The organism is Timaviella obliquedivisa GSE-PSE-MK23-08B (assembly GCA_019358855.1).
GTDB classification, from domain to species: domain Bacteria; phylum Cyanobacteriota; class Cyanobacteriia; order Elainellales; family Elainellaceae; genus Timaviella; species Timaviella obliquedivisa.
In genome coordinates, this window is sequence record JAHHII010000014.1 from 1 (window position 1) to 109,018 (window position 109,018).

116 protein-coding genes, 2 tRNA genes, 2 pseudogenes and 1 riboswitch are annotated in these 109,018 nt (G+C 47.4%); of the genes and pseudogenes, 59 read left to right on the forward strand and 61 right to left on the reverse strand.

From position 1 onward, the window contains the following. Positions 1-198 precede the first annotated feature (198 nt). Positions 199-525: a thioredoxin gene (gene trxA, locus KME11_19240; GenBank protein MBW4517346.1), complete on the reverse strand. Its 327-nt coding sequence runs from the start codon at positions 523-525 to the stop codon at positions 199-201. A gap of 97 nt (positions 526-622) precedes the next feature. Between trxA and KME11_19245 the strand changes: the two genes are divergently transcribed. Then, positions 623-934: a helix-turn-helix domain-containing protein gene (locus KME11_19245; GenBank protein MBW4517347.1), complete on the forward strand. Its 312-nt coding sequence runs from the start codon at positions 623-625 to the stop codon at positions 932-934. Here KME11_19245 and KME11_19250 read toward each other — a convergent pair. The 4 genes from KME11_19250 to KME11_19265 all read right to left on the reverse strand — a co-directional run bounded on the left by KME11_19250 (position 931) and on the right by KME11_19265 (position 5,718). Beyond that, positions 931-1,935: an ATP-sensitive inward rectifier potassium channel 10 gene (locus KME11_19250; protein ID MBW4517348.1), complete on the reverse strand. Its 1,005-nt coding sequence runs from the start codon at positions 1,933-1,935 to the stop codon at positions 931-933. The genes KME11_19245 and KME11_19250 overlap by 4 nt on opposite strands. A 177-nt stretch (positions 1,936-2,112) precedes the next feature. Beyond that, positions 2,113-4,815: a GAF domain-containing protein gene (locus tag KME11_19255; protein MBW4517349.1), complete on the reverse strand. Its 2,703-nt coding sequence runs from the start codon at positions 4,813-4,815 to the stop codon at positions 2,113-2,115. 92 nt (positions 4,816-4,907) lie between these two features. Next, positions 4,908-4,980 (reverse strand) — tRNA-Ala (locus KME11_19260). An 18-nt stretch (positions 4,981-4,998) separates the two neighbouring features. Continuing rightward, positions 4,999-5,718, reverse strand: coding sequence for an HAD family phosphatase (locus tag KME11_19265; protein MBW4517350.1), 720 nt, complete (start codon positions 5,716-5,718; stop codon positions 4,999-5,001). Between the two features lie 169 nt (positions 5,719-5,887). Here KME11_19265 and KME11_19270 point away from each other — a divergent pair, with 169 nt between their 5' ends. Further along, complete coding sequence (locus tag KME11_19270) at positions 5,888-6,757, forward strand: methyltransferase domain-containing protein (protein ID MBW4517351.1); 870 nt, start codon at positions 5,888-5,890, stop codon at positions 6,755-6,757. Between the two features lie 18 nt (positions 6,758-6,775). Here KME11_19270 and KME11_19275 read toward each other — a convergent pair whose 3' ends face one another. The 6 genes from KME11_19275 to KME11_19300 form a co-directional block, all read right to left on the reverse strand. Next, positions 6,776-7,840: a serine/threonine protein kinase gene (locus KME11_19275; GenBank protein MBW4517352.1), complete on the reverse strand. Its 1,065-nt coding sequence runs from the start codon at positions 7,838-7,840 to the stop codon at positions 6,776-6,778. A gap of 327 nt (positions 7,841-8,167) precedes the next feature. Then, positions 8,168-8,767: a septum formation inhibitor Maf gene (maf, locus tag KME11_19280; GenBank protein MBW4517353.1), complete on the reverse strand. Its 600-nt coding sequence runs from the start codon at positions 8,765-8,767 to the stop codon at positions 8,168-8,170. A 297-nt stretch (positions 8,768-9,064) separates the two neighbouring features. Continuing rightward, the gene (locus KME11_19285) at positions 9,065-9,310 is read right to left on the reverse strand and encodes a hypothetical protein (GenBank protein ID MBW4517354.1); all 246 of its coding nucleotides are present in this window, start codon (positions 9,308-9,310) and stop codon (positions 9,065-9,067) included. A gap of 31 nt (positions 9,311-9,341) precedes the next feature. Continuing rightward, positions 9,342-12,209 (reverse strand): tetratricopeptide repeat protein, encoded by a 2,868-nt coding sequence (locus KME11_19290; protein MBW4517355.1) that lies wholly within the window; start codon positions 12,207-12,209, stop codon positions 9,342-9,344. 83 nt (positions 12,210-12,292) lie between these two features. Then, entirely contained in the window at positions 12,293-12,988 is a 696-nt protein-coding gene (locus KME11_19295; protein ID MBW4517356.1) for a rhomboid family intramembrane serine protease, read from the reverse strand. A 69-nt stretch (positions 12,989-13,057) separates the two neighbouring features. Further along, entirely contained in the window at positions 13,058-13,309 is a 252-nt protein-coding gene (locus tag KME11_19300) for a hypothetical protein (GenBank protein ID MBW4517357.1), read from the reverse strand. On the opposite strand from KME11_19300, the gene KME11_19305 reads away from it, so the two are divergent. Further along, on the forward strand, positions 13,300-13,575 hold the full coding sequence (locus KME11_19305) for a hypothetical protein (GenBank protein MBW4517358.1): 276 nt from the start codon (positions 13,300-13,302) through the stop codon (positions 13,573-13,575). The two genes, KME11_19300 and KME11_19305, sit on opposite strands and share 10 nt — an antisense overlap. A gap of 338 nt (positions 13,576-13,913) precedes the next feature. Here the strand turns inward: KME11_19305 and petE are convergent, their stop codons facing one another. From petE to KME11_19335, 6 genes are all read right to left on the reverse strand, one after another. Next, positions 13,914-14,297, reverse strand: coding sequence for a plastocyanin (gene petE / locus KME11_19310; GenBank protein ID MBW4517359.1), 384 nt, complete (start codon positions 14,295-14,297; stop codon positions 13,914-13,916). Between the two features lie 74 nt (positions 14,298-14,371). Then, positions 14,372-14,872 carry a photosystem II cytochrome PsbV2 gene (gene psbV2 / locus KME11_19315; protein MBW4517360.1) on the reverse strand — a complete coding sequence of 167 codons (501 nt, stop codon included), beginning with the start codon at positions 14,870-14,872 and terminating at the stop codon, positions 14,372-14,374. Positions 14,873-14,881: 9 nt separating this feature from the next. Then, positions 14,882-15,373, reverse strand: a complete 492-nt coding sequence (gene psbV / locus KME11_19320) for a cytochrome c-550 (protein ID MBW4517361.1) — start codon at positions 15,371-15,373, stop codon at positions 14,882-14,884. Positions 15,374-15,565: 192 nt separating this feature from the next. Beyond that, a complete protein-coding gene (locus KME11_19325; protein ID MBW4517362.1) occupies positions 15,566-16,051 on the reverse strand; it encodes a DUF29 domain-containing protein in 486 nt (161 codons plus the stop codon). 57 nt (positions 16,052-16,108) lie between these two features. Continuing rightward, a complete protein-coding gene (locus tag KME11_19330; GenBank protein MBW4517363.1) occupies positions 16,109-16,603 on the reverse strand; it encodes a YajQ family cyclic di-GMP-binding protein in 495 nt (164 codons plus the stop codon). Positions 16,604-16,651: 48 nt separating this feature from the next. Beyond that, complete coding sequence (locus KME11_19335) at positions 16,652-17,068, reverse strand: MAPEG family protein (GenBank protein ID MBW4517364.1); 417 nt, start codon at positions 17,066-17,068, stop codon at positions 16,652-16,654. A gap of 145 nt (positions 17,069-17,213) precedes the next feature. Here KME11_19335 and KME11_19340 point away from each other — a divergent pair, with 145 nt between their 5' ends. Further along, positions 17,214-17,621, forward strand: coding sequence for a hypothetical protein (locus KME11_19340; protein ID MBW4517365.1), 408 nt, complete (start codon positions 17,214-17,216; stop codon positions 17,619-17,621). A gap of 81 nt (positions 17,622-17,702) precedes the next feature. Here the strand turns inward: KME11_19340 and KME11_19345 are convergent, their stop codons facing one another. Both KME11_19345 and KME11_19350 read right to left on the reverse strand, forming a co-directional pair. Further along, positions 17,703-18,083 (reverse strand): hypothetical protein, encoded by a 381-nt coding sequence (locus KME11_19345; GenBank protein MBW4517366.1) that lies wholly within the window; start codon positions 18,081-18,083, stop codon positions 17,703-17,705. A gap of 578 nt (positions 18,084-18,661) precedes the next feature. Next, positions 18,662-19,885 carry a glycosyltransferase gene (locus KME11_19350; protein ID MBW4517367.1) on the reverse strand — a complete coding sequence of 408 codons (1,224 nt, stop codon included), beginning with the start codon at positions 19,883-19,885 and terminating at the stop codon, positions 18,662-18,664. Between the two features lie 111 nt (positions 19,886-19,996). On the opposite strand from KME11_19350, the gene lipA reads away from it, so the two are divergent. Genes lipA through KME11_19365 form a run of 3 tightly spaced genes read left to right on the forward strand, consistent with a single transcriptional unit; the run spans position 19,997 to position 21,436 of the window. Continuing rightward, complete coding sequence (gene lipA, locus KME11_19355) at positions 19,997-20,887, forward strand: lipoyl synthase (GenBank protein ID MBW4517368.1); 891 nt, start codon at positions 19,997-19,999, stop codon at positions 20,885-20,887. 46 nt (positions 20,888-20,933) lie between these two features. Then, positions 20,934-21,122, forward strand: a complete 189-nt coding sequence (locus tag KME11_19360; GenBank protein MBW4517369.1) for a hypothetical protein — start codon at positions 20,934-20,936, stop codon at positions 21,120-21,122. Continuing rightward, positions 21,119-21,436 (forward strand): type II toxin-antitoxin system PemK/MazF family toxin, encoded by a 318-nt coding sequence (locus tag KME11_19365; protein MBW4517370.1) that lies wholly within the window; start codon positions 21,119-21,121, stop codon positions 21,434-21,436. The genes KME11_19360 and KME11_19365 overlap by 4 nt, the downstream gene beginning before the upstream one ends. A 255-nt stretch (positions 21,437-21,691) precedes the next feature. Here KME11_19365 and KME11_19370 read toward each other — a convergent pair. The 3 genes and pseudogenes from KME11_19370 to KME11_19380 form a co-directional block, all read right to left on the reverse strand. Further along, positions 21,692-22,077 (reverse strand): annotated as a pseudogene (locus tag KME11_19370) (type II toxin-antitoxin system VapC family toxin). Continuing rightward, complete coding sequence (locus tag KME11_19375) at positions 22,074-22,304, reverse strand: DUF2281 domain-containing protein (GenBank protein ID MBW4517371.1); 231 nt, start codon at positions 22,302-22,304, stop codon at positions 22,074-22,076. The pseudogene KME11_19370 and the gene KME11_19375 overlap by 4 nt, the downstream one beginning before the upstream one ends. Before the next feature lie 238 nt (positions 22,305-22,542). Further along, the gene (locus tag KME11_19380) at positions 22,543-22,998 is read right to left on the reverse strand and encodes a GNAT family N-acetyltransferase (GenBank protein ID MBW4517372.1); all 456 of its coding nucleotides are present in this window, start codon (positions 22,996-22,998) and stop codon (positions 22,543-22,545) included. 19 nt (positions 22,999-23,017) lie between these two features. On the opposite strand from KME11_19380, the gene KME11_19385 reads away from it, so the two are divergent. Beyond that, complete coding sequence (locus KME11_19385) at positions 23,018-23,206, forward strand: hypothetical protein (protein ID MBW4517373.1); 189 nt, start codon at positions 23,018-23,020, stop codon at positions 23,204-23,206. 134 nt (positions 23,207-23,340) lie between these two features. Then, the gene (locus KME11_19390; GenBank protein MBW4517374.1) at positions 23,341-23,541 is read left to right on the forward strand and encodes a hypothetical protein; all 201 of its coding nucleotides are present in this window, start codon (positions 23,341-23,343) and stop codon (positions 23,539-23,541) included. A 132-nt stretch (positions 23,542-23,673) separates the two neighbouring features. Here the strand turns inward: KME11_19390 and KME11_19395 are convergent, their stop codons facing one another. The 3 genes from KME11_19395 to KME11_19405 all read right to left on the reverse strand — a co-directional run bounded on the left by KME11_19395 (position 23,674) and on the right by KME11_19405 (position 26,278). Further along, positions 23,674-24,507 carry a hypothetical protein gene (locus KME11_19395; protein MBW4517375.1) on the reverse strand — a complete coding sequence of 278 codons (834 nt, stop codon included), beginning with the start codon at positions 24,505-24,507 and terminating at the stop codon, positions 23,674-23,676. 5 nt (positions 24,508-24,512) lie between these two features. Next, positions 24,513-25,001, reverse strand: a complete 489-nt coding sequence (locus KME11_19400; protein ID MBW4517376.1) for a hypothetical protein — start codon at positions 24,999-25,001, stop codon at positions 24,513-24,515. Between the two features lie 341 nt (positions 25,002-25,342). Further along, complete coding sequence (locus KME11_19405; GenBank protein ID MBW4517377.1) at positions 25,343-26,278, reverse strand: phosphoribulokinase; 936 nt, start codon at positions 26,276-26,278, stop codon at positions 25,343-25,345. Positions 26,279-26,508: 230 nt separating this feature from the next. On the opposite strand from KME11_19405, the gene KME11_19410 reads away from it, so the two are divergent. The 3 genes from KME11_19410 (at position 26,509) to KME11_19420 (ending at position 31,597) form a co-directional block, all read left to right on the forward strand. After that, entirely contained in the window at positions 26,509-27,267 is a 759-nt protein-coding gene (locus KME11_19410) for a peptidylprolyl isomerase (GenBank protein ID MBW4517378.1), read from the forward strand. Next, entirely contained in the window at positions 27,267-29,795 is a 2,529-nt protein-coding gene (locus KME11_19415; GenBank protein MBW4517379.1) for a peptidase domain-containing ABC transporter, read from the forward strand. The genes KME11_19410 and KME11_19415 overlap by 1 nt, the downstream gene beginning before the upstream one ends. A 518-nt stretch (positions 29,796-30,313) precedes the next feature. Next, entirely contained in the window at positions 30,314-31,597 is a 1,284-nt protein-coding gene (locus KME11_19420) for a hypothetical protein (protein ID MBW4517380.1), read from the forward strand. Here KME11_19420 and KME11_19425 read toward each other — a convergent pair. The 3 genes from KME11_19425 to hemL form a co-directional block, all read right to left on the reverse strand. Beyond that, positions 31,578-32,882 (reverse strand): HD domain-containing protein, encoded by a 1,305-nt coding sequence (locus KME11_19425; protein ID MBW4517381.1) that lies wholly within the window; start codon positions 32,880-32,882, stop codon positions 31,578-31,580. The two genes, KME11_19420 and KME11_19425, sit on opposite strands and share 20 nt — an antisense overlap. Next, on the reverse strand, positions 32,872-34,143 hold the full coding sequence (locus KME11_19430) for a PDZ domain-containing protein (GenBank protein ID MBW4517382.1): 1,272 nt from the start codon (positions 34,141-34,143) through the stop codon (positions 32,872-32,874). The genes KME11_19425 and KME11_19430 overlap by 11 nt, the downstream gene beginning before the upstream one ends. Positions 34,144-34,226: 83 nt before the next feature. Next, positions 34,227-35,525, reverse strand: coding sequence for a glutamate-1-semialdehyde 2,1-aminomutase (gene hemL / locus KME11_19435; protein ID MBW4517383.1), 1,299 nt, complete (start codon positions 35,523-35,525; stop codon positions 34,227-34,229). Between the two features lie 198 nt (positions 35,526-35,723). Here hemL and KME11_19440 point away from each other — a divergent pair, with 198 nt between their 5' ends. From KME11_19440 to KME11_19465, 6 genes are all read left to right on the forward strand, one after another. After that, the gene (locus tag KME11_19440; protein ID MBW4517384.1) at positions 35,724-36,581 is read left to right on the forward strand and encodes a zinc metallopeptidase; all 858 of its coding nucleotides are present in this window, start codon (positions 35,724-35,726) and stop codon (positions 36,579-36,581) included. A 45-nt stretch (positions 36,582-36,626) separates the two neighbouring features. After that, positions 36,627-37,268, forward strand: a complete 642-nt coding sequence (locus KME11_19445) for a bifunctional phosphoribosyl-AMP cyclohydrolase/phosphoribosyl-ATP diphosphatase HisIE (protein MBW4517385.1) — start codon at positions 36,627-36,629, stop codon at positions 37,266-37,268. A gap of 32 nt (positions 37,269-37,300) precedes the next feature. Next, positions 37,301-37,882 (forward strand): hypothetical protein, encoded by a 582-nt coding sequence (locus KME11_19450; protein MBW4517386.1) that lies wholly within the window; start codon positions 37,301-37,303, stop codon positions 37,880-37,882. 113 nt (positions 37,883-37,995) lie between these two features. Then, the gene (locus KME11_19455; protein MBW4517387.1) at positions 37,996-38,241 is read left to right on the forward strand and encodes a hypothetical protein; all 246 of its coding nucleotides are present in this window, start codon (positions 37,996-37,998) and stop codon (positions 38,239-38,241) included. Beyond that, complete coding sequence (locus KME11_19460; protein MBW4517388.1) at positions 38,231-38,608, forward strand: type II toxin-antitoxin system RelE/ParE family toxin; 378 nt, start codon at positions 38,231-38,233, stop codon at positions 38,606-38,608. Before KME11_19455 ends, KME11_19460 begins: the two co-directional genes overlap by 11 nt. A 554-nt stretch (positions 38,609-39,162) precedes the next feature. After that, positions 39,163-39,861, forward strand: coding sequence for a hypothetical protein (locus tag KME11_19465; GenBank protein MBW4517389.1), 699 nt, complete (start codon positions 39,163-39,165; stop codon positions 39,859-39,861). A 21-nt stretch (positions 39,862-39,882) separates the two neighbouring features. On the opposite strand, the gene KME11_19470 is transcribed toward KME11_19465, so the two are convergent. From KME11_19470 to bchL, 4 genes are all read right to left on the reverse strand, one after another. Beyond that, positions 39,883-40,083, reverse strand: coding sequence for a type II toxin-antitoxin system VapB family antitoxin (locus KME11_19470; GenBank protein ID MBW4517390.1), 201 nt, complete (start codon positions 40,081-40,083; stop codon positions 39,883-39,885). A 145-nt stretch (positions 40,084-40,228) separates the two neighbouring features. Then, entirely contained in the window at positions 40,229-41,635 is a 1,407-nt protein-coding gene (locus tag KME11_19475) for a ferredoxin:protochlorophyllide reductase (ATP-dependent) subunit N (GenBank protein MBW4517391.1), read from the reverse strand. 91 nt (positions 41,636-41,726) lie between these two features. After that, a complete protein-coding gene (locus KME11_19480) occupies positions 41,727-42,182 on the reverse strand; it encodes a DUF5331 domain-containing protein (GenBank protein MBW4517392.1) in 456 nt (151 codons plus the stop codon). Between the two features lie 71 nt (positions 42,183-42,253). After that, a complete protein-coding gene (bchL, locus tag KME11_19485; protein ID MBW4517393.1) occupies positions 42,254-43,114 on the reverse strand; it encodes a ferredoxin:protochlorophyllide reductase (ATP-dependent) iron-sulfur ATP-binding protein in 861 nt (286 codons plus the stop codon). Between the two features lie 607 nt (positions 43,115-43,721). On the opposite strand from bchL, the gene KME11_19490 reads away from it, so the two are divergent. The 6 genes from KME11_19490 (at position 43,722) to KME11_19515 (ending at position 50,286) form a co-directional block, all read left to right on the forward strand. Beyond that, positions 43,722-44,189 carry a transcriptional repressor gene (locus KME11_19490; protein MBW4517394.1) on the forward strand — a complete coding sequence of 156 codons (468 nt, stop codon included), beginning with the start codon at positions 43,722-43,724 and terminating at the stop codon, positions 44,187-44,189. A 92-nt stretch (positions 44,190-44,281) separates the two neighbouring features. Continuing rightward, entirely contained in the window at positions 44,282-44,815 is a 534-nt protein-coding gene (locus KME11_19495; protein ID MBW4517395.1) for a hypothetical protein, read from the forward strand. A gap of 548 nt (positions 44,816-45,363) precedes the next feature. Further along, positions 45,364-47,694, forward strand: a complete 2,331-nt coding sequence (locus tag KME11_19500; protein ID MBW4517396.1) for a hypothetical protein — start codon at positions 45,364-45,366, stop codon at positions 47,692-47,694. Between the two features lie 112 nt (positions 47,695-47,806). Next, the gene (locus KME11_19505) at positions 47,807-49,681 is read left to right on the forward strand and encodes a DUF3685 domain-containing protein (protein MBW4517397.1); all 1,875 of its coding nucleotides are present in this window, start codon (positions 47,807-47,809) and stop codon (positions 49,679-49,681) included. Between the two features lie 88 nt (positions 49,682-49,769). Further along, positions 49,770-50,045 carry a BrnT family toxin gene (locus tag KME11_19510; GenBank protein ID MBW4517398.1) on the forward strand — a complete coding sequence of 92 codons (276 nt, stop codon included), beginning with the start codon at positions 49,770-49,772 and terminating at the stop codon, positions 50,043-50,045. Beyond that, entirely contained in the window at positions 50,008-50,286 is a 279-nt protein-coding gene (locus KME11_19515; protein ID MBW4517399.1) for a BrnA antitoxin family protein, read from the forward strand. Before KME11_19510 ends, KME11_19515 begins: the two co-directional genes overlap by 38 nt. Positions 50,287-50,333: 47 nt before the next feature. Here the strand turns inward: KME11_19515 and KME11_19520 are convergent, their stop codons facing one another. Beyond that, positions 50,334-51,137, reverse strand: a complete 804-nt coding sequence (locus tag KME11_19520; GenBank protein MBW4517400.1) for a hypothetical protein — start codon at positions 51,135-51,137, stop codon at positions 50,334-50,336. A 421-nt stretch (positions 51,138-51,558) separates the two neighbouring features. On the opposite strand from KME11_19520, the gene KME11_19525 reads away from it, so the two are divergent. Beyond that, on the forward strand, positions 51,559-51,795 hold the full coding sequence (locus KME11_19525) for a hypothetical protein (protein ID MBW4517401.1): 237 nt from the start codon (positions 51,559-51,561) through the stop codon (positions 51,793-51,795). 64 nt (positions 51,796-51,859) lie between these two features. On the opposite strand, the gene KME11_19530 is transcribed toward KME11_19525, so the two are convergent. From KME11_19530 to KME11_19540, 3 genes are all read right to left on the reverse strand, one after another. After that, a complete protein-coding gene (locus KME11_19530) occupies positions 51,860-52,918 on the reverse strand; it encodes a hypothetical protein (GenBank protein ID MBW4517402.1) in 1,059 nt (352 codons plus the stop codon). 216 nt (positions 52,919-53,134) lie between these two features. Then, complete coding sequence (locus KME11_19535) at positions 53,135-53,560, reverse strand: GNAT family N-acetyltransferase (GenBank protein MBW4517403.1); 426 nt, start codon at positions 53,558-53,560, stop codon at positions 53,135-53,137. Positions 53,561-53,727: 167 nt separating this feature from the next. After that, positions 53,728-54,426, reverse strand: coding sequence for a HupE/UreJ family protein (locus KME11_19540; GenBank protein MBW4517404.1), 699 nt, complete (start codon positions 54,424-54,426; stop codon positions 53,728-53,730). A 21-nt stretch (positions 54,427-54,447) separates the two neighbouring features. Next, positions 54,448-54,594, reverse strand: a riboswitch (cobalamin riboswitch). 115 nt (positions 54,595-54,709) lie between these two features. Between KME11_19540 and KME11_19545 the strand changes: the two genes are divergently transcribed. After that, complete coding sequence (locus KME11_19545; GenBank protein ID MBW4517405.1) at positions 54,710-55,291, forward strand: Uma2 family endonuclease; 582 nt, start codon at positions 54,710-54,712, stop codon at positions 55,289-55,291. A 35-nt stretch (positions 55,292-55,326) separates the two neighbouring features. Then, complete coding sequence (locus KME11_19550; GenBank protein MBW4517406.1) at positions 55,327-56,193, forward strand: carboxylating nicotinate-nucleotide diphosphorylase; 867 nt, start codon at positions 55,327-55,329, stop codon at positions 56,191-56,193. On the opposite strand, the gene KME11_19555 is transcribed toward KME11_19550, so the two are convergent. Continuing rightward, positions 56,183-56,749 carry a C39 family peptidase gene (locus KME11_19555; GenBank protein MBW4517407.1) on the reverse strand — a complete coding sequence of 189 codons (567 nt, stop codon included), beginning with the start codon at positions 56,747-56,749 and terminating at the stop codon, positions 56,183-56,185. The two genes, KME11_19550 and KME11_19555, sit on opposite strands and share 11 nt — an antisense overlap. Before the next feature lie 591 nt (positions 56,750-57,340). Between KME11_19555 and argS the strand changes: the two genes are divergently transcribed. Beyond that, positions 57,341-59,101, forward strand: a complete 1,761-nt coding sequence (gene argS, locus KME11_19560; protein ID MBW4517408.1) for an arginine--tRNA ligase — start codon at positions 57,341-57,343, stop codon at positions 59,099-59,101. A 12-nt stretch (positions 59,102-59,113) separates the two neighbouring features. On the opposite strand, the gene KME11_19565 is transcribed toward argS, so the two are convergent. Continuing rightward, positions 59,114-59,299: a DUF29 domain-containing protein gene (locus KME11_19565; protein ID MBW4517409.1), complete on the reverse strand. Its 186-nt coding sequence runs from the start codon at positions 59,297-59,299 to the stop codon at positions 59,114-59,116. Here KME11_19565 and KME11_19570 point away from each other — a divergent pair. After that, positions 59,221-59,451: a hypothetical protein gene (locus tag KME11_19570; protein MBW4517410.1), complete on the forward strand. Its 231-nt coding sequence runs from the start codon at positions 59,221-59,223 to the stop codon at positions 59,449-59,451. The genes KME11_19565 and KME11_19570 overlap by 79 nt on opposite strands. A gap of 16 nt (positions 59,452-59,467) precedes the next feature. On the opposite strand, the gene KME11_19575 is transcribed toward KME11_19570, so the two are convergent. Continuing rightward, positions 59,468-59,668 carry a hypothetical protein gene (locus KME11_19575; protein MBW4517411.1) on the reverse strand — a complete coding sequence of 67 codons (201 nt, stop codon included), beginning with the start codon at positions 59,666-59,668 and terminating at the stop codon, positions 59,468-59,470. Positions 59,669-60,140: 472 nt separating this feature from the next. On the opposite strand from KME11_19575, the gene KME11_19580 reads away from it, so the two are divergent. Next, complete coding sequence (locus tag KME11_19580) at positions 60,141-61,271, forward strand: 2OG-Fe(II) oxygenase (protein ID MBW4517412.1); 1,131 nt, start codon at positions 60,141-60,143, stop codon at positions 61,269-61,271. 321 nt (positions 61,272-61,592) lie between these two features. Then, positions 61,593-61,766 carry a hypothetical protein gene (locus tag KME11_19585; protein ID MBW4517413.1) on the forward strand — a complete coding sequence of 58 codons (174 nt, stop codon included), beginning with the start codon at positions 61,593-61,595 and terminating at the stop codon, positions 61,764-61,766. A 56-nt stretch (positions 61,767-61,822) separates the two neighbouring features. Here the strand turns inward: KME11_19585 and KME11_19590 are convergent, their stop codons facing one another. Next, complete coding sequence (locus KME11_19590) at positions 61,823-63,094, reverse strand: hypothetical protein (protein MBW4517414.1); 1,272 nt, start codon at positions 63,092-63,094, stop codon at positions 61,823-61,825. 83 nt (positions 63,095-63,177) lie between these two features. On the opposite strand from KME11_19590, the gene KME11_19595 reads away from it, so the two are divergent. Further along, positions 63,178-63,504, forward strand: coding sequence for a thiol reductase thioredoxin (locus KME11_19595; GenBank protein ID MBW4517415.1), 327 nt, complete (start codon positions 63,178-63,180; stop codon positions 63,502-63,504). Between the two features lie 46 nt (positions 63,505-63,550). Next, positions 63,551-64,663: a cobalt-precorrin-5B (C(1))-methyltransferase CbiD gene (gene cbiD, locus KME11_19600; protein MBW4517416.1), complete on the forward strand. Its 1,113-nt coding sequence runs from the start codon at positions 63,551-63,553 to the stop codon at positions 64,661-64,663. Here cbiD and KME11_19605 read toward each other — a convergent pair. Next, positions 64,655-65,221, reverse strand: a complete 567-nt coding sequence (locus tag KME11_19605; protein ID MBW4517417.1) for an SRPBCC family protein — start codon at positions 65,219-65,221, stop codon at positions 64,655-64,657. The two genes, cbiD and KME11_19605, sit on opposite strands and share 9 nt — an antisense overlap. Before the next feature lie 52 nt (positions 65,222-65,273). Next, the gene (locus KME11_19610; GenBank protein MBW4517418.1) at positions 65,274-67,412 is read right to left on the reverse strand and encodes a GAF domain-containing protein; all 2,139 of its coding nucleotides are present in this window, start codon (positions 67,410-67,412) and stop codon (positions 65,274-65,276) included. 589 nt (positions 67,413-68,001) lie between these two features. Between KME11_19610 and KME11_19615 the strand changes: the two genes are divergently transcribed. The 11 genes from KME11_19615 (at position 68,002) to KME11_19665 (ending at position 75,304) form a co-directional block, all read left to right on the forward strand. After that, positions 68,002-69,702 (forward strand): ATP-binding protein, encoded by a 1,701-nt coding sequence (locus KME11_19615; protein MBW4517419.1) that lies wholly within the window; start codon positions 68,002-68,004, stop codon positions 69,700-69,702. A gap of 53 nt (positions 69,703-69,755) precedes the next feature. After that, the gene (locus tag KME11_19620; protein ID MBW4517420.1) at positions 69,756-69,989 is read left to right on the forward strand and encodes a hypothetical protein; all 234 of its coding nucleotides are present in this window, start codon (positions 69,756-69,758) and stop codon (positions 69,987-69,989) included. Positions 69,990-70,005: 16 nt separating this feature from the next. Then, complete coding sequence (locus tag KME11_19625) at positions 70,006-70,236, forward strand: hypothetical protein (GenBank protein MBW4517421.1); 231 nt, start codon at positions 70,006-70,008, stop codon at positions 70,234-70,236. Positions 70,237-70,286: 50 nt separating this feature from the next. Further along, on the forward strand, positions 70,287-70,691 hold the full coding sequence (locus tag KME11_19630) for a hypothetical protein (GenBank protein ID MBW4517422.1): 405 nt from the start codon (positions 70,287-70,289) through the stop codon (positions 70,689-70,691). Between the two features lie 118 nt (positions 70,692-70,809). Next, entirely contained in the window at positions 70,810-71,034 is a 225-nt protein-coding gene (locus KME11_19635) for a hypothetical protein (GenBank protein ID MBW4517423.1), read from the forward strand. Positions 71,035-71,098: 64 nt separating this feature from the next. Then, the gene (locus KME11_19640; GenBank protein ID MBW4517424.1) at positions 71,099-72,529 is read left to right on the forward strand and encodes a form I ribulose bisphosphate carboxylase large subunit; all 1,431 of its coding nucleotides are present in this window, start codon (positions 71,099-71,101) and stop codon (positions 72,527-72,529) included. A gap of 91 nt (positions 72,530-72,620) precedes the next feature. Further along, positions 72,621-73,010 (forward strand): chaperonin family protein RbcX, encoded by a 390-nt coding sequence (locus KME11_19645; protein ID MBW4517425.1) that lies wholly within the window; start codon positions 72,621-72,623, stop codon positions 73,008-73,010. 33 nt (positions 73,011-73,043) lie between these two features. After that, positions 73,044-73,397, forward strand: coding sequence for a ribulose bisphosphate carboxylase small subunit (locus tag KME11_19650; protein ID MBW4517426.1), 354 nt, complete (start codon positions 73,044-73,046; stop codon positions 73,395-73,397). 138 nt (positions 73,398-73,535) lie between these two features. Continuing rightward, entirely contained in the window at positions 73,536-73,772 is a 237-nt protein-coding gene (locus KME11_19655; protein ID MBW4517427.1) for a DUF262 domain-containing protein, read from the forward strand. Positions 73,773-73,796: 24 nt separating this feature from the next. After that, positions 73,797-74,660, forward strand: a complete 864-nt coding sequence (locus KME11_19660) for a DUF262 domain-containing protein (protein MBW4517428.1) — start codon at positions 73,797-73,799, stop codon at positions 74,658-74,660. Continuing rightward, positions 74,657-75,304 carry a hypothetical protein gene (locus tag KME11_19665; protein MBW4517429.1) on the forward strand — a complete coding sequence of 216 codons (648 nt, stop codon included), beginning with the start codon at positions 74,657-74,659 and terminating at the stop codon, positions 75,302-75,304. Before KME11_19660 ends, KME11_19665 begins: the two co-directional genes overlap by 4 nt. A gap of 166 nt (positions 75,305-75,470) precedes the next feature. Here KME11_19665 and KME11_19670 read toward each other — a convergent pair whose 3' ends face one another. Next, positions 75,471-76,079, reverse strand: a complete 609-nt coding sequence (locus tag KME11_19670; protein MBW4517430.1) for a CHAT domain-containing protein — start codon at positions 76,077-76,079, stop codon at positions 75,471-75,473. A 72-nt stretch (positions 76,080-76,151) separates the two neighbouring features. Beyond that, positions 76,152-76,820 (reverse strand): nucleotidyltransferase family protein, encoded by a 669-nt coding sequence (locus KME11_19675; protein MBW4517431.1) that lies wholly within the window; start codon positions 76,818-76,820, stop codon positions 76,152-76,154. Between the two features lie 446 nt (positions 76,821-77,266). On the opposite strand from KME11_19675, the gene KME11_19680 reads away from it, so the two are divergent. Together KME11_19680 and KME11_19685 are read left to right on the forward strand one after the other, a co-directional pair. After that, positions 77,267-77,467: a hypothetical protein gene (locus tag KME11_19680; GenBank protein ID MBW4517432.1), complete on the forward strand. Its 201-nt coding sequence runs from the start codon at positions 77,267-77,269 to the stop codon at positions 77,465-77,467. A 321-nt stretch (positions 77,468-77,788) separates the two neighbouring features. Next, entirely contained in the window at positions 77,789-78,160 is a 372-nt protein-coding gene (locus tag KME11_19685; GenBank protein MBW4517433.1) for a hypothetical protein, read from the forward strand. On the opposite strand, the gene KME11_19690 is transcribed toward KME11_19685, so the two are convergent. Together KME11_19690 and KME11_19695 are read right to left on the reverse strand one after the other, a co-directional pair. Next, the gene (locus KME11_19690) at positions 78,157-79,116 is read right to left on the reverse strand and encodes a vitamin K epoxide reductase family protein (GenBank protein ID MBW4517434.1); all 960 of its coding nucleotides are present in this window, start codon (positions 79,114-79,116) and stop codon (positions 78,157-78,159) included. The genes KME11_19685 and KME11_19690 overlap by 4 nt on opposite strands. Positions 79,117-79,248: 132 nt before the next feature. Beyond that, positions 79,249-80,103, reverse strand: a complete 855-nt coding sequence (locus KME11_19695) for a BtpA/SgcQ family protein (protein MBW4517435.1) — start codon at positions 80,101-80,103, stop codon at positions 79,249-79,251. A gap of 483 nt (positions 80,104-80,586) precedes the next feature. Between KME11_19695 and rimO the strand changes: the two genes are divergently transcribed. From rimO to KME11_19710, 3 genes are read left to right on the forward strand one after another with little or no spacing between them, the layout of a single operon-like run. Next, positions 80,587-81,954 carry a 30S ribosomal protein S12 methylthiotransferase RimO gene (gene rimO / locus KME11_19700; GenBank protein ID MBW4517436.1) on the forward strand — a complete coding sequence of 456 codons (1,368 nt, stop codon included), beginning with the start codon at positions 80,587-80,589 and terminating at the stop codon, positions 81,952-81,954. Between the two features lie 9 nt (positions 81,955-81,963). Beyond that, a complete protein-coding gene (locus KME11_19705) occupies positions 81,964-83,412 on the forward strand; it encodes a DEAD/DEAH box helicase (protein MBW4517437.1) in 1,449 nt (482 codons plus the stop codon). Then, entirely contained in the window at positions 83,321-84,178 is an 858-nt protein-coding gene (locus KME11_19710) for a 3'-5' exonuclease (GenBank protein MBW4517438.1), read from the forward strand. The genes KME11_19705 and KME11_19710 overlap by 92 nt, the downstream gene beginning before the upstream one ends. 169 nt (positions 84,179-84,347) lie before the next feature. Here the strand turns inward: KME11_19710 and infB are convergent, their stop codons facing one another. The 6 genes from infB to KME11_19740 form a co-directional block, all read right to left on the reverse strand. Further along, a complete protein-coding gene (infB, locus tag KME11_19715; GenBank protein MBW4517439.1) occupies positions 84,348-87,464 on the reverse strand; it encodes a translation initiation factor IF-2 in 3,117 nt (1,038 codons plus the stop codon). Between the two features lie 396 nt (positions 87,465-87,860). After that, positions 87,861-88,148, reverse strand: a complete 288-nt coding sequence (locus KME11_19720) for a YlxR family protein (protein ID MBW4517440.1) — start codon at positions 88,146-88,148, stop codon at positions 87,861-87,863. Between the two features lie 42 nt (positions 88,149-88,190). Continuing rightward, positions 88,191-89,507, reverse strand: a complete 1,317-nt coding sequence (nusA, locus tag KME11_19725) for a transcription termination factor NusA (protein ID MBW4517441.1) — start codon at positions 89,505-89,507, stop codon at positions 88,191-88,193. Between the two features lie 66 nt (positions 89,508-89,573). Next, complete coding sequence (rimP, locus tag KME11_19730) at positions 89,574-90,038, reverse strand: ribosome maturation factor RimP (GenBank protein ID MBW4517442.1); 465 nt, start codon at positions 90,036-90,038, stop codon at positions 89,574-89,576. A 178-nt stretch (positions 90,039-90,216) separates the two neighbouring features. After that, positions 90,217-91,632: a hypothetical protein gene (locus KME11_19735; protein ID MBW4517443.1), complete on the reverse strand. Its 1,416-nt coding sequence runs from the start codon at positions 91,630-91,632 to the stop codon at positions 90,217-90,219. Continuing rightward, a complete protein-coding gene (locus KME11_19740) occupies positions 91,610-91,780 on the reverse strand; it encodes a hypothetical protein (GenBank protein ID MBW4517444.1) in 171 nt (56 codons plus the stop codon). The genes KME11_19735 and KME11_19740 overlap by 23 nt, the downstream gene beginning before the upstream one ends. Before the next feature lie 12 nt (positions 91,781-91,792). On the opposite strand from KME11_19740, the gene KME11_19745 reads away from it, so the two are divergent. Continuing rightward, the gene (locus KME11_19745; GenBank protein ID MBW4517445.1) at positions 91,793-92,689 is read left to right on the forward strand and encodes an alpha/beta fold hydrolase; all 897 of its coding nucleotides are present in this window, start codon (positions 91,793-91,795) and stop codon (positions 92,687-92,689) included. Positions 92,690-92,820: 131 nt separating this feature from the next. Here KME11_19745 and KME11_19750 read toward each other — a convergent pair. After that, a pseudogene (locus KME11_19750) lies at positions 92,821-93,407 on the reverse strand (2OG-Fe(II) oxygenase). 133 nt (positions 93,408-93,540) lie between these two features. On the opposite strand from KME11_19750, the gene KME11_19755 reads away from it, so the two are divergent. The 3 genes from KME11_19755 to KME11_19765 all read left to right on the forward strand — a co-directional run bounded on the left by KME11_19755 (position 93,541) and on the right by KME11_19765 (position 97,150). Continuing rightward, positions 93,541-95,082: an Ig-like domain-containing protein gene (locus KME11_19755; protein ID MBW4517446.1), complete on the forward strand. Its 1,542-nt coding sequence runs from the start codon at positions 93,541-93,543 to the stop codon at positions 95,080-95,082. A gap of 83 nt (positions 95,083-95,165) precedes the next feature. Continuing rightward, the gene (locus tag KME11_19760; GenBank protein ID MBW4517447.1) at positions 95,166-96,077 is read left to right on the forward strand and encodes a quaternary ammonium transporter; all 912 of its coding nucleotides are present in this window, start codon (positions 95,166-95,168) and stop codon (positions 96,075-96,077) included. Between the two features lie 98 nt (positions 96,078-96,175). After that, positions 96,176-97,150 (forward strand): ABC transporter ATP-binding protein, encoded by a 975-nt coding sequence (locus KME11_19765; GenBank protein MBW4517448.1) that lies wholly within the window; start codon positions 96,176-96,178, stop codon positions 97,148-97,150. A 5-nt stretch (positions 97,151-97,155) separates the two neighbouring features. On the opposite strand, the gene KME11_19770 is transcribed toward KME11_19765, so the two are convergent. Then, entirely contained in the window at positions 97,156-98,631 is a 1,476-nt protein-coding gene (locus KME11_19770; protein MBW4517449.1) for a TM0106 family RecB-like putative nuclease, read from the reverse strand. 374 nt (positions 98,632-99,005) lie between these two features. Here KME11_19770 and KME11_19775 point away from each other — a divergent pair, with 374 nt between their 5' ends. The 3 genes from KME11_19775 (at position 99,006) to KME11_19785 (ending at position 102,420) form a co-directional block, all read left to right on the forward strand. Next, positions 99,006-100,202 carry an aminotransferase class V-fold PLP-dependent enzyme gene (locus KME11_19775; protein MBW4517450.1) on the forward strand — a complete coding sequence of 399 codons (1,197 nt, stop codon included), beginning with the start codon at positions 99,006-99,008 and terminating at the stop codon, positions 100,200-100,202. Between the two features lie 332 nt (positions 100,203-100,534). Further along, positions 100,535-101,899: an NAD(P)/FAD-dependent oxidoreductase gene (locus KME11_19780; GenBank protein MBW4517451.1), complete on the forward strand. Its 1,365-nt coding sequence runs from the start codon at positions 100,535-100,537 to the stop codon at positions 101,897-101,899. Between the two features lie 95 nt (positions 101,900-101,994). After that, entirely contained in the window at positions 101,995-102,420 is a 426-nt protein-coding gene (locus tag KME11_19785) for a DUF2141 domain-containing protein (protein ID MBW4517452.1), read from the forward strand. A gap of 255 nt (positions 102,421-102,675) precedes the next feature. Here the strand turns inward: KME11_19785 and hisB are convergent, their stop codons facing one another. Then, positions 102,676-103,320, reverse strand: coding sequence for an imidazoleglycerol-phosphate dehydratase HisB (hisB, locus tag KME11_19790; GenBank protein ID MBW4517453.1), 645 nt, complete (start codon positions 103,318-103,320; stop codon positions 102,676-102,678). Positions 103,321-103,449: 129 nt separating this feature from the next. On the opposite strand from hisB, the gene KME11_19795 reads away from it, so the two are divergent. Beyond that, positions 103,450-104,514 carry a hypothetical protein gene (locus tag KME11_19795; protein ID MBW4517454.1) on the forward strand — a complete coding sequence of 355 codons (1,065 nt, stop codon included), beginning with the start codon at positions 103,450-103,452 and terminating at the stop codon, positions 104,512-104,514. Positions 104,515-104,543: 29 nt separating this feature from the next. Here KME11_19795 and KME11_19800 read toward each other — a convergent pair. Both KME11_19800 and KME11_19805 read right to left on the reverse strand, forming a co-directional pair. Beyond that, positions 104,544-104,615: transfer RNA gene (locus KME11_19800), tRNA-Gln, on the reverse strand. A 135-nt stretch (positions 104,616-104,750) separates the two neighbouring features. Then, positions 104,751-104,981 (reverse strand): DUF2281 domain-containing protein, encoded by a 231-nt coding sequence (locus KME11_19805; protein MBW4517455.1) that lies wholly within the window; start codon positions 104,979-104,981, stop codon positions 104,751-104,753. A gap of 2 nt (positions 104,982-104,983) precedes the next feature. Between KME11_19805 and KME11_19810 the strand changes: the two genes are divergently transcribed. Together KME11_19810 and KME11_19815 are read left to right on the forward strand one after the other, a co-directional pair. Beyond that, positions 104,984-105,406 (forward strand): DUF4258 domain-containing protein, encoded by a 423-nt coding sequence (locus KME11_19810; GenBank protein MBW4517456.1) that lies wholly within the window; start codon positions 104,984-104,986, stop codon positions 105,404-105,406. A 10-nt stretch (positions 105,407-105,416) separates the two neighbouring features. Continuing rightward, positions 105,417-105,662, forward strand: a complete 246-nt coding sequence (locus KME11_19815; protein MBW4517457.1) for a type II toxin-antitoxin system MqsA family antitoxin — start codon at positions 105,417-105,419, stop codon at positions 105,660-105,662. 41 nt (positions 105,663-105,703) lie between these two features. Here the strand turns inward: KME11_19815 and KME11_19820 are convergent, their stop codons facing one another. The 4 genes from KME11_19820 to KME11_19835 form a co-directional block, all read right to left on the reverse strand. Continuing rightward, the gene (locus KME11_19820) at positions 105,704-107,011 is read right to left on the reverse strand and encodes a tetratricopeptide repeat protein (GenBank protein ID MBW4517458.1); all 1,308 of its coding nucleotides are present in this window, start codon (positions 107,009-107,011) and stop codon (positions 105,704-105,706) included. Between the two features lie 431 nt (positions 107,012-107,442). Then, on the reverse strand, positions 107,443-108,138 hold the full coding sequence (locus KME11_19825) for a plasmid pRiA4b ORF-3 family protein (protein ID MBW4517459.1): 696 nt from the start codon (positions 108,136-108,138) through the stop codon (positions 107,443-107,445). After that, entirely contained in the window at positions 108,120-108,305 is a 186-nt protein-coding gene (locus KME11_19830; GenBank protein ID MBW4517460.1) for a hypothetical protein, read from the reverse strand. Before KME11_19830 ends, KME11_19825 begins: the two co-directional genes overlap by 19 nt. Continuing rightward, positions 108,302-108,505 carry a hypothetical protein gene (locus tag KME11_19835; GenBank protein ID MBW4517461.1) on the reverse strand — a complete coding sequence of 68 codons (204 nt, stop codon included), beginning with the start codon at positions 108,503-108,505 and terminating at the stop codon, positions 108,302-108,304. The genes KME11_19830 and KME11_19835 overlap by 4 nt, the downstream gene beginning before the upstream one ends. Positions 108,506-109,018: the final 513 nt, after the last annotated feature.

The window sequence follows — 109,018 nt, forward strand, 5'->3', positions numbered from 1 at the left end:
CCAGTAGTCAGATTGCTGGGATATGCTTTACTCATATTGCTTTCTCGGTGCTGCGTGCTTTCTATTCGCAGCTTACACTGAGAGAGCTTTTTTACCGACTAGCTGACTTTTCAAACATCCTCTTAGACAATTAATCTTGCTCAGGAGGACAACTTCAACTTTGCCATTCCCTAAGTAATGTTTTTAGGCAAGATATTTTTAGGCAAGATATTTTTCGACGGTCGCTGCGATCGTGGTTTTGGGCACCGCACCGACCACCATATCTACCTTAATACCCCCCTTGAAAATAAGTAACGCCGGAATGCTGCGAATACCATACTCACTAGCGATCCCAGGGTTCTCATCAGTATTGAGCTTAACGACCTTCAGTTGACCCTCGTATTGCACAGATACCTCATCGACAGATGGGGCAACCATGCGGCAGGGGCCACACCAAGGTGCCCAAAAATCGACTAAAACAGGAATTTCGCTACTCAGAACTTCTTGCTGAAAGTTTGCGTCTGTGACTTGTGCAACGGATGACATGGCGAAAACCTCTGTTTACTTTTGATGAGTTCAAAGCTCATTAATTCGAGAATCTCGAATAACAGAACCATAGCGTTTCCTGTGGCATAATGCAACCATGCGATTGATTCATTATCCAGACCGAAAAGATATGACGTTGGCGGGCGTGCTTTATGCGCTAGGTGACTCGGTGCGGCTGGAGGTCGTGCGCCGCTTGGCAAGTCAAAACATGCTGCCTTGCTGTGCACTGTCTGACTCGGTGGCAAAGTCTACGCTTTCCCATCACTTCAAAGTGTTGCGAGAGTCAGGCATCATTTATTCCCGCCGAGAAGGAACGCAATATATTAATTCGCTCCGACGAGAAGATTTAGAGGCGCGGTTTCCAGGGTTGTTAGATGCGGTGCTGCGGGCACTAGAGGAGGAGCCTTAGCCTGTTTGCTCGAAAGGTTGCTCTAAGAATGAGGGTGTAGATTCTAGCGGAACCGTTTCGTGAAAATGGGTGTAGTCGAGGTAGCGATCGCCATTTGAAGACTGATAGAACAGATCAACAAACTGATGATCCCACAAAATTTCGCAGGGGCTAAACATATGTCTAGCATGGATATTGTAAGCAACCGTCTCGTCAGTACCACTAATAGATACAGCAATTTGAGCGCGTGATTTCTCTAAAGATTCTAACGTTTGCCCATACAGTGGGCTGTCTTCGTTAATGGGGTGCATAACGTTCCAACTTAAGGTAAAACTGGGTGTCCGGTGGCGAGTCAACTTGAGTTCATGAAACCGTCGCAGAAAGTTTCCTTCTTGTGTCTTCTCATCCTGCATTAGGTAAACTCGAGTATGTGCCTCAACAATTTGGTTATGGCGTTGATTGGCGGCACGAAAAGTTAAGGTCGGTACGCCGTTGTACCGTTCTATAACTGCGACCTTGCTAAACATAATTCGGGCGGTGGGCTTAGCAAAGCGAGCAAAGGCAAGCCCTGTGACAACGGCGATCGCCAACAAACTTGCAATTGCCTCAGCCGTGACTATGACATGGGCATAGCGCGTACCCGGACTCATTACCCCATATCCAATCGAGCCTAGCGTTTGAACACTGAAGAAAAAAGCATCCCAAAAGTTTCCCGGTTCGGCTCCCACAATACAATCGCCGCCTGCCAGGAAGAGGAGCGCGAAAATCATATTGATGAAGATGTAAGCCAACGACACCAGGGCAACGAAACCCAGCCAGGGAATTGTCAACATCAAATGATAAGGATCGCGCCAGTACCTGTACCAAGCGCCCAACCCCACAACATTCAATTTGCCATCCCGGTTTTCAATGCGGCGGATGGATTGAGACAAACGAGGCAGATTTTTGCGGGTCTCTCTCAGCGAACCCTTACGGGTTTCTTGCACGCGCGGTTCCCCTACTCTCCTGACTCTAGATTTCATATCCTGGCTCCGGCAGTCCAAAGAGTAAATGAGTCTAGAGTATCGTGTTAATGCTCCGATTCGGTAGGTTGAGCTAAAACTTTGTGACCGCGCCTGAGAATTTTATAGCTGTCGAGTTTACTTGATGGCTGTTGAGTTTACTTGATAGCTGTTGAGTTTACTTGATAGCTGTCGAGTTTAATTGATAGAGCATTTAAGCGCGATCGGGATTTGAATAATAAACTCAGCCCCCTTTCCTAGCTCAGAATTGCAAGACAGTTGCCCCTGATGCTTTTCTGTCACAATTTGATAGCTAACTGATAGCCCTAACCCGGTGCCTTTGCCCACCTCTTTAGTTGTAAAAAACGGATCAAAAAGTCGGTGTCTGGTGTCTTCAGTCATGCCAATCCCATTGTCGATAATGCGAATGATTACCTCATTTTCTAAAAGCTCTGTCTTAATTAAAATTTTTAGTGCATCCTGAGATTTTAACTGAATAGCTAAACCTGTTGACAAATCTTGTATTTCGGAGGTGATAACGCAAGTTTTTAAGGCATCTATGGCGTTCATTAGCACGTTCATAAACACCTGATTAAGCTGCCCTGCATGACATTCTACCAGGGGTAGATCCCCATACTCTTTAGTGATTTTAATAGCAGGGTAAGTTGTAGATTCTTTGAGTTGACTTTGCAACATGAGCAACGTACTTTCAATACCCTCATGAATGTCTACGGATTTTACTTCGGATTCATCTAACCGAGAAAAATTACGTAAAGACAAAACAATTTTGCGAATTCGTTCTGTTCCAACTTTCATCGACGCTAGGATTTGGCTAAAGTCTTGGCTGATAAAAGCTAAATCAATCGTATCTTGCTCTCTCCGAATCTCAGCATTGGGTTGGGGATAGTGCTGTTGATAGAGTTGCAGTAATTTGAACAAGTCAGCTTGGTATTGATTGAGGTAGGTTAAGTTGGCGTAAATAAAGCTAACAGGGTTATTGATTTCATGGGCTATGCCTGCCACAAGCTGCCCCAAGCTCGACATTTTTTCACTTTGTACAAGTTTAGCCTGAGCTTGTTGAAGTGCCTCAAGGGTTTGTTGTAGCTCTTCGGCTTTGTCACGATATTGGGCTTCGGTGGTTTGGATTGCATGAAAGAGATAAGCGTTCTCTAGGGCGATCGCAATTTGTCCGGCGAGGGAATTAAGGGTTTCTTGATCACTTTCGTTAAAGCGATAGGTGGTACTGTCCTGAATATCTAATACGCCCAAAAGCGCACCATGACTAATGATAGGAACGGCGACTTCGGAACGGGCAAGGCTTGATTGGGGTATCGAGGTAGGGCAATGGGCGAGGTCATGACAAACTTGAGGCTGAAACTGGCGGGCAGCGATCGCCACCAAACTATCTTCGCTCAATGCAATAGGATGATCAACAGTGTCATCTACATCAGTTTCATCTACATCGTCAAATTTGCCTGCGCTGGCTCGGCGCTGCAACTGAGCCGTGACCTCATCCCATAAATAAATTTGCACATAGTTCACGGCAAAGCCTTCTTGTACTAACTTTGTAGCCTCTTGCAAAAGGCGATCGCTATCCAAAATCGACTTAGAAAGTTCGCTGACTGCAAAAGTGATATATCGGCTTCCTTCCAGTTCAACAGTGCGGTCTTCTAGTCTTTTTAAGAGTTTTCCGACCTGTTCCGCCATCATATTAAAGTTGGCACTTAATATCCCAATTTCATCTTTCGACTTAATTTTGACCCGTGCCGCCAGATTACCCTTGGTAAATTGACTCACTCCCTCAGCGAGATGACCTAAGGGGTTGGACAACCAGCGGGCAACAATGAGCGCTGCGATCGACACAATGAGAGCAATGCTCAGGGCAAGGGCGATCGTGGCTTGCACAGGGGCCTGGATGGGAGATAAAAACACCTCTTCGGGCTGAGAAAAAGCCACAAACCAGGGCTGGGTTTTAAGCCGAACAATAGCAACTCGCTTGTAGCGATCGGGTGAACTAGGAATGTGAGTGGTGACGTAAGTAGGGGGACAGTTTTGGCTGAGTGGGCAGATCTGATTCAGAGCGTGCTCGAAGTCGGGTTGATGGGTAGTAAGTTGGTGGGCGGGAAAGTCGGGAAGACGCTCTTGTTTTTGCAGAAGTCTGATTCGTTCGGGTGCCAGTGGAATCAAAGACTTGAATTGCTGACTAATGGGGCTACCATCCACGATATGAATGTGATACTCATCTAAAACCACCACAAAAGATTGAGAACCCGCCAGGTCTTGGCTTTGGCGAACAATCTGTTGCAGAGCGAGCGCATTATAACGAACAGCCAAGACTCCCAAAATGGCTCCAGATGCATCTCGCACAGGGCTACTAAAATAAATGCTGGCGGTTCCATCTTGGCGAGACTGAATCCGAACGGCTGAGGCATAAGCAGACTTTAAGGCTAGCGGTTGCCAAAAAAAGTCATCATTTACCCTATTTCGCTGGATATCATGCTCATAAGTATCAAAAACTGTAATTCCCTGTAGATTCAATAGCGAATAAGACAAAATGTTGGACGGATCTCGCTGAGCTAAGCTCCAAAAGATAGCGGCAGCTTCCGTAGCTTCTGGACTTTCTGCTTGTTGCTCCGGCGATAATTGAAGATATCTGATCACCCCTGGAAGTTGAGCTTCAACTCGAACGGTCGCTAGGTTAGTTTGAATAAAACTATCAAGCCGCAGGGCAGTTTGACTGGCGGCTGCAAACAGCGCTTGGTTGGCATTTTGAGTCATGACAGCAGTTGTACTCTGCCGATTTACTCCTGTGAGTAGAAGGATTGGCAGCAGAGAAACTACTAAAAAAGATAGGATTAATTTCGATCGCAGCGAATCAAACTTGACTGATCGAAATTTCATCAGGAGAAGGGCTATAAAAGAACTTTAGTCATCAGAAAGCGACCTGGGTCACGCTCAGAATGCCCAACCAGATTATTTTTTAATCAAGCGAATGGAGAGTACCGGGCTCGAACCGGTGGCCTTTGCGGTGCGATCGCAACGCGCTACCAACTGCGCTAACCCCCCAGCGGCTATCATTTTAGCTTAGTCTTTAACCTCTGGTTTTTCTCTGCCCAAAAATACTTGCAGTACGCGGTCAAGCTCTAACTCTGAAAGATAATCGACAGCCCAATTTGATTGTCGCTGCATCATATGATAAGGGTAAGAATTTGCTACTCCTACTACTTTCATCCCAGCGCGTTTGCCTGCCTCAATGCCAGCAAAGGTATCTTCAATCACCAGGCATTCTTCGGGTCGCAGCGCCAGCCCAGGATTCTGTTGATTAAGGCGATCGACGGCTAGTAAATAGCCTGCGGGGTCGGGCTTGCTGGTTGTGATATCATCTCCTGCGACTATCACACTAAAATATTGAGCCAAGTCTAGGCTAGTTAATACCCATTCAATTTCGGCACGGACTGCCCCACTAACCACTGCCATTGCCAGGTTTGCGACTCGAATCTTAAAAATTAGATCGGTTAGACCTGCATAAGTAGGAACTGTTTCGAGGGATTCAATCTGCTGTTGATAATAGCGGGACTTCCGTGATACCAGTCCGGTTAAATAGTCATCGCTGACTACTCGTCCTCGCCGCAAAAGCAGATCGTGCAAACAGGCGCGATCGCTCCGCCCCAGGCATACCTCTCGAAACTCATCCGGATTCGCCTTGAGATTTTCTTCAACCAAAATTTGTGCCAGCAGCTTCTCATGCAACGGCTCATCGTTAATAATTACGCCATTGAAATCGAACAATACTGCTTTGAGCATAGGACGGCAAAAAAAGAGAGACAAGTTCGATCGATGATTTCACCTGAGATGAAAGAATTATAACTTTCTGTCAATTCATTAAAATTAGTAAAGCTGTAAGATATTCAGCACAAAGATCACTGTTTAACTAAAGATCACTGTTCAACTTAGATGCATTGGGCGATCGCTTATGACACCTCGGAAAGACACCATATTTGAGCAGTTCTTGGCTCCCTTCTTCAAGACTTTTTTACTTGACTCAGAAGAAATAAAAAAATACTACGAGAGTCGAGATTGGGAAAAAGAGAGCGATCGCTTTCGTCAACCCAATTTTGAGTACCCCAAATACTATGCCCAAAATTTCCATGGCATTGAAGATGGCTACTTAAATCTAGGAGCCGCCTTTTCCTATGATCCGATCACCCAACACGTTCTACCCCCTAACGAATTATGGGTGCGTCAAGAGTTAATAGAACGCATTCGTTGCCAGCCACGACGCATTTTAGATTTAGGCTGTGGAACGGGTTCAACGACACGCTTGCTCAAACAAAAATTTCCTAATGCAGAGGTCATTGGGGTCGATCTGTCGCCTTATATGCTAGCTGTGGCAGATGATAAAGCTCGTCAGGCAGGCTTGGCGATTCAGTTCCAGCAAGGTAAAGCCGAGCAACTGACGTTTGCTGACAGCAGCTTTGATCTAGTCACCGCTTCACTATTGTTCCATGAAATACCGCCCGCCATTTCCTGCAAAGTCTTAGACGAAGGCTTCCGGCTGCTGAAGGCGGGTGGAGAGGTGTTGATTTTAGATGGCAACCAAGCTACTCTCCGCCAAACCGAATGGCTTACCCAAATTTTTGAGGAGCCCTACATGCGCGCCTATGCTCAGGGCAGCGTAGATGCTTGGATGGGGATGGCAGGGTTTGGCGATGTGCGAACAGAAAACGTGTGGGGTGTGCATCAGGTTAGCCGGGGCGTGAAGCCTTTGGCTAATTCATCTCCTGAGCCAACAGTGGGTTTTGAATCTGTCTGGACTGCCGACCCGATTCCACAAGCTGCTTAGCTGTGCGCCAAGGCAAACCTAAGTCGCTAGTTTACGGTTTCCCTTGGCGATTACTTTGCTGTTCCATCTGCGAATGGCGATCGCTGTCCGCACAGTTGGGGGCAAGTACCCGCCGCCTAACAACGCTTCATCTGAAGTCTCTTCAAAGGCAGGACGCAAGTTCATGCAAAGCTGAAGATCGTTGAGATGCGGCTCCAGTTCTAGCGCCCGCTGAATTTCGGCAGCCGATTGAAAGCGATCGCGCAAGGAAACCTTCAGCATTCGGTCTAGTACCTTGCCAAAGTGGTCACTGACGGTTGCCATGTTCTGCCAACATACGTCGCCCGTGGCAAAGTCGTAGGAAAATTCCATGGGCGGCTTGCCTGTGAGCAGGTACAGGCAGGTTACTCCCAATGCAAAAATATCGCTGGCATAGGTTGGACGCAGTGCCAACTGCTCGGCAGGCGCAAAGCCTAACGTGCCCACGAACTGAGTAGTTGAGGTACGCTCGGTTACCCTGTTGGAGTCAACAAAATGTTCTTTGACTGCCCCAAAATCAATCAGCACTAGTCGACCATCGTCTTGCGATCGCAAGATATTAGGAGGTTTGATGTCTCGATGAATGACTCCATGCTGGTGAATGTAGGTTAAAACAGGCAATATTTCTAGTAAAAAGCGCTTTACTTCTGTCTCGGAAAGTGTTCCTTCCCGTTTCACCTCTTTTGCCAGAGTCCACCCCTTGACATACTCTTGCACCAGATAAAATTCATCATCTTCCTCAAAATAATCTAACAAGCGAGGAACTTGGGCATGGCTACCCAGTTGCCCTAAAATGGTTGCTTCTCGCTCAAAGCGTTGCTCAGCGCGCCGTAAGGTCAGGGGGTTACTCACCTTTGGGCAAAGCTGTTTAATGACGCAGAGAGGCGAACCTGGGAGGTTAGCATCTTGAGCTAAAAAAGTAACGCCAAAGCCGCCGCGACCTAAGACTCGATGAATGCTGTAGCGATCGTGAAACAGTTCACCAGACCCGCACATCTGACCCAGTTGAGTTCGATGTTGAGGCGAAAAACGCAGACTATCCAGCCTTGCAACTGATGGATTCATGGGGCTTCCAAAATTCAGGGGAGTAGACACAATCTTGGATGGCTTGAAAAACGAAGATGCAATTTATGCCGAGCAGTTTGACTTGACTCGGATCAGCTTCTAAGAAAGATCTTATTTGCCTTCTAGTTCAATTAAAGGGCTAGATTTAACCATAAAACTATTGTCAAATTGTCTCGTTAGAACCCTCTAATTAGCATCAGTAGTTTTTGCAAGCCTATAAAGACACCGTAAAGTAAGATCTATCAAAATATTTCCTAGCACCCGATGCACAAAGCCTGTAAGCAATTTTGGAACACACCCATGAGTTAGCCAAAACTCATGAAGATTTTATTCTTGCACAAATTGCCAAAAATCTGCGACATCGTAACCTAAATCGGTCAGCATTTTTCTTAAAAGCGGCAGGCTCAAGCCGATAACATTACTATGACAGCCTTCTAGCTTTTCAATAAACAAGCCGCCCCGTCCTTCCAAGGCAAAGCACCCTGCACATTGTAGGGGTTCACCCGAAGCCACATAGGCAGCAATTTGGCGATCGCTCACGTCTGCAAAAAAGACTCGTGTCACTTGCGATTGCACTAGGATTTGATTCTGCGTTTGATCGATCAGGACGTGCCCTGTGTAAAGTTCACCGACCTGACCCCGCATCTGTTGCCAGCGGGCGATCGCATCTGCTGCATCAAGGGGTTTACCATAAATTTTGCCACCCATCGCCAAAACCGAATCGCAGCCCAAAATCAACGAATCAGAAAACCGACTGAGCACAGCCTCAGCCTTACCCCTCGCCAAAGTTGTGACTAACTCAGAAGGTTCGCTGATCTGCACCCGCGACTCATCAAAATCGCTGGGACACACAAAGGCGGCAATCCCGGCTTCGTTCAGCAATCGTCGTCGGGCAGGAGAAGCAGAAGCCAAAATAAAAGGAATCATTGCTTGCAAAATATTACTTGTAGATAAAATAGTTACTTATAGGTAGGATAGAGCGCCGATCGAAAATAAGAGCTTTTGGGCATTGCTGAATGAAAGACGAATCCTCAAAGCCCTTTCCTTCCTATGATGAGTCGGAAAAAGATGCAGCGTGAGAATTCTCGCGTCTCTTACTACAGATTGTTGGGTGCAAAATGAAGGTTTTGTCTCGTCGCTTTTCTAGAAACAAAACCCTCAGCCTTTACTAGCACAATTCAAAAATTAGCCTGCAACAATTGGGCTTACTCGGTTTCACCAAGATCAAGTTTCACCAAGGTCAATAGGAAGTGCTACTTTTTCCTCGATCGCCACTGACTCTACTGGAATTGCGGTAGATTCTAACAGCGGTATTGATGCCGCAGGCAGTTGAGCAGGTTTAGGAACCTCCAATGCATCCCACTTTTGTTTCAGATGCAACACTAACTCTGTGCCAAAGAAAGCAGTGCTGCTGACCAAAACAGCATCGTAGGTGAAAGTTAGAGCATTTTGCAGAAAAATGTAATGCATAACTCTACGGGATAATGAATGTTACTTATTATCAACCTTCCATGAGTTCAATAAACCAGTCGTCGCCCACGAGTTCATCAAAATTAGGATCGACTTTGGCTTCTTTGCGGTACTTAGGATTCAGATCGATCGCCCTTTGCAAGCTTTCCAACGCTAAATCAGCTTCGCCTTGGGTGGCGTAGCAGCACGCTTTGTTGTAGTAGGCGCTGGCGTAGTCGGGCTTGATTTTAATGGCGCGGTTGAAACTGGCGATCGCTTCGTCGTCTCGCTTGAGTTGCATTTGCACATAGCCTTTGGTGTCCCAGGCTTTATGGGAGTCGGGCTTGAGTTGGGTGACTTTTTCGAGGGAGGCGATCGCCTCAGGGTAGCGCTCTAGCTCAACCAGAGAAAGGGCACGATTGAGCCAAGCAACGGCATCTTCTGGCTGGAATTGGGTAGCGCGATCGAATGCCACAAAAGCCTCTTCAGGGCGTTGCAGGCTGCCCAGAACCACGCCTCGATTCACCCAGGCTTCAGGATAGTCGGCGTGAATTTCCAGGGCCTTGTCGAAGGATTCTAGGGCGGCTTCGGGGTTTTTGATGCGGCTGAAACTGATGCCTCGGTTAAGCCATGCTTTGGCATCTTGGGGATGGAGTTCGACGGCTTTATTGAGGGCTGCGATCGCTCCGTCGTACTGCTTTAGCTCTCGCAGCAGAATCCCCTGGTGATACCATGCCGCAGCATTATCAGGTTGAAGCTTAAGGGCTTGCTCATATGCCGCAATGGCCTCGGCAGGTCGTTTGAGGGCTTCGAGCGCCATGCCTCGGTTCATCCATAGCGTCGGGTCGTTGGGCTCAAGAGCGACGGCTTTGTCGTAGAGGGCGATCGCAGCTGCGGCATCACTGGCAGCCAGGGCATCGGCTTGCTGCATGTAGTCGGCAGCAGTGTAAAACAGTTCGGGCTGGCTGGCTTGCAGGATTGCTAGTTGCTCGGTTATACGCTGGAGAGTATGTTGCACGTCTGAAGCAAAAGAATCCGCGAGAAACTGGGGTGAGACTTCACTCAGCTTTTTCAGGATGTTGTCTTTCTGCATTTGGGCTTCATTTTGAAGAGCGTTCAGTTGCGCGGTAATTTCGGCTTCAAGTCGGGTTAGGTTTTGCAAACTCAGGGCTTTTTGTTCTTCAGCACTAGATTGGAAGCCAGCCAGTTGGTCGGCAAAACGGGCTTCCACTTTTTCCAGGTTTTGCCGAATTTTTTCTCGCTGAGCCTGTACGTCTGCTTTAAGGGACGTGAGTTGAGCCACCAATTCGCCTTCGGAGCGATCGAGATTATTAAGAATCAGGTCTTTGCGTTCTTGGCTGCCTGTTTGAATTTGAGTGAGTTGGCTGCTGAACTCGGTTTCAAAGCGTTCGATCATTTGCCGCAGGTCTTCTTTCTTCGCCTGTACGTCTGCTTGCAGATCGGAGCGGCGAGCGGTGAACTCGGTTTCGATGCGGTCTAGAATTTGGCGCAGATCTTCTTTTTTGGCTTGGGCTGCGGCTTGAAGTTCCATTTGCTGCTGAACAAACTCGGCCTCAAGACGATCGAGGTTTTGCTGAATCGCGGCTCTCTGGCGCTGAGTGTCGGCTTGTAAATCGTTGAGGCGATCGCTAAAACCTGCCTCCATCCGTTCTAGGGCTTTTTGAACTGCTTCTCGTTGCGCTTTCGTATCAGATTGAAGCTCAGATTTTTGCTGATTAAAGTCAGCCCTGAGATCTCCTAAACCTTGGCGGATGGTATCGCCTTGGGTTTGAGCATCTAGGCGCAGGTCGGTTTGTTGCCTGGCAAATTCTGCTTTAAGCTGCTCCAGGCTACGACGAATAGCATCGCGCTGGGTTTGGGTATCTGCTTGAATTTGAGTGAGTTCTGCGGTCAGGTCTTCCCGCACGGTTTCAAGCTGGCTAAAGACCTGATCTTTTCGTCCGATCGCGCTCTTCTGCAAGCTGGCGACTTGGGCTGCAAAATCTGTCTCTAGAGTTTTCATTAAGTCTAAAGTCACGGTCTGCTGCTGCCGAACTTGCTCTTCTGCTTCTTGACGCAATTCTTCTAAGTAAGGCAACAGATGAGTGACCAAATTACCCAATTGGCTGACCGTCAGTTCTTTCTGCTGTTGCGCTTCATCGTGCAGATCAACCAACTGATGAGCAAAGGTTGCTGCGGATTCATCTAACGCCAATAAGCTTTGGTCTTGCCGAGACTGCACCACGCGCTGAATATCTGATACTTGAGTCGAGAAGCTTGTTTCTAGTGCGCCTAATCTTTCCTGGGCTGCTTCTAACTGCTGCTGCAATAGCTCTGCACTTTGCTGCTTCCGTTGAGAAAATTCTGCAACCAGATCTTCCAGCTTCTCTTGTTTATCCACCAAGTTCTTCTGAAAACCGTCAGCTTCATCACCCAAATCAGCGGCGTACTCTTCGTACTCCTGAAGCATTTTTTTGATTTCTAACTTAGAGTTTGCAATCTGGCTTTCTAAATCTCCTAGTTCGCCTAAATGAGCCTGTACAATTTCGGTGACTTCTCGAATCACCGATCGCCGCAGTAGGTAGAGAGCCGCGATCGCCCCGGCAACCATCAGGGCAAAAACGCCCAGCATCACATTAAACACAGTCGCTGTGCGATCGAGCCGATCCAGTTTTTCCTGCTCTTGCACCGACAAAGAGGATTGGGCAATTACCCATCCATCATCCACAACTGCCAATGCTTTTGCTCCGCCCATCTTCGTTCCTCCCCACATCCCTCCCAACAGCAGCAAAAGAACTACGCTGCCCTGAGTTGTCCTTTTGAGGATTTCTGAATTATTCCGCTTCATGCAGCCTTCCTCTTCGTCTGGTTTGGTCTGGGGGTGAGATACATCCTCTTGCGGGTATCTCGAAAAGCTCACTTAATCTTCTCAAGGGTAATCAAAATTTTGACTGATGTTTGAAGGCAAGATGGATCTTTTGGGCTGCTGTTGCCTTTAAGAGGTTAGTAGTCCTGGGCTTCTTGCGAAAATAAGCCAAAAATAGGTCCTAAAATTGCCCCAAACACAAAACCGCCAGCGTGTGCCCAGTAAGCAATACCACCATTTTCCATCCCAATATTAGTCGTAACGTTGAGGCTGCTCACGCTATAAAAGGCTTGTTGAATAAACCAAAAGCCCAAAAATAGGTAAGCTGGAACCCGGAATGCAAAAAATGAAATGAGCGTAAGAATTCTAACTTTTGGGAAGCGGATGACGTAAGCACCTAAAACTCCAGCGATCGCTCCACTTGCGCCCAACGAGGGAATGGTCGACGACTGGGCAAAATACCACTGCGTCAGCCCTGCCAAAACCCCACACAGCAGATAGAACACCAAATAGCGCAACCGTCCCATCTGTTCTTCTAAGTTATTGCCAAAAACCCACAGGTACAGCATATTGCCGCCCAAATGCAGCCAGCCCCCATGCAAGAATTGCGACGTAATCAGCGTTGACCATTCTGGAAAACCTCCAGGCACAGGTTGACCTTGCAAACTGCGAGTCAGTTCAGCCGGAACGACGGCAGCAGTATAGAATAGCGCATCTAACGCTTGGGGGGTGAGAGTAATTTCAAATATGAACACTAGAATGTTCAGAACAATCAGCCCATAAGTGACATAAGGCGTAATGCGGATTGGATTGTCGTCGTTAAGAGGAACCACTAGCGCTACCCTCAAAAATTAATACTTCAATATCCTACGGGAAGACAGGCAAATTTTTGTGACTTGATATTAAAAACGCCCTGACTCTGGCAATTCTCCGCAAGACGGCAAAGCCAAACGCTCCAGCCCCGAAGTCATCCATAATCGACGTTCTTCGCTGCGATCGATCTGTAGAAGCCGAATGGTTGTTCGTGCTCTGCATGTGAGAGCTAGTAAGCAAGCTTGCTCTGAAATCATGCGCCTCAACGAACTACTACGAATTTGGGGTGGTGGAGATTTGGTAATATCGAGATACTGCGATCGCTCATAACATGGATACAAATCAGCTAGAGTCGGTGGTTCAATTGATTAAAGCGTTGTCAGAAGCGGAACAGGCAACGGTGCTACGTTTGTTGATGCAAGATCGGTCTGCCCAAACGGAGCTAGTGGGGGATGTGGAGCAGCATCCTAGGGCATACGAAGGTCAGTATCAGATGTCGTCTGATGAGTTTTATCGGCAGTTCCAGGCTGGGGAGTTGGGGGACTCGGCTGATTTTTTTGAATGGAATACGTATTACGAAGTGTTGATGGAATCTCAGGCTGCTTGAGATGAGTCTGAAGGACTATGTTGCACAGGTCAGGGCAAGGCTGGGCGAGAGTGACATCTGGGCGAGAGTGACATAGTGCGATCGCCCTCCATCTCGCATCCCTCCCCACCCCCACCGAAGCCCAAAAAGCACTAAGCACGACCGCCAATACGATCGCCCTCAGCGTCACCGGAGCCATCTTTGCCATGCTGAATGATGGCGATCGGGATGAAGATGATGACAAAACCGAATAAGCAAACGCGATCGTCCTCCTCTCCGTCTTTCAAGACGACTGATAAAGACGCTAAAAAAGGGCGCAGCCTTCGCCACGCCCTTTCCAAAATCGATCGCCCGTTCAACTACTGAACAGTAATCTTACCTGCCATGCCAGCACCCCGGTGAGGAGCACAGTAGTAGCTAAAGGTTCCAGTTGTATCGAAGGTGGCTTCGTAAGACTCGCCAGGAGAAAACAACATAGCGCTATGGGACTTGTCAGCCAAAGCTTTGTCTTCAAACATGATGTTGTGGGGAGGCAGCTTGTTGTTGACCCACTTAATGGTGTCGCCTTGCTTAATCGTTAAAGTCGAAGGCTCAAATGCCAACATGCCAGAGTCTGCACCCATTTTGACGGTGAAAGTTTCAGCAGCAGCAGGCGCAACCGCCATAAGCAACGTGCCTGCAACCAACACCATCATGCATAGTGCCAGACTCAAACTCCGAGAGATGAGAGTGGTCAGTTTCATGGAAATACCTCGAAAAACTAAGTTGAATTTGTTCCTAGATAAATTTTATCTTGGTTTATCTCAAAAACTAGGCTTCAAAAAGAAGGGATTCCCCAACCTGGGGCTTTTTGGGCGGCTCGTAAAACGAAGGCTGAGAGATTCTCTAAAGTTGCTTGATCCATCCATTTTTCACTGATTTGGCGGCACCCATAAGACTCTTCAGTGCCGTCATACGACATGGGTTGTCTTAAGTAGGCGACTAGGCTGTTGATGTTATCGCGCGGCGGCGTGGCTCCCCGTAGGGCTTCCAATGACAAAGAGACTAACGGATCGGGCAACGTTGCCCCGCCAACATGGCAGTTTTTGCAGCTATCCTCAAACAACCGTTTGCCGATCGACAAATCTGCTGCCGAGAAGGGACGGGTTTCGCCTTGAGCATCGATCGCTAAAGGGACGGGTTCCCTCACATCTAGATATCTCAAAACATAAGCTTCCAAAGAATCTGCCTGAGCAGCAGGAATTCCTAGAAATAGAAAGACCGTTGCTAAGGCAATCGCCCTGCCCCAAAATCGTCGCCAAATCAAAGAAATCAGCATGAATGAAGTTTAGTAATAGATTTTGCCGCCGCCCCATTTGTCGCCCACCACTTTGGGCTGAAGCAGAATGTGTCCAGCGATCGCCACCAGATCATCTTCTGTCAAGTTCCGCATCTTAGGAAAGATGTCGGTACTTTGGGTGCTAGGGTGTAGCTCGGCAATGGATTCCAGACCATCATAGGTGGTCGGGTTTTTCATATAATCGACCAAAGAGTCGAGATTGTCGCGGCGAGGGGTTGCCAGTGCCAAAGACTCTGGCTCTAGCCCCACGTTGGGGTCGGTCTTGGTGACTCCACCCGCATGGCACTGACCACAGGCATAATTAAACAAGCGCTTGCCCGCCGCCACCTGCTTGAGATTAAGGGTGACTGTTCCTCCGGCTTCGTTCAACGCTACGGTTCGAGTCGCCGCATCTAATTCAGCAGCGATCGCTCCCCCCGTAAACATCTGGAAGGCAAGGAATACAGCGACCACAACTAGCCCGATGCATTTCTTAAACATGGTTCTCCTTCAAAACGTCCTCAAGATCGGATGTTCAACATTATGAGTCCAACACAGCGAAGCTCAATCTCTGCCATCGTATAGGATTCAGCAGATTGAGCCTACTCTCAATATCATGCCACTGAATGGACGCTTTCCCAAGACGAAATAATGACCAATTGACCGACTGCTCGCCAGATTTGATCCCTGCTTCTAAGCGTCTGGCTCGTCAGTCAATGTACTCATTTCCCCAGAGTAAAAGCGACTCTCTAAAACCTGACTTAGCGGGTAAGGACATAGCAACGGAAAAGTTTGCTTGGGCAGGTCAGTTTCACCCATGGCTAGATCTTTGCCATTTTCGTAGGCTTCCGGCAACGTATCTGCTAAGGCAGACTTAAGGCTAGGGTTTTCTTTCAGAAGCCGTAAGGTATCTCGACGCTGCACCCGAATGGTTGCAAGCCAACTGCGGCTTCGATGTGGTTGATATTCCCACTTCAACAAATGACTTAGCAACACGCTCAAACGATTACGAAGCTCTTGGCGTTGCTGTTTGCCCAAAGATTCAACCTCATCAATTAAATTGTGTAAGTCAATTTGGCTCCACTGGCGATCGCGCAGCAAATTCACCTGCTCTTGAGTCCAGGCATAGAAATCGGTTTCGTAAAGGCTCGTGGTGGGGTTAACTTCTGGCACTTGCATCAGTTTCTAACCTCAAATCTTTAACCTCAGGAAATTCTGACTTGGGCGCAAGGTTTGTTATCGATAGTTGTTAAATTGCAACGCCATCGGATAATCCTCTTGCTTGAGGCGCTGAATGATTGCCTGAAGCTCATCTTTCGACTTTGCCGAAACCCGCACGGCATCACCCTGAATTGAAGCCTGAACTTTCGTGAATTCATCCCGAATCAGCTTCGAGATTTGCTTACCCATTTCAGCAGGAATGCCTTTTTTTAGCTTAATTTCCTGCCGAACTCGGTTGCCGCTGGCAGATTCGATTTTGCCATACTCAAAGATTTTTAAGGAAAGATTTCGTTTAGCGGCCTTTTGCTGAAGAATCGTGTGGATAGAGTCGAGGGTAAATTCGCTGTCGGTATGAACGTCAATACTTTCGGCACCTAGCTCTAAAGTAGTCTTGGTGTCTTTGAGGTCGTAGCGGGCAATGATTTCGCGGTTGGTTTGGTCAAGGGTATTGACCAGTTCTTGCCGATCGTAGTCGCTGACAATATCAAAAGAATAGGAGGATGAAGCCATGGCTATTGGGAAAATTAAGGGAATTTATAAATAATTTGTACGAGTGAGCTACAGATTAACTTGCTTCAGACTCAGCCCCATCAAGATAATAATTCCTGTGGTACCGATGCCAAACATGAGCGATCGCAACAAGGGCACATTCAAAATATAGAATACCGAAAAGAAGAATCGAGCCACGACATAGGCGATCGCCACCTGCACCGCCAAAGGACTGTCTACTTTTGTGACATACGCCATTAACGCCGCCGCTGTAAATAGTGCAAACGACTCAAACGAGTTCTGATGCGCCCAGGTTGCTCGTTTAGCATAGTCGGGCAGCTTGTCAAACAGGGCGCGTGGAGTCGCTGGATCGTACCCCACCTGAACGCGCCCCAATGCCACAACCAGGAACGGCAGATAAACTAGCGCAGCCGCAGCGGCGATCGCATACAGTAACGTTGCGGATACAGAAAGTTGTTGCAACATGCTCGAAAAAGCCCTAAACACTATCTTGCTAAATTAGCGCACTTGGGGAACTGTCACAGATTTTTCTTCATCCCTAATTTCCAGAGCTAGGATGCAATTAGCCAGGTAGACCTATCCTTAAAATCTTGGCTTGTGGAGAGGGGTTATGAAAAAGCGCTTTGACTGGATGACGATTCCGACCGCGATCGCAATGACTATGGCGATCGCAACCTCCGGGTACAGTACCCCCGTGCAAACTCCCCTTGCTGCACCCATTAGCATCAGCGGCAATTCTGGCGGTTCTCAAGCGAGTCAATGTGGGTTCATCCCGACCGAACCCAACCAAGTGATTGTAGTCAATCAGCCTTCGCCGCTTCGGATTACCCTTCAAGGGCAAGGTCAGCCAACTCTCTGGATTACGGGGCCTTCCAATCGCTGCGTCATGGCAGACACGGCTGCTAATGGCACTATCGAAGTTCCAGGCGTGTGGGAACAAGGGACTTACTCGGTGTTTGTGGGAGACATGGCTCAAAGTGGTCAGCCTTTCACCTTATCTATCACTCAAGAAAATTAATTACTCAAGAAAATTAGTTCATGAAGCCAAGCAAAAAGGGGCGGATAGATTCCGCCCCTTTTTGAATTTTCGCAATTTAGGCTATTCGTCAATCTGCTTGGCAGAAACCTCGATCGCTTCTACGTCTACCGTTCCAGGAGGCGTGAGCCGATGCAAATGCCCCGCTTCAACCTTCAAAGGTTCACTGCAATTAGGGCATCGCATTTCTGTGCCATTAATGCCCGCCAACTCAAAGCTACAAACCGGGCAAGCTGCTTCCACTAAGTTCCGCTTTAGCCACCACCGGAAGCCAATGAAACCCAAGATTGGGGTGATAATTATTAACCCTAAAATGACCACAAAAGATTTAATAATCCAGCCTAACCCCAGAGAGCCAAGCAACCAAGCGATCGCCAAAAGCGTTAGCCAAAAGTTCAGCCCTGATAAGTTAAATTGCCGATTTCTGAAGCTATTTTGATTCATAGTGACCTCCCAGGGCTTTTGCAGTGACGTTCAACTTAGGCTCTCTCACAGGCTAATGGTTCTCAGCATAAAGCAACTTTTTCAAGATCTTGAATTCTGATGAATATCTCAAGATTGATCAGTTGAAGCTCGAGCTTCAAAAAAAGGCATTGCTGAATCAAAATATGAATCCTTCAAAGTCCCTTTCCTTTAGGAGAGGGATTTAGGGAGAGGTCTGTCTCGCTGCGTTGTCGAAACCTAACCCCTAGCCCCTTCCCTGCGAGGGCAGGGGAACATGATTTTCATATCGCAATTCAGCAGCGCCCAAAAAAAGTGTTTTAAGAAATTAGATCCACTCAGCGTTTCTAGCTAACTCATCAAGTATCTCAATTCACTCTGGCTTCCGAAACCCTAGCAACCGTACTGCACTTGATGGATCTCCTCACCTTAGGGAGTTGCGTGAAAATAAAACCCCAATGGGATGCATTGACTTATCAGCCCCCTAAATCCCTCACTCTGGGGGACTTTGACAGGTTCGGAAGTCCTCCAGAATGGGGGATTTAGGGGGCGGTTCGGGGCGTTATTTAATTGCAACTCCCTTATTGCTTTAAGGCATCTTGCAAGCGTTGAGTAAATGCTGTCTGACCAAATAAGTCTAGTGCCTGCTGCCGTAGCCATTGTCCATCACTCCGTCCTTGGCGCATCGCTTGCTGCTGAAGCATTTCGACACAGGCATGGGCGATCGCCCCCGCATTTCGGTGGGGCACCCGCCAGCCTAATGTTCCATCTTGCAATGGATCAGCCGAACCGTCGGCATCACCGGCCAATACAGGCACACCGCAAGCCATCGCTTCTAAATACACAATGCCAAAGCCCTCTTGCGAAGGCATCACATAAGCATCGGCAAGACGATAATGTTCGGGTAGGTCGGTTGTGGGCACAAACCCCGCAAACACGACGCGATCGCCCACTCCCAAATCTTTCGCTAGTTGCGCCAATCGCGGCTGATCATCTCCACGCCCAATCACCAAGTATTTGATGTTGGGAATAGACTGGGCGATCGCTCCTAACGCCCGAATCGTCATATCGACCCCTTTGTAAATATCCCCTGACCACAGTCTCGCCACCGTTAGCATCACTGTCGCATCTACCAAACCATAGCGCTCGACCAACGCCGCCGACTTTTCGCCCGGTGTAAAGCGATCGCCATCCACAGCACAGGGCATTAACCGAATTTTACGAGGGTCGAGATGGTTAGAAGCAGCAGCGCGATCGCGGCTATAGCGGCTGACCGTCCAAATTTCATCGGCTTGCTGTAGGGCGGTTCGTAGTGGGCGCGGCAATGGCTCCCACACTTCCTTGCCGTGAACGATGACGGTGTAGGGAATTTGCAAAGGCTGGCAAAGAAAGCGAACGAGGGGTGCCAAATTAATATGCCCACAGATGACCCGCTGAGGGCGGTTTTTGAGGATGTAAAAGCAGAGGGCGATCGCCATCCACAAGCGCCCCACTTGTACAGACTTGTGCTTGAAATAGTGAAAGTTCAACAGTTCAGACTGAAAAGGATGAGTGCAGTCTTGCCCATCTCTCAGCAAAAAAACGTCGGCAGGCTGCTTAGAGAAGCTTGAATAGCTGCGAAAAATATCATGTGCATAAGACTGAATGCCACCCTCTCGTTCAAAAATTTCTAGAAAGACGAATAGATTAACAGCAGCTTGAGAGGCGACCCCTTGCGGGTATCTCGAAGAGATCGCCTTTTGCTCAGTCCTAGTACCTGGCTCTATACCGACATTTTGATCTGCCTGAAAGTTAGAGGATTGCATAATGTCTTGATGAAATAACTCAATAAAATAACTCAATGAAATAACCCAGTGACAGTATGGGCGAAACCTCTGTAAAACTATCAAAGCCAAGAACTTGATAAAATCAACTCAATCACTCAGGTAAGCAAAACTGTGACAGTCAAACCGGAATGGCTAAGGGTTAAAGCACCCCAATGGGAGCGAGTTGGTGGCGTTAAAGAAATCCTGCGGGATTTAGCGCTGAATACAGTCTGCGAAGAGGCATCGTGTCCCAACATTGGCGAATGCTTTAGCGCTGGAACCGCTACCTTTTTGATCATGGGCCCTGCCTGCACCCGCGCCTGCCCCTACTGCGACATTGATTTTGAGAAAAAGCCCCAAGCCCTCGACCCGACAGAACCCGATCGCTTGGCTGAAGCCGTGCGGCGGATGAATTTGAACCATGTCGTCATTACTTCGGTGAACCGAGATGATTTGCCCGATGGTGGCGCTAGTCAGTTCGTTAAATGCATAGAGGCAGTGCGATCGCTTTCACCCAAAACCACCATTGAGGTGCTGATTCCTGACATGTGCGGCGATTGGGCAGCATTGGCGATCATTCTGCAAGCTCAGCCAGAAGTGTTGAACCACAATACTGAAACCGTGCCGCGACTCTATAAGAAAGTGCGCCCCCAGGGAGATTATGGGCGATCGCTCCAACTTATCCAGCAAACTCGCCAGCTTGCTCCATCGCTCTACACCAAATCGGGCATTATGGTGGGCTTAGGCGAAACTGATGAAGAAGTTCGTCAAACCTTGCAAGATTTACGGAATGCAGGCTGCGATATTTTAACCGTCGGGCAATATCTCCAGCCCAGCAACAAACATTTAATTGTCAAAGAGTTCGTCACGCCTGCTCAGTTTGATGCATGGCGAGCATTTGGAGAGGCGATCGGCTTTTTGCAGGTTGTGTCTTCGCCCCTGACCCGTAGCTCTTACCATGCAGAGCAGGTGCGGGAATTGATGGCGCAAAATCCTCGCTGATACACTGCCTTAATCTTAATTTGAATGCCTACTAGGAGAGTAAGCTATGAACGGGACATCCCAGCAAGTGTTGGATTCATTTGAACGCTTACCAGAAGTTGAAAAGCAACAGGTCGCTATTGAAATTTTGCGGCGTACACTCAGCGTTGAAGTTCCTCCCTTGAGCGAGGAGACGTTGACGTTAAGCGCCGAAGCGGTATTTTTGAGCCTTGATGAAGCCGAGTCAGAACCATGACCAGTAGTCCAAACCGAGGTGAAGTGTGGCTTGTTGATTTGGGCTATGTTGCAAAAGTTCGTCCTTGCTTGGTCGTCAGCACTGCTGTTTTTAGCAAGGAGCGGGCGCTGGTGACACTGGTTCCCCATACAACAAGGGCAAGAGGGACAAGATTTGAGGTTGACATTGAAGCTACGTTTCTACGATCGGGAGTCTTTGATGCTCAAAATCTAGTGACGATTCCGTATGTCAAGTTGATTAAAAAGCTCGGAATGCTGTTACCTGAGCAATTGGCACAGGTTGAGGAAGCGCTTTGTTTGTGGCTAGACTTATAACTAGCGATCGGTTTTTTGCAGGTTGTTTCGTCGCCCCTGACCCGTAGCTCTTACCATGCAGAGCAGGTGCGGGAATTGATGGCGCAAAATCCTCGCTGATGTTAAAGGTATGATTTATGTGAGGTTTGGAGAGGTAAAAGCGATGTCAACCCTTGAGCAAATCGAGGCAGCAATTCAACGCTAACAGTACAGACTCTTTGCAGTAAATCCATAACGTGTTCTTTGTAGTCAGCAAATAGTAAAAGGTTTTCGCTTTCATGCCCATATCCGCTGCACTGAATATGCATCAAACTTTTTATCAGTGCTAATAATGATGAGAGAGTGATTGATTGCCTGTGAAATCAACATTCGATCAAATGGATCGCCATGATGCAGCGGTAGGTAACGCACTTGAACCGTGTCGGCAAAAGAGATAGGCAGCAGGAGAATATCTGAACCCTCAATCTTGACTCCAATGGCTTCATAGCTTTGCTGAAGAAATAGTTTACCAATTTTTAATTTAATTGAGATTTCCAAAGGCTTGCAATACTGAGATAAACGAGATCAGCCGTATCAATCCGATCTCTTAGATCAACAAGGAGTTTAATATTATTCTCGGTTAGCCAGATAAAGGTATGAGTATCTAAAAGAAAAGCACTCATTCCATATATTCCCTAAAATCTTCGAGAGGTTCATCAAAGTCATCAGGCAATGGCAAAACAAATGTGCCTTCCAAAATACCCGATCGGCGTTTCTTCTGGGGTAGGGTTTCTTTGGAAATATCTGCTGAATAGTTGTTAATTAGATAGTTAGCATAATGCAAAATCTCTTTTTTAAGAGGTTCTGGCATTTTAGCAATAGCCTGAAGAATCTCTATGTCAGTTGTCATGAATACTCCGTGTTACATAACTCCTTAAGTTGTCCAGTGGCTCATCCTGACTTTGAATTACTTTTGATTATCTCTGATGCTCTACTGTATCCGGCATTTGTTGAACGATCGCCATCGTCTTAATGCTGACAGTGCAAACGCAAGGGCAAATTCTTCTTTACTATTCTTCTTTACTATAGTGAGGCTGCCGAACCGTCATGGGTTTGACCTCGTTTCAACGTTACCCATAAATTCTGACCTACAGCCTCTTGGTCATAAAAATACTGTTTGGATCTTCCCTATATGTGGAAAAAGGCGCACAGTTCTCAAAACCGTATTTCGCGTATAAATTGTGCGCTGGTTCAAAGAATGGCATTGAGCCAGTTTCTAGACTAATACGCCGATAACCTCGCAGCTTCGCTTCGTTCAAAATATGTTGAAGGAGCATCGCTGCAACGCCCTTTCCTCTATAGGAGATAGTTGTACGCATCGACTTAATTTCGGCATGATTTTTGTCCAATTCTTTCATTGCACCACAGCCGATCAGGCGGCTATCATCCCAGACCGTCCAAAATGTGATTTCCGGTTTTCTCAACCCTTCTAAATCAAGAGCGTGCTTACTTTCAGGAGGCGAAACGGATTTCATTTCTCTGATGTGCTCCTCAAGAAACTCAGCAATCTCAGAGCCAGAAAGATCGTCAATCTTTATTTCCACTTATTGCCTCACTTCTACCATGTTCCACTTATCTTTACCTTGCATTCCCAACCATCATCAAGCGATCGCCCACCATCAATCACTCAAAAATACTTGTGTCAAAGCCGCCTTTGCCTTTATGCTAATCGACACTGGTTTTTCGATACCAGTAGACAGGCTTAAGGTGAGGACGCTGGCTAGAAGTGTTGACGCACAACTAACCAGCTAACCTGACTTTCTGAGTAAGCAGAAAGCTAGGCTGTAGCGATTTTATCGTTTCACCTCGCTAATGTTACAAGTGGTCTAGGAATACCACGCCTTAAGCTTTTCTTCTCAACCCCATACATTAGCGAGGGAAATAACATGACTACAGAGTTCAACGAACTGCTGCCCGTTTCGCACGGAGATAAAGCGCAGGTGTGGATAGTCGGGACACGAGAGCAGGTGACGCATTTAATGAACGAGTTCTACGTGAAGAAGATCGCCAGCGATCGCCTTCATTTCACGCCGATTGTTCCTGCACCCTTTGCCAATGGCAAGTACATGACCGTCTTTGTGAGATAAGCAGAACAACAGAGGGCTACGGTATAGACACCGTAGCCCTTTAGCAATTAGATGGGAAGCCCCGCGCTCTATCCGCATCGGATGAGCGTCGGGATGTGAGATAGAACCTACAGATCTAAGGCAAAGTTTCATCTATTCAGGAAAAGTTTTTATATCGGCCGCTATCTTCTCATGCTTCGCGTTCTCAAACTTCTCTAAATACTTACTAATCAACTGAAACTCATCAGAAGAAGCCGCTGAACGATATTCGTCTTGAAATTCCTCTATGACTTCTGCTCCAAGTTGTGATTTCCAGAAGTAATAGAAATTAAAGTATGTTCTCCCAAAACCAAGCTCTAGCTTAGCTTCACCATTAACGGCTTCAGCTATACCCTTCTTTGCAAAAGTGTCGTTTGCCGGGTCATCGTCATCATGAAGTTCAAACCGCCAGGTTTTACGGATGATACCGTTATGCACCTTATCGAGCAGCGTTTGCATATTCTCTAGCCTTGGGTCTTTCATCGTAAAACTTTCCTGAAAATCTGAGTTCTCGGTAGCATTATTCCCAGACAAAGCATTCAACTCTAATAATCGCTCTCTTGCTTCTTCTAAAAGACTTACCAGCTTGGTATCCTCTAACTGAGTAACAAACTGCGTCTCCAGTAATTCCACTAAGTTGTCATAGAGTTCTCTACCTCTATGAAGGTTTTCAGGTTTTTTCAGCAAATCAAAACCTGCACTCAAGGTTTCGATCGCCAATTGATAGTTTTTTTGACTACAGTGATGCTCGAATGCATCAACATAATCTGCTAAGTCATCTTCCCAAGTCCAATTCTCTAGCCAATCTCCTTCCACATCATCGACATACAAATGAATATGGTCTGAGCCATAAGTTTGCTTGTCTTGCTGCAACTGTTGGGATGCTTGCAGAAACTTTCCTTCGGCTTCAATAGCTGGTTGATGAGAAGTAACTCTATCAAAGTTCATGGAGTTTAACCCGGAAAAGAAAGAGTAGAAACGAAGCTATCTTGACTATCCCTGCTCTCTTTCAAGATAACATCTGCCAAAGAGGACACATCCTCTTGGCAAGTCACCTCAGCGCTATGGCTAATCAGCAAAGCACGTTCAACGCCCCAATAAGAGCAAGTTTTGAGCCATTTTTGCTGTTTATCTATGAAATCTGGATTACGCTGATCATTTTTATAAACAGGAATTCCCTTAAGTTGTACAAAAACTGGGGAAAGTTTGCAGGGAACATAACTAGCTAGTAAATCAGTTGCCATTGATAAATCAAGAATGTACCGACGTGAGGCACATCCATTTGGTCTTGTATTGAGTTCTTGAGTTAGGGATAGAATTAAAGCCTGGTCACTTGCTTGTTGCTCTCCACCCACGAGTTTTTTCATCCATATCTCCAATTTAGAATCTTCGTTGCTAAACCAGTAAGGAAAAATCACGCTGTACCAATAGCGTTCAATCAAACTCGTAGCTCTTCGTTCAAAAAACGTCTGCATCTCGTCGGTGAGATTTAGATACGGTTTAACCTCGTATAAGTAGGTTCTAACGTCATAGTAAAACTCATTGAGAAACTCCATTAAAAACTGCTTCTGGTCAAGGAGTTCATTCTTGTATCCCAGCAAAGCATTTCCGATTTCTTTAATCCGTTTCACTAATCTAGGTTCTATTCGCAGCGCATCTTGTTTTAACCCTTGTAGCCTGGGCTTAATTTCATTTGCGCGTAATTTAACTCTGTCTACCGTCAATCAAAACCCCTTTTTGAAAACCTGAACATGAGTGGGCAGAACAACCTGCCCAGCAAGAACTAGTCTAGATGCAGAGCTTTGAGCATATGATACGTGATCAAAAGCTGAGTGATTGCCAGCGGATAGCTTTGCAGCGTTTCTCCCGTTGTTCCAATCACCTTCCCAATCTCTCCATTCCCCTCCAAGCTACAGAACTTACCCAGGTAAGGAACTTCGCTGCACAACATGCGTTCCATTTCCCGCACCTGTTCCGCTGTAGCATGACCATCGATCGCCAATACATCGACAGGTTTACCCATATCTCGCTGTAGCTCTAACCGCACGGCTGAACTCAAATCACTCCCTTCGGGCAGAATTTTATTGAGTTCGGGGTGAGGCAAAGTCGGACGCAATACTAAGTTTACATTAAGCATCAAATCAGTTTGCTGGGCGTTATCAGCCGGTGGGTAGAAGGTCGCCACCATGTCAGCCCACTGCCGCTGCGGACGAATGTACGCTTCTGAGTCATGCTCTCGTTTCCGCATTTGCTCTAGCACTTCGGCTTCGGTGTAGCCTCGTTTGCGCGTGTCCCGCTTCACTTTCCAGGCAGTGCGCAAAGTTTCGGGAGGTGCCAGATAAACCTTCACGTCGTAGCTGTCTCGCATTCCTCGCGTCGAGTAGCCTAACAGCCCTTCAACAATGACAAATTTGCTGGGCTTGATGTATTCGGGGGCATCAAACCCGCCTGTGGTGTGGTTGTAAATGGGCTTGAGGATGGGTTGCCCAGTCCGCAGTAAGGCTAAGTGCTGCTGAATAATGTCTAGATAATTGCAGTCGGGGTGCAGCGCAGAAATGCCCATCTCGGCTCTCTGGGTGCGATCGTAGCGATGATAGTCATCGGTGCAAATGGTGGTGACGTTTTCTTCACCCAAAACTTGAGCAATTCCTTTAGTAAGAGTGGTTTTACCCGCAGCGCTATCGCCAACAATACCAAGAACAATGGGGCGATCGGACATAATTTTCCTCCTAGAGGGGCGGGCAGTATGAATTGAGCGATCCCACTATTTTAAGGGGCGCAGGGATCGATATTAAGGTTAAGTTTCTTGAACAAAATTTCGCTAATCCCTCGGTTTGACAAGGTTTAGGGCAGAATTTCGTAATCTCACCGAGAGACTTCATGAAATTTGCACAAAGCACTGAGGAGATTGGGCATAATGGTTTTGCTGGAATTTTGAGTGGCTGAGGCATGACATCCGAATCTTTTCTAACGATTGATGAACAGCCCATCTCTGTGGGGCAAGTCATTCGATATTTACAAGCCAATCGCAAGCTAGATGGGTTTATTGGCGAAATTGTGCGCCAGTTTGTGATTGAACGCGAGCTTCAGGCACATCAGGAATTGGGCGTTAGTTCAGTGCTGGTTGAGCAAGCAGTTATTGATTTTCGGGTGCAGCAGCAGTTGCTTGATCCCCAACAGTTCCAAGAGTGGCTGGCAAGTAATGGGTTAACGTATGAGGCATTCCATGCGCAAATTGGCATGAGCTTCAAGCTGAAGAAATTAAAGGAAGAGGCGATTGCCCCGAAACTGCAAGAGTATTTTCTCGATCGCAAAGTTTTTCTCGATCGCGTCGTCCTTTCCCGCATTATTGTCGCCGAGCAGGAACTTGCCGAAGAACTGCATAGTCAACTTCAAGAAGGCGCTAAGTTTGAGCAGCTAGCCCGCGAGTTTTCCCTGACAGACGATCGCGTTATGAATGGGATGGTGGGGCCTGTCAGTCGCGGTACAATGCCGGATATCTTACGAGCCGCGATCGACCTGGCAAAACCGGGCGATGTCGTAGGGCCTTTGGGCTTAGAAGATCGGTGGGGCTTATTCCGGGTTGAAGAATTCATTCCTGCCACACTCGATGATCCCCAGCTTAATCAAAGTTTGCAGGATGAACTGTTCGAGCAGTGGTTAGGCGAAAAAATTCAACAACTCCCGATTAAGCTACAGGTGACTTAATGCTGACCAATGATCCCCTTGCTAAGACAGCGTGGGAAAGCCCTCCCCTTTGCTGGCTCAATCCTGAACAACAGTGGAAACTGAACAGTCAGGCGCAGTCTAGTAAGTTTGCGATGGGCGAGGTGGTCTGGTCTACTGACAAGCCAGGTCAACAGTTTTTGTTACTGTCGGGCAACGTGCGGCTGGTGCCTCTTGAAGGCAAGTCTACGATGCTGAAGGCGGGAGAATGGTTTGGCGATTTGTTGGGCTTGTCGGATGAATGGAAGGCACGGGCAGCCAGTAAGGATGTGGTGGTGCTGGTCTGGTCAGTAACGGATTGGGAAGCGCTGAATTCATCTGAGATTAACCAGTTTTGGACATCAGTGCGATCGCGCTATCAGCCCAACCATTCCACGGCTCCGCAACCTGTGACCGGATATCCGTTTATCTCTGGCATGAACACCGCAGCGGCATGTCTCACCATGCTTTCGCAGCATCTAGATACGCCTGTGCAACTAGACTGGATGCAGCGACAGTTGCGGGGACAGCGCCCTAAGCAAGTAGTCAATGCTAGCGAAAAGGCAGGCTTTCAACTACGGCGGTTGCTGATTGGCGATTGGAATGACTTACGCCAAACTAACTTCCCGGCACTCTTACGCTGGCAGCAGGATGAGCATTGGGTGGTGGCGTATGGGCTACGGGGCAATCGCCTCGTCATTGGCGACCCCATGAACCCTGGTAAAACCTGCGAGAGTATGCCTCGTCCTCTGGTCGAAGAATCTTGGGATGGGCAGCTTTGGCAAGCGGAACTGATTCAAAAACAAGAAAAATTTAACCTCACCTGGTTCTTGCCTGCGGTCTGGAAGTTCCGCAACCTTTTGTCCGAGGTCTTGCTGGCTTCGTTTACGTTGCAGCTTTTGGGCTTGGGCAGTCCGGTCATCACTCAAGTGGTGATTGATAAGGTGATGGTGCAGCAAAGCCTTTCGACGTTAGATGTCATGGCGATCGCCCTGCTGGGTATTGGCATCTTTGAGGCATTCCTGGGCGGTCTGCGGATGTTCATCTTTACCCACACGACTAACCGCCTTGACTTAGCCCTATCGGCACAGCTTTTCCGCCATCTCCTCCGTCTTCCCCTGTCTTACTTTGAAGCCCGTCGAGTCGGTGACACCGTAGCGCGAGTGCAGGAACTGGAAGAAATTCGCCAGTTCATGACCAGTACTGCCTTGACAGTGGTGCTCGATAGTATCTTCTCAGTCGTCTATCTGTTGATGATGGCGTACTACAGCTTGCCCATGACTGGGGTGGCGCTGGCGGTAATTCCTCTGTTTGCCCTTTTGACGTTAGTCGCCACACCCATTTTGCGCAACTGGCTCAACGAAACGTTTAACCGCAGCGCCGATAGTCAGTCATTTTTAGTCGAGACGATCACGGGCATTCACTCAGTCAAGGCACATGCCGCAGAGAAAACCTCGCGCGATCGCTGGGAAGGTCTCTATGCCCGCTTCATCCGTACAGGCTTCAAAGCCAACACCACCGCCAATATTAGCAATCACATTGGCGACTTTCTGACCAATTTCTCTGCCCTGCTGATCCTTTGGTTTGGGGCACGATTGGTGATTGATAATCAACTTACCATTGGTCAACTCGTCGCCTTTCAAATGCTGTCGGGTCGAGTGACTGGGCCCTTGCTGCGCCTGATTCAGCTTTGGCAGAACCTTCAAGAAGTTTTGCTAGCCGTCGATCGCATTGGCGATATCCTCAACACGCCCCCCGAAGCCGAACCGGGCACAGGTTTAACTCTGCCGCCTCTGCGCGGTGAAGTGAAGTTTGACAAAGTATTTTTTCGCTACATCGAAGAACAAGAGCCAATTCTACGAGGCGTTTCCTTTGATGTAGAACCTGGCATGTTTGTCGGCATTGTCGGGCGCAGCGGTTCGGGTAAAAGCACGCTTTCTAAGCTGATCCAGAGGCTCTACAACGCCGAAGCCGGACGTATCCTCATTGACGGCTTTGATATTAAGAGCGCTGACTTATCATCCCTGCGTCCGCAAATTTCGGTGGTGCTCCAAGAAGACTTCTTGTTCAACGGCTCCATCCTCGAAAATATCACCATGGGCAACCCTGAGGTGAGCGCCGAAAAAGTTGTAGAGGCAGCGCGTCTAGCCGTCGCACACGATTTTGTCTGCGACCTGCACAATGGCTATGACACCAACGTTGGCGAGCGCGGCACCTCTCTTTCCGGCGGTCAGCGACAGCGAATCACTCTAGCACGGATGTTCTTATCCGAGGCACCCATCCTCATTTTGGATGAAGCGACGAGTCACCTTGATGCAGAATCAGAGCAGCAGGTTTTAGAAAACCTCAAGCGAGTCTCTAAAGATCGTACTTTGTTCCTGATTGCTCACCGTTTTGCGCCTCTAAAGCGGGCTGATCTAATTTTGGTAATGGATAAAGGTGTCATTGTGGAACGGGGCACCCATGACCATTTGATTCAACAAAAAGGGGCTTATTGGTCTTTGTACCAAAGACAACAGGCTTCAGTTTAGGGGCAGTCTGCTGAGGTGCAGTTTGCATAACTTCCCTGGCATAGCGAACGTTATGCAAAAAACTCAGACCTAAATTCAGGTAATTTACCTTTATCAAGAATTTACATGGCGCTCTATTGCGATTAACCTTGAGTAAATTTTCAGAAAAACAGATGTCGATACATAAGTCCTTAACACAAACTGTGCGTAATGTTTCTTAGGCGTAATCTGCAATCAGAATGTTTTCGGCTTCACATATCACCTTAATTAAAAAACCGTGGCATGGGTATCACTGATGTTTAGGTAATGTTCAGACTAATCGCTAACATTTCCTGAATAAAGTAAAACTGGCGCCAAGTTTCCACTGTAGAAGCTTGAGCTAAACTACGCCTCTCCATTAGTAATCCGGTTCTAACCGGATATGAGTTTGAATGATGAGATTTCACGTCAGTTAAAACAACTGACGTAGATCCAAGCTGGTTTTTCATCGGGCTTTCCCGTTTCCTGTCATTTATTGCTGATTTTTGGATACATAACTTATGGCATCTTCGACTGACATTTTTAGATTGACTAGCGCTGAGCAAAATCAAGCATCCTTTCTCCTAATTTCTCCTGACTCACCCACCGACTCAACCCAGGGGCTTTCAATTACCTTTGATTTTTATTCCTATGGAGGGACTGGCGGCGACGGACTCAGCTTCTTTGTGCTAGATGGTGCTGTAGGCACCATTACAAAGGCAGGAGGTTTTGGTGGATCGTTAGGCTATGCCAACCGCACCGATGATGGGGTTGAAATTCCGGGTATCGCAGGAGCGTACGTTGGAATTGGGTTTGATGAGTTTGGCAACTACTCCAACCCCACCGAAGGACGAGTAGGCGGAGGGTTGCTAGGCAAGGATTCGATCGCCATTCGTGGTGGTTTTAATGCCGACCCGTTGCAAAGCTACAAGTATTTAACAGGTGCTACAGGGCTTCCTAGCATTGATAACCCTATCCCTGATGACCTTAACCGCGACAACGCCAAACGGTCGGCAAGGATTGATCTAACGGCGGCTGGGTTGCTATCCGTGAAGGTTGATTTCAATAAAGATGGTGACTTTGACGATGCAGGCGAAACCAATGCAACCCTTCAAAACGTCGATGTTAGAGCCGCTAATGGTGGTTTGCCGAGCACTCTACGGTTTGGATTTGCAGCCGCTACGGGGAGTCAGACCAATATTCACGAAGTAGGCAACTTTAAAGCTACAAACTCAAGCGGGGTTCCGTTTGTAGTTAACCCTACCCAAATCATAGGTGGAGGTACAGGCAACAGCACGGATACTCTGATCGGCGGCGGTGGCAATGACCAGATTATTGGCGGCGGTGGTTCTGATGTTTTGACGGGTAATAAGGGGGGCGATCGCTTCCTTTACTCAGGCGCAACTCGGCTGGCAGCGCTGAGCCAATCGACCTTAAAATCCCGCGATCGCATCACCGATTTCAACTTCAACGAGGGCGATCGTATCCAGCTTGATTTTGATAGCCAGTTGCTCACTTCCGATCGTCCTAAAGGCTTCTTTAACGCAGGTAATGAGAAGGGCACGCTGAAAAAAGCTGCAAAAGCCGCCTACGCTGATAAGAACTTTACAAAGCGGGGCAATCAAAAGTTAAAACCAGGCGAAGCTGTCCTGTTTACTCAAGGGAGCCGCACCTACATCTCCGTTAACGATGATAAAGCCGCCTTCTCTCCCGGTCGTGATTTTCTGGTAGATGTGACCAACATCAACCTCAAAGCAGGCGATGCGGGCTTAGGAGTCCTTAGAGTTAACAACTACTTTGTTTAGATTCTGAATTGCCCACTGCACCCCGATTCGTCGGCAAGTGTAGCGTTAGGTCAACCTCACGGGGATACAGCAACCAAGTGCGTTGCCAAGGCTCCGTGAGGGTTTTGACTAAAGGCGAAAGCTGACTAATTTCTTGTAGTCCCCGCTCTGTTTGAAGTTTAATGCCTCGCTGATAAAGGGTGTAGCCCCGGCTGAGAGCAGTTCGCAACCCCGTATAGTATTGCGGTAAGAAGCCGATTTGTTCTAGATCTTGCTGAACCGTTTCTAAGAGCAATGCCTGCTGATTCTTGTCAAGTTGCGTGATGTCTGTAGATTTTAGTAAATCTCGATCGATAAAACGACGACATAAATCCGCCAAAATCGGATCGCCGTGGTGCTGCCAGCGCTGCAAATGGTAGGTAAAAACGCCGTCATCGGCATTGAGATACTGAGCCAGCGGGATTCGATCGCAATCTTGCTGAAGCCAAGCTGTCACTGTGTCATCGGCATCATTAGCTTGTAACTTCCCGATCGCCATTAAATCTTTTGCCCGCTGAAACGCTTGCTGCAAACCCCAAGCTGCCGCGATGTTTTTGGGATGGTTGTAGATTTGGGCGTACATGAAGTATCGAACAATCAAATAATGCTCGATCGCCGCTAATCCTTTTCCGGCAACCACAAGCTGCTGACTGACGGGATCGTAGCCCAGCGCCATAAGAATGCGATCGAGGTCTAGCTTGCCGTAGGAAGCACCTGTAGAGTGACTATCGCGCATTAAATAATCCAGGCGATCGCAATCTAACTGACTAGTCACTAACTGCCACACCAACGGAACGGGGTGGCACTTGTGGTAAACCAAGATCATCTGCTCAATCAAACCTGGATCGAACTCATGCAGCAGGTTATGCACCGGAGCAGACTCATGAATGATTCGCTCTGTCCAATGCTCATGATGACTGCCAAATACCTCCTCGCAGGTGTGACTGAAGGGGCCATGCCCGACATCATGCAGCAGCGCAGCACAAAGCACCGTCGGACGATGGACTTGAAGTTGAGAATAATCCTGGGTAATGCGATCGAAAGCCCGTCGCGCGATCGCCATTACTCCTAGCGAGTGGGTAAACCGCGAAGACTCAGCGCCATGAAACGTTAGACTTGCTGCACCCAGTTGGCGGACTCGTCGCAATCGTTGAAAGGCGGGCGTATCAATGAGCTTAATCAGCAGAGCTTCTGTTCGATCATTGCCGTTCAACGCGATCGCCCCGTGCAACGGATCATGATAAGTTCGCCCTGCGTTAGGCTGCACCTGCTGTCACTCCTGCAATGACGGATGCCTGGTGGGTCAACAGTTCTACCGCTGCCTGATACTGGCGATCGGCATCAGTGCTAATTTGATCACGGGTAATTGGCTCCAACTCGACCGTCACATCAGGGACAATGCCCAGTTTGTTAATGTCATGGTGTTTGGGCGTTTCATATTTAGCGATCGTGACTGCTAACCCAGAACCGTCCGACAGATTGAACAGCGATTGAATGAGTCCTTTCCCAAACGTTTTTTCGCCCACCAGCTTAGCTCGATCGTTATCTTGCAATGCTCCTGCCAAAATTTCGCTGGCACTCGCGGTTCCCTGATTCACCAGCAGCACCAACGGATCATCGGTGAGCGCCTGCCCAGATGCGGTAAAGCTATCCTGGATGCCGTTACGATTGACGGTGTAAACGACCGTTCCCTTCGCCAACCACAGCCGCGCAATCTCAATTCCCGATTGCAGCAAGCCACCCGGATTGCTCCGCAAATCTAGAATGTAGGCATTAGCTCCCTTGCCTTCCATGCGGCGAATAGCATTGGCAAGCTCGGCAGTGGCGTTGGCGTTGAATTGGTTGAGTCGAATGTAGCCAATGTTAATGTCTTGCTCTTGGGGGCGGAGATCAGCGTAAACCGGGTTGAGGCTGATGCGATCGCGCGTCAAAATGACCTCTTTAACCTGTACCTCTTCTTTCCCTTCAACCCCCTGATCACCAGCTACCGTTAGCGTCACCTGACTTCCCGCAGGGCCTCGCATTCGTTCTGCGGCTTCATCTAGAGAAAGCTTGACGGCGGGCACACCGTTAATTTTGAGAATACGATCGCGTGGTTTAATACCTGCTCGCTCTGCCGGAGAACCTTCGATCGGCGAAATGACTCGCAGTTCGCCTGTGGGGTTGTCTTGGGTGATTTGTAGCCCCACGCCCGTTAGCTCCCCTGACGTGTTGGTTTGCAGGCTGCGATATTGATCTGGCTTCAGCAGGCGCGTAAAGGGATCATCTAACGTCGCCAACATTTTTTGAATAGCACTGTAGGTAGCATCACGGCTATCTAGTGGTTTCTCCAAAGACTTTTGGCGCACCAGCCACCAGTTCTGATGATTAAAACTGTCGTCTACATAAGCGCGATCGACAATTTTCCAAACCTCACTCAGCAACCGCTGTTCTTCTGTAAAAGCAGAAGCCGCAGGGGTAAACCCAACCATCGTCAGGACGACTAATAGCGACAGCAATAACCCAACTGACAAAATCCATTTTCTCATGCAATACATCTTATCTTGCTCCCCTTTGCTTTAGGTAGGAAAGGGGAGTAGAAAATGCTTCTCCTGGCTATAGTTCAGAGAGTCTATAGCTCAGTCATCACTTCACGGGCAGCAGTTAGGGTGCGATCGATATCCTCGTCGGTATGTGCCAAAGACATAAATCCTGCTTCAAACTGTGAAGGAGCTAGATAAACTCCATGCTCTAACATGCCCCGATGAAAGCGCCCAAACTTCGCTAAGTCGCATTTTTTAGCATCTTCGTAGTTATGAACTGGGCCTTCGGTGAAGAAGAAGCCGAACATGCCGCTAATGTGTCCACCACAAGCAGCATGTCCTGTTTCTTTCGCCACTTCCAACATTCCGGTTGCCAGTTTTTTGGTAATGCGATCGAGTTGTTCATAGCTACCCGGACGTTGCAGCAGTTCTAGGGTTTTAATGCCAGCCGTCATGGCTAAGGGATTACCCGACAAGGTTCCTGCCTGGTACATCGGGCCAGCCGGAGCCACCATCGACATAATTTCACGCTTGCCGCCATATGCGCCTACGGGCAGCCCACCGCCAATCACCTTACCCATTGTGGTTAGGTCAGGAGTAATGCCAAATTTCTCCTGCGCTCCACCGTAGGCAATGCGGAAGCCCGTCATCACTTCATCAAAGACCAGCAATGCGCCATTGTCTTTGGTTAATTCTCGTAGCCCTTCTAAAAATCCGGCATCGGGGGGAATGAATCCAGCATTGCCCACCACGGGTTCAAGAATGATCCCGCAGATTTGACCAGGATTTTCGGCAAAAAGGGCTTTGACGGCTTCCAAATCGTTGTAGGGTGCAGTCAGCGTGTCGGCAGTTGTGGATTTGGGTACGCCAGGAGAATCCGGTAGCCCCAGAGTAGCAACGCCAGAACCCGCTTTGACCAGGAACATATCAGCGTGTCCGTGGTAGCAACCCTCAAACTTAATGACTTTATCGCGTCCAGTATACGCGCGCATCAATCGCAAAACCGCCATGCAGGCTTCAGTCCCAGAATTGACAAAGCGAACCATTTCGACACTAGGGACGGCATCAATGACCATTTCAGCCAGGACATTTTCCAAATAACAAGGAGCGCCAAAGCTGGTGCCTTTGTCGAGGGCATCTCTGAGGGCTGCCAAAACTTCGGGGTGTGCGTGTCCACAGATGGCGGGGCCCCAAGTGCCGATGTAATCAATGTACTGGTTGCCATCTACGTCCCAGATGTAAGAACCTTTAACGCGATCGAACACAATCGGCTGCCCGCCCACAGACTTAAAGGCTCTTACAGGAGAGTTAACGCCGCCCGGCATGAGTTTTTGAGCGGCTGCAAAAATTTCTTCTGACTTTGTAGTTTTAAGGGTAGTAGTAACCAAAACACTCTTCTCCTAACGCTTTCAATGAACCTCTAGGGGTATAGAGGCAAGACTCAACACAGGTCAACCTTCTTATCCTAATTCTCTGCAAGCCCCACAGTTGCCTCTCTTGAAAATCTCTTGTCAAAATCTCTTGATTGTGTCAAAGAATTTTGCACCTTATGATGCTGAGGAGGGTTTTTACAGGGGAGAAAGGCAATGAAATGGCGTAATATGCGACGCAGTTCTAATGTACAAGATGTGCGGGGTGGAAGGCGATCGCCCGTGCGAGCAGCGGGGGGTGTAGGCATTGGTGGAGTAGTTTTAGCACTTCTAGCCAGCTTAATTTTCGGCGTTGATCCAGGCACAGTCTTGAGTGGACTGGAGGGGGGCAATATTGCACCGCCTGCTCAAATTCAAGAAGCCCCCATTAACGATCGCGACTCTGATTTTGTTAGAGCAGTGTTAGGCGATACAGAAGATGTTTGGTCGCAAGTTTTCCGAAAGCAGGTGGGTGCGGAGTACCAACCCCCTAAGCTGGTGTTGTTCAATGGCTCTGTTGATTCGGCTTGCGGATTTGCAGAAGCAGCGACGGGGCCTTTCTACTGCCCTCGTGACCAAAAAGTTTATTTAGACATGAGTTTCTTTCAGCAAGTGCAAGCGACTGCCGGAGAAGATGCCGACTTTGCCCGGTCTTATGCGATCGCCCATGAAGTGGGTCACCATATTCAGACCATCCTGGGCGTTACTGACCAAGTGCGCCAACTGCAAAGCCGCTCTAATGAGGCAACGAGCAATGATCTTTCAGTGCGTCAAGAATTACAAGCCGATTGTTTTGCCGGGGTTTGGGGTAGCTCTACGGCTCAACGAGGTCTCATTAACGACCAGGCAATTAAGGGAGCGCTGGATACCGCCGCACAGATTGGCGATGACTATCAGCAGCGACGAGCACGAGGCTATGTAGTGCCAGAATCTTTTACCCACGGGTCTTCAGAGCAGCGAATGAATTGGTTTTCACGCGGACTTAAGACGGGAGATATAAAACAATGTGATACGTTCAACAACCGTAACATTTGAGGACGGGGGCGGTAGGATGGAAAACTGACGTGCAATTTCACTCCTATGGCTCCTTTCTCATTTCAATCGGCAATTCCAGTTGACCAAATCTGCTACAACGAGCAAGGATTGGTGCCTGCGATCGTCCAAGATTATTTGGATGGTACGGTGTTGATGATGGCGTGGATGAATCGGGAATCGTTGGCAAAGACTATGGAAACCGGGCAAACCTGGTTCTGGAGCCGATCGCGCGCTGAGTGTTGGAATAAAGGATCGACATCAGGACATCTGCAACAGGTGAAGTCTCTTCGCTATGACTGTGATAGTGATGCACTGCTGGTGACGGTAGAGCAAATTGGCGATGTTGCTTGCCATACTGGGGAGCGAAGCTGTTTTCATCAAGTAGAAGGTTCAGTGCAAGCGCCGCCTGCGGATACGTTGTCACAAGTGTTTGAAGTCATTTGCGATCGCCGCGACCATCCTAATTCTGAGTCCTATACCTGCAAGCTATTGGCGGGGGGCGACAACAAAATTCTTAAAAAAATTGGCGAAGAGTCGGCAGAAGTCGTGATGGCATTTAAAGATGATGAAGCAGAGGCGATCGCGGGGGAAGTTGCCGATTTGTTCTATCACACGTTAGTTGCCCTGGCACACCACAAAGTTGACATCCGATCGGTTTATCGAAAGTTGCAAGAACGTCGTCGTTAAAATAAGATTCTTTAAGGAAGGGGTTTTGACTGATGGCAAAGAAAAAGAAAAACAACCTGAAGTGGATTAAAGAAACCCTCGAACTCACTCCTGATCACCGCTGGGAGGCGACGAATCCTGGCTACCAAATTTTCGTAGCGGGTCGTGGAGCCGTGCGCATGGACGTACCCCAGGGCTGGATTTTTGAACCCGACGAAAAATCTTTTCGGTTTCTCAACGCCGATCCGCCCAATGACGACTGCCGCCTGGAGGTTTCCTTCAACCTGCTGCCGCCTGGCGAATGGGATCTGTTTCCGCTCAAATCGACTCTCAAAAGCATTATGGAGAAAGATGAGCGCAACGTGACGGAGTGGGGCGAAGTGATCACGGTCAAGCGGCAAACGGCGCGAATTGTGTGGATGGAAATTAAGTTTATTGATGATCAGGAAGAAGAGCGAGATGCTTACTCCCGGACTTGCATTGGCATTGGTTCAAACGTGCAGTGTTTGATCACGATGGATTTTTGGGCAGATCAAGCCGAGCAGTTTACACCTGTGTGGGATGCCGTGATGCGATCGCTTACCCTAGGCTTATTCATCCGTGATCCTAGAACAGGCTTGGCATTCCCGGATTAATAAACCTTTAACAATTGACAGAACGTATCGCCCTTCCACATGGCTTTACTCCACTGTTGATTTAGCAATGTCGATTGAGTGACAGAAAGAATGTTCTAGATAATCAGCGCATTATGAAAGCGATCGAAACCACTGCTAGTATCAACGATCTGGGTCAACTGATCCTTGACGATCCACTTGCCCCCACCAAACTCCGCCGCGTCCGAGTCATCGTCCTTATCCCTGAGGAAGACGAACCTGATCCCGACGAAACTCCTGACAAAATCATTCTCGAAGGTATTCATCAAGGCTTACACGAAGCTTTCACTGGACAAACCATTCCTCTCTCACAAATGTGGAATGGAATTGATGCAGACTGATCCACCTTCTATTCAAATTGACCTAACTCCTCGCTTCCAACGTGATCTCCGTGACCTCGCTAAGCGATATCGTCGGGTTCGTTCTGATCTTCAACCTCTGATCGAGCAGCTTCAAGCAGGTGAACTCCCTGGCGATCGCATCTCTGGAGTAACCTACACGGTCTTCAAAGTCCGGCTTAAGAATAGCAATGTTCAAAAAGGTAAAAGTGGAGGCTATCGGGTTATCTACTACATCAAAGCTGATGACAGAATTATTCTTGCTACTATCTACTCCAAGTCCGATTTTGCTGATGTAGCTGCTGAGGTCATTGAAAATGCGATCGCCCAGTACGAGCAGCAAACTCAACTTCCTGACAATATCTCATGACTAATTCTCCTATTAGCGCAATCGCTCACCCTCGGCTTATTCATCCGCAACCCCAGAACAGGATTGGCTTTTCCAGATTAACTACTGACAAGCTAGTGCCGAAAAACTATCTCCTTGGGAAGACTATTGTGTAAGTGTTAGCGATCAGAGTAGTTCTATTTAGAAATACTGAAAACTTGCACTTTATCGTAGGATTCTAAAATTTGGAAATCTAATTTATGCCTGGTAACAATCATAAGCCCTGGTGTTCGTGTGGTTGGTGCTGTAAAGAGCGTGGGCAGAAAAATATTCTTGGTATTAGTAACTCTTATAATTCCATTCCAACTCCGAAAATTCTTACGACTACTCAACTGGGTAAATCACGAACTTACCCTACTGAATGTCCATGGCGGTGTGGTGAAACCGTTTATTATCATACTAATGGCAATGGGGATACTGTCTACCTTGACTGGTTAGGATCTCCTTGGGAAATTCATGGCTGCTTCGAGAGGTACTGGCAACAAGAGCAAGAACGTAGGAAACTTCTTGGATCACTCTCTGAGTATCAACACATTATGACTCGTGGTGTTGACGAGAGAAAAAACCGTGAAAGATTGCTACATGGTGCTATTGATAGCATTGAAGGTGCAGTAACGGAAGAGACTATAGCAAGCAGTATGGGACTTCGTGGCAAAAGTGAACTAAGAAAGTATTACGGTGAGCTATATCAGCCTATAGAGTTCAGTAAAGATGATTGGGACAAAGAAGTATATCGTGCGATCAATAAGGGTGAGGATTTACAATTCGATCTTACATTGGGCTTCCGTGATGCTATTTTCGGGTGTGAAAAGACTATAAGAATTCAACATTTGGAAGTTAGCTCGAACAGTAATGTTGTGCCAACTATTAAGACTTTAAGAGTCAATGTTCCTGTTGGAGTTGATTCCGGAACACGTTTGCGGGTAGTCGGAGAAGGAGATGTCAGTAGGAGTAATGGTGACCCAGGAGATTTATATATCTGTCTCACAGTGTTGTTAACAGAAGAAGGATTTAGACGTGAGGGCACTAATATTTTCTCTGAACTGATAATTACCACAGAGGAAGCATCACAAGGCGCGAAAGTTGATGTGCTTACAATTCATGGAGAAGAAAAGCTCCGACTCCCTAAACAAACTAGCAACGGTAAATGCTTTGTGTTGAAAGGGCGGGGTGTACGAAAACTTGCTTCTCCTACTGAAAGAGGAGATCACATTGTGCAAGTTAAGTTTAAGTAGCTAAAGTATCTACAATCACGTTCATTGGATCTGACGTTGGGCTTTGTAGGCGTAAGTGTCGTCATAGTCGATCGTTCCAAATACATCCAGGATCTTGAGGCGTTGGTGACGCTGGATATATTCGCGCAAGGCAGTCTCAACAATAGTTTCTAGGTTGGCGTGATTGTCGATCGCCATCAATTCCTGAATCAGGGTTTCGTCAAGGTTCAGTGATCGGAGCATAGTCGATCGGGATATTGGAACTCTTTTATTGTGCCACGTTCAGACGAGATCAAGGTTTAGCGCGATCGCCCCTCCCAAAAAACAAGGATGCATCCCGCCATGAATCTAGACGAAATGCACCCTTCTACACTTTCTATACGCGACTCTAAATCTTCGCTTCTTCCTTCACCAATTTATCCCAACCCAAATCTTTCAGGGAGTTGTTGCGGCGGAGCGGACGAGTCACCAATTCCAAAATGTCACGAGCGTTCGTAAACCCGTGAATTTGGGCAAAGGTGAACTCTACCGACCATTTGGTATTAATACCGCGCGCCTCTAAGGGGTTAGCGTGCGCCATGCCCGTAATCACCAAATCAGGATGGATGTCGTTAATCCGCTGAAGCTGGTTGTAGTTATCGGGTTTTTCTACAATGCGGGGGAGCGGTACACCCATTTCCTCGCAGGTTTTGGTCAGCAGTTCTAGCTCTGCGCCCTGGTAGCGCTTGTCCATGTAAGGAATACCAATTTCGGGCACTGTCATGCCGCACCGAACGAGGAAACGAGCCAGGGAAATTTCCAGCAGGTTATCGCCCATGAAAAAGACCGACTTGCCCCGAATCAGTTGCAGGTAGTCTTCCATGCCCTCCCAAATTTGCTGTTCCCGTTCATCCAAACCCTTGGGTTCGATGTTGAACACTGAACAAATTTTTTCAATCCAGGCGCGGGTGCCGTCAGGACCAATCGGGAACGGTGCGCCAATGAGTTTGCACTTGCGGCGACGCATGAGCGTGGTGGCAGTACGCGAGAGGAAGGGGTTAACGCCGATGACGTAGGTGCCTTCTTCAATAACGGGTAGCTCGGTGAAGCGACGGGCAGGCAGCCAACCCGAAACCTTAATGCCCTGCTTCTTCAGTTCTAAGGTAAGCTGCGTGACCACAGGGTCGGGCAGAGAGCCAAACAGGACTAGCGGCGGATGTTTGACGTATTCCGATTCTTCGGTTTTGATGTCTTCTTGCTTGCGCCCAAAGTTAAGTAAGCGCGTTAAGCTATTGCGTTCCTCTTTTTCTGATTCAGCGATCGGGGATTTGTCGGGGCAGCGGTGTGCCATTGCCGCCAGCACGGTGTCTTCGCCTTGGGTGAAGGCGTAGTCCAAACCGTTGGCACGGGCGACAACAATGGGAATACCAATCTCGGCTTCGAGGCGGGGCGCTAAACCTTCCAAGTCCATTTTGATGATTTCGGTGGTGCAGGTGCCAATCCAGACAATGACGCTGGGGTTGCGATCGCGCTTAATCTGGTCACACAGTCGCTTTAGCTCGGCATAATCGTTCAACTGCGCTGAAATATCGCCTTCTTCTAGTTCTGCCATTGCGTACCGGGGTTCAGCGAAAATCATCACGCCCATGGCGTTCTGTAGAAAGTAGCCGCAGGTTTTGGTGCCAATGACTAAGAAGAAGCTATCTTCAATTTTTTGGTAAAGCCAAGCGACGCAGCTAATGGGGCAGAAGGTATGGTAGTTGCCCGTTTCGCATTCAAAGTTAAGGGCTGGGGCTTCGGTGTTAGCCAGGGTCATGGGTTAGGTTCCTCTCTCTTAAGATTTGAAGGGGGGATTTGAATGGGGAGTTAGATACAGGTGGGGCGATCGGGTGAATGGTGCAGGGGATTCAGTCTCGGCGTTGGTAACGGCGGTTTTTAGGATAATAGTCGTCTGCGTAGGGCAAGGCAGCAGAAGTTTCTGCTTTTTTCTGTTTCTCAGGCTGTTTCTTTTCGGGCAGTGCTTTTTCATGGGGCTTTTCGGGCAAAGCCGCCGCGCTGGGCGGTAGCATCTTGACCGAATTTTCTGCCTCTGCGATTTCCTTCAAGGCTTGGTCTGGGTTGAAGTTTAGCCCTAGTGCCAGAACAATCCGATCAGGGTTGCTGCTGAGATCGACAATTAATGGCAAAATCTCGTGCAGCTTCGGTTCCAAAATTGCCAGCGTTGCCAAGATAAAACTGGATGAAGGACGGCGATCGCCCTCACAAGTCACCCAAATCCCTAGGCGGTTGATCCAGGCTCGATTACTCCGGTAGTAATCGAGCCACAGTGTTTTTAACGATGCTCGCAGATGCTCAGTATTCACAATTTTTAGAGGGATGAATAAATCGTGCAGCTACTACTCATAACCCAAAACCCACCTCTCAAAAAAATTTTCTAGACCATCATCAAGTCAGCTTCTTCTGAGCGAGTTTGAACCGGTGCCGGGTTGAGGTAGAAGTCCGACAGCAGGCTAAACAGTTCTCGATCCTGGACATCGTTCGGCACAACCCCTTCAGGACGCGCCAAGATTTGGTCAGCAATGTTGAGGTAGTAATCGCAAACATAGTTGAGCGAGGGATCGTTTTCTGCCATCTCAAACAACGTTTTGCCTTTAACCCGTGACACTCGAATATCTTCAATCAAGGGCAAAATTTCCAGCACAGGCATGGGCACAGAGTCAATATACTTATCAATCAAATCTCGCTTGCTGGTGCGGTTGCCAATTAATCCTGCCAAGCGCAGCGGATGAGTCCGAGCCTTTTCGCGCACTGATGCAGCAATGCGGTTAGCAGCAAACAGCGCATCAAAACCGTTATCGGTCACAATCATGCAGTAGTCGGCGTAGTTGAGGGGTGCAGCAAAGCCACCACACACCACGTCGCCCAAGACATCAAACAAAATCACATCGTATTCATCAAATGCATTCAATTCTTTGAGCAACTTGACGGTTTCGCCCACCACGTAGCCACCACAGCCTGCGCCTGCTGGAGGGCCGCCTGCCTCAACGCAATCGACACCGCCATAGCCCTTGTAAATGACATCTTCGGGCCAAACATCTTCGTAGTGGTAGTCCTTTTCTTGAAGCGTGTCGATGATGGTGGGAATCAAGAAGCCCGTCAGCGTAAAGGTGCTGTCGTGCTTGGGGTCGCAACCAATTTGCAATACTTTTTTGCCCCGTTTTGCCAGAGCAACCGAAATATTACAGCTTGTCGTGGACTTACCAATGCCACCTTTTCCATAAACTGCGAGTTTCATCTTCGGTATCTCCTAATAAAGCCTGAAATGAGCTAAGCCTGAAATGAGCCGCCGTCGATCGCCTAACGACAAGTCACTGAAGGCATTATTGACGAACTTTGGCTGGAAGGGAAGGGGTCAAGAGAATGACTTGGGTCGAAAAACAGACCTGTAGAGAGAATAACTTAGAAAAATAGCTATCAAACCTCAAATACTCTTCTAAAAGCTTAAAAAGACAACTTATCATCTTTATCGTTACTACTTCATGTAAATCAGAACAAAAAGCAAATTATTTACTTTCTTTGTTCAAACTCGGTTTTATCGATCGATCGCATGGAGTAAGGCGTAAATTACTCCTTTATGGCGACTGATTTAGGACAATAGATTTGCCACGGCTTCACCAAGCCTCTAATTCAGAAGGGGCGGCGTTAGCTAAAAACAGGTTTATTACAAATAATGATTTTTTGAATAATTCGTAACTCAGTGCCCTGGTTCTGAAATAATTTCTGAAATTATTTGTGTAAGTATCAGTATGTCAGGCTCGCCAGAGCGTAAACACACTGATAGTTTTCCAAGTTAAAGTGGTAGTGAGTTTGTTTTAATGGTTTTTGAAGAACAGGCGGTGGGAATGCAAGCTGAGATTTCTGGAAAAAAACCAATTCGTTCTCTAGAGGATGCATTGGATCACTGTCAATGTTTAGGAATGCGGCTGAGTAAGCAACGCCGCTTTGTTTTAGAGCTACTGTGGCAGGCACAAGAGCATCTTTCTGCCCGCGAAATTTACAATCGCCTCAACCAGCAGGGCAAAGATATTGGGCACACATCAGTTTATCAAAACTTGGAGGCGCTGTCGGCACAGGGCGTAATTGAATGTGTAGAGCGATCGGATGGTCGGCTGTACGGCAATATTAGTGATCCCCACAGTCACGTCAACTGTCTAGACACGCATCAGATCATGGATGTGCACGTAGAGCTACCCCAAGAAGTCATTCAACTGATTGAGCAACAGACTGGAGTCAAGGTTAGCTACTACACCATTGACTTTTTCGGCTATCGATCGCCCGAAGCCTCAGAGAGTCACTCTACAAAGACTTAAGCTCAACTTCAAAAAGTGAATAATCCAGCCTGTCGAAATCCCTGACTTCTGTGAAGCTAGGGATTTTTTAAGTCAATTTTATTGAGCAATTTTTGTTCCAGTTTCCAGATTTATGGCTAAGCTGTCTAGCCAATGCCTTGAATGTAGACAGGAATCTTCGTGATGCAGCAGTTAACCCTTTCCCTCAAACCGTTAAACGTCCAACGGCAACCTCACGAGGTTCTCATGCTCGGAACTCACAATTCGGAACTCACGATAATGACCTGAAGGGAGCCGTCGCCCTTGCAAGACAAGTTCCTTCATCTAGCCCTGCCTATACTGAAGCCCAGACCGCGATCGCCCATTGGCAAGCCCAGTGGCAGAAAGGCGAAGCAGCAATTAAAATTGCTCGGAAAGCGATACAGCAAAAAAACTGGACTCAAGCTTCTCAGCAAATGGGGGTGCTAGGCGAACTAGAACCTGTCTACTGGCGGTTGCAACGGGCAGATAAGCTATCGCGGCAAATTCTCAATGGCAAGCAAGTCCAGCAAGCTCTCCTAAAGGAACAAAAATTGGAAGCACAAAAAGTAGCGCAGAGTGGGCAGTCTCATGAAGGAGATGGCGCGATCGGCGCGATCGCTGAATAGGCTGCTGAACCCAGTGAATCCCTAAGTGGATCAACGCTACCTTTCCCAGAAGATTCACAGCAGGATTCATATCCCGTTGAGGTAAAATCCCTTGTCCCTGAAACTACTTTTAGGTCAGAGAATAGGGCAGATATTTTCCCGGCTGATGTAGCTCCAGAAAAGTCCTTTGAAGGATATTATGATGAACGCCATTTTGAAAACTCTTACTGAAGATAGGACTCATAAAAGCTCCCACTCTGCCCCGAAAATTGCACTCTTTATCAAACATCTAGGTGGGATTAGTGTGGTAAATCCTTCATTGACACTGATTCTTTGTACTTCTTACCCATACGAATCTAAAGAAATATGTAATCCCTTAACTTTGAGGTCAGTAAATGCGTCTGATATTTAAAAGGTATCAAAAATAGCCCGGATGTCTCCCTCTTATAGATGGGAACATGAGTATAGGATTAATAAACAGAGTGGCCGCATCAGTGTTTTACTTCTGTAATTGAGCAGCTTTAAACGATACGTCAGTGATGGTGCGTAGGGGGTAGTGAGGGGTTGTTATGAAAGAAGAGCAAAATCAGCAGAAACACAATATTGAGCAACGCCGGGACAACGCCCCCAGTTTTGTTCCTCCTAAGCTTCTGTGGGAACAAAATTTTGAACTGGTCAAACGGTTGGAAAAATTGATTGCCGATTGGTATCAATTCGCAGTCCAATCCAGTGCAAAAGCGATTCAGATGCACAAAAGCCTTAGCGAACCTGCCAGCGCAACTTCCAGTGGCTCATTTTCGGGTGGACAACCGTCTTCAGAGGTTGAACTAGAGCTTGAGCCGGAACGCTACACTCCGCCTGCTCGCTTGCCCAGCCCCCCAGAAAATAAGCCTTGGCGCTGGTCATTGGTTTGGCTAGGGATTTTAGGCGCTTTTGGAGGATTAGGAACTGCTGCTTTAGTCTGGCTGACTGCTTTGCCGCCATTACCTAACTGCCAGCAAGTCTCGCAGTTGACTGTAGATGGCGAACGCCTCTACTGCGCTCAGCAGGCTGCCCAAACGGGAGAGTTGCCTAAAATCGTTGCCAGCTTGGAAATGCTGAAGCAGTGGGATCAGGAACATCCTCTCTATACGGAAGCCTCCCGTCTCATTGACGATTGGTCTGCCCAAATTTTGGCAAATGCTCGCATCAAAATGCAGGAGAACGACGCAAAAGGGGCGATCGAGGCAATTAAGCACATTCCCAAAACCAGCCCTGCTTATGCTGAGGGTCAAGAAATCGTTAAGGAATGGCGACAACAGTGGCAAAAGGGCAAAGATGTCTACGGCAAAGCCCAAACTGCAATGAAGCAGCAAAACTGGGATGAAGTATCAGAGCAAATTCTAGTTTTGTCTAAATTTGACCATACCTATTGGAGCACTATTCAAACCAACGTGCTTTCCCAGCAGCTTGGGGTTGAGCGGCAGGCACGTCAACTCTTAATTAAGGCTCAAGCATTCTCTAAGAACAACAGCTATCGCGGTGTTAAAGAAGCGGTGAGCTTGGCGCAAAAGGTACCTCCCAAAACTTATGCAGGAGCCGATGCCAAGGTTAGCCTTACTCAATGGAGCAAGCTCTTACTGACCGCAGGCTTTCGCCAATGGGATAGTGGCGATCGCAGGGGAGCCATCTTGACGCTTCTCCTCGCCCCCGCATCTAACACGGCTCCAGAGGTTCAAGATTTGGTGCGGTTTGGTAATGCCTATAGTTTGGTTAACAGCAGCGAATCTCTTTGGGTGCCTACAGGAGAGCAGATTTGGAACCTGATGGAAGCGATCGCTGCGATTAAACAAGTTAAATCAACCAGCCCTTTCTACCCTCAAGCCCAAGCTTACCTCAAAGCTTGGCAAACCAGTCTTAAGGATGCGGTGCAGGTCAAGTACGCCACGCTGGCGGCAGGGATGGGGCAACATTCCACCCTAAAACTAGCGATCGCCCAAGCTAAGCAGGTGCCACTAGGACATGTTCGCCGGGTTCAGGCACAAACCTTGATTGCTTACTGGGCAGAGGAAGTTGAGCGGATTGAGGACGAGCCCTTTATGGTTCGGGCTAAAGACTTGGCAAAGTCGGGCACGATTCCAGACTTAAAGTTGGCGATCGCCCAAGCCCGCAACATCCAACTCGGTCGCGCCCTCCGTGGACAAGCCCAAGACTGGATTTCCACTTGGCGCGGTCAGATCGAAGTAATTGAAGACCAGCCCATTTTGGCACAAGCCCAAGCTTTCGGACGACAAGGCAAACTGAACGAAGCTATTGATGCTGCTTCTCGAATCAAAGCCAAACGAGCGCTTTACCCCGAAGCCCAAACCGCCATTTTGGGCTGGCGCGCCGAGCAAATTCGGATTATTCAAATTACCCAAGATCAACCTATCCTCAATCAAGCCAGAGCCATGGCATTGAGGGGCAACCTGCAAGGGGCGATCGATATAGCATCACAAATTAGCCCTGGTCGCGCCCTTTACTATGAGGCACAGGGCAGCGTTGGCAGATGGCAAGAAGAACTTCGTCCGCCTGTTTACATCCCGCCTGAATCTACTCAAAATCAAACTCCAGGCTACACGCCCCCTGAAGGGGAGTGGGACGATATCGATCCTACGGCTAACGGTGCAGACGATCCATTCAGCCCATTAACCCTGGAATCCTCTCTTGAAGAATCCTATGTCCCTCCTGAGGAATCAATCTCTGACGACTCGTCTGTCATTGATGCGATGCCGATTGATGAGATTGTCCCCTCGTATGATCTGAATGCTCCGTCCTCTGTTTATGAGCCGCCTCAACCTGCTGAACCTGACCCTCAAGCCGAAGCTTCCGATAGCGACGTAACGGGTTACTATGACCAGCGCTACTATAACAAGCCTTAACTAGCAAGTCCCGTCACTTAACGCATTGACTGCAAAATTTTGGTCGCGCTAAAGCGCTTGCCAGAATTTCTGCTAATCTGAGGCGAAGTCCAACTTCACTTTGTAATGATCCATGAGCGTTGATCAAGTGCCGCTCCCGGTAAGCCGCTCCCTGCTGGTATTAATTGATGAAGACTCGGCATTCTGCCTTAGATTGCGGGTTTGTTTAGAGCAATACGCAGATTTGGAGCTTGCAGTAGAAGATTCTGATGGCAGCAAAGTCATTCAAATATTGGAAAATGCGCGAAGATCTTCAACCAGTCTCCTAGAAAGCAGATTAGACTTACCTTCTGCTGAAGACATTGCCCTGATCATTCTCAATATCAACTTGGGATGCTCCAATCCTTCCCAATTGCAAGGCTTGTCCCTCTGCCAACATATTAAGGGGCAATGTCCCCATATCCCTGTTCTTCTGCTGACTTCCTCTCCCAATGTCAACCAGATTAACGAAGCTCATCAAGCTGGTGCCAATGGCTATTGTTCCAAAGCCTTGGGTGCCGAATCGTTAGTTGCCATCATCCGGCGAGTATTGGGTGGGCAAAACTACTGGATGCCGCTTCAAAATGCTGTTTTGCCCAACTCCATACAAACGTCCGGCTCAGTCAGTCCGACTCTCCGAACCCAGAGAACCTTTAACGGTTCTAGTCTTTGGAACAACCTACGATCGCGCTTGCACCAGTCTGGTATTCAACAAATTGACGCAGTGATGAATGAAGTTGTGAACGAGTTAGAAAACGCTGATCTTTCTTTGTTGAATCGGGCGATCGTTGCTGGAAAATATCGTGAGTTGAGAGCCGCAAGATGGTTAGTCACTCAGTTGCTGTCCGCCAATGAAGCGACTTCAGAAGGCTCTCAATTAGTACCAGCGAGTCGCCCTGCCTCAGAATCTCAAGTCCGTCGATTTTCTGAAGATTTCCCTCCTTCTAGTAATAATCCACCGCTTCCCTCCTCCCCGATCGCCACTCAACCTTCTTCTTTGATTGAACAAGTCCGCGACCTGCGATCGCTGCTCTTTGACAGCATCTCCACCAAACTTCAAGCCAGCCTGGAAAACCTAACTGAAACCCCCCTTGAAACGGACATCCTCCGCGAAGACAAAAAAAGAGAGTTGTTTTACCTTATCCTCCGAAAAATCGAGGATCTCTTAGACGAATTAATCTACTCTCAGGTTCAAGCCGTTCAACTTCAGTCTAAGCAATCCGATATTTTACAAGACCTTTGGCAAGTGATCGTGACTGAATTCTTTGGCAAATACTACACTGTTCCCCTTGCTGGAATGGAAGTAGAAGTGGTTGATGTTTTGCTTCAAGATGGGAACTTAGTGCAAACCGCTATTTTAGAAAAAATCCCTGGCGTTTCTGATCTGCTCAAACACTTGCTCTTTCAAGCTCCATTAGAGATTGATAGCGCCCTCTATGCGCCCGGAAACCCTGAGGCGTTAGCCAGAGCGGAAGCCCTTCTAGAAAACTGGACGATACAAATGGCGAACGCGGTGATGCAGCCTTTGTTGAATCGTTTTGCGAACGTGGAAGTGATTAAAAAAACTTTCTACGATCGCCGCTTAATTTCCATCCGTGATATCGAACGATTCCGCAATGATTTGTCGTGGCGATACCGCCTAGAACAACTTTTGCATGAACCTACTGATATCTTTGAAAGCAAACATCAGATCCTAGTTTTTTCAGGACGTGGCATTCGACGTACTGCCATTTATGCCATTCGCTACCAGGAGCTAGAACAGCTAGAGGGCATTCCACGGGCAATTACGCTGGCACTAGAAGCCAGGGATGCGATCGCCCCACGGTTACGCTCTGTGGTGTCGTTTGTGGGCAACGGAGTCGTTTATGTGTTGACCGAGGTGATTGGGCGGGGAATTGGGCTGGTGGGCAGGGGCGTGTTGAAGGGAATGGGGAATATTTGGCAGGATAATCGGTTTAGCCGGAAGTAGGGAGTCTTTGGAACGACTCGATTTCGTAAGTCGTTCTAGAGAGGAATTGTAGTTAAAATAGAGTCGAGTGAGCGATCGCGTTCGCGTAATGACATTTGAATGGGATGAAGCGAAGCGTCTTGCCAATCTTCGCAAGCACGGGATTGATTTTATTGATGTTTCAGCCGTGTTTGAAGAAAACTCTGTAACGGTTGAAGATGATCGTTACAGTTATGGAGAGCAACGTTTTATCACCTTTGGACTGTTGCAAGGGCGAGTCGTTGCTATTGTTCATACCGAGCGTGATGATTGCACTCGGATTATCTCTGCACGAAAGGCGACTAAGTATGAGCAACGAATTTACATCGAGACACTCTCAGACTGATTGGCAACGACTTGATGCGATGGAGGATGAAGATATTGACTTATCGGATTGTCCAGAAGTAACTCCTGAACAGTTTGCTAAGGCGATCGTGCGACGAGTTAAGGAGGTTGAGGAGAAGAATGAGCCGATTTCTATCAAGTTTCATCCCAGGGTTTTAGCTTGGGCAAAGGAAGAAGCAAAAAAACGGGGAGTAGACTATCAAGCAATTATTAATGAAGCGTTGCTGGAGAAAATTGGCTAACAATTATTATTCGCTTAAATTTAACAACTATATCAATCAATGCTAATTTATCTCTGCCAGGGCTTCTCGTCATTCAAAGATCGACAAGCAAGAACTATGTCATTTGTTAGTGTTTGCTTGTGATTAACAGAGGACTTTTCCGAAATTAGAACTAGATCTTTCTCAAATTCAAACTCATCATGATAAGTCTTCAAAGCTTTTGTTGTAATACTTCTCGAATTACTATACAAATGTGCGAGAGCAGAATTAGTTACGTATCCATTTCTATCTAGCTCTTTTTCGATTCGCTGTTTCCATCGAGTAGAAACTTCTTTCTCTTCAGAATTTCTTCGTTTCTGTATAGTCTTATTCCCGTCAAAGTTAATACTGTTAAAGTGAAGTACTTCACTCCACTCTTTCCTCTCCTGAACTTCTTCTGAGACTTTTTCTGCTTTCACAACAAGCCGCAACGCGAAAAGAAACAGTAGCGTAGATAATATCAGCAAAGGTAATGGTACTAGAACGAATAAAAATCCTATAAGAACTACAAAAGGAATTAGCAAGAATGGATGTCTAAAGTATGAGAACAAATCACAAGCTAGGAAACTTAAAAATGTTTGTGCTGATTCCATCACATATTCTTGGCGAAGCCGCTGCCAATATCTCCGTAAAAAACCTAAATAGGTGACTGCTGCAATTATCCAAATTATTAATTGCGCTGTTGCATCAAGGGGATAGTCAATTAAAGGAATAGAGAGTGAAACTGGACTATTGATCAAAGCTATCAGAGCAATAGTATCCATTAGGAAGCCAAGAAAAGTAGCAACTAAGTCAAAATTTTCTTTAAGCCAACTGCCTAACGAGAATCGCATACTGAGAACAATAAGGAATTTCCAACTACTTAACTTTAGACGCTAAAAGACTAATTCTCAATTACTGCCCTTATAGATAACTCAGGCTGCACTGGAGGACATTGCTCAGAAATCATTCCTATAAAAATTCCTTTGTCATTAAAAATCTCCTCAACCCCTTGACTTAAACCAACAAATCTCGGTATTCTCCAAAGCTAGGGCTGTGTTCTATTTCACACATAGCCGAATACATACCCCGAAAATCTAGCACCGCCCATCGCTGCTACTAACAGCAATGGACGGCTGACCCCCAAACTGTTCTGACCAGTCTGGCAGCTAACGATGCATTTTAGCATCTGAACTAGCCACCCTGACTCGCTACAACGGGGTGGCTAGGTTTTTGGGTTTCTTCCCACAGAAACTCAAAACCGGAGAACCACAAATGAATGCCTTACAAAGTGCGATCGCCGCTCACGTTCAAGTCCCTGTACCTGCTTCCCCTAATCCCCTCCGAGAAAAAGTAACCATCCTGATCATTTCTTCCCCCGAAGGCGTGCGCGAAAACATTCACGAGTTACACCAGCGCGGTTACGCCGAAGCCAGCCTCTGGAGCGGACTATTACCCTCCTCCAATCCAGGCGAAGTCATGAGTATATTAGTGCGCCATCGCCTAATCTAAACAATAGTGGAGCTATCCCCTCCTTCAAAGTCCTTTCCTTCAGGAGAGGGCTTTAGGGAGAGGTCTACTCATCAATCTGCCAAAGTTCCTTGTTGTAATCCTCATCCAAAACCTTATTGGGACGCAACACCAGCACCACCTTCCCCAGAATTGGCACAGTCGGAGCCACCTCAAACCAAGCCACCTGAAGCTGACCCTCTTGATCCACCACAAAATGATGCTCCTCGCTCCACTGTCGCTGGGCGCGATCGACCATTACCAGCACTTCCTCTGGTAACGTATCTGGCGAACTTGGCAGATCGGTGCTATCTGCCAACAACATCACCGGATCTTCAGATCCCAGCACCACTTGCCAACTCGGCAACGATATCCAAGCCCCAACCCCAGAGAATTTGACTAGCCGAAATGCCCCATCTTCTTCCACCATCGGCACTGCTTGCAAATCTGCGGTGGCTAAGGGCAACTTACCGACCACTGGCAAAATTCGGGGCTGATCGGCGGCGGCTTCTAGGCGATAAAACGGCAGCTTGGGAGCAGCTTTGCTGCGCGTGATTGTGAAATCGGTTAGCAGTTTCTCAATTTGTTGCCGTGCCGATTCGCTTTTGGCAAACCGTAGCCCCTGGGCAATCAAGCGCGATCGCGCCTGCAAATCTGCCTGTTGTCGTGCCAGCTTCCAGTAATAATGGGCGATCGCATCGCTAGGATAATCCGAAAACTCTGGAGGAGCTTTAAACCGCCCAAAATCTTTCAGTGCCTTCGTAACCTCGCCTGCTCCTTCCGAATCTAGCCCCCGCTCTACCACCAGCGCCGCCGCCGCCACTCGCTCTGTTTGAGTCAGTACGCGCAATTCGTACAGTGAATCACTGCCCGTCCGTTCAAACCGTGCTAAAACCTCTGGCGGTGCGTCTCCACTTTCTATCGAACTATAAACCTGCGCCGCCACCACAATCTGGTTCTGTTGAATTGGCTCAAACCCAGTTTCCTCAAAGATTTTTTGCTGCGAATAACCCGCTTTTTGTAGGGTTTGGCAAGCCTTGCCCCACGCCAGCCAGTTTCCTTCCTTACGGCGAAGGGATTGGACAAGTTCTTGAATTTGGGCTTGGTTTTCGGGGGAGGGGGACATGGGAAATTAAATCTTGAAGGAGTAGTTTGAGGGGCGATCGAGCCGCCATGAAGATCATTAAAGGCTAAAACTGTGCCAATAACGTCACTCAATGATGGTAGCTCATTGGCGAGTCATAGCGAGTTGACTATCCCCAGTGTTGCTGAATGAAAATGTTGCTGAGTGAAATCGACTGCTGCCCATTCGATCGCCTAAAATCTTCACTTCTAGCCATGACTACAAATCTAGGGAAAAGTGATGACTACTGATCTTCATCCGTTGCTGAAAATAGAACCGATGTGCATCAAAACGCTGAACTCCTGAGTCTAACTTTAACTGAGTACAGTGATGCAACTTAGCGTACTCAATGAGCCAACTAAAGATATGCTGTCCATATCTCTGCGATCGCATAGTTTTATCAACAACCAGATCATAAATGTACAAAGATTGTCCCCATGCAAAACATTCATAAACACAGAATCCGGCAACAGCAACAACCCGGTCATCTACTTTGATAAAAGTAAGCTGATATCCATTTTGTTGCTGACGATGAAACTGCGCTAAAAACTTTTCTTGCTCAAGGTGTGAATATAATTGAGACAAAATAGAAAAGCATTCAAGAATTTGTGCATCAGATTCTGCCAACTGAATTAACACGAGCAAATACCTCTCAAAATAAAAGCTCTAATACGCTGAAGCAATCTCTACCTGTAATAAAAAAAGACGTGTTTCAGCAGTACGAAGCACGTCTTTTTTATAGGCTTTATCCTAACTCGCTAAGGATGGACAAAACTAGAGCGATCGAGCTATCACGACAGAGTTACTTACCTCTACCTACCAGAGATAGGAATCATAACTGCCACAACCTGAGACGCAAAGAACGCAATCCCAACACCGCAAATAACAAGACCCGCAGAACGCAATTTTTCTGGAGATTGCTGTTTTGCTTCTTGTCCAATAAGGGCTGTTTTGCCAACTTGGAATGCCAGGAGTGAGACAACAATTTGAATCGCTGTAAAGCCAATGAAATACGCCAGCAGCGGGGCTGTTTCTGCACCAAAAATAGCTTCACCATAGGCATGACCATGAAATAAACCCGCAACCGCTGACAAACCTGCTACTACAAGAGTATTGGGGCTATCTTTCATCACCAACAAAATACCAAATAACAAAACTGACCCAGAGACAAATAGCTCAACTCCTGGAAAGCTGATGCTTGCTAGGTGCGCCCCAGTACCAAGCATTGCTGCTAACAGAAACGAGATTGGAATCAAGATTCCTTGCCGTTTGATCGCGGCAAGTAAGCCAACTGCCCCAATAAACACAAAATGATCAAGCCCAATTAGGGGATGCGCTACCCCACTCATAAAACCTTCAAATAGATTAGAGGGTATTCTGCCTCCCATTGGATGATGGGCAGAAGCAGGAGTTGCTATTAGCAACAAAATACTTGTTAGAGCAACCAATGCAGCTATTTGTTGGAAAGCCTTGTTAAAAAAAAGAAATTGGTAGCTTTTAAATTTATCCATTTTCTGTGCCTCGCAGATGTAGAAATGAGTTAATCCATCGGCGGGCATCCTGACTAAAAGATTTTCATAATCTCATTACAGTTGCGGGACAGCGCCGGACTTACACCGAACTTTCCCCGTTTCCTCTGGTGGCTGTTCCCCACCAGAACCAATGAATACTTAAAACTATATCAGCCAAAGAGATCAGCAGGGTGGGGAATTGAAAACTTAACGTGCTTGCCTCATCAGTCATTCGGGTTGGTCTCGCCTATCATAAAAAGATGTTGCTAAGAAGGATCACACAATGGTCGCTACAGCTTTCAAACCAGGTTTGCAAGATGGGGTCGTTCTATCTAACATAACTTGGGACACCCTGGAAAAATTAGATGCTGACTTAGAGGGAACGGGCGCACGCCTCACGTATTTAGATGGATATTTAGAAATTATGGCTCCCTTGTCTGATGCACACGAAGAACCCAAGAACACGTTGGGTCAACTCCTCGAAATCTATATGCGACTAAAAGGCATTCGGTTTTATGGCAGGGGCAGCACAACGATCGGCATGAAGGAGTTGGGAGCACGAAAGGAGCCTGACGAATCTTATTGCCTGGGCGATCGCCGGAAAATTCCTGACCTAGCGCTAGAAGTGACGGTCACCAGCGGCGGCATTGATACCTTAGAAATCTATCGCCGGATTGGAATAGCAGAGGTCTGGTTTTGGGAAGATGGCGTGATTTCAGTTTATTGCCTGCGTTCAACCGGATACGAGTTGGTGCAGCAAAGCGAATTATTGCCAGAATTGGATTTGCGATCACTGGAATTCCACATGCGCATGGCAGATCAGTACGATGCAGTTAATGCTTTTATGCAAACGCTGCAATCTTAAATGATCGCCTTCTCTTTACCGTAGGACAGGATTAAATGAGCCAAACGCCAGCAGTGTTACCACCTTTTTTGATCTTGGATCAACTCCTCCAAACCTGGCTCCTCGAAGACATTGGACGGGGCGATCGCACTACACAATCGCTCTTTCCTACAGGTGCGCCACTCGGAACCGCAACCTGGGTAATTAAAGAACCAGGAATTATTGCGGGGCTGGCGATCGCTGCCCGTGTCTTCCATTTACTCGATTCTCAGATGATCTTTACTCCAGCAGAAGAAGGGCAGCACTACAAAAACGGTGAAGTCATTGCTCAAATTTCTGGTTCGCTGGATGCTTTGCTGATGGGAGAACGAGTGGCATTGAATCTGGCAATGCGGCTGAGTGGAATTGCAACAGCGACGAGTCAATATGTAGAACAGATTGCTGATTTGCCGACTCAGTTTGTGGATACGCGCAAGACTACGCCAGGGTTAAGAATTTTAGAAAAGTACGCGACTCAAGTCGGTGGAGCAATGAATCACCGCATGGGGTTAGATGACAGCGTGATGATTAAAGACAATCACATTGCAGCAGCGGAAGGAATTGGAGCAGCGATCGCCCAAATCCGTTCTCGAATTCCTTATCCATTAACCATTGAAGTTGAAACCGAAAATCTAGAACAAGTGGCAGAGGCGTTACAGCATGGCGCAGATATCATCATGCTAGATAATATGTCTTTAGAAATGATGACCGTGGCAGTGCAACAAATTCGTGAAAAGAACGATCGCATTAAAATAGAGGCTTCGGGAAATATTACCCTTGAAAGAATTCGAGCGGTAGCAGAAACCGGAGTAGATTACATCTCAAGTAGCGCGCCCATTACCCGCTCGAATTGGTTGGATTTGAGTATGAGAATTATTTCATAAACAAGCGTCCCCAGCCTGAGCGATCGCCTTCAGGAAGCCACCGCCGATTGAGGAGAGGACGAGAATAAACGACGCTGTTGCCGTTGTTAACATCCCCGGTATAGCCGCCGCCTGCATCCAAAAGACTACCAAAAGGATCATGGCAAATGTAGTTGTTGCAGCCTGTAGTGCCAATGACAACGATCATGTGTCCGCCTGTCGGGGAAGAAAGGGAACCTCGGTGAAGAATACCGATAACGGCGGGTAGACCTGCTGCCAAAGAGGTATCAAGGTCAGCAAAGCCTAGATCAGTGTGCCAGGTAGATTTAATACCAATTTCAGATAGAGCTTTAGTTTGGGCGCTGTGGTCGGTTGTGTCGCCGTACTTGCGAACATATTGATAGTAGGCATCGTCGCTTGAGAGGGTTGCACCTAAGAATTTTGCCACCATGGCGCAGCTAGAGGTGTTGCAGGTTCGCATGGGTTCAAATTTATTATCGACTTGCTGATAATAGGGAACTTTGAGACGGATTTCTTTAGAGGCAGCAGTGATAGATGGATTCCACGTTTTCCACATTTTATCTAGCCCAATGAGAGTTTTCTCTTGGCTAGCTTGTTCTAGCCATCTGAGGGCAGCATTTTGATGAGGACGAGCCTGGTAGGAACGAAAAACTTGTACAAAGTCGATCGCCCCTTTATTTTGACCATCGCGCCACATGAGCGCAAACTCGGCTTGCTTTTGTGTCCCTGTGCAGCCCTGAAACCACTGAATGAGTTTAATTTGTTGAGGCTGATTGCTGAATTGTTTGGCAATAGTAATGAGATCAACGGTAGATGGAGCAGTTTGAATGAGAGATGCATTGATGCCCTGAGTATTAACCATAGTTCTATTTGTTACAGAATCAAATTAACCCTTTGTAGGCTTAAGGTTCCCTGTAGAACAAGCCGTAAAACTTTTTTAGATTAAGAAGGTATAAAAAAGCATGAGTAATGAAGCATTGAACCTGAGGTTTCTACTGAGACAAGCGCGCTGCTTTGCAGAGACCGCAAGGGTCGCCCTTCTGCTTAACTAAGGCGATAGAAATGATGCGATAAAAAGGTCAATTAGGTCGTTATCCTAGAGAATGTTGAATCTGGCTAAGATCTCTGTTTGCGGAACTTTGGAATTATGAATGCAACGATCGCCCAATTAAAAGAATGCTTTGAGCAAGCCTTAGTCGCTGCATTTGGCACTGAGTTGGCGGGAACTGATCCGATTTTGGTGCCTGCGAGTAATCCTAAGTTTGGAGATTATCAAGCAAATGTGGCGATGTCGTTGGCAAAAAAACTAGGCATGGCTCCGAGGGCGATCGCAGAGCAAATCATTCAGCATCTCAATGTTAGTGATGTTTGTGAGCCGCCTACCGTTGCGGGTGCCGGATTCATTAACCTGGCACTGAAAACACAATATTTAGAAGCGCAACTCAAAGCCATTCAGGCAGATGCAAGGCTGGGAATCATGCCTACTCAAACTCCTCAGCGCGTCATCGTCGATTATCCTAGCCCCAACATTGCCAAAGAGATGCACGTTGGGCATTTGCGCCCCTCAGTGATTGGTGACGCGATCGCCAGAATTTTAGAGTTCCTCGGTCATGACGTGCTGCGGCTGAGCCACATTGGCGACTGGGGCACCCCTTTCGGAATGCTGATTGCCTATGTCAAAGAAGCTTATCCCGAAGCGCTTGCATCAGGAGAATTGGCTTCAAGTGATTTAGCAACATTTTACCGATCTGCTAAAAAGCGATTTGATGAAGACACAAAATTTCAGGAGGCGGCTCGGCTAGCAGTTGTGCAACTTCAAGCAAGTGACGCTGAAACGCTGCGAGCCTGGAAAGTTGTGTGTGATTTATCCAATCGTACAAATCGCCAGATTTTTGACTTAATGGGGCTTTCTTCTCAGATTCAAGAACGAGGCGAATCTTTCTACAATCCTCTCCTAGCAGGCGTACTGGAGGAATTGGATAAACTGGGGCTGCTGGTGGAAGATGCAGGCGCACAGTGTGTTTTTCTAGAAGGATTTACCAATAAAGAGGGTAAGCCGTTACCGTTAATTGTACAGAAGTCGGATGGAGGCTATAACTATGCGACTACCGACTTGGCGGCAATTCGTTACCGTGTCACAGAGGATAAAGTTCAACGAGTAATTTATCCGGTGGGTTCTGAGCAGACAAACCATTTTGCTCAAATTTTTCAGGTAGGACGGCGGGCGGGCTGGATTACTGATGCAGTCGAGTTTTTCTATGCGCCGCTTGGAATGATTCTGGGTGACGATAATAAAAAGCTGAAGAGTCGATCGGGAGAGGCGGTGAAGCTGGTAGATTTGTTGGATGAGGCGATCGCCCGTGCCTATGCTGATTTAGAAGCTCGACTCATAGAAGAAAAACGAGAAGAGACGGAAGCGTTTAAAGCTAACGCGGCAAAGGTTGTAGGCATTAGCGCCATCAAATACGCCGACCTCAGCCAAAACCGCACCAGCAGCTACGTTTTTAGCTACGACAAAATGCTGGCGCTCCAGGGCAACACGGCACCATACATGCTTTATGCCTACGTGCGAGTGCAAGGAATTAGTCGGAAAGGCGGCGTTGATTTTGAGCAGTTGGGAGCTAATTGTGCGATCGCATTGCAAGACGAAACAGAGCTAACTTTGGCAAAGTATTTGCTTCAGTTTGATGAGGCGTTGAGCGAAGTAGAGGTAGATTTGTTGCCAAATCGATTGTGTCAATATTTGTTTGAACTCAGCCAAAAGTTCAATCAATTTTACGATCGCTGTCCTGTTCTTTCAGCAGAGGAACCTTTGCGGACTTCGCGGTTGGTGCTGTGTGACCTAACGGCTCGAACCATTAAGCTAGGGTTGTCGCTATTGGGAATCGCGGTTTTGGAGCGAATGTAGAACTGAAAAGAGTTAATCTTCTGGTAGCCAACTGTCTGTTAACACGAGTTCTAAAGAATAGGGACAAGTATTTGAAAACACTGAGATTTCTAATCGAGTTTGTTTAGCTGCTTGATGACGTGCGCGTTGATAAGTCTCTTCAAGTTCTCGATCGCATTGCATCAACTCGCAATAGCATTGTAGAAGCCGCGATCGCATTGTGTCGGCTCACAATCGCATTGTCAGAAGAACAATGGCATTGTGTAGGGTTGCGATCGCATTGTCGAGCGCACAATTGGATGTTGAGCGGTGACAATGGCATTGTGAAATCCGCGATCGCATTGTCGGGGCTACAGCATAGATATACGTAGCCCCTGATGCTTTTGTTTATCTCACCAAGACACTCATGTACTTGCCGTTGGCAAACGGTGCGGGAATAATCGGTGTGAAACTGACGCGATCATTGGCGATCTTTTTAACGTAGAACTCGTTGATTAAATGCAGCACCTGCTCCCGTGTCCCGACGATCCACACCTGCGCTTTATCGCCATGCGAAACGGGCAGCAGTTCGTTGAACTCTGTACTCATGCTATTTCCCTCGCTAATGTTGGGTTGAGAAGAAAAGCTTAAGGTGTGGTGTTTCTAACCACTTGTTTAACATTAGCGAGGTGAAACGATAAAATCGTTGCAGCCTAGCCTTCTGCGTCTTCAGAAAGTTAGGTTAGCTGGTTAGTTGTGTTAGTAGCACTTCTAGCCAGCGTCCTCACCTTAAGCCTGTCTACTGGTATCGAAAAACCAGTGTTGATTAGCATAAAGGCAAAGGTAGGTTTAAGACAAGTATTTTGAGGGAATTGGTGAGGGGCGATCGGGTAAGCTTTGCAGTTTCATCATTCAATTGGGAAGGGATGCAGACAAAATCACTCTATATTTTACGCAAACTATTTCTTGTTTTCAGGCAAGGTAAAATATGCTCAAAGTTGCCACTAGTGCAGCCACAACTTAATCTTTAAGAATGTAGAGTTTAATCTTTAAGAATGTAGAGTTGGACTTAGTAAGCCATATGTTTCTTTCGACAGGAGAACCTGCGCCTTGGTTTACAGCAGCCTCCACTACAAATCCTAAATATTATTTTGGGTCGGTAGCCGGACGCTATGTATTGTTGTGTTTCTTGAAATCTTCGACTGATGCAGCAAGCCAAAAAGTTCTAGAGGGCTTAGCGCATCATCGAGAGATATTTGATGATGAATTTTGCTGTTTTTTTGGTGTCAGCATTGATCCAGATGATGAGCAATCATCTCGTCTTCAAGAGCACATACCAGGTATTCGTTTCTTTTGGGATTTCGACCAATCTATCAGTCAACAGTTTGGTGTCGTTCAGCAGAATAATACGTATCACTCATGTACCTATGTTCTTGATGAACGTTTGCGTGTCCTCACAGTGTTGCCCTTTGCAACTCAACCAGAAAATCACTTTACCCAACTGATCTCGATTCTTGAAAAGCTACCTGAGATTCCACCACCCGGAATGGCTTCGGTACAAGCACCTGTTTTAGTGGTTCCTCGCATTTTTGAGCCTGAACTTTGTCAAATGTTGATTGATTATTATCATCACCAAGGGGGTGAAGAATCAGGGTTTATGAAGGAGGAAAAGGGTCGTACTGTCCTTATTAGCGACCACAACTTTAAACGTCGGCGCGATCAAGAAATTCTAGATAAAGATCTGCGAAATGCAGCCATGTTTCGCATACACGATCGCCTGGTTCCAGAGATTCAAAAAGCATTTCAGTTTCAAGCAACACGAATTGAGCGGCATATTGTTGCTTGTTATGACGGTGCGAGTGGAGGTTTTTTTCGTCCGCATCAAGACAATACAACTAAAGGCACTGCTCACCGAAGGTTTGCTGTCTCCCTTAATCTTAATACCGGAGAATACGAGGGGGGGCTACTTCGGTTTCCAGAGTTTGGTCGCCAAACTTACACTGCTCCAGCAGGAGGAGCAGTTGTATTTTCATGTTCCCTATTGCATGAAGCAACACCCGTAACCGAAGGGTGGCGATATGCTTACCTTCCATTTTTGTATGATGATGCGGCGGCAAAAATTCGAGAAATTAATCAAGATTTTATTGGTGAAAAGAGTCAGTCAAAGGGGTTTCAATCTAAGCCTACCAAGGCTCGAAAGAAAAGGCGTTGAGGTCAGTTAAGAACATGGGTTAGAGCGAATTCATTTGTACTTGTGGTCAATTGCAAAGCTCTCTAAAAATCGTTCAACCCGATCGTTAGCAATCCACGCGCTAAGGCAGTTTCAAGGTTAAAGAAATTAGATTTACTGGTAAGGGAGGAGCAAAAAATAACGTCCCGATCCGCCCCCTAAATCCCCCCAATTTGGGGGACTTTGAAAGGCTCGGAAGTCCCCCAATTTTGGGGGATTTAGGGGGCTGTAAAGTTAATGCATCTTACTGGGGTTTTATTTTCACGCAACTTCCTAAGTACTTGTGCTTGCTGAAAATTGTAGTTGCTAAAAGTCCTCAATCTGTCTGTGAGGATAGGGCGATCGCCTAAGACTACAAACTCGGCAACCGATCGGCACTGGAATGAATACTGGATCAATACAAAGAAAGAAAACAAAGACCCTGCGATCGCCAACTTCTTCAAAACCTACAAATTTACCGCTACAAAGAACAGGTAATTGACTTGCTCGATCGCACTTGCACCGTTAGCGTTAAAACAGTGGCGATCGCAGATTCAGCCTGCCCAAAGCCCCTGAGCAAAGCGGATAGAGTAACTTGCTAGAAGAATACTGAAGAAAATTAGGACAGCGTAGCCCCAACGGGGATAGCGATTGATAAGCAGCCCAAAAGCGATCGCCCACGGCACACACGCAAAGGCAAACCGCTCTGCCGAAATCGTTCTACCTAACCCTAAAATAATCATCCAGCTAAACAACCCATACCAAAACGCAGTCGGGGGAAGTTGGTGACGAAATCGCCAAATTAAATAACCGCTGCCCAACACCATCACCACGTTGATCAACGGCGAACCACCCACAAGCCAGAGCAGAATAGCCAAAATACAGAAGCCATAACCTGTTTTAGGAAAGCCAAAGCGATCGCGCATTTTCCACAACAACAGGGAGAGAAGAGCGATCGCTATCATTGCCAACGGATACCACGGATCAACCAGTCGCCCTTTGTCCTCATTAGCAGCCCCCACTATTACCGTCGTTAACAAACTCAGCCAGGGCTTCCAATGAAACTCCTCAACAGGTCGCCAGCCGCGTTGTGCCAGTAGAAATGCCAGAGGTTGTTGAAAGCGCAGCCAGCAATAAAGCATATAAAACAAGATTCCGGCACTGGTGAAGAGAGCCGTGATATAGGCGAGGGGCGATCGCCTATCTCGCCAAGCCACGACTAAAAATGTGGGAATCAGCGCAACTCCTGGCGGACGAATAGCAGTAGTCAAAGCTCCAAACAGTGCTGCCCAACCATATTGCTGGCGATCGAATGCTCGTAGCGCGGCTGTGCTACCCAGCAAAAATAACCCCTCAGTATAGACAACTGCACCAAATAACGAGAACGGACACCACGCCAACGCTGCCGTTGCCCACTGCGCTACCCGCCGCCCATGCCGTTCTTCTGCCCAGAGATACAACACCACTAATGCGCCCCAAAACACCAAGTTGTTGGCGATCGTTCCCGCCACTTCAAACGATAAGCCTAAGCTCATCACGCCCTTAACTAGCAATGGGTACAGGGGAAAGAACGCGACATTATAGCCTTTACCATTGTCTTTAAATTGATAACCCTTAGTGACAATTTTCTCGTAATGCCGACTATCCCATTGAGAGAATACATCCCACCCTGCTCCCGGCGCTTCGCCAGAGGAGGGAATCGGCAAAGCCGGAGCAATCAGCAGCATAGCCATCCAAATGATGATGCGGCTAGATAGCCACATTGCCGAGGCAAAGAAGATGGCATTCTTGAGGCGTTGGGAAGTTAGGGAATTATCAATCAACACACAAAATTACCTTTGCAGTAGCAAGGCTGATTATCCACTAAGATTGCTTTAGCCGATACATTCCGATATTTGGAGATGCAAAAATGGGTACAGCAACTTTTATTCAAGATGAAGCTGAATTTGATGGACTTTTAAGCAGTGATTCCTTGTTCGTGGTTGACTGTACTGCTAGCTGGTGCGGCCCCTGTAAACTTGTGGCTCCGATGATGGATCAACTAGCCGAAGGATATGGCGATCGCATCAGGGTTTTTAAGCTTGACTTAGATTCCAATAAAGAAGTTGCTAAGCGATTTAGTATCCGAAGTATTCCAGCAGTCATGTTTTTTAAGCAAGGAGAGTTACTGGAAACAATCATTGGAGTCAAGCCCTATGAAGAGTTTAGCGGTGCTGTCGATCGCCATCTTGCGTAGGATGTAAAAGATCTGGAGCCTCACTTGATGTAGACCCGACTAACTTATGGCTCGTACAGGCTATACGCTTCCTGTGTTTGCAGTAGCATCTGCCAAAGCAGCTCTCTTGCATTTACAAAGCAATGCTACGCCACAAACCGTCACCCTCGACTTGCTGCCAGAATCACAGCCCAACAGTGCCGAAATCTCGATTCAGCAAGTCGCTCGATTAGACGCTACAAGTGCTTTGGCAATCACACTCAGCGACCCAGGAGACAATCTAGATTTAACTCGAAACACACCTATTTGGGCATGGGTAAGGCGATCGCGCCGAGATACGCACAGCGAGTTCCCCCACCCATCCCCGGCTTTAATCCTTGAAGCAGGCGAAGGTTTAGGCAGAACTGCAGCCGGAGATGCAGCCATTTACAGCTATGCCCGTCGCCTATTCGATGCAAACCTATTGCCGCTGATTGCCGCCGATCAAACTGTGATAGTCTCGATTATTCTGCCAGAAGGTCGTCAGCTTGCCCAGCGCACTTCTAACGAAGCATTTGGGATTTTAGAGGGCTTGTCGTTACTAGGGACAAGCGGCATCTCGCAGCCTTTATCGGTTGCCGACCACTTAGAATCTTTGCGAGCAGCATTGCAGGTGAAGGTACAGACGCATCCTCATCTCGTCTTTTGCCTGGGCAGCAATGGAATGCAGGTAGCAAAGCGTTTGGGTATTCCCGATGAGGCAGTGGTGCAAACAGGGAACTGGATTGGGGCGTTGCTGGTGGAGGCGGGGCTACGGGAGGCGCAATCTGTTTTGCTGCTGGGGTATCAGGGTAAGTTGATTAAGTTGGCAGGAGGAATTTTCAATACTTCTAGCCACTTAGCCGATGCCAAGCTAGAAATTATCAGTGCAGCCGTAGTGCAAGAGGGAGGAGATTTAGCGGCAGTGCAGGCGGTTTTAAATGCGCCAACGGCAGATGCAGCTTATCAGACGCTAGTGGCATTGGGGTTAGTAGACGCGGTGTTTGGGGCATTGGCACAACGAATTAGTCACCGAGGATCTGATTATGTGCGGAAGTATGGTGCTGTCGAAATGCGTATAGGGACGATTTTATGCGATCGCCACGGGCAAATCATTAGCCAAGATGCTGAGGCAACAGAATTGCTCAAGCTCCTAACCTGATACTTCACCATTGAACAGCACATCTGCTCGCTGCCGAATTGCCGAAAGATTGAGAACTAAGCCGCTTTTCAGCCGCCCCTCAATAATACTAATGGGCATAGATAGGGGCGGTAAAACGCAAACGGTGTAGCATAGCTCAGTGTTACGACCATCGGCGGTAGGCTGCAAAACCCAGCTTCCAAAAAACTTTTTGAAGTCGCCTTCTACCATCTGAAAGTCAAGCTGGTGAGGGAACTGTTCCACCATATCGAGAACAACTTTGGCACAAAACTTAAACTTCAGCAAAGACTGAGTGCCAACTTGCTCCAGGCGAATGCCGCCTTGGGGATGCTTAATTTTTTGGCTTTTTGCCAAACTAGGAATAAAGTCTGCTAAATGATCGTAATCAGTTAGGATTTGCCAAACTTGTTCGACAGGATGAGGAATTTGGACGCGCGCCGAGATCTGCCGCTGTCTGCCTTCAGCTTTGTCTGTGCAGACTTCTACTTCGCCCCGGAATTCGCAGGAGGCTTCCTCCAATTCTGCGGAGTCGTTTGTAAGCTGTAGGTCTTCAGTCATGTTCCTAATCTGCAACTTTTTACTAGCCTACCCGATTCGGCTCCTCTCGTAACTAATCGGCTGTCTGAATCTTGCCATCTGGGCTAGCGGGTAGAGTAATGGTAAAGCAAGTCTTCCAGGATTGACTAGAAGGAAGAGGTTTGCTGGAGACGGCGATCGCTCCATTTAAATGTTCCACTAATCGTTTGACCAGGGCTAGCCCTAATCCGGTTCCCTGAATTGCCTGTTTAGTTGCCCGTTCCCCTCGTTTAAACTTGTTAAAAATTTGATCAATCTCTTGCGGCTGAATCCCTAGCCCGACGCTTTGCAAAGTCAAGACGACAGCGTGAGCCGGGTGAAGATTGTGCACGACTTTCAGATGCACCTTGGAGCTCGCGTCAGCATACTTACGAGCATTATTCAGTAGCTCTACCAAAATGCGGTTAAGGCTTTCGGGGTCAGAACTAAGGGTGAGCGGCTGCGAGGGCAATTCAATCTTAAGTTCCAAGCCTTTTTTTTGCCAGCGTTCTAAATCTGATTTTGCAGCGTTGTGAACTAAGTGTTGCAAATCAACTTGATGATATTGAACTGCCGTCGGCACCTCTAGTTTACGAAGCGCCAGCATGTCATTAATTAACTGAGTTTCTTGCTGACACTGCTGCTCTAAAATGTCGAGGTAGCGAGATTGGCGATCGGGCGTTAAGGTGGCTTGTTGCAACATTCGCACTGCCAGACCCATGCTAGTCAAGGGAGTTAGCAACTCGTGACTAACAGTGCTCAAAAATTCTTCACGTTCCTCATCCAGTTTACGAAGCTGCTCAAGCTGTTGTCGCGTTTTTTCGTAGAGCTTAGCCTGCACTTCTAAACTGCGTTGCAATTGGGCGGTGCGCTCGGCAACGATCGCCTGGATGTGTTGCATAGAGCGGGTTTGCACTATAGCAGTGCTGAGTTGCGCAGCCACAAGTTTTACGAACGATTGCTCTTCTATTGCCCATTCTCGTAGTTCACAATGCTGCAATACCAAGCAACCCATGACCTGACCTTGATGCTCAATGGGCATCAACAACAAGGAGGGAAGGTCTTCGAGCCGAAAGAGAGAAGAAATGGAATGGAATTCTTCAGAATTAGATAAAACCGACAGAATCAAGGGTTCTGGGGTTTGGGTTAACAGCGTTTGGCAAAGGCTGCACGCTGTTGCCTGAAAGCCATAGTTTAGCCAAGTACCTTGGTTTTGTTCTAACGCTTCAAAATTGGGTTCTTCAAGGATTGCCAGTTTTGGAAGAGGGCAAGCAGGAGGATATTCAGAGACAACCGTAATTTTAGTTTCTAAGGCGGTTTCTGCCGACTCAGCATCTAGTGGATGCTCGGAGGTTCGACCCCTCACGGATATTTCAGAGAAATAGCTTGAAGATTCGGCAGATAGTAAGAGCACCATGCCTCGGCTAGCGCGAGTAGAGCAGACCATGCCTGCCAGTGCCGTGTCAAAAATTCGCTTCAAATCTACATTAGTGCGAATAGCAGCGGTGAGTTGATCGTTAATAGACTGGTAGCAAATTTGCTGTTGCGCCTGCTGTTCAAGCCGCGCTTGGGTAATGGCGATCGCCACTTGAGGCGACAAGGTTTTGAGGAGTTGCAAGTCTTCCTTCTTCCAAGCGTGGGCGGGCGACCCTTGCGGTATCTGCGGAGCAGCGCGCATCAGGCAAATCATGCCGTTGAACTTGCCATAGTGACGAGTACAAATTGCCAAAATTGACCGAAATGGAAAATCGTCTAGGGGCAGGAGGGTCTGAATATCGGCGATCGCCAGATCATTGTTAATCCACTGTTCTTTTAACACTGGCTGCTGGAACCATCCCCAAAGCTTCTGTTGAAGATGTGTCGAAAGGTTATTGGGTAACCAACACGTGTTCAAAGATGAACTTGCAGCAATAAAGCAACAGTCTGCCTGAAAAATTTCTCCTAAAAACTTGCTTAACTTGAGTAGAGCATCCTGGGCGCTTTCACTGGCGCTGAAGATCTGATTCTGACACTGCTCAGAACAATAATTGTGCATCCACCCAATGGGTGCTGAGATCGGCGGTGCTAAAGTAATTGGAGGATGGGGTAAATTAGGCTGAAGCTTGAGTTGTGATTGCTTGCACTGAATAGGGAGATTGGGAGAACTGTCAACTTTTTGGACAAGATGTAACTTTGTATAGCAATCTTTTTTCATTTTCTTAGCCAGACACAAACACACAGGAACACACAGAGAGAAATGAGAGAAGTTTAATTAAGCTTTCTCTCGGCTAGTCACACAGATACTGATCGAAAAACTTTGAATATTTGATTCTTTTTAAAGGTTGTCTGAGAAGTCTAGGTTGCTATCCAATCCGCCCCCTAAATCCCCCATTTTGGGGGACTTTGAGGAAGGAGTGGCTCGGAAGTCCCCCAAAATGGGGGATTGGGGGGCGAGTGTAAGAATCTTTAATACTTCTCAGACATCCTCTTAGATCTTTCTAATAGCCTGTTAGAAAGCCAAACCATCTATGTAAAACAGGTTATCTGCTTCACTTGGCTTTTGTATCCGTGATTTCCCTAAAATTGAAGCTAGCTTCACGCAAAGATTAAGCTGGCTCATGGTGTTAACACCCACTAAAGAAAAATCTTTGAATTGAATTAGATTTTTGCCATGGGACATTAATACTTTAGTAATGCATGTTTGCAACTTACTGGCAACAACTAAAATCAGCAAGTTCAGGACAAAAAGGGTATGCTCTAAACAACTTGTATTAGAACAATCGTTCTCTGATCTCTACTGACCTATGGCTAAACTGATCTCTCTGTCTTCTCCCAATACGGTTGGTACTGTGAAAGGCCCTGGAGAAAATGGTAACCAGTACTTATTTATTACGGCAGATAATCGCTATGTGAAGATTGGCGAGTTTGTCTATTACGAAGTAGAGGCACCAGACACAGGGGGACGATCGGCGGTTCGGCAAATTCTAGGTAAAATTTCGGCGCGGTGTTTAATTGACCATTTGCCCGATCGCATGTTTGCCGATACTGAAATTAGCCCAGAGGCGATCGCTGCTCTAGTTGGCTTCTCTCACCCCAACCCCGAAATTTATGAAGTCACGGTAGATGTGATTGGCTATTTCCACCCAGCCCTAGGCTTTATGAACCCGCGCGTCACCCCTAATCCGGGAGCAAAGGTTTATTTGGCAAGCGACGAAGGACTGCAAGCAGTCGTGAATAAAAAGCAGCCTGGAGAAGTTGGATCGGCGGCGATCGGCTCGTTGCTGCTGCGAGAGTTGAACGCGGTGCCTGTGGTGCTAGACGTGAAGGAATTGGTCAGCACGCACATGGCAATTTTGGCAGGGACAGGTTCGGGAAAGTCCTATACAGCAGGTGTGTTAGTTGAGGAACTGCTATCGCCCTATAATCGAGCGGCAGTGCTGATTTTTGATCCACATGGGGAATACGGGACGCTGGCAGATATGCGAGGTCATCCTGCCTTTACGGCTCCTGGTTACGCCCCCAAGGTGAAAATTTTAACGCCCAATGATATTCAAATTCGGATTTCGTCTTTAGACTACTATGACATTTTGACTTTGCTGCCTGAGATGAGCGATCGCCAACAGGCAATTCTGAGCAAAGCCTTCGCCATCCTTAAAAAACATAAGCGATCGAATGGCGAGTATCGCTGGGGAGTCAACGATTTGATTCATGCAGTGTTTGAAGCCGATCGCTCGGAGGATGACGAGGGCAATGAAAAAACAGGATCTTCTGCTCCAGCTTTAGAGTGGAAGTTGGATAAGTTAGCTAGCTCAAAATATTTCGATACTGCCAATCACCTCGCCCCCAAAGATTTATTTGAACCGGGACAAGTGACCGTTCTACAAATGAACGAAATTAGCCAAGAAGAACAACAGGTAATCTGCGCGGCAATTCTTCGGCAGTCGAACCAAGCCCGCATGAACACCCAGAAAGAAAACATTACTCCCGACGACGAGAATTATCTGCCCTACCCTGTCTTTATCTTGATCGAAGAGGCTCACCGTTTTGCCCCGGCACACGAACCATCTCGCTGCAAAATGATCATCCGCACCATTCTCAGCGAGGGTCGTAAATTTGGCTTAGGTATTGGGCTAATTACCCAGCGCCCTGGCAAGATCGACGCAGATGTACTGTCTCAATGCATGAGTCAATTCCTCATGCGCATCGTCAACCCGGTGGATCAAGACAGCCTCAAGTATGGGGTAGAAGCTGCCGGACGAGATTTGTTGAAGGAGTTGCCTTCTTTAACCAAAGGGCAAGTCATTATTTCTGGGGCTTGTGTTAATACACCTGTGCTTTGTCAAGTGCGGAAACGGCTCACAGTGCATGGTGGCGAAACGCTGAACGCACCAGAAATGTGGCAAAACTATTTCCAGGCGCATCAAGTCCAATCTCGCTTAATTGAGCAAGCCCCGATCGCCAGTCGGGAAAAGCCGAAGATGGTTAGAGGGGTCAGTATTGATTGAGTCCTCACAACATCCTTAAAGCTCCGGCAATACGCTACGAGATTGGTTAAAAGGTGTACTTTGAAATCATTGGAAGCATTACCAATGTTGAAACAATTGCTGTTGGAAGTTCGATTCGGAAGTTAGCTCGGCTGAGAGAACAGTTTGGGAATGGACGGTGGAGAAAGCTTAAAGGGATAGCCACAGTGCAACTTGACGATGGCAGTATTGGCGAGGCAGAAGTTCACTGGTATGAAGCTTATGGGATTGGCAAGAGAAGAATGAAAATCAAAAGATTTTTAGAGTAATTTTTGGACTAACAGTATGGAAAACACCAGAGGAAGGTTTGGAATTTGTATTTGTAACGATGACTGTGATGACCTAGAACTGCTCAAGGTTTATCAGATTTTGCCTGATGACACTCCCAGCCAAAAAGGTTATGTCCGAGTCGTGGACGAATCGGCAGAAGATTACTTATATCCTCAAAGTTTCTTTGTGCTACTTGAATTGCCTCAAGCCGCCGAACAGAAGTTGCTGTCCATTGTTAAACCATAATTCTGGGGCGTATCCTAAAATCAGAGCTATCTCACGAGTCTTCTATTCTTATGCGGCGACTTCAATATCTGCCCTGGCGATCGCTCTTCCTCACTGCTGCGGTCACCATTTTTTGCACCATCGTCTTATCGTATGCCGTGGGGTTTAGCACCATGAATTCAGCGATCGTTAGCCAAGTCTTGGCAACGCTCTACACTCCTCCTTGGCGTACTATCACTGACCTTGCCGTTTCAGCCGGAGTCGGTGCAGTAGCCGTTTATTTTTTAGAAACTCTATTTCCTCGCACCGCTATTAACACCAATATATTGTGGACTTTGATTCTGTGTTTAATGGTGGTGCTGATCATCAAGTCCTATTTACCTTTACCCGAAGGATTAATTGCCCCCAGTCAAATTTCTTTGTTAGGAATTCTGCTAGGCGTGTTTTTGTTAGGCGGAAAGCGTTACTGGCGCTGAGTAACCTCATACGGGGAAACACTTCTCATTCAAGAAATGAACTGATGTTTCAACCTCATACAAAAAAATGTGTCGAAATATGTACTTGACGTAAGACTGATTCATCTTCCTCTGTAGGATGTTACAAGGCTTCAAAAATATAAACAGTCGTTATCGATGCGCTAAGAATATTCAAAGATATGCTTATCGCATTCCTGGTATATTTCTGAAAGAACCCGTCGAACAGCGCAAACAAAAAGATAAGTTGAAGGTTGCCGGACGACATCTGTGCCCTGGCTTTAACCGACTTAGCTATCAATATCAATTGCCGTCTGAGGCTGCCAAGCCTGCTGGCTTTTCGTGACTGTTACCAGCAGACAGGGGTTTCTGTGTTCGGAATCTCAGTGACTCATTAGGAAGGGAAATTAATGTCTTATTCACAAACTCAGACTCAGTCGAAAACTGGGTATCAGGCTGGGGTAAAAGATTACCGCCTGACATACTACACACCAGACTACACGCCTAAAGATACAGACATCTTGGCAGCATTCCGGATGACTCCTCAGCCCGGAGTACCACCCGAAGAAGCAGGCGCAGCGGTTGCGGCTGAATCTTCTACTGGCACCTGGACGACGGTTTGGACGGACTTGCTGACCGACCTCGATCGCTACAAAGGTCGTTGCTACGATATCGAATCAGTTCCCGGTGAAGACAATCAGTACATCGCCTTCATTGCATATCCTTTGGATTTGTTTGAAGAAGGTTCTGTCACCAATATGTTGACCTCCATTGTGGGTAACGTATTCGGTTTCAAAGCGCTGAAAGCTTTGCGTCTAGAAGATTTGCGGATTCCTGTTGCTTACCTGAAAACCTTCCAAGGTCCTCCCCACGGAATTCAAGTTGAGCGCGACAAATTGAACAAGTACGGTCGTCCTCTGTTGGGCTGTACGATTAAGCCCAAATTGGGTCTGTCGGCTAAGAACTACGGTCGGGCAGTCTATGAGTGCTTGCGCGGTGGTTTGGACTTTACCAAAGATGACGAGAACATTAACTCTCAGCCGTTCCAACGGTGGCGCGATCGCTTCACTTTCGTAGCAGATGCAATCTACAAAGCACAAGCAGAAACAGGCGAAATCAAAGGTCACTACCTCAACGTGACTGCTGGAACCTGCGAAGAAATGATGAAACGGGCGGAATACGCGAAAGAACTCGGTATGCCCATCGTCATGCACGACTTCTTTACCGCTGGTTTCACCGCCAACACCACCCTGGCGCACTGGTGCCGTGACAACGGCGTTCTGCTCCACATTCACCGCGCTATGCACGCAGTCGTTGACCGTCAGAAGAACCACGGGATGCACTTCCGGGTTTTGGCAAAGTGCTTGCGGATGTCGGGCGGTGACCATATTCACACCGGAACCGTTGTGGGCAAACTGGAAGGCGACAAAGCCATTACCTTGGGCTTCGTTGACCTGCTCCGCGAAAACTACATTGAACAAGATCGCTCCAAAGGCATTTACTTCACTCAAGATTGGGCATCCATGGGCGGCGTGATGGCTGTGGCATCGGGTGGTATTCACGTTTGGCACATGCCTGCGTTGGTCGAAATCTTTGGCGATGACTCTGTGCTTCAGTTTGGTGGTGGTACCTTGGGTCACCCTTGGGGTAACGCGCCTGGTGCAACCGCTAACCGTGTTGCGTTGGAAGCCTGCGTCCAAGCCCGGAACGAAGGTCGTGATCTCATGCGTGAGGGTGGCGACATTATTCGTGAAGCTTGCCGTTGGAGTCCTGAACTGGCGACCGCTTGCGAACTTTGGAAGGAAATCAAGTTCGAGTTTGAATCGCAAGACACAATCTAATGAACCGTGGGATGTTAGCTATCAGCAATTGATGCGCGATCGATCAGATTGAATTTATTAATTGCTGGTAGCCCCTAACTTCCTTCTCCTCATGGATATCAAGCAAATTGCTAAAGACACCACCAAGACGCTCGGCAGCTACCTGACTTATCAGGCGCTTAAAACGGTTTTGGCTCAGTTGGATGAAACTGACCCCAAACGGGCATATTGGCTCCATCAATTCTCTTCACGGGAAAAGATTCAAGATGGTGAGGCTTATCTCAAGGCGCTCTTTCAAGAGAAGCAAGATTTGGCTTTTCGCATTTTGACGGTTCGGGAACATTTGGCAAATGAAATTGCTGAGTATCTTCCTGAAATGCTGCGATCGCACATGCAGCAAGCCAATATGGATCAACGCCGTCAGCAATTGGAACGGATGACGCAGATGAACTTGACCCCGATCGCGGAGCCTGAGAAAGAGCCAGACTCTGAAGAACAGTAGCCCAATTTTACCCATCATCTAACTAAGGAACTAATGAAAACTCTAGGTAAAGAGCGGAAGTTTGAGACTTTTTCCTATCTGCCCCCCTTGACCGATGCTCAAGTTGCACGGCAGATTCAATACACCCTCGACCAAGGATTTATTCCTTGCGTTGAGTTCAACGAAAACTCTGACGCAGAAATCTACTACTGGACAATGTGGAAGTTGCCTTTGTTCAACATCAAAACTCCTCAAGAAGTTTTGAGTGAAGTGCAACAGTGTCGCTCTGAGTATGGCAATTGCTATATTCGCGTGGTTGCATTTGACAACGTGAAGCAATGCCAAGTCATGAGCTTTATCGTTCACAAGCCTGGTGCAAGCAACACGAGCACTGGCTATCGCTACTAAGATTTATTTCTATCTCTGATAGATCATATTTGGGGAGACGGTCCAACCGTCTCCCCTTTTTTACACTAAAAAAATTCGTTTGTGTCGTCGCTCTAGTTTTCAGGACTAAAATTATAGAGTATCCACCGGAGCAACAACATGGCGCTTCAGCAACAAGCCGAACAGCTTCAGCAAGAGATTGATAGCAAGCGGCAAGAAATTAGATCTGATGGCTACTCCATGTCTATTGGTGAATGGATTAGCTTGTATGAAGATGGAGAAATTGATATCCATCCAGAGTTTCAACGATTTTTTCGTTGGACTAATTATCAGAAGACAAGCCTGATTGAGTCGTTGCTCCTTGGTATCCCTATCCCACCTATATTTGTCTCCTAACGTGAAGACGGAATTTGGGATGTCGTGGATGGTCTTCAGAGGCTTTCTACCATCTATGAATTTGCTGGAAAGCTGAAGGATGAAACTAATAAGATTAAACCTGCTTTAGCACTTGAGAAAACAAAGTATTTACCCTCTCTTAAAGGTAAAAAGTGGGATGATGAAAGTGATCCGGAAAGCTCCTTTACCCAAACTCAGCGACTCTTAATTAAGAGATCAAAAATAGCGGTCACTATTCTTCAAAAGGAAAGTGATGAGATGGCTAAATATGAGCTATTTCAACGTCTTAATACTGGAGGATCAATAGCTACTCCTCAAGAAATTAGAAATTGCATACTTGTGATGTACAACAGAGAAATGTACCACTGGATGCGAGAACTAAGTCAGAATGAAGCGTTTCAGGCTTGTCTTTCGCTGAGCGATCGCTCCCTGGAGGAGCAATATGATATGGAACTTCTCCTAAGATTTTTGGTTTTCCGAACAATTGATGAAGGCGAACTTCGTGGCATAGGAGATATTGGTGTATTTCTGACAGACAAAATGGTCGAAATGGCTAAAAGAAAAGATTATGAATATGAGAAGGAGACAGAAGCATTTAAATTAACTTTTGACATCCTTTCCAATCAAACTGGATCAAATACGTTCCGAAAGTATGTCCCTCAGAAAGATAAATTTTCTGGCGGCTTTTTGGTATCTGCTTTTGAAGTGATAGCTCTAGGCGTTGGCTATAACCATAAAGAATTGCGTAATTCTGATATTAATATAGAAGAACGAGTTAAGCACATATGGACGGACACGCCATATCCCTCTTGGTCTGGTAGCGGAACTGATGCTAAGGGAAGAATGCCTAAACTCGTTCCACTCGGTCGTGATTTGTTCAAAGCATGACGATTCGCAGTTTAGAAAACCTAAGTGACAGTTTGTCATCAGATTTAGCATGGCGAAGAAAAGAGCTTTCTGACCTGAAGGCTCTTGTTGAAACTAGAAGTTTTTCTTCAAGCAAACACAATGCACTGCTCAGAAGCGGGGTCACGATTTTGTACGCTCACTGGGAGGGCTTTGTGAAAAAAGCAGCCTCTAACTATCTTGAGTTCGGGTCAGCGCAGCGCCTACCCTATAAGGATCTCTCCAGTAATTTCATCGCGCTTGCCATGAAAGCTAGATTGAATGAAGCAATGGAAACAAACAAAGCTACTGTTTTTACAGAAGTAGCAGAATTTTTCCTAACTAAACTTGATCAGCGCAGTTCTGTTCCCCACAAAGACGTGATTAAGACAGGTGCTAATCTTTCATCTTCAATGTTCAAGGAAATTATTTGTGTTTTAGGGTCAGACTACTCAGATTATGAAATCAAACAAGTTTTGATTGACGAGAAATTACTGGCACGAAGAAACAATATTGCACATGGTGAATATTTGTTACTAGATCTTCAAGATTATCTAGAACTGCATTCACAAGTTATAGGCATGATGGAGCTTCTACGGAATCAAGTTGATAATTGCGCAGCCATAAAACGATATTGTCGAGAGTAAATATGACTCACGATAAAGTTTAGACACATCCATCGATAAAATGAAAAGTCATGGTATACAACGACTTTTTCCCTAGCCATAACTAAAACTACTCTCGGCTTAACCCCTCAAAAAGGTGTAATCTCCTTGCTCAGATTCCTCATATCACCCACTCTTCCCCAAACTCTCAACGAGTTTCCATCCATCCCATTTTCAGGCAAAGTCTGTGAACGAGAGAGAAAGCTCGGATGACCTTTAAAGCACTCCCTAGCGAGATCACGCTGGCTGAACTAGAGGAACGGTTCTCGCTCCATCGATCGGCTCCAAGTGCATCGTAAAACCCTACAGAAAACTCAATAGCGGCTTGATCACCGATCGCCTGACTCATGCCAATCACATAGGGAATATGACGAGCGATCGCCGCTGCTTGTACCTTTGAATAACAAGCATTAAGAATTACACATTCGACGCTATCAGCAAATAATTTAAACAGCCCTGCCAAGGCTTCAGCATCAACCAGCTTTGTCTTACCAGCTTCATCTTCAAAAGCAATTCCTTTCTCGCCTTCCCCATGTCCAGAGAAGTGGACAATTTGTGGCTTCAGGTCAAGCATTGCCCGTCGAAAGTCTTTGGGTCGAACTGCTTCTTTCTTAACAAGACGAAATTTCTCGCGTAGTTGCGATCGCTCTAGTCCTGTCTCAATTTCTCGCTGTTCTTCATCTAATCGCAAACGAGCAGTTTCTTTTGGATTAGCACTTAACATCAATATCGTGATGACCAAAGGGTAACTGCTCATCCTGATGAGTTTAAGACTGTTATTTTCTGACAGTATACTCGGTCGAGATGAATCTCTAAAACTCTATCCAAATCAGTCCTTAAACTCCAATCGCTGCTGCTGAGCCTTAAGTCTGATAATTTGTGTTTGAATATCCTGGAGCGTTTCTTGTAATACCTGAAGATCAGAAGCAAGTAAATGGGGAGTCAGCATTTGCAAAAGAGAAGCTCTATCCACTTCATAATTGAGCAGCAGTAGACGGATATCATTTTCATACAAACTGGCTCTTGTAAAATTGCCTTGTCGGTATAGAGAAGGCAAAGCATAGAGCTTGAGAATCAAAAGCCCCTCAACTGTGACACAGCGAACCCGTTGGGAACCAAAAACCTGCTGAGTGCTGTAGGTTTGCTGAACTTGTTGAAATAGCGGATTTCTTGTTAGTAGCAAATCGACCTGCAAATCTTCAAACTGACCCCGAGCAAAGTCTTGATTTTCATTACTCAGAACCAGTTCAGGAAGGCGATCGAGATCATCGCGGCTGAGAATGAAGTCAATATCCTGGGTATTTCGTCCTTCAACGTAACTGAGTAACGCAAGTCCTCCCACCAATAGGTAATCAATCTGTTGGCTTTCAAGGCGATCGAACAGCCTTTGTGCTAGTTCTACTAATCGGTCTGAGTTCAACTCCTGAGTTTCCCAATTCTTAAGATCAAAAGCAACACCGTTCCTCAAAATATTACCAATTGCTTGAGTTTGAAACATAATTCAAGTTGAGGAATAAATTAACCCAGCAACGATAATTGACCTATTGTAAAGCGTAAACAGAAGAGGTTACTTTTCTGGTGAAAAATCGATAAATCAAGGTCTAGCGTTTACGAATCGCTAATTTTTTAAACTTAAAGCCTTTAGGAGCCGATCGCCCCTCATCAATTCCCTCTTCAACATTTACCCCAAAATGCTTGTGTCAAACCCGCCTTTACCCTTATGCTAATCAACACTGGTTTTTCGATACCAGTAGACAGGCTTAAGGTGAGGACGCTGGCTAGAAGTGTTACAGCACAACTAACCAGCTAACCTAACTTTCTGGAAGTAGCAGAAGGCTAGGCTGTGACGATTTTATCGTTTCACCTCGCTAATGTTAAACAAGTGGTTAGAAACACCACACCTTAAGCTTTTCTTCTCAACCCAACATTAGCGAGGGAAATAGTATGAGTACAGAGTTCAACGAACTGCTGCCCGTTTCGCACGGCGATAAAGCGCAGGTGTGGATCGTCGGGACACGAGAGCAGGTAACGCATTTAATCAATGAATTCTACGTTAAAAAGATAGCCAGCGATCGTCTTCATTTCACGCCGATCATCCCTGCCCCGTTTGCCACTGGTAAGTACATGACCGTCTTGGTGAGATAGACAAAACACCGGGGGCTATCGTATCTATACTGTAGCCCTCGACAATGCGATCGTGCTCTCTACAATGCCATTGTCACTGTTCAATATTTAATTGCGCGCCTTGCAATGCGATCGCAACTCCACACAATGCTATTGTTCTTCTGACAATGCGATTGTGAGCCGACACAATGCGATTGTGCATTCTACAATGCTATTGCGAGATGATGCAATGCGATCACCAAGCATTTTTATTGAAAAATAGCCGACCTTCCTCAGTAGAAAAGTTAGCTAATAAGTCGTCATGGGCACAATAAGCGAGTCAATTCTCACTGAGACTTTATTATGCCTAGCCCAGATATCTCTCGCCGTCTCACTCTCAACTTACTCAGTCAAGATATCGATTCATTCAACGGCTTAAAAGTCATTCCTCAATACAGCACCACCCGCAGCCAAGCCACCCTCGAAACCTTGCAGCAAACCTATCAAGTCATGTTGGCACAACAGCAAGCCGAAACCGAAAAGCTTGCCCTCTACCGCGCTGCAACTGATGCGGCTCGTTTGGCAGAGTGGAATTTTCACAACGCTGTGCTAGCCATGAAAGAAGTAGTGCGTGGGCAGTATGGCTCAGATAGCGACGAAGCTCAAGCGATCGGGTTGAAGAAGAAGTCCGATCGCAAGCGCCCCATTCGACAAAAAGCAGCAACTGCCGTCTAAAATCTAAATCCAGGAACTTGATTCTTGAAATTCTGCGAACCCTTATAGCCAGAAGCCTCTGCCAGTTTTTGTAGCGTTTGAGTTCCTTCTAACTTCTGTCCGCCCACTTCCCAAGTTGGAAAGCCCGTAATCTTATTTGCTTGACAGACCGCCGTTTGAGAATTCTGACCATCAGGAGCACATTCAACATAAGGAAACTCCTTAGCAGCTTCCTTACCAAACAATTCTTTCTGATCATTACAATGTGGACACCAGTAAGCGCCATACATCTTTGCACCCGTCGCTTTAAGATGCTTTGCTAAAGCGATTTCAGATTGTCCTGAAAATTGCGCAATCGGAGGACCTGCTTGCCCAGGCGTATTAGACCCTGCAACAGCGTTTCCTCCAATATTGGAGTAAATGCCCAGGGTTGCCACAACTGTTACAAGTGACACGATCGCCCCTGTAAAAAAGAGTTGCCCCCGATCTTCCCAATCCCTTCCTAGCAGCGTCAGGATAAATAAACTCAGGGCAAACAGCGCCGAAGCAATGCAGTAGTAGCAAATCCCACCTGCACCATACTTCGATACAAACTGGCTAAACATAATGAACATCAAATAGCCGCTAAACACCAGCATGGCAGTTGCGCCAGCAAAGAGCAGTAGCCACGTTGTGTTTTCCACGCTGGTTCTGGCTTGCCGCTTCTCTTCCGGATTGATCGCCAAAGGAACCAGCGCAAATGCTGCCATAGCCAGGTACGCAAGCAAGCCAAATAACGCTAAGGGCAATCCAAAAACTTCAGCATAGGGACTAGAGAGAACCTGTTCACAGCCGCCAGTTGGGCAAGCTGTTTCTCCGCTAAATAACTTGTTATAGGTAAGGTAGCCTGTGTTAAGGGCTCCTATCAGGGCGATCGCCCCAATTAAATAACGGGAACGACGATACATCCAAGGCACTTGACGGCGACGGCTACTCATAAACCCCTTATTTCTCAGATATCTCTGACACAATAACGTTTTCTATTCTGGCTCAAACTGCCCAAATTGAGTCTAGATTCTATCAATAGAGTTTTGGCGATAAAGTTTTAGAAGAGTTTCAAGCTACGAGCTTTAAGAAGTAACAGTCGATTGAATTAGCTTCGAGTTCTCTTGTAGCTCCTGTGGCTCTAAGCTGCGCTGTAGGGTTTCAACAAACTGGCTCACCCGGTTAGGGTCAATCGGCTGCTCAATCTGCCCCCGCCGCTTCAATGAACTTGACACAATCACGCCATCGGCTGCTTGAATCAGTTGAGGAATATTTTCCCAACTCGCGCCACTCCCAATAAATACTGGAGTTCCTCTAGCGGCGGCACTTGCTAACTCTAAATCTTCCAAATTTGGCGGACTGCCTGTCGCCCATCCTGACAAAATGATGCCATCTGCTAAACCCCGTTGAATAGTCTCTTGAACCGCAGTGGTTAGGTTAGGAGAACTTAACGGTCGGGCATGTTTTACCAATACATCTGCCAAAATTTTGATATCGCTACCCAGTTCTCGGCGGTAGCGGAGTAACTCATGAGCCTGCCCCTCAATCAACCCTTGGTCTGTCGCCATGACCCCAGTCAAAACATTGACACGAATGAACTGAGCGTTAACACAAGATGCGATCGCCAAGGCGCTCCTAGCATCATTCCGCAAAACATTGATGCCGATCGGTAGCGTCACCATTTGTTTCAACTGATGAACCACCAGCGTCATAGCGCTAACCACCACGGGATCAACCGCATTTTTAGGAAAGGGTGCATCAAAAAAGTTTTCAACGATAATGCCATGCACACCGCCCGCAGCCAGCGCAGTCGCTTCCTGCTCTGCTCGGTCAATCACAACCTTCAGGTCACCGCCCCAGCGTGGAGACGTTGGCAACGGCAACAGGTGAACCACACCAATAACAGGATTCAGGGTTTTGAAAATCTGGTTTAAGTCCACGAGCTTCCAGTATTGGGACTCATCAAAGAACGTCTCTCATAATAACTTTTCAGGGGACTGTTTTTGCAGCAACTCTAATTTGTCGTGAATTTGTCGTGTCCTAGTCAAATTCGTCGCAACCCTAGTTAGAACTAATTGAGCTATAGTGAGAGACGACCTCGCATTCCCCAACAGCGCTAATTCAAAGTAGATAAAAGTTACCCTTGAAAAAAACCGTAACACATCGTAATATTTCATTTTTTGCGATATCATTGTATGCAGCATCGCAAAGCGATCGCAACTTGATAAAAACTATTAGTTAATGCTTGGGCTACAAAACCCAGACCTTCTCAAAGAGCCATTTCTGGTGGATTTTATAGTGTGAGAGGTCTATGACGGCAGGATTCATACCCTGCATGGGCGACCCTTGTGGTATCTGCAAAGCAGCGCGCTGCGAATGACCTGATTAACCTTTCACCATCCACGTTCAATTACCTATTACTTATGGGCGACAAGCCAACTATTGCCGTTTCGCACCTCGGGTGCGAGAAAAATCGAATCGACACAGAACACATGTTGGGGCTTCTGGTTCAAGCAGGTTACTCGGTTGACTCCAATGAGGAACTGGCAGACTATGTCATTGTTAACACCTGTAGCTTCATCCAGGCGGCTCGTGAAGAATCCGTTCAGACGTTGGTGGAACTCGCTGAAGCTAATAAAAAAATCGTGATTACGGGCTGCATGGCTCAGCACTTTCAGCAAGAACTGCTAGATGAACTGCCCGAAGCTGTTGCAGTGGTTGGCACTGGGGATTACCAAAAAATCGTTGATGTGATCCAACGTGCTGAAGCTGGCGAACGGGTTAAAGAGATTTCCGCAGAGCCTACTTACATTGCTGATGAAACTGTTCCTCGCTACCGCACCACCACTGAAGGGGTTGCCTATTTGCGTGTCGCAGAGGGCTGTGATTATCGCTGTGCCTTTTGCATCATCCCTCACCTGAGAGGGGATCAGCGATCGCGCTCCATTGAATCTATTGTTGCCGAAGCTCAACAGCTTGCAGCAGAAGGCGTCCAGGAAATCATCTTAATTTCTCAGATCACCACCAACTACGGATTAGATCTGTACGGCGAACCAAAATTAGCCGAGCTTCTACGGGCGCTTGGCAAAGTCGAGGTTCCCTGGATTCGGATGCACTATGCCTATCCAACCGGGTTAACTCCCAAAGTCATTGAGGCAATTCAGGAAACTCCTAATGTAATCCCTTATCTGGACTTGCCTCTCCAACATTCTCACCCTGAGATATTGCGCGCCATGAACCGACCCTGGCAAGGGCGAGTTAACGATGGCATTATCGAGCGCATCAAAGCTGCCCTACCCAACGCGGTGCTGAGAACCACGTTAATAGTTGGGTTCCCTGGCGAAACTGAAGAGCATTTTGAACATCTGCTTCAGTTCGTTGAACGCCACGAGTTTGATCACGTCGGCGTGTTCACCTTCTCTCCTGAAGAAGGAACTGCCGCCTATTTGCTCCCTAACCCCATCTCTCAAGAAGTAATGGACGAGCGGCGAGACGCAATCATGACCTTACAACAACCGATTTCCTTGAAAAGGAACCGGGCAGAAATTGGCAAAGTGATTGATGTGCTGATTGAACAAGAAAACCCAGAGACAGGTGAACTCGTTGGTCGATCGATTCGGTTTGCCCCGGAAGTCGATGGACTAGTTTATGTCCAGGGCGAAGCGCGGTTAGGGACGATTGTCCCTGTCGCCATCACAGATGCAGATATTTATGACCTCTATGGTCATATTGCTGATCTATCTACTCAACTCAGAGGTGCGCTCAGCCGTGTCTCTGTTCACACACCTTAAGGAGCTTTAATGACCCTTTCATTCAATAGCTTAGGTTTGTCCGAAGAGCGCGTGCAACACCTTGAGAAATCAGGTTTTGAAACGCCAACGGCAATCCAAGCCCAAGCCATTCCCCATTTACTAGCTGGACGCGACATGGTTGGTCTGGCACAAACGGGCACCGGTAAGACGGCTGCTTTTGCGCTGCCGATGCTGGAACGCATTGACCTTAATAGCAATGTGGTTCAAGCCTTAGTCTTGACTCCCACTCGCGAGTTAGCGGTTCAGGTTTTCCAAGCGATTCGCTCTTTTAGTGATGACAAGCGATTACAAGTTCTGCCGATCTATGGTGGACAGTCTATTGATATTCAAATGCGTCGCCTTCACCGAGGTGTCCAGGTTGTGGTTGGCACGCCTGGACGGGTTTTAGACTTGCTTAAGCGAGGCGACCTAAAGCTCAATAACGTGAGCTTTCTGGTACTTGATGAAGCAGACGAGATGCTGAATATGGGCTTTATTCAAGATGTTGAGCGCATCTTGGCACAGGCTCCCGCAGAGCGCCAAACGGCATTTTTCTCGGCAACGATGGAGCCCTCAATTCGAGAACTAACTGCTAAATTCCTACGATCGCCCGTCATTGTCAATGTTGAGCAAGCTAAGACTGCTCCCTCGCGCATTAACCAGGTAGCATACATTGTTCCTCGCGGCTGGACTAAAGCGCGATCGCTCCAGCCCATTTTAGAAATGGAGGATCCCGAATCGGCGCTGATCTTTGTGCGGACTCGGAAAGCAGCGGCTGATTTAACTCGCCAACTTCAGTCTGCTGGACACAGCGTAGACGAATACCACGGCGACCTGAGCCAGTCTCAGCGCGAACGTCTACTGCTTCGCTTCCGTCAGCGTCAGGTGCGGTGGGTTGTCGCAACAGACATTGCTGCCCGAGGTCTCCACGTCGATGATCTGACGCACGTGATTAACTATGACCTGCCTGATAGTGTAGAAAGTTACGTTCACCGGATTGGACGAACTGGACGGGCTGGTAAAGAAGGAACTGCAATTTCGATCGTTCATCCGCTCGACAAGCGTAAGCTGAGAGATATTGAACGCCATGTCCGTCAGAGCTTGACGATTGGCACTATTCCTACGCGCGCAGAAATTGAAGCACGTCATTTGCAAAAGCTTAAGAGCCAGGTTGGGGAAGCGCTTGCAGGTGAACGCATGGCTTCCTTCCTTCCGATCGTGTCTCAGCTTAGCGAGGAATTTGATCCCCATATGATCGCTGCTGCTGCGCTGCAAATGGCGTATGACTACATCCGCCCAAGCTGGATGAAGTCGGATCAGCCTACTGACGACCCTGTGTACGAAGAAGAACGTAAGCCTCGGCGTTATGGCAACAGTTCGTCTCGCTCGTCGGGCGGATCTTCTGTTCCTAAAGGTAAACCCGTCAAGCGTGATAAGGCATCCGGTGCTGTCCATTAATCTCTTGGATTACTACCGTCAGATTAGTCAACAGCTTCTGACGGTAGTAGATTTGGAGACAACGGGCTTATATCCGTCTAATAGTCGCGTCATTGAAGTTTCCGTTCTCCAAGCTACTTTGGAGGGCGGTATTCGTTTGCATGAAACAAGTTTGATTAATCCTCAGACTTGCGTTCCTAGTAAGATTACTCACATTACAGGCATTTCTCAGGAGATGGTGGAAAGAGATGGGGCGATCGCCCCTGAGGTTTTCCCCTATTATCTTCCTCTTCTCAATTCTGGTATCCTTACAGCCCACAATATAGAGTTCGACTATCCCTTTTTGCAGGCAGAGTACCAGCGATTAGGGATAGTTTTTGAGCGTCCTACAGAACAACATCTCTGCACTGTTCAACTCTCTCGCTTGATGCTGCCTGATTTATCTTCCCGCAGTCTGCCAAATCTTGTTCGACACTTCGGTTTCCAAGTCGGCAAATCCCATAGAGCTAAGGCAGATACCTTAGCTTGTTGGCTTTTGGCAAAACAGCTATTAACTGAAATGCTTAATGAACCTGACAAAGATTTGCTCGATCGCTTTGCTCGTCAGTGGTTGCCGCTAAAGGAGGCTGCCAGGTTACTAAACTGTTCGCAGCCTAAAGCAAAAGTATTGCTAGCTGTGATTCCTTCTCGGCAAGCCGGTCGTAGTGGCACACTCATGTATCAGCGAGGAGATGTAGAGCGAATGTTGGACGAAGAGCAAGGAAACTCCCAGCTATCTTTGCTTTGAGCCATTTGCTTGATGTACGCTCTCTTTAAAATGTAATGCGATGCTCTAGCGACTATCAGAGCAATGAGTCTACGGTGAAGAAGTGGCTATGATTTCTAATTAAGTCATAATAAAACCCCATAGACTCTTTAAGAATCTATAGGGTTTATTATGACAGCGTCTATAGAGTCTATGCTGCAGACAAGGTTCGGCGCTTGCTAACCAAGCGGAAGACTTCAATAATGTCTTTCTCCGCCCAGTCCTTGAAGTTATCTAAGCCAATACCACACTCATAGCCAGCGTTGACTTCCTTCGTATCTTCCTTCATCCGCTTGAGTGAATCAAGATTGCCTTCATGCACAATCTCGTTACCTCGACGAACCCGAACACGAGTGTTCCGAACTATTTTGCCAGACAAGACATAACATCCAGCAACTGCACCTCGTCCTACTGGGAAGACAGCCCGAACTTCCACCTGACCCAACGGCTCTTCCACCATCTCAGGATCAAGCAGACCTTCCATTGCACCCTGGATATCTTCCAAGAGCTTATAGATGATGTTGTAGTCGCGGACATCAATACCAGCTTTATCGGCTGCTTGGCGCGCCCCACTTGCCAAAGTGGTGTTGAAGCCCACAATCACCGCAGAACTAGCTGCCGCCAAGTCTACATCTGTCTCAGTTATTTCGCCGGGTGCTGCTAATAGCACTCGAACCTGAACTTCCTTCTGAGGTAACTGTTGCAGCGCTCCTAGAATTGCTTCTACAGAACCTTGGACATCTGCCTTCAAGATCAAGTTAAGTTCTTTTAACTCACCCTCTTGAGCTTGAGCCGAGATAGTAGTTAGACTGACACGACGCGATGCCATTGCCTGCTGGAGGCGGGACAGTCTTTGCTGATCAGTGCGATCGGAAGCCAAAGAGCGAGCCTCTCTCTCGTCTCGATAGACTTCAAACTCATCTCCAGCAGCAGGTACATCACTCAGACCTAGAACTTCAACTGCATAAGATGGACCAGCAACGGTAACACGCTTGCCGCGATCGTCAATCATCGCCCGTACCTTACCAAACACCGAACCCGCTACTAGGATGTCGCCTACCTTAAGCGTTCCGTTTTGGATAATCAGACTAGCAACAGGACCTCTCGCTTTATCAAGGTTGGCCTCAATGACTGTTCCTTTAGCAGGGCGATCGGGGTTAGCGTAGAGGTCTTCTACTTCCGATACCAGCAGAATCATTTCTAAGAGGGTTTCTAGATTTTCGCCCTTAATGGCGCTAACGGGCACCATAACAGTGTCACCCCCCCATTCTTCAGCCACTAGTCCGTACTCGGTTAACTCTTGCTTAACGCGATCGGGCTGTGCCCCTTCTTTATCAATCTTGTTGATAGCAACAATGATAGGCACACCTGCCGCTTTAGCATGACTAATCGCCTCAACGGTTTGGGGACGCACTCCATCGTCAGCCGCAACCACCAAGATCGCGACATCAGTAACCCTGGCTCCTCTTGCCCGCATTGCTGTAAACGCTTCGTGTCCAGGAGTATCTAAGAACACAACTTGCTGAACTTGATCACCATGCTCTACGTCAACGTGATACGCCCCAATATGCTGGGTAATACCGCCTGCTTCACCTTGTGCCACCTTGGTTTTACGAATAGAGTCAAGCAAGGTCGTCTTACCATGGTCAACGTGTCCCATGATGGTGACCACAGGCGGACGACGGATGAGGTGATCCAGGTCAGATGCCTCAATCATCTCGGTAACTTTCTTCGCTTCAGCCTCGACTAGACCTGTCTCAACTTCAATCTCAAACTCTTGAGCCACCATGGCGGCAGTAGGAATGTCAAGAATTTGATTGATGTTAGCAGCAATGCCTTTGATGAAGAGAACCTTAATCAGTTCAGTCTCAGGAACGCCTAGCAACTCTGCCAGGTCATGCACTGAGAGACTTCCTGTGAGGGTAATTTGCTCAGGACGCTGACGAACTTCTTCTTGACGGCGATCGCGCTTAAAGCCACGAGAGTTACCACTATCAGAAGAAGACCTCTTACTCTTAGGTGGGCTAAAAGTCGCTACAGCAGGCTTAGAACCAGGTTTCGCTTTTTGCTTGGCTGGGCGTGCTAGAGACAAACTAATTTGAATGGGACTGGGCTCACCATTGTCATTCTCATCGTCATCATCAAGTAAAGCTCCTGCCGCTAATTCATCTTCATCTTCAATAACAGGCTGTACACGGCGCTTTGTCTTGGTTGCAGCTGCCTTAGCTGCCTTAGCCGCCGTTTCTTGTTCATCGTCTTCCTCTTCCTCCCAGCCTTTGTTTTTCTTAGGAGGCCGAGGAGGCGTAGGACGGCGAAGATCGTCACCTAGTGCAGGGGGTGCCGCTGTTCCATCGACACCTACTTTTACTTCGCCTGTGTCTGCGGCTGGGCGAGAGGGCTTATGTCGTAGCTCAATAATGGGCTTAGGGCGAAGCTGAGGTGCATCAGCGATCGCCGGACTTTCATGGCGACGAGGTGCATCTTTGGTTGTGAGAATAATCTCGGTAGCTCTACCATTTTCTGGAGCTGTCTGCTCAGATGTATCAACTTTCGCTTTTCTTAGAGTCGGACGGTTTGCCGAACTGGTGGTCACTGCATGAGGAGACTTTGCGACAGGGCGACTAGGCGGCACAACTAACTCTCTAGGTGCTGCCGTCATCGGATTTTTTAGAGGAACAGTCTCTGCTGCCACAGAGGGTTGTTCTAGCTCAGTAACATTCACTTCTCCTTCAGGCGCTTCTGGCTCAACTGTCGATCCGTTCATCTCAGTGTCGGATACAGCATCAACTGCACTATTGTCTGCCAAAGCTTCGTTGACGATAGTGTCATTGACCACCCTATCCTCATCAGCATTGGCTATTTCACCAGGACGCGCCGGAGGACGAGCAGGCGCACTCAGTTTTGCCAGAGGCTGAGCGGGGGGGGCTACATTGGTTGTAACTGGAGCTACGGCCTCGACTTCTGGGCGCTTGGGCGGCTCGGTTAGAGGACGATTTCGACGGATTTCTAAAATCTGCTGTTTCTTTACAGGGGGCTTGAGCGACTGCTTGGCTGTAGAAGTAGCAGAAGGAGCCGAAGTGGGCTTTTGGGAGAGGGTGGGAGTATATTTCTCAGCCGCAGTGCGAATTTGAGCAGCCTCTTCTTCAGTAATGGTGCTGCTATGGCTTTTAACTGAGATGCTGAGCTTATCGCAAACCGTCAAGATGTCTCGATTGTCCAAATTCAATTCCTTCGATAACTCGTATATTCTGACTTTGCCGTTGTTCATCCAATATCCCCTCTGCGACCTGAATATGTGTGCTACATAGTGACCTACTGCTTTTCCTGAACGAAACTACACTGGAGACATTAACCCGAATTCTAGCTAAAACCAGATCATTCCACTCAGAGAATGCCACAAGGACTATCTCTGTGACTACCAAGCTTAATCTTTTAGTTACTGTCTTCACCAAGATTACTCCTTGCAGGGAGTAATCTTGATGCATCATTGTTGCTCTGCCAATGCTTGTAAGGGCATTTCTTCTACTTTACATCGTTTTCCACAAGGAATGAGAGCAAGTAATTAGTGCAAAAATTAACGAATGTTAGTCGTTAAAAGGCGCTTGAAGCAGTTCTTTTACTTTTTGTATAAATTACTGAGCCTACACTCTTACAATCTACACCTTCACTCTAGCTTGGCTTTTTCTAAATGACATTGGGTTGGGGGAGCTGATAAGCGCTGCCAAAGACTCTGATAAAGTTCCTCTGGAACAGCTGCTTTAAGCGATCGCCCAAGTCGGTTCTTTTTCTGTGCCACTTGTAGGCAACTTTCCTGGGGACAGAGATACGCAGATCTTCCTATGCCTTCCTCCAATTGTACGATGTGAGATGGAAACACCCGTACAATTCGCCAAAAGCCTTCCTTAGGAGAGATTTTTCTGCAACTAATACAGCGGCGGTAGTTAGGAAGCATAGGCATATCTTGAGTGATCTAAATCCTAAATTTAGCCCTAGTCTAATCTTGAGGACGCTGCAAGGCTTCATTAACTTCAATTCCAAACCCATCTGCTCCACTAGCGTCCAGTTTCGCTTGGGTTTCGCTGTCTTCAAACCTCTCTTCGGTTTCTTCTGCCCAAGTTGATGACTGTGTAGGATAGCGTTCTTCGGCAAATGCCTCTATTTTGCGGTTCTCGGCTTCATAGTCGTACTTAGCAGTATCTTTAATATCGATTTTCCAACCTGTTAACCGAGCTGCTAAACGAACGTTTTGTCCTTCCTTCCCGATCGCCAAACTCAGTTGGTCTTCTGGAACTAGGACATGGGCTTGACGTTCTTCTGAGTTAACCAAACGCACCTCATCTACCCTGGCAGGACTCAGGGCATTAGCAATGTAGGTGGCTGGGTCAGGTGACCAGCGAATGACATCGATTTTTTCGCCCCGTAGCTCATTGACGACCACTTGAATCCGTGATCCTCTGGCTCCGATGCAGGCTCCTACCGGGTCAACATCGCGCTCAACGGTATCGACCGCAATTTTGGTGCGAGGCCCTACTGAGCGGGAGGGAGGATTGGCTTCACGAGCAACTGCCACAATCCGAACAATTTCTTCCTCAATTTCAGGGACTTCAGTAGCAAAGAGATCCACGACTAATCCAGCATCTGTTCTAGAGGCAAGAAGCTGAGGTCCTCGATGAGAACCCTCCAGGACTTTTTTAAGGAAGACCTTAAAAGTAGCATTGGCGCGGTAATTGTCGTTGGGCAGCTGATCGCGCTTGAGCAGTTCTGCTTCCACTTCAGATTGACCAAAACCACTAGTCACTGCCAAGATCACAGATTGGCGCTCGAACCGTAGAACTCTAGCTTGGAGGACAGTTCCCTCTAGCTCTTGAAATTCTTCTTGAACCAGTTTGCGCTGTTGATCTCGAAGCTTCTGGGCAAGAACTTGCTTGGTTTGAATGGCTGCCATGCGCCCAAAGTCTCCCTGATCGGGGGTGACATCAAGAACAACAGTGTCACCCAGTTGGGCTTCGGCAGCGACTTCTTGCACTTCTTGTAGCGAAATATTGTGATCGGAGTTATCGACGGTTTCTACGATAGTTTTGGTTGCTAACACTCGAAAGCCTTCGTCTTCGACGTCTAGCTCAACTTCAAAGTTATTAAAATACTCTTCATCAAAGTTGGGTGCGTCAGCACGATGGGTGCGACGATAGCGTTCGTAGCCTTTCAGCAGCGCCTCGCGCAGGGCTGCTTGAACCGCGTGCTTGGGCAGGTTGCGCTCGCGGCTAATTTCGTCGATCATTTCTTGGAGTTTGGGTAGCTCGACCATTGACATCGGAGAAACCTCTTCAGGGTGGGGATAGATTAAGTTTTTTGAAATTTTTTGGACTTGGGACGATCGCTATTCCAGGCGCTCTACGATTTGAACGCGCTCAATGAGATGCCGAGGAATGGCGATCGTCCGTCCTTTTTGGCTCAGGTGAACGTTGTCATCCTCTCGTCGGATCAAATTTCCCATCCAGGTATTTTGTCCTTTGTAAGGTTCAAGGGTCGTCACCTCTACCGGGAACCCCTTAAAAGAAGTAAATTCTCGATCAGTGGTTAATGTTCGAGAGATACCAGGACTAGAAACTTCCAGGATATAAGCATCGGGAATCACTTCCGATTCATCTAACACTGCTTCGAGTGCCTGACTCATCCGTTCACAATCCCGAAGACTGGTGTCTTGTTCTTGATTCCGAACATCAATGCGTAAAACCGGGGGGCTTTGGTTGGTATGAAAGACCGCTCCTACAACATCTAGCCCAAGGGCAGCAGCAACAGGGGTTGCCAATTCGGTAATGTGGGGGATGAGGGGATGGGGCATAACTGGAGCAACCGAGCAAGTTCAGCTAAAAATGATATTAAGAAATTAAAAAAAGTGGGCATTGACCCACTTCAGTGACCAGCAACTTAATTTTGAACCCAATCAAAATTGGTCGCCAATCTCGAGCTTTAGTTTAGCGCATCAATTCTAAAGCGTGTTGCTCTATGTCTGATTCTCATTATTCTCTAAGCGTCATCCCATACAGTTTTTTGAGGTCGGCTTTCAAAATTTCAGGATCAGCTTCGGTTAGCCGCTTTACGTAGTTAATCTTGAATTCTTCTAGCATTTCCACCAGCAAAGCCTGGATTTCCTCAGAGGCTCCTTGCTGAGCTTGGGTTTTAAGAGAATGACCAAAGCGATCGACTATTCGCTGAAGCAGGTCAATGCCAACCGGATCTTCGAGGGCAGCGATAAGAGCCTGGTAGGTATTTTGCGAAACCTGGGACACGAATTGTTGAGTGAGTTGGTTTGACCAGTTGCCGATGCCGGGGAGACGCTCTAAGCCTGAGTAAGCTGGAGAAGCACTGAGAACGCGGGTTAGGGTATGGTGCATGAAGGCTTCTAGGTCAGGTTTAACTTGAGGCAAAACTTGATAGACCAGCAGCGTTACTAGGTGTTGGGCGATCGCTTTCCCCTCGTCGATATTATTGAGATCGATATAGCGCTGACCGCTTGATGAGTGCAGCAGCCAGCGAGTAATTTCGCCTTGGCGAATCAATGCCTGGACTTGATCAATGGCGCGTAAAATCACGACTTCTGTTAATTCAACCGCCAGACTGGTGACTAAACCTTTAGTAAGGCGATCGCTCAGGGGTTTAAGATTGATCAGCTTGGCTTGATTTAACCGCACCAGCACTGGAATAATTCTCAGCGATCGCCAGAACGGCAGCAGCAACAGCAAGTCATACCATCGCCAGAGGAGCGCATCGAACCAAGTCACTTTGTCAATACGACTCAGAGCAAAAGTTCGTGCCAAAAGCTCAATGCCAAACAGCCCTAGAAACACTAGATCAATCTTTAAAAATAAGTCAATGGGAGCGCCGTTCTCGCCAATGCCTCGGTAATAGTTCGTGCGAATTAAGGGTGCAATTTGGCGATTGAAGAAAGTAGAAGAGGCATTCCAATTTGTTTGAGAGACGTAAGCTGGACTCCAAAAAGTTTCAAACGCTTGTTTAGAAGATTCCTGTCCGGTGTATTGTCGCATCCGTCTCTTAATCCGCTCCAGCGTGCCAGATTTATTGGCAGTTTGAAAAGGATCTTCCTCAATCATTTCAGTGCTTTGATTGCGCAACTGTTCTAGCAAACTGAGAACGCGGGGCGATTGCACTCCTGTTTGCGAGATTTCTGTTTCCAGGGCGGAGGCTGTTTGCAGATAAAGATCAGTAGAGCGGTAAGGTTCAATGCCTTTGAAGTTGGCACCATACCACTGAGTAAAGCTGGGCAGTTTTTGTAGATAAAAATCTCGCCAGGTAATATAGCTGAGGTCGAAGGCGACGAGGCTGAGATTGGTAAGAGCAGCGATCGCCATTAGCCGTTCAAACCAGAGGCGTTTGTCAAGACGGGAGGCTTTTCTAAGCTTTTTCTGAATCGTCATCGATAATCTCGTGAGGCAAGTTCATTATTACTTCGATCGACATCAATTTGCCCAACAGCCGAAGCGGTGAATTATAGAGACTGAGCCAGAACTGCGCTAAAAGCTGATGCTCAAAGCCTTGCGATAGACTATTAATAATCCTTAACATTTCTCTTTAATTATGCAGACAGTAGTTGCAGCAGCGAGCGGAGCTTACTGGCAGTGGCGAGACTATTCAATTTATTACGTTAAAGCAGGTGTGCGCCGCCCTAATCGTCCGCCCCTGCTACTAGTTCATGGGTTTGGCGCTTCAACCGACCACTGGCGCAAAAATGTAGCTGAGCTTAGTCAAGATTTTGAAGTTTGGGCGATCGATCTTTTAGGGTTTGGGCGATCGACCAAAGCCGTTGTGCCTTACGGGGGTGATCTGTGGCGCGATCAACTCCACGACTTTATTACCGAGGTGATTGGTCAGCCTGTGGTCTTAGCTGGGAACTCCATTGGCGGCTATGCAACTTTGTGTGTAGCGGCTCAACGTCCAGAATCGGTGGTGGGGTTAGTTCTGCTTAATCCGGCGGGTCCTTTTACCTCTACTCAGCCACTTCCAGAGCCAAATCCGTTGCAAAAGGCGCTAGGAGATACGGTTAAGGCTTTCCTGCTGTCGCCTGTGCCTAGCTTTTTTATTTTTCAGTATGTGAGGCAGCGATCGCTGATTCGTAAAACCCTGCTCAAGGTCTACCTCGATCCTAGCGCTGTCACTGACCAGCTTGTCGAAGACCTCTACCGTCCGGCTTGTGATACAGGTGCGGCTCAAGCATTTGCAGCCATGTTCAAAACGCCTGCGGGTGAGAAAAACGATGTGCTGCTGGCGCAAATGTCCTGCCCATTACTAATGCTGTGGGGTGAAGGCGACCCTTGGGCAAACGCGCGGGAGCGAGGCGTACAATATCGGCAGCACTATCCCAGCTTGACGGAGTTTTACCTACAGGCAGGGCATTGCCCTCATGATGAGGTGCCAGGGCAGGTTGATGGCTTACTCAAAGACTGGCTGTTTCGTGAAGGATTGGCTGCTGAGTAAGATAAGGAGCAACTTTAATTTGAGAACGAGTTTAGGCGCTGCCGAATTTTCGTACGAAAATTCGGCAGCGCCTAAACTCGTAAGGAAGGGACGCTGAGCAGAGTTATATTTTCATTCAGCAATACCCGAATTCAATGAAATAGCCAGCTTGTGAAGGCATACTTTTTGCCTCGGCGAATGGGCAACGAGGCGTGGGGATGGGTGAAATAGGAGGGAAAAGCTAGGACGGCTCCGGCTTCGGGCTGAACGGTAACGTCTTGGCGATCGAAAAAAGTTTCTCCTCCTTCAAAGCCATCATTCAAGTACCCAACAATGCTGATATCGCGGGTCGGGATGCCCTCCTGCACCTCCTGAAAGCGACTGCTGAGAAGGATATTATCGACATGGCGCTTATAAAAGTGCCCCTTGCGATATCGCAAAATAGAGCAGGGTTCGGCATAGGGAAATTTAACGCCGTAGGTTTGAAAGAGAAGATTTTGAACGCTCGCCAACTTGCTCAACATCAACTGGTTCATCGATCGAGATAGCTCATCCCGCCCGCCCAGTTGCAACAGATCATTGCTGCGTACCTGGTTGTCAACTTTCTCAATCAAAATTCCGGCGGCTTGAAACTGTGCCGACTCCACCGATTGAATAATCTGCTGGCAAAGCGCGGGTTCTAAAACATTTCGCACCAAAAAATTTCATTGCCGAGGGGAGTCAGAACAGGAGTAGACATGATGCACACTAGTCGAAGGGCAGATTAGTCGCAGCGAGAGTTACGAGAGTACGGATTGACCTTAGCGACAAACCATCAGAAAATTCCAGGAGTCCTGAGGCGTTCACCAAGCCTAGCTTATGTCTTGAAAACGATGGAAAATTCCACTGGTAACTCCCGCAAATGGTTCTATCCCATTGACCGAACCGCATGGATTTTGATCCTGGTGCTGAGCTTGGCGATCGGAATTCTGGTCATTAAGGGCGATCGCACCGCTCCTCGCATTCGTGACTTCACTTGGGAAAATCGTCAGGTGGGAACTGAAGATACAGCATTTGTGCTGACGTTTAGCCGCCCAATGGATCAGGCTAGCGTCGAAAATAACCTGCAAATTGAGCCTGCTCTGCCTGGAAAAACGAGTTGGGCAGGGCGACGGATGGCTTATACCTTAAATTCTCCTGCACCCTATGGTGAAAACTTTCAGATGAAGCTACAAGGAGCAAGAGATCGGTTTAGCCGATCGAATGATCTGCGCGCTCAAATGCAGCTTTACACAGGACAGTTCAAAACCCGCGATCGCGCCTTTGTTTACTTGGGTGTAGAAGGGGAGCAGGCAGGACGGCTGGTGCTGCAAAATTTGACGCAACAGAAACAGCAAATCCTGACTCCTGAAAATTTAGTGGTCATAGACTTTAAGCCCTATCCAGAAGGCGATCGTCTCCTCTTTTCAGCCAGCGATCGGACGGATACTAAAGCTCTCCTCAACCAGCAAATTTACACGGTCACCACTGGCATTTCCCTCCAGCAGTCTGCGACTGACCCAGGTGAAAAAAATTCAGTTTTATCGGTTAGCCCCGAAACCCAGCCTGGGGTCGTTAACTTAGTTCTCGACAACAAAAACTACCAAAACCTTAAGTTTGATCTTTCTCCTAATGGCAAGATCGTTATTGTCCAGCGGATTAATCAAAAAAATCCTGCCGATTTTGGTCTCTGGATGATTAAAGATGGTACGCCTGCCCAACCTCTTAAAACTGAACCGGGCGGTGATTTCTTGATTGCTCCAGACAGCACTTCTCTAGCAATGTCTCAAGGGCAAGGGATGGCGATTTTGCCACTCGAACCTGATGGTCAACGGCTGGATTTTTTACCTAAATTTGGTGCAGCACTGAGCTTTGCTAGTGATGGCTCTGCTGCCGCCATGCTGAGATTTAACCGTGATCCTAGTAATCCAACGCGATCGCTGTTCCTGGTGACTAACCAAGGTGTAGAAAAAGAACTTCTTAAAACCGACGGCTCTGTTGTAAGCGCCGAGTTTGACCCGACCCGAAAAAATCTTTACTGCCTTGTGACCAAACGTCTCTCTGGCAAAGAATATGTTGAAGAACCTTACCTTGTTGCCATTAACCTCGACACCGCCAAACGAGTTGACCTGCTGCGTCTGCCCATTCAACGAGATATTCAAATGACCCTCGCCCCTGACGGCTTAGGGATTTTGTTTGATCAAGTAGTAGAAGAGCAGAAAGGTGATCAAGATAAAGACAAGCAAGCAGGGCTGATTCGGAGTAGCGATGGTAAAGCGATCGCCTCTAGCCGCCTCTGGTTTTTTCCCATTTTGCTTGATGAAGCCAACATGACTCTCCCCGCCGATCCACAGCCATTAGAGCTACCCGGGTTGCGCCCTAAATGGCTACCGTAATCTAGTTCATAGTCCGCTATGATCTTCAGGAGAATTAATGCCTTGCTACTGCTCTTTTTTCTGCTCTGCTGAGGACTTGCTCCATGAAACGACTGCATCGCATTTTGCTTCTACCCTTGCTGGCTTTCCTCACCATGGGCATTTTGATTGCCTGTGCTAACAGCGAAAATAACCCTCAAGCTGCAATCAAAGTTGGCTCTAAAGACTTTACCGAGCAATTGATTGTGGGCGAAATGTATGCCTTAACTCTAGAGCAAGCAGGATTTACCGTAGAACGAAAGCTCAACCTCGGGGGCACCCCAGTTGCACAAGCTGCTCTAGAAAGCAATGAAATTGACCTTTACCCAGAGTACACAGGCACTGGATTGCTTACCGTTTTAAAGCTTCCAGCCCTCAGCGATCCACGAGAAGTCTTACAGGCTGTTTCAAAAGGCTACCAGCAAAAGTACAACCTGACGTGGCTCGATCCTGCGCCCATGAACAACACGCAGGCATTGGCAATGACTGAGGTAGGTGCAAAAAAGTTTGGGATCAGAACTATTTCCCAAATGGCAGCAAAAGCCAGTGAACTCACCCTGATCGGGCCTCCAGAGTTTGAAGTACGTGAAGATGGGTTGCCTGGCATCAAAGCTAAGTACGGCAATTTTGAGCTAAAAGAGTACAAGTCTGTTGATGCAGGCTTACGCTACAAAGGTTTAGTTGATGGCGAAGCAGATGTTGCGGTGGCGTTTGGCACCGATGGGGAAATTGGAGCCTTTAACCTCATTGTTTTAGAAGACGACAAACAATTGTTTCCCCCTTACCAAATTGCCCCGATCGTTCGTCAAGAAACTTTGGATGCCAATCCCAATCTAGCGGCAGCACTGAATGCCCTAGCCCCTAAGCTTACTACCGAAGTCATGCAGCGCCTCAACTATGAGGTCAGCGGCAAACAACGTGAATCGATCGAAGTTGCCCGAGAGTTTTTACTACAGGAAGGAGTGATCAAAGGGTAAAAGAGATTAAGTGAAATCAAGATCTCAAGCATACTAATAGCGATCGCGTCCTATGGTTACTTCGCCTCTTTCCAACGACTAGAAATAAAGGTAAACGATTGACCGCAATTCGCTTTGATCAAGTTTCACTTCAGTTCTCTGGCACACCCTATCCCTCGGTGAACCATTGCAGTTGTAATATTGCACCTGGCAGGCTTGTCGTTATCTTAGGGCCCTCTGGCTGCGGTAAAACAACCCTTCTAAAAATGGTTAATCGTCTGTACGAGCCAACATCTGGCACAATTTATTTAGAAGGTACAGATATCCGTCAGATTAAAGCCACCACATTGCGCAAACAGATTGGCTATGTTATCCAACAATCTGGTTTATTTCCCCACATGACCGTAGCGCAAAATGTGGCAGTTGTTCCTAAGCTTTTGGGCTGGAATCGATCGCAAATTCAAGCCCGTGTTCATGAACTTCTCACCCTTGTTGACTTGTCTCCCAAAGAATATCACGATCGCTTTCCAGCACAGCTTTCCGGCGGACAACAGCAGCGAGTTGGCTTAGCCAGAGCGCTCGCTGGTAATCCTAATATTCTGCTAATGGACGAACCTTTCGGGGCGATCGATGCGATCACGCGCACTAGTCTTCAAGACGAAATTTTACGGTTACAACGCCATCTTAAAAAAACGATCTTATTTGTATCCCATGACGTAGAAGAAGCGTTACGCCTTGCCGACTATTTACTTATTATGAAAGAGGGAGCGATCGTTCAATACGATACACCTTTTAATGTTCTGACTAAACCTGTCAATGCATTCGTGTATGAGCTTCTGGGCGCAGATGATACAGTCCGGCAGCTAAGTCTCCTGCGTGTGGAAACCGTCATGGTTGGGACTTTGGACGACCCTTGCGGTATCTGCGAAGCAGCGCGCCATTTGCCCACTGTTGAGCGACACGACAGTTTACGCCATGCGTTATCACTAATTTTGAAGACGGGTGCGCCTCAATTAACTGTGGTAGACAATGGCGTTGTTGTGGGAGCCTTGACCTTAGAGCATATTCGCAGTGCTGCTCGGATATCTGTTTAGGCTTGTTAGGCTTGCTCTAAGCTTTCCCCTGCCCCATTGCTAAACCTAACCAACCAATCTTTTACCCAATAAGTTGCCCGACAATCATCTTCGTTGTAGCGCAAAATCAAATTGAGAAAAGCGCGATCGCCTGTTTCTAACCATTGTGAGTACCAACAAATTGACTGCGCCCCATTCGCTTCTGCATCTCGCCACTCAAAGCCAATCCACCGAGCAATTTGTTTGAGAGCGTAGCTTTCGATGGGTAAAATTGCGACTCGTGTCACCCGTTCATGCAAGTCTACAAATCGATTCAACAAAGGTTCTACGCGATGACGCGATGTGCCATATAGCTCTGCCATCCGCTTGACTGTTTGAACTTCGTAGGGGCAGAAGTGAAAAATCGGCGCATCGGGGTATTGGCAAACCAGGTCGAGAAATTTCTCCCAGACTAAGCCTTCATCGTCTTGCCGTTCTGCCAGCATCGGGTGGAAGACTTCTGTTTTTGCCTGCCGATCGACCACTAACACACCATGGAGGTAAATCAAATTTTGCTCAGGCGCTGCCTCAATGTCGAAATAAAGTTCGATGGGCGCAGTGGGGATCTCGTGGGCAGGAATGAGGGGAAAGGTAGGCTCTGCGGGGGCGGCGATCGCTCGGTTTTGCAGCGTTGCTTGGGCTTGCTTAACTAGCTTATGGGCAACGTGAGGACCGAAGCCAGGAAGAGACTCTAGTTTTTGCGGACTGGCGATCGCTAAAGCCTCTACTGTTGTTAAATGATGAGCCTTCAGATGAACATAACGGCTAGACGTAACCCCTGGTAGTAAAGAAAGATGCTGCTCTGCTTGTGCCACGCTATAGCAATGCTTTAGCCACGGGCAGAGGTCACAACGATTATGGGCAATAAAAACTTCCGGCTCTTCAGGAGGGCAATTGTCCGAAGATTTAGAGAGGGTTTGAACGCAGTCTTGCAGAATATCTTGCAAGCGAGGCAATAGCTCTACCAAATCCACGGCATAGTCATCCCGCTGCCGCAAAATTAGCCAACTGTTTTCTGACCATGCTCCTTGAACTGCTGCCAACACATAGGCATGATACGCTGCCATAATTTGATAGTCCATTTTAGGACGTTTGCCCAACCGGATATCGATGGGTTCGTATACCCAATTGCCAAAAATCGAATAACCAGGACGCTTAACCATGAGGTTAGGGCGGGTCACCAGGTTCATTCCATCTTCTAAGCTAACTCGCAGCACTCCTTGGCTAATGCGCTCAACTCCTTCGTGCATCAATTGCAGCGTGGCAGTAGCTCCGGCTACCCAGTCATGACGAGGATAGAGCGGTAGATGGGCGTAGGGCTGCTCTGCCAGCACTGCGCTTTGATTGGCAATACTGTCTTGGCGAAGCTTGAGTAGATAATCGCTGGGGCGATCGCGTAGTCGATAATCTTCGTATAGCTCTAGGTAAGAACGGCGACGACAGCGCTGATGATTAAACAGAATTTCATCTGTAAGCCATAGTTCTTCCGCAGAAAGTAACTGTGATGCAAAAGATTGATGGGGCGCAATATCAAAACCCTTAGCCACTCGAAGCAAGGAGGCTGGACTTTCTTCCTCAGCCTCCACCAAATTAGAGTAGGAGGGATTAACCGTCAAGGCTCCTCTGCTGATTGAGTGAAGACACCCACAGAAGAATTTCCCCTAGACACAGTTCTAGTGAGGGTCGCAACTTACTTTTCAAACTCAGCTTTGCTTTAAAATGCCAATCAATCATGCAGCGGTTCTGACTTGTTTGACTCAATCAAATCTCCCTATGACTTTAGCTTGATTCCCCTAATTTTGCTCGTAGTGTGCATTTCTTTTTTTAGGAACTTCCCATGTCCCATCTATCACCTATTCAACTCGATCGCCTGAATCAGCATCGTCAGCGGTTTCCAGCGCTTGCCAATAAGGCTTACTTTAACTACGGCGGACAAGGAACCATGCCGCAAGAAGCGATCGCTGCTATTCAACAAGCTCATAATCATATTCAAAAAACGGGCCCTTTTTCAGGGTCATCCAACGGCTGGATTATGGAGCAGGCGAAGCAAATAAAAACGGCGATCGCTGTTGAACTCAGCGTGCCTATCGAAACGCTCACCCTCACGGAGGATGTTTCTGTGGGCTGCAACATTCCTTTATGGGGCATTGACTGGCAGCCAGGTGATCATTTGTTGCTCACCGACTGCGAACATCCTGGCATTATTGCCGCCGCCCGCGAAATTCAGCGACGCTTCGGCATCGAAATCACAACTTGTCCGCTAATGGCAACGTTGAACGGTGGCGACCCGACTGATGTCATTGCCCAATATCTTCAGCCCACTACTCGTCTAGTCGTGCTCAGCCATGTTTTGTGGAATACCGGACAAGTATTACCCGTCGCTGAAATTGTGCAAGTCTGTCATGCTCAGCCCAAAATAGTCCGCGTCCTGGTTGATGCGGCTCAGTCTGTTGGGATGCTGCCGTTGAACTTAACAGAGCTAGGTGCAGATTTTTATGCTTTTACAGGACATAAATGGTGGTGCGGCCCTGCGGGTTTAGGAGGACTTTACGTCAGCCCTGATGCGCAGGCGAGCCTTAGCCCCACCTTTATTGGGTGGCGAGGGATTACGGTCAATGCATCGGGGCATCCGCTCGGCTGGATGGAGGATGGGCGGAAGTTTGAGATCGCCACATCAGACTACACGCTGTATGCGGGATTGAGGGAAGCGATCGCCTATCACCAGCAATGGGGAACTGCCGCCGATCGCTATCACCGCCTTCTCCAACTCAGCCATTCCCTTTGGCAAAAGCTTTCTGAACTACGTCATGTCACCTGCTTACGTGAGGCTTCACCTGAATCAGGATTAGTCTCTTTTACCGTGGAGGGACAGTCCCATCCTTTGATTGTGAAAGCACTAGAACAGCAAGGTCTATTCGTCCGGACAATTCTTGATCCTGACTGCATTCGGGCTTGTGTGCATTACTTTACGTCAGAGAAAGAGATTGAGCAGTTGGTTGTGGCGATCGAACATGTCCATGCATTGAATCTCTGAATATTTCACATCCTTCGTAACAACACATCCTTCGTAACAACAGTTACGAAGGGTTAAGTAATCTGCGGCTATGCTGCTGAAGAGCAGGGCGCAATGTGAAAGGCATTTGACGCGATCGCTTAATATATGTTAATAATTCTTCATTGTGAAATCTTTTTTGCATCAGGTTTCTAAATCAATTAAAGGGCTTCGGGTTGTGTGTGAATCGGAGTTCTCTTTTCTACCTCTGAGATCTTTTAGGCATTTTCTTTCAGGCATTGTTCTTTCAGGCATTGACAGTCAGACACGAAGGGAACTCTAAAAAATGAAATCACGCAAAGGAGTCGATAGGAATGGTTGAGTTGAGCGATCAGAAACTGCATCATGTTGTGGTGATTGGGGGCGGCTTTGGCGGACTTTATGCCGCGAAGGCTCTGGGTCGGGCATCGGTTAAAGTGACGCTGATTGACAAACGAAATTTTCACTTGTTCCAACCGCTACTCTATCAAGTAGCAACTGGAACCCTTTCTCCAGCCGACATTTCTTCGCCGCTACGAAGCATTTTGAGTAGCAACAAGAACACCCAAGTCTTGCTGGACGAAGTTGTGGATATTGATCCGCAGCAAAAGAAAGTGTTTCTGACGGCTCAAGAGCTAACATACGATAGCCTTATTGTGGCAACTGGAGTCAGCCACCATTATTTTGGCAACGAACAGTGGCAGCCAACTGCGCCAGGTTTAAAGACGGTGGAAGATGCATTGGAAATGCGTCGCCGAATCTTTATGGCATTTGAGGCGGCAGAGAAAGAACCCGATCCTGAAAAGCGCCAAGCTTGGCTGAATTTTGTGATTGTGGGGGGTGGCCCAACTGGAGTGGAACTGGCTGGGGCGATCGCCGAGCTAGCTCGCCACACCCTCAAGCACGACTTCCGCAGCATTGATACAACTGAGGCAAACATTTTATTGCTAGAAGGACTCGATCGCGTTTTGCCACCCTATGCGCCTGAACTCTCAGCAAAAGCAGAAGCCTCTCTGTTGAGATTAGGGGTCACAGTTAAGACCAAAACCCTCGTGACTAACATTGAAGATGATGGAGTAATAGCCCGTCGAGGCGAAACCACAGAGCATATTCCTACCCGTACCGTCTTGTGGGCGGCTGGCGTGAAAGCTTCGGTAATGGGTAAAGCACTAGAGCAAAGAGCAGGTGCAACACTCGATCGGGTGGGTCGGGTGATGGTGGAGCCTGATCTAAGCATTCCTGGGCATCCCAACATTTTCGTAGTGGGCGATTTAGCAAACTTTTCTCACCAGGGCGACAAGCCGCTCCCGGGTGTTGCTCCTGTGGCAATGAAAGAAGGTGAGTACATTGCAAAGCTCATTCAGGCGCGGCTCAAAGGCTCTGATTTACCTCAATTCTCTTATACCGATCGGGGAAGCTTGGCGGTAATCGGACAGAATGAGGCGGTCGTAGACTTAGGATTTATGAAGTTTTCGGGGGCGATGGCATGGTTGATTTGGATTTTTGCTCACATTTATTTTCTAATTGAGTTTGATAATAAGCTGATTGTGATGTTGCAGTGGGGCTGGAACTATTTCACAAGCAATCGGGGCGCTCGCCTCATTACAGGCGAAATGTCTTCGATGTTGGCGTTAGATGTAGATGTTAAAAGCGATTACAGTGGCTCGGTCAGCAATAAAGCTCCGGTCGAGGTTAATTAGTTTTATATTGGCTTAAAGGGGGGATCAAGGAGTAGGTTTCTCTCTGTCTCCCTTTTGCTCTGTTGGGTTAGAAAATCGTTCAGATAAGTCGCTTTATGAGTAGTTCCAATCAACGAAACTTTGACAATACTTTTTCTGTTGTGCAACGGGCTTGTTTAACAGTGGAGTTGGTGGGGCTACGGAGCAATCTAGGGGTGATTAATATTGGGATATTTTCTAGCCCAGAGGGGTTTCCAAATAATGCAACGAGAGCGGTGCGATCGGGCTGTTTCCCAATTCCTACTTTGCCGCTGTTGCTAACATTTGATGATTTACCATTTGGTCAATATGCGGCAACTGTCCACCACGATGAAAACATGGATGGTGAACTGAACACCAATCTTTTAGGGATACCCACTGAGGGAATTGGCTTCTCGGGAAATCCAAAGATTTGGCGAGGAATACCAGCATTTGAACGATCGCGCTTTGATTTTTCTTCAGCAAACCCTACAGTTTCAATTCGGATGAAATATTTGTTATAGAGATTTTTCGCTTTTGACACCCTATTATTGGGTTTGGGAAAGGTCGGTTAGGCTGAACGATCGCTCCCAAACTCTGCCTAAAACCCTACCTAATGAGGGCGATCGCCAAACCCCAGCTTTCGATTCTGTGGCTCCAAGTTTGGGGGCTTGCGACTGTCTAGGGGGCGATCGCCGGGGCAGGGGTTGTTTTTTCTACCGAGGCCATGCGTTCACCTTTCTTTTGCCCGTTCTATTCAATAACGTTGGCTCAATACTCTACAACACGCCCTTAGAACTAGGAATCAGTCCGGCACGGCGCGGATCAATTTCTACAGCCATACGCAACGCCCGAGCAAAGGCTTTGAAGGTTGCTTCGATAATGTGGTGAGAGTTGATGCCGTCGAGTTGGCGAATGTGTAGGGTCATGTGGGAATGGTTGACGACTGCGACGAAGAATTCTCGGACAAGTTGAGTGTCATAGCTGCCAACCCGTTGAGTCGGAATGTCGAGTCCGTAGCTAAGATGGGGACGACCTGAAAAGTCGAGTGTAACTTGAACCAGTGCTTCATCAAGAGGGGCGAAGAAGTGCCCAAAGCGGACAATGCCTTTGCGATCGCCCAAGGCTTGACCCAGTGCCTGCCCCAGAGTAATTCCTACGTCTTCATTAGTATGGTGATCGTCAATTTCAATATCGCCTGTGGCTTTTACTTCCAGGTCAATCAGCCCATGGGAAGAAATTTGGTGCAGCATGTGATCTAAAAAAGGAATGCCTGTAGATGCAGCACATTTTCCCTGCCCGTCCAAATTAAGGCTGACTTGCACATCTGTTTCTCCCGTCGTGCGGTGAACGGACGCAGTGCGACCCTCTAGACCAGGAAGTGTCAGCAGTGATCGGTTATCAAGGGAATCGCGGGTTTGCATGGTGAAGTACTGATTGCTACAGTCTTTCATTCTACAGATTTTAAGAATGCTTAAGTCTATTGCTAAATTACAACAGTAAATGACCTTACTCTTGTATAACTCCAGCAGCGGCAATACTACTGGATTACCATGCAACTTGACTTTCATCATGGCGTTACCTATGTTGTCGCTCGGCTGGCAGGTTTAACTCATAACGAAGCCAGTATTGTGGCATATTGTGCGCAGTATGTAGATGACGCAACTAATTCAGGTTTGATTCGGTTTCAAAATGGGGCGCTCTTTAGCCGCATTAGCTCTGCTCACAAGCTTCTAGATTATCGCAACTTTAAGGAGCTTGCTGTTCATCATGTCTGGATTCCTTTCCACTTTTTGCCTGCAAACTGTGGTCTACCTGCCGGACAGGAACCCGAAGGAGAATTTGTCGATCGCTTAATTTGTCGCCCTAATAGTTTAGTGGCGCAGCAAATGGTAAAGGGCTGCATTGAGGACAAATATGCCCCCTACGGATTGCATCGGCTAGGAATTACGTTGCATGTGTATGCCGACACCTGGGCGCATCAAGGGTTTGCGGGTGTGAATCACCGCATTAATGAGGTGACTCGAGTCACTGATGCCGAAGGAAAGCTCGATCGCTCTTTAGTGAAGCGGTTGGCGGGCTATTTTATTAGTGAAGCCTTGCCCTTAGGACATGGTGCAGCCTTGAGCTATCCAGACAGACCGTTCCTACGATGGGGATATACCAATGGTAGGGGCGATCGCATTTTACGCGACAATCCTAAAGATTTTTTGGAAGCGGCTGACCATTTGTGCCAAGCTATTCGCCGCTATCAATTAGGCGATGCTGAAGCACAAGTCGTAGGGCTATTGGAACCTGATAAAACCACGATCGCTTATCTGCTGCAAAACATTACTGATGATGACAAGTTTGTGCGGCATCAGAAATGGTTAAAAGCGATCGCCGAGGGCAAATTTAGCTTTGGTAGAGCCAAGGTTTCATACATTAGTAAGGGCAAAGGCTCTTGGAAATACCTGTCGCTAGGGACTGAAAAAGCGGTCGATTCGGAGAATGAAACGTTTCCTTATCAAACGGCTTTTCTCAATAGCGATTGGAAACGGTTTCATGACGCGCTTCAGGCACACCACTTCCACGTTTTACACGAACTGTTACCGCAATACGGCATTTGCACAGTGTAAAGCTTCTAAACTCTCTCAACTCTCTAAAACTGGGGTGCTAGGATTCGAACCTAGGAATGGCGGGACCAAAACCCGCTGCCTTACCACTTGGCGACACCCCAATATGTTTCACCTTAGTAATAGTAACAGCTAGTAGCGCTGTGGTGTCAACTTATGCAAATTTCTTTGAGAAGGAGCGATCGCGCTGAACTAAAACTATCTACTCAAAACTTCCCGTAACAATTCTTCTAAAGCTTCTAAATCTGCTTTCTGAAGTTTCCCAAATTGTCATACTCTGCATCATCGGGGTTATCCCAAACCGTTTGCAAAATGGGTTCTGATAGCTTTGAAGCTGCTCTGACCAATGCTTTGTCTCGGTGACGTTGGGCTAGAAAATCTACAAAGTCCTCAACCTCGATCATTTTATCGGAGGGCAGGTTGCGGATTTTTTCTAGAAGCCGTTGTTCAATGAAAGTTGATGGAGTCATGATTGGGAGGGCGATCGCGCATCAATGATCCACAGCTTATTTCAGGTTGGAGGAAGAAGGCGATCGCTGAGTCATTGGTGGTGGGGCGATCGTGCCATGCTTTCGGATTGTTATATACTGCGGCTGAAGCAAGGGCGATCGCAATGTTCGAGAAAATCTTGAAGGTGATCCGAGAAAAAGTCCGACTCAAGCAATATGTGATGACGCTTCACGCTGAGGAAGAAATGGCAGATGATGCTTTTAGCATCTACGACGTTGAAAGCGGAGTTTTAACAGGAGAAATTTTAGAGTGCCAGAAAGATCGGGTAGCGAGGGAATCAAAATATCGCATTCAGGGCGAAGCTCCTACAGGGGAGCCAATCGAAATTATTGTCAAGTTCAGCCCAACTGGAAAGGTCGTTATTATTACAGTGTATGTTCCATGAGGTAACCTCAATGATTTGTGATGTTTGTGGTCAAGCCCATGCAAAGCTCCGTCACATTTCTAGAGCCTATGGGAAAGACGACGATTTACTGGTGATTGAAAACATTCCGATGATCAGTTGTCCTGATTGTGGGGAGAGTTACTTTACGGCTGATACGCTGCACGAAATTGAGCGGATTAAAACCAATCGGCAGAGCCTTGCTGTTGAGCAGACAGTTGAAGTGGCGAGTTTTACGGTGTTGGAAGAAGTCGGTTAGGGAATCGCGCTGAATCAAACTCATAACTCTCAAGCACAATCTTATGGTTGAAGTTCTTTGAGGCGGTTCAAAGCGTTCTGCCGCCATTCCTTGCTATCGCCCTGTTTTTGGTAGAGATCAACAGCTTTTTGGAGGTCAGCTATCGCGCCTGATTTATCGCCCAAGGCAGAACGGGCATTCCCTCGACCGTAGAAGGCGTTAGCCAAGTCAGTCTTGAGCTTGATGGCTCGGTCGTAGTCAGCGATCGCTCTTGTGTTGTCGCCTAGGCTGTAGTAGGCATTTCCTCGAATATAGTAGGCATCTGCATAGTCAGGTTTGAGCTTGATAGCCTGGTCAAGATCCGCGATCGCTCCTTTGTTATCACTTAGGACATATCGGATATTCCCTCGACTGTAGTAGGCATCTACATAGTCGGGTTTGAGCCTGATAGCTTCGTCAAAATCCGCGATCGCAGCTTGACCCTCTTTTTGGTTTTGCTTTTCTAGCCCCCTATTGAAGAAGCTTTCAGCAGTTCTTGGCGACGAACTAAAAGCAGAGACTACCAAAAAAACGCCAATCGCGGCAGTCATAAACCCGAATAATGGTCTTCTCTTATAGAAGGATTCCAACTCAAAAGCAAATTCTAAAACGGAAGATTTCAATGACTCGAATGTTTCTAAAAGTTCATCCTCTAGCTGTGCACGTCTTTCTTCCCTTTCCTGTGCCTCTTGTCTTTCTCTCTCCCCCTGCTTTGCCTGTGCCTCCTGTCTTTTCCTTTCTTCCTGCCGTGCCTGTGCTTTTTCTTTTAGTCTTACTTGTTCAGCCCTTAGTCTTTCCTGTTCTTCGCATCGTTTCCGTTCTTCCTGCTCTTGCCTAAGTTTTTCAGCTTTTAGGCGATCTTGTTCTTGCCGTTTTGCTAGCAGTTCCTTTACAGCTTTCTCAATGCCCTCTACCACATTCTCAAAAGCTTTACGCTGAGGTCTCCAATCGGCAAGTGGAGTTCCTCCGCTGGGATATACTTGCAATTTTGCAAATGGTAACTTCTGCCAACCTACTACCTCTTGCAAAAGAATCGGCACTACACATGCTTCCTCTGCCTCATGTCGTGCCATCGCATCCGGTAACTCAATCTCATAGCAATACCTGGAAGCCACAAACGCTGGGCTAATTAGCAGCAAAATAACATCTGCTGTCCGCATGTGGCGATCGATCTCCTCCTCCCACTCAGACCCCGCCACGATCTCACGGTCATGCCAGGAACTAATTACGCCCTGCCGCTTCAGACCACTCAAGTGAACCTCTAACTTGTCCCGCAAAGGCTTATCCTCGCGGGAATACGAGAAAAAGACCTCAATTGGCTGTCGCTCCATGCCCATCCTCGTCTTATTCTGTCGGTCTATAAACTCTCTCCCCAATAATTGTAATGATATGGGCAATGTCATCGTTTACAAAACCAAAGAGTCTCTAACTGAAAAGGCTAGCGAGTAAGAAGTAACGCTTGAGCATTTGTGACAAACGCCTAAGCAAAACAAACAAACGCTTATTCATTCATAAGTGACGCTTAAGCAAAACAAACAAATGCTTAAGCAGATCCTCAAAACGCTTCAGCATTTACAACAAACCTTTAGTCATTCATGAGTAACGCTTAAGCAAAACAAACAAATACTTAAGCAGATCCTCAAAACGCTTAAGTATTTGCAACAAACCTTTGAGCATTCGTTAGTAACGCCTATTCAGAAGAAGCGATCGCCCTGAAACACCTCTGTCTGACACGGTAAAAAACAACCACGAGCTAACATTCTTAAAAATCAGCATATTGCGGAGGACTCGCTCCAACCCGCTTCGTGATTTTTGGATATTGCCCCTTAGCTGCCTTTTCCTCGATCGCCATCACATCAATTTGATGCCACCAATCATCCCCAAAATCAAACCAATATCCAAATGACTCATCAACCGATAAGCCGATGGATGCGATCGCCGTACTCGCTGCATCTTCAACAGGTTCATCTTCAAATAGCGAATCTGCAAATACTTGCTTCAACCCATATCGCCTTGCATTAGGATCTTGCGGTCCCCGACCTCCCACCTGAAACTCATACATGTGCGCTTCTTCCCGATCAAACGCCTCAAAAATAACGTTGTGGAGATCCTCTAACGTATTGCTCCCCTTAATCTCGATCGTGCGAGAGATTTCCGGATTCTTAGCAATGAACTGATCTGAGACAGACCCACTCACTAAAAACCCATCCAACACATACAGTGCATCAGGAGATGACGGTGTGATAGCTTTGGAGCGATCGCTCTGTGACTTCTCCCCAGGACTTTCCTGAGTTATAGCCTCATCCTCTGAAGAGCGATCGCCCGGAATGTAAGGAATCAAGCCCTTAGCATAAGCCTCCTCCTGAATCAGGCGGGGAAGCGATCGTGCATCCACAATCAACCCATTCACCATAATCATCCAAGCCATTGGATTACGGTCTAGCAGACTAGGAGACACCAATCCGGATCCATCTGATGCGTTCCCAGAGTGTCTTGCACTAGCTTGGACTTCGCCTGTCCAGTGCTAGCACTCACCCCAAACCACTGGTAAAGATCCTTCGAGCTAATGTGGGGATCTTGAGAAGAATCAAACAGAAAATTGACAATGCCAAGTGCATGGGTCACTCCACATGCCTAAGTCTTATCTGTGCCACTTGCCAACGGGAAGGTCTTTTTCGGCAAAGCGCCGCGGCTGCAAAGCGGATCAATTGAGCATATTCATCGTTCAAGTGTTGCTTGCAAAAAGCATCCATCATCGTCACAACGCGATCGAACTTCTCTTTCAATGTCTTAGGCACATCTTCGGACTTCTTGCTCTTAGCCATGAGTTTTACTCCAACATTGAGTCTGCCATGCTCCACATGCTTGAAGCTTAATCTGTCAGACTTTCGAGTCACAGTATAGCCAGGTGTCAAAGAATTTTTGCAAAAAACATCCAGGCGCAACTCCAGTAGTTGCAGCCATCAATACACCTATATATCACTCCCCTTCATCCATAGTAAAGACGTTTGTTTGCCTAGCTGTAGAGCGATCGCTATGGAAAACTAAATTAACCATAACTACCTGGTCAAAAGCCCTATGACCCAGCAATACTTTACGAATCAAGCCCCCCAAGGCAACATTAATAGCTCCATAACCCTATCTAAGTAACGGTTTGAGCCGCCAGTAAAAAAACTTCCCCAAAACTGTTGACAGAACCAAACGAAACTCGTATATTCATAAAGCGGTCGAGGGAAGCCAAGCGAAAGCGGCGCTAACAGCGACTTCCGAACCTAGAAAAATCTATATAGTTTTGAGAGTCAGAATAGCATTTAATATTCGTGAATGCAATAGAAAGA

Excerpts from the sequence above, each read along its gene's own strand:
- KME11_19395 (MBW4517375.1), bottom strand. The coding sequence starts at position 24,507 with ATGAACTTTGATAGAGTTACTTCTCATCAACCAGCTATTGAAGCCGAA.
- KME11_19555 (MBW4517407.1), bottom strand. The coding sequence starts at position 56,749 with ATGTGGAAAACGTGGAATCCATCTATCACTGCTGCCTCTAAAGAAATC.
- KME11_19265 (MBW4517350.1), bottom strand. The coding sequence starts at position 5,718 with ATGCTCAAAGCAGTATTGTTCGATTTCAATGGCGTAATTATTAACGAT.
- KME11_19505 (MBW4517397.1), top strand. The coding sequence starts at position 47,807 with ATGAGCGTTGATCAAGTGCCGCTCCCGGTAAGCCGCTCCCTGCTGGTA.
- KME11_19445 (MBW4517385.1), top strand. The coding sequence starts at position 36,627 with ATGGCTCCTTTCTCATTTCAATCGGCAATTCCAGTTGACCAAATCTGC.
- KME11_19365 (MBW4517370.1), top strand. The coding sequence starts at position 21,119 with ATGACCAGTAGTCCAAACCGAGGTGAAGTGTGGCTTGTTGATTTGGGC.
- KME11_19520 (MBW4517400.1), bottom strand. The coding sequence starts at position 51,137 with ATGCGATTCTCGTTAGGCAGTTGGCTTAAAGAAAATTTTGACTTAGTT.
- KME11_19340 (MBW4517365.1), top strand. The coding sequence starts at position 17,214 with ATGAAAAAGCGCTTTGACTGGATGACGATTCCGACCGCGATCGCAATG.
- KME11_19540 (MBW4517404.1), bottom strand. The coding sequence starts at position 54,426 with ATGGATAAATTTAAAAGCTACCAATTTCTTTTTTTTAACAAGGCTTTC.
- KME11_19440 (MBW4517384.1), top strand. The coding sequence starts at position 35,724 with ATGAAATGGCGTAATATGCGACGCAGTTCTAATGTACAAGATGTGCGG.
- maf (MBW4517353.1), bottom strand. The coding sequence starts at position 8,767 with ATGATTCCTTTTATTTTGGCTTCTGCTTCTCCTGCCCGACGACGATTG.
- KME11_19500 (MBW4517396.1), top strand. The coding sequence starts at position 45,364 with ATGAAAGAAGAGCAAAATCAGCAGAAACACAATATTGAGCAACGCCGG.
- KME11_19670 (MBW4517430.1), bottom strand. The coding sequence starts at position 76,079 with ATGAGCAGTTACCCTTTGGTCATCACGATATTGATGTTAAGTGCTAAT.
- rimO (MBW4517436.1), top strand. The coding sequence starts at position 80,587 with ATGGGCGACAAGCCAACTATTGCCGTTTCGCACCTCGGGTGCGAGAAA.
- KME11_19515 (MBW4517399.1), top strand. The coding sequence starts at position 50,008 with ATGAGCAACGAATTTACATCGAGACACTCTCAGACTGATTGGCAACGA.
- KME11_19605 (MBW4517417.1), bottom strand. The coding sequence starts at position 65,221 with ATGACTGAAGACCTACAGCTTACAAACGACTCCGCAGAATTGGAGGAA.
- trxA (MBW4517346.1), bottom strand. The coding sequence starts at position 525 with ATGTCATCCGTTGCACAAGTCACAGACGCAAACTTTCAGCAAGAAGTT.
- argS (MBW4517408.1), top strand. The coding sequence starts at position 57,341 with ATGAATGCAACGATCGCCCAATTAAAAGAATGCTTTGAGCAAGCCTTA.
- KME11_19405 (MBW4517377.1), bottom strand. The coding sequence starts at position 26,278 with ATGTCCGATCGCCCCATTGTTCTTGGTATTGTTGGCGATAGCGCTGCG.
- KME11_19675 (MBW4517431.1), bottom strand. The coding sequence starts at position 76,820 with ATGTTTCAAACTCAAGCAATTGGTAATATTTTGAGGAACGGTGTTGCT.
- cbiD (MBW4517416.1), top strand. The coding sequence starts at position 63,551 with ATGGCTCGTACAGGCTATACGCTTCCTGTGTTTGCAGTAGCATCTGCC.
- KME11_19650 (MBW4517426.1), top strand. The coding sequence starts at position 73,044 with ATGAAAACTCTAGGTAAAGAGCGGAAGTTTGAGACTTTTTCCTATCTG.
- KME11_19635 (MBW4517423.1), top strand. The coding sequence starts at position 70,810 with ATGTTACAAGGCTTCAAAAATATAAACAGTCGTTATCGATGCGCTAAG.
- KME11_19410 (MBW4517378.1), top strand. The coding sequence starts at position 26,509 with ATGACATCCGAATCTTTTCTAACGATTGATGAACAGCCCATCTCTGTG.
- petE (MBW4517359.1), bottom strand. The coding sequence starts at position 14,297 with ATGAAACTGACCACTCTCATCTCTCGGAGTTTGAGTCTGGCACTATGC.
- KME11_19625 (MBW4517421.1), top strand. The coding sequence starts at position 70,006 with ATGGAAAACACCAGAGGAAGGTTTGGAATTTGTATTTGTAACGATGAC.
- KME11_19270 (MBW4517351.1), top strand. The coding sequence starts at position 5,888 with ATGACACCTCGGAAAGACACCATATTTGAGCAGTTCTTGGCTCCCTTC.
- rimP (MBW4517442.1), bottom strand. The coding sequence starts at position 90,038 with ATGCCCCATCCCCTCATCCCCCACATTACCGAATTGGCAACCCCTGTT.
- KME11_19815 (MBW4517457.1), top strand. The coding sequence starts at position 105,417 with ATGATTTGTGATGTTTGTGGTCAAGCCCATGCAAAGCTCCGTCACATT.
- KME11_19255 (MBW4517349.1), bottom strand. The coding sequence starts at position 4,815 with ATGAAATTTCGATCAGTCAAGTTTGATTCGCTGCGATCGAAATTAATC.
- KME11_19820 (MBW4517458.1), bottom strand. The coding sequence starts at position 107,011 with ATGGAGCGACAGCCAATTGAGGTCTTTTTCTCGTATTCCCGCGAGGAT.
- KME11_19680 (MBW4517432.1), top strand. The coding sequence starts at position 77,267 with ATGAGTACAGAGTTCAACGAACTGCTGCCCGTTTCGCACGGCGATAAA.
- KME11_19475 (MBW4517391.1), bottom strand. The coding sequence starts at position 41,635 with ATGACCCTGGCTAACACCGAAGCCCCAGCCCTTAACTTTGAATGCGAA.
- KME11_19685 (MBW4517433.1), top strand. The coding sequence starts at position 77,789 with ATGCCTAGCCCAGATATCTCTCGCCGTCTCACTCTCAACTTACTCAGT.
- KME11_19690 (MBW4517434.1), bottom strand. The coding sequence starts at position 79,116 with ATGAGTAGCCGTCGCCGTCAAGTGCCTTGGATGTATCGTCGTTCCCGT.
- KME11_19745 (MBW4517445.1), top strand. The coding sequence starts at position 91,793 with ATGCAGACAGTAGTTGCAGCAGCGAGCGGAGCTTACTGGCAGTGGCGA.
- KME11_19795 (MBW4517454.1), top strand. The coding sequence starts at position 103,450 with ATGCAACTTGACTTTCATCATGGCGTTACCTATGTTGTCGCTCGGCTG.
- KME11_19645 (MBW4517425.1), top strand. The coding sequence starts at position 72,621 with ATGGATATCAAGCAAATTGCTAAAGACACCACCAAGACGCTCGGCAGC.
- KME11_19350 (MBW4517367.1), bottom strand. The coding sequence starts at position 19,885 with ATGCAATCCTCTAACTTTCAGGCAGATCAAAATGTCGGTATAGAGCCA.
- KME11_19610 (MBW4517418.1), bottom strand. The coding sequence starts at position 67,412 with ATGAAAAAAGATTGCTATACAAAGTTACATCTTGTCCAAAAAGTTGAC.
- KME11_19375 (MBW4517371.1), bottom strand. The coding sequence starts at position 22,304 with ATGACAACTGACATAGAGATTCTTCAGGCTATTGCTAAAATGCCAGAA.
- KME11_19735 (MBW4517443.1), bottom strand. The coding sequence starts at position 91,632 with ATGACGATTCAGAAAAAGCTTAGAAAAGCCTCCCGTCTTGACAAACGC.
- KME11_19530 (MBW4517402.1), bottom strand. The coding sequence starts at position 52,918 with ATGTCCCCCTCCCCCGAAAACCAAGCCCAAATTCAAGAACTTGTCCAA.
- KME11_19835 (MBW4517461.1), bottom strand. The coding sequence starts at position 108,505 with ATGGCTAAGAGCAAGAAGTCCGAAGATGTGCCTAAGACATTGAAAGAG.
- KME11_19595 (MBW4517415.1), top strand. The coding sequence starts at position 63,178 with ATGGGTACAGCAACTTTTATTCAAGATGAAGCTGAATTTGATGGACTT.
- psbV (MBW4517361.1), bottom strand. The coding sequence starts at position 15,373 with ATGTTTAAGAAATGCATCGGGCTAGTTGTGGTCGCTGTATTCCTTGCC.
- KME11_19490 (MBW4517394.1), top strand. The coding sequence starts at position 43,722 with ATGCAAGCTGAGATTTCTGGAAAAAAACCAATTCGTTCTCTAGAGGAT.
- KME11_19760 (MBW4517447.1), top strand. The coding sequence starts at position 95,166 with ATGAAACGACTGCATCGCATTTTGCTTCTACCCTTGCTGGCTTTCCTC.
- KME11_19575 (MBW4517411.1), bottom strand. The coding sequence starts at position 59,668 with ATGAGTACAGAGTTCAACGAACTGCTGCCCGTTTCGCATGGCGATAAA.
- KME11_19775 (MBW4517450.1), top strand. The coding sequence starts at position 99,006 with ATGTCCCATCTATCACCTATTCAACTCGATCGCCTGAATCAGCATCGT.
- KME11_19780 (MBW4517451.1), top strand. The coding sequence starts at position 100,535 with ATGGTTGAGTTGAGCGATCAGAAACTGCATCATGTTGTGGTGATTGGG.
- KME11_19615 (MBW4517419.1), top strand. The coding sequence starts at position 68,002 with ATGGCTAAACTGATCTCTCTGTCTTCTCCCAATACGGTTGGTACTGTG.
- KME11_19755 (MBW4517446.1), top strand. The coding sequence starts at position 93,541 with ATGGAAAATTCCACTGGTAACTCCCGCAAATGGTTCTATCCCATTGAC.
- KME11_19465 (MBW4517389.1), top strand. The coding sequence starts at position 39,163 with ATGACTCGTGGTGTTGACGAGAGAAAAAACCGTGAAAGATTGCTACAT.
- KME11_19470 (MBW4517390.1), bottom strand. The coding sequence starts at position 40,083 with ATGCTCCGATCACTGAACCTTGACGAAACCCTGATTCAGGAATTGATG.
- psbV2 (MBW4517360.1), bottom strand. The coding sequence starts at position 14,872 with ATGCTGATTTCTTTGATTTGGCGACGATTTTGGGGCAGGGCGATTGCC.
- KME11_19630 (MBW4517422.1), top strand. The coding sequence starts at position 70,287 with ATGCGGCGACTTCAATATCTGCCCTGGCGATCGCTCTTCCTCACTGCT.
- KME11_19325 (MBW4517362.1), bottom strand. The coding sequence starts at position 16,051 with ATGCAAGTGCCAGAAGTTAACCCCACCACGAGCCTTTACGAAACCGAT.
- KME11_19245 (MBW4517347.1), top strand. The coding sequence starts at position 623 with ATGCGATTGATTCATTATCCAGACCGAAAAGATATGACGTTGGCGGGC.
- KME11_19345 (MBW4517366.1), bottom strand. The coding sequence starts at position 18,083 with ATGAATCAAAATAGCTTCAGAAATCGGCAATTTAACTTATCAGGGCTG.
- KME11_19525 (MBW4517401.1), top strand. The coding sequence starts at position 51,559 with ATGAATGCCTTACAAAGTGCGATCGCCGCTCACGTTCAAGTCCCTGTA.
- nusA (MBW4517441.1), bottom strand. The coding sequence starts at position 89,507 with ATGTCAATGGTCGAGCTACCCAAACTCCAAGAAATGATCGACGAAATT.
- KME11_19640 (MBW4517424.1), top strand. The coding sequence starts at position 71,099 with ATGTCTTATTCACAAACTCAGACTCAGTCGAAAACTGGGTATCAGGCT.
- KME11_19455 (MBW4517387.1), top strand. The coding sequence starts at position 37,996 with ATGAAAGCGATCGAAACCACTGCTAGTATCAACGATCTGGGTCAACTG.
- KME11_19785 (MBW4517452.1), top strand. The coding sequence starts at position 101,995 with ATGAGTAGTTCCAATCAACGAAACTTTGACAATACTTTTTCTGTTGTG.
- KME11_19275 (MBW4517352.1), bottom strand. The coding sequence starts at position 7,840 with ATGAATCCATCAGTTGCAAGGCTGGATAGTCTGCGTTTTTCGCCTCAA.
- KME11_19250 (MBW4517348.1), bottom strand. The coding sequence starts at position 1,935 with ATGAAATCTAGAGTCAGGAGAGTAGGGGAACCGCGCGTGCAAGAAACC.
- hisB (MBW4517453.1), bottom strand. The coding sequence starts at position 103,320 with ATGCAAACCCGCGATTCCCTTGATAACCGATCACTGCTGACACTTCCT.
- KME11_19430 (MBW4517382.1), bottom strand. The coding sequence starts at position 34,143 with ATGAGAAAATGGATTTTGTCAGTTGGGTTATTGCTGTCGCTATTAGTC.
- KME11_19330 (MBW4517363.1), bottom strand. The coding sequence starts at position 16,603 with ATGGCTTCATCCTCCTATTCTTTTGATATTGTCAGCGACTACGATCGG.
- KME11_19415 (MBW4517379.1), top strand. The coding sequence starts at position 27,267 with ATGCTGACCAATGATCCCCTTGCTAAGACAGCGTGGGAAAGCCCTCCC.
- KME11_19305 (MBW4517358.1), top strand. The coding sequence starts at position 13,300 with ATGGATACAAATCAGCTAGAGTCGGTGGTTCAATTGATTAAAGCGTTG.
- KME11_19740 (MBW4517444.1), bottom strand. The coding sequence starts at position 91,780 with ATGTTAAGGATTATTAATAGTCTATCGCAAGGCTTTGAGCATCAGCTT.
- KME11_19665 (MBW4517429.1), top strand. The coding sequence starts at position 74,657 with ATGACGATTCGCAGTTTAGAAAACCTAAGTGACAGTTTGTCATCAGAT.
- KME11_19705 (MBW4517437.1), top strand. The coding sequence starts at position 81,964 with ATGACCCTTTCATTCAATAGCTTAGGTTTGTCCGAAGAGCGCGTGCAA.
- KME11_19510 (MBW4517398.1), top strand. The coding sequence starts at position 49,770 with ATGACATTTGAATGGGATGAAGCGAAGCGTCTTGCCAATCTTCGCAAG.
- KME11_19545 (MBW4517405.1), top strand. The coding sequence starts at position 54,710 with ATGGTCGCTACAGCTTTCAAACCAGGTTTGCAAGATGGGGTCGTTCTA.
- KME11_19450 (MBW4517386.1), top strand. The coding sequence starts at position 37,301 with ATGGCAAAGAAAAAGAAAAACAACCTGAAGTGGATTAAAGAAACCCTC.
- KME11_19580 (MBW4517412.1), top strand. The coding sequence starts at position 60,141 with ATGTTTCTTTCGACAGGAGAACCTGCGCCTTGGTTTACAGCAGCCTCC.
- bchL (MBW4517393.1), bottom strand. The coding sequence starts at position 43,114 with ATGAAACTCGCAGTTTATGGAAAAGGTGGCATTGGTAAGTCCACGACA.
- KME11_19460 (MBW4517388.1), top strand. The coding sequence starts at position 38,231 with ATGCAGACTGATCCACCTTCTATTCAAATTGACCTAACTCCTCGCTTC.
- infB (MBW4517439.1), bottom strand. The coding sequence starts at position 87,464 with ATGAACAACGGCAAAGTCAGAATATACGAGTTATCGAAGGAATTGAAT.
- KME11_19655 (MBW4517427.1), top strand. The coding sequence starts at position 73,536 with ATGGCGCTTCAGCAACAAGCCGAACAGCTTCAGCAAGAGATTGATAGC.
- KME11_19710 (MBW4517438.1), top strand. The coding sequence starts at position 83,321 with ATGGCAACAGTTCGTCTCGCTCGTCGGGCGGATCTTCTGTTCCTAAAG.
- KME11_19390 (MBW4517374.1), top strand. The coding sequence starts at position 23,341 with ATGACTACAGAGTTCAACGAACTGCTGCCCGTTTCGCACGGAGATAAA.
- KME11_19565 (MBW4517409.1), bottom strand. The coding sequence starts at position 59,299 with ATGCGATCGCGGCTTCTACAATGCTATTGCGAGTTGATGCAATGCGAT.
- KME11_19360 (MBW4517369.1), top strand. The coding sequence starts at position 20,934 with ATGAACGGGACATCCCAGCAAGTGTTGGATTCATTTGAACGCTTACCA.
- KME11_19285 (MBW4517354.1), bottom strand. The coding sequence starts at position 9,310 with ATGCATTACATTTTTCTGCAAAATGCTCTAACTTTCACCTACGATGCT.
- KME11_19720 (MBW4517440.1), bottom strand. The coding sequence starts at position 88,148 with ATGCTTCCTAACTACCGCCGCTGTATTAGTTGCAGAAAAATCTCTCCT.
- KME11_19550 (MBW4517406.1), top strand. The coding sequence starts at position 55,327 with ATGAGCCAAACGCCAGCAGTGTTACCACCTTTTTTGATCTTGGATCAA.
- KME11_19385 (MBW4517373.1), top strand. The coding sequence starts at position 23,018 with ATGTTCCACTTATCTTTACCTTGCATTCCCAACCATCATCAAGCGATC.
- KME11_19805 (MBW4517455.1), bottom strand. The coding sequence starts at position 104,981 with ATGACTCCATCAACTTTCATTGAACAACGGCTTCTAGAAAAAATCCGC.
- KME11_19335 (MBW4517364.1), bottom strand. The coding sequence starts at position 17,068 with ATGTTGCAACAACTTTCTGTATCCGCAACGTTACTGTATGCGATCGCC.
- KME11_19420 (MBW4517380.1), top strand. The coding sequence starts at position 30,314 with ATGGCATCTTCGACTGACATTTTTAGATTGACTAGCGCTGAGCAAAAT.